The sequence below is a fragment of the Kovacikia sp. CALU 1929 genome (genome assembly GCF_056784235.1).
The window spans coordinates 57672-150269 of record NZ_JBXBCF010000057.1 but is presented as its reverse complement, the minus strand read 5'-3'; the positions used below and the strand labels follow the sequence as shown (position 1 = coordinate 150269).

Annotated in this window: 83 protein-coding genes (1 of these 83 cut by a window edge); 29 read left to right on the top strand and 54 right to left on the bottom strand. The window is 50.2% G+C overall.

Annotated elements, in window-relative coordinates:
• The first annotated feature begins 246 nt into the window (after positions 1-246).
• Positions 247-864 (top strand): PIN domain-containing protein, encoded by a 618-nt coding sequence (locus tag AC1S52_RS07225; RefSeq protein WP_482028345.1) that lies wholly within the window; start codon positions 247-249, stop codon positions 862-864.
• On the opposite strand, the gene AC1S52_RS07220 is transcribed toward AC1S52_RS07225, so the two are convergent.
• Entirely contained in the window at positions 820-1992 is a 1173-nt protein-coding gene (locus AC1S52_RS07220) for a serine/threonine protein kinase (protein WP_482028344.1), read from the bottom strand. The genes AC1S52_RS07225 and AC1S52_RS07220 overlap by 45 nt on opposite strands.
• A gap of 159 nt (positions 1993-2151) precedes the next feature.
• Entirely contained in the window at positions 2152-3003 is an 852-nt protein-coding gene (locus AC1S52_RS07215; protein WP_482028343.1) for an alpha/beta fold hydrolase, read from the bottom strand.
• Between the two features lie 205 nt (positions 3004-3208).
• Between AC1S52_RS07215 and gifA the strand changes: the two genes are divergently transcribed.
• On the top strand, positions 3209-3409 hold the full coding sequence (gifA, locus tag AC1S52_RS07210) for a glutamine synthetase inactivation factor IF7A (RefSeq protein ID WP_482028342.1): 201 nt from the start codon (positions 3209-3211) through the stop codon (positions 3407-3409).
• Between the two features lie 313 nt (positions 3410-3722).
• Here the strand turns inward: gifA and infB are convergent, their stop codons facing one another.
• The 4 genes from infB to rimP all read right to left on the bottom strand — a co-directional run bounded on the left by infB (position 3723) and on the right by rimP (position 9753).
• Positions 3723-6842, bottom strand: coding sequence for a translation initiation factor IF-2 (infB, locus tag AC1S52_RS07205; RefSeq protein WP_482028340.1), 3120 nt, complete (start codon positions 6840-6842; stop codon positions 3723-3725).
• A gap of 571 nt (positions 6843-7413) precedes the next feature.
• Entirely contained in the window at positions 7414-7752 is a 339-nt protein-coding gene (locus AC1S52_RS07200) for a YlxR family protein (protein WP_482028339.1), read from the bottom strand.
• A 9-nt stretch (positions 7753-7761) separates the two neighbouring features.
• Positions 7762-9108, bottom strand: a complete 1347-nt coding sequence (gene nusA, locus AC1S52_RS07195; RefSeq protein WP_482028338.1) for a transcription termination factor NusA — start codon at positions 9106-9108, stop codon at positions 7762-7764.
• Between the two features lie 183 nt (positions 9109-9291).
• Entirely contained in the window at positions 9292-9753 is a 462-nt protein-coding gene (gene rimP, locus AC1S52_RS07190; protein WP_482028337.1) for a ribosome maturation factor RimP, read from the bottom strand.
• A 353-nt stretch (positions 9754-10106) separates the two neighbouring features.
• Here rimP and rpmI point away from each other — a divergent pair, with 353 nt between their 5' ends.
• The 5 genes from rpmI (at position 10107) to AC1S52_RS07165 (ending at position 14071) form a co-directional block, all read left to right on the top strand.
• The gene (gene rpmI, locus AC1S52_RS07185; RefSeq protein WP_482028336.1) at positions 10107-10304 is read left to right on the top strand and encodes a 50S ribosomal protein L35; all 198 of its coding nucleotides are present in this window, start codon (positions 10107-10109) and stop codon (positions 10302-10304) included.
• A 121-nt stretch (positions 10305-10425) separates the two neighbouring features.
• Positions 10426-10791: a 50S ribosomal protein L20 gene (rplT, locus tag AC1S52_RS07180; protein ID WP_482028335.1), complete on the top strand. Its 366-nt coding sequence runs from the start codon at positions 10426-10428 to the stop codon at positions 10789-10791.
• Positions 10792-10956: 165 nt separating this feature from the next.
• Positions 10957-11745, top strand: a complete 789-nt coding sequence (locus tag AC1S52_RS07175; RefSeq protein WP_482028334.1) for a transporter substrate-binding domain-containing protein — start codon at positions 10957-10959, stop codon at positions 11743-11745.
• A gap of 222 nt (positions 11746-11967) precedes the next feature.
• Entirely contained in the window at positions 11968-12495 is a 528-nt protein-coding gene (locus AC1S52_RS07170) for a tetratricopeptide repeat protein (protein ID WP_482028333.1), read from the top strand.
• A gap of 433 nt (positions 12496-12928) precedes the next feature.
• Positions 12929-14071 (top strand): adenylate/guanylate cyclase domain-containing protein, encoded by a 1143-nt coding sequence (locus AC1S52_RS07165; protein ID WP_482028332.1) that lies wholly within the window; start codon positions 12929-12931, stop codon positions 14069-14071.
• Between the two features lie 84 nt (positions 14072-14155).
• Here the strand turns inward: AC1S52_RS07165 and AC1S52_RS07160 are convergent, their stop codons facing one another.
• On the bottom strand, positions 14156-15061 hold the full coding sequence (locus AC1S52_RS07160) for a c-type heme family protein (RefSeq protein ID WP_482028331.1): 906 nt from the start codon (positions 15059-15061) through the stop codon (positions 14156-14158).
• An 88-nt stretch (positions 15062-15149) separates the two neighbouring features.
• Here AC1S52_RS07160 and AC1S52_RS07155 point away from each other — a divergent pair, with 88 nt between their 5' ends.
• A complete protein-coding gene (locus tag AC1S52_RS07155) occupies positions 15150-16013 on the top strand; it encodes a phosphate/phosphite/phosphonate ABC transporter substrate-binding protein (RefSeq protein WP_482028330.1) in 864 nt (287 codons plus the stop codon).
• 195 nt (positions 16014-16208) lie between these two features.
• On the opposite strand, the gene AC1S52_RS07150 is transcribed toward AC1S52_RS07155, so the two are convergent.
• Positions 16209-16358, bottom strand: coding sequence for a hypothetical protein (locus AC1S52_RS07150; RefSeq protein WP_482028329.1), 150 nt, complete (start codon positions 16356-16358; stop codon positions 16209-16211).
• 196 nt (positions 16359-16554) lie between these two features.
• On the opposite strand from AC1S52_RS07150, the gene proS reads away from it, so the two are divergent.
• Positions 16555-18390: a proline--tRNA ligase gene (gene proS / locus AC1S52_RS07145; RefSeq protein WP_482028328.1), complete on the top strand. Its 1836-nt coding sequence runs from the start codon at positions 16555-16557 to the stop codon at positions 18388-18390.
• A 36-nt stretch (positions 18391-18426) separates the two neighbouring features.
• Here proS and AC1S52_RS07140 read toward each other — a convergent pair whose 3' ends face one another.
• The 3 genes from AC1S52_RS07140 to sppA all read right to left on the bottom strand — a co-directional run bounded on the left by AC1S52_RS07140 (position 18427) and on the right by sppA (position 20806).
• On the bottom strand, positions 18427-19203 hold the full coding sequence (locus AC1S52_RS07140) for an MOSC domain-containing protein (RefSeq protein ID WP_482028327.1): 777 nt from the start codon (positions 19201-19203) through the stop codon (positions 18427-18429).
• Positions 19204-19237: 34 nt separating this feature from the next.
• The gene (gene aroH / locus AC1S52_RS07135) at positions 19238-19636 is read right to left on the bottom strand and encodes a chorismate mutase (protein ID WP_482028326.1); all 399 of its coding nucleotides are present in this window, start codon (positions 19634-19636) and stop codon (positions 19238-19240) included.
• Between the two features lie 330 nt (positions 19637-19966).
• Positions 19967-20806: a signal peptide peptidase SppA gene (gene sppA / locus AC1S52_RS07130; protein ID WP_482028325.1), complete on the bottom strand. Its 840-nt coding sequence runs from the start codon at positions 20804-20806 to the stop codon at positions 19967-19969.
• Between the two features lie 628 nt (positions 20807-21434).
• Here sppA and AC1S52_RS07125 point away from each other — a divergent pair.
• A complete protein-coding gene (locus tag AC1S52_RS07125) occupies positions 21435-22409 on the top strand; it encodes a DMT family transporter (RefSeq protein ID WP_482028324.1) in 975 nt (324 codons plus the stop codon).
• Positions 22410-22556: 147 nt separating this feature from the next.
• Complete coding sequence (locus AC1S52_RS07120; protein ID WP_482028323.1) at positions 22557-23615, top strand: glycosyltransferase family 4 protein; 1059 nt, start codon at positions 22557-22559, stop codon at positions 23613-23615.
• A gap of 178 nt (positions 23616-23793) precedes the next feature.
• On the opposite strand, the gene AC1S52_RS07115 is transcribed toward AC1S52_RS07120, so the two are convergent.
• A complete protein-coding gene (locus tag AC1S52_RS07115) occupies positions 23794-24264 on the bottom strand; it encodes a heavy metal-responsive transcriptional regulator (RefSeq protein ID WP_482028322.1) in 471 nt (156 codons plus the stop codon).
• A gap of 124 nt (positions 24265-24388) precedes the next feature.
• On the opposite strand from AC1S52_RS07115, the gene AC1S52_RS07110 reads away from it, so the two are divergent.
• Positions 24389-25222 (top strand): glutaredoxin family protein, encoded by an 834-nt coding sequence (locus tag AC1S52_RS07110; RefSeq protein ID WP_482028321.1) that lies wholly within the window; start codon positions 24389-24391, stop codon positions 25220-25222.
• Between the two features lie 97 nt (positions 25223-25319).
• Here the strand turns inward: AC1S52_RS07110 and thiL are convergent, their stop codons facing one another.
• The 3 genes from thiL to AC1S52_RS07095 form a co-directional block, all read right to left on the bottom strand.
• On the bottom strand, positions 25320-26333 hold the full coding sequence (gene thiL, locus AC1S52_RS07105; RefSeq protein WP_482028320.1) for a thiamine-phosphate kinase: 1014 nt from the start codon (positions 26331-26333) through the stop codon (positions 25320-25322).
• Positions 26334-26407: 74 nt separating this feature from the next.
• On the bottom strand, positions 26408-26731 hold the full coding sequence (locus AC1S52_RS07100; RefSeq protein ID WP_482028319.1) for a hypothetical protein: 324 nt from the start codon (positions 26729-26731) through the stop codon (positions 26408-26410).
• 259 nt (positions 26732-26990) lie between these two features.
• A complete protein-coding gene (locus AC1S52_RS07095; protein WP_482028318.1) occupies positions 26991-28103 on the bottom strand; it encodes a peptidylprolyl isomerase in 1113 nt (370 codons plus the stop codon).
• Positions 28104-28335: 232 nt separating this feature from the next.
• On the opposite strand from AC1S52_RS07095, the gene efp reads away from it, so the two are divergent.
• The 4 genes from efp to AC1S52_RS07075 all read left to right on the top strand — a co-directional run bounded on the left by efp (position 28336) and on the right by AC1S52_RS07075 (position 30950).
• A complete protein-coding gene (gene efp / locus AC1S52_RS07090) occupies positions 28336-28893 on the top strand; it encodes an elongation factor P (RefSeq protein WP_482028317.1) in 558 nt (185 codons plus the stop codon).
• 121 nt (positions 28894-29014) lie between these two features.
• Complete coding sequence (accB, locus tag AC1S52_RS07085) at positions 29015-29530, top strand: acetyl-CoA carboxylase biotin carboxyl carrier protein (protein ID WP_482028316.1); 516 nt, start codon at positions 29015-29017, stop codon at positions 29528-29530.
• Between the two features lie 6 nt (positions 29531-29536).
• Positions 29537-30619, top strand: coding sequence for a glycosyl transferase (locus AC1S52_RS07080; RefSeq protein ID WP_482028315.1), 1083 nt, complete (start codon positions 29537-29539; stop codon positions 30617-30619).
• Between the two features lie 58 nt (positions 30620-30677).
• Positions 30678-30950, top strand: coding sequence for a DUF6812 domain-containing protein (locus AC1S52_RS07075; protein ID WP_482028314.1), 273 nt, complete (start codon positions 30678-30680; stop codon positions 30948-30950).
• Between the two features lie 23 nt (positions 30951-30973).
• Here AC1S52_RS07075 and AC1S52_RS07070 read toward each other — a convergent pair whose 3' ends face one another.
• The 3 genes from AC1S52_RS07070 to AC1S52_RS07060 form a co-directional block, all read right to left on the bottom strand.
• Positions 30974-31672, bottom strand: a complete 699-nt coding sequence (locus AC1S52_RS07070) for a DNA alkylation repair protein (RefSeq protein WP_482028313.1) — start codon at positions 31670-31672, stop codon at positions 30974-30976.
• Between the two features lie 19 nt (positions 31673-31691).
• Complete coding sequence (gene aroF, locus AC1S52_RS07065) at positions 31692-32549, bottom strand: 3-deoxy-7-phosphoheptulonate synthase (protein ID WP_482028312.1); 858 nt, start codon at positions 32547-32549, stop codon at positions 31692-31694.
• 422 nt (positions 32550-32971) lie between these two features.
• Positions 32972-33100 (bottom strand): hypothetical protein, encoded by a 129-nt coding sequence (locus AC1S52_RS07060; protein ID WP_482028311.1) that lies wholly within the window; start codon positions 33098-33100, stop codon positions 32972-32974.
• A 307-nt stretch (positions 33101-33407) separates the two neighbouring features.
• On the opposite strand from AC1S52_RS07060, the gene AC1S52_RS07055 reads away from it, so the two are divergent.
• Positions 33408-33719, top strand: a complete 312-nt coding sequence (locus AC1S52_RS07055; protein ID WP_482028310.1) for a hypothetical protein — start codon at positions 33408-33410, stop codon at positions 33717-33719.
• Positions 33720-33851: 132 nt separating this feature from the next.
• Here AC1S52_RS07055 and AC1S52_RS07050 read toward each other — a convergent pair whose 3' ends face one another.
• The 5 genes from AC1S52_RS07050 to sds form a co-directional block, all read right to left on the bottom strand.
• Positions 33852-35441 carry a glycoside hydrolase family 57 protein gene (locus tag AC1S52_RS07050; protein ID WP_482028309.1) on the bottom strand — a complete coding sequence of 530 codons (1590 nt, stop codon included), beginning with the start codon at positions 35439-35441 and terminating at the stop codon, positions 33852-33854.
• Positions 35442-35574: 133 nt separating this feature from the next.
• Positions 35575-36549 carry a glutathione S-transferase family protein gene (locus AC1S52_RS07045; RefSeq protein WP_482028308.1) on the bottom strand — a complete coding sequence of 325 codons (975 nt, stop codon included), beginning with the start codon at positions 36547-36549 and terminating at the stop codon, positions 35575-35577.
• 309 nt (positions 36550-36858) lie between these two features.
• The gene (locus tag AC1S52_RS07040) at positions 36859-37557 is read right to left on the bottom strand and encodes a pirin family protein (protein WP_482028307.1); all 699 of its coding nucleotides are present in this window, start codon (positions 37555-37557) and stop codon (positions 36859-36861) included.
• 61 nt (positions 37558-37618) lie between these two features.
• Positions 37619-37816 carry a CDGSH iron-sulfur domain-containing protein gene (locus tag AC1S52_RS07035; protein WP_482028346.1) on the bottom strand — a complete coding sequence of 66 codons (198 nt, stop codon included), beginning with the start codon at positions 37814-37816 and terminating at the stop codon, positions 37619-37621.
• A 259-nt stretch (positions 37817-38075) separates the two neighbouring features.
• Positions 38076-39047 carry a solanesyl diphosphate synthase gene (gene sds / locus AC1S52_RS07030; RefSeq protein WP_482028306.1) on the bottom strand — a complete coding sequence of 324 codons (972 nt, stop codon included), beginning with the start codon at positions 39045-39047 and terminating at the stop codon, positions 38076-38078.
• A gap of 588 nt (positions 39048-39635) precedes the next feature.
• Between sds and AC1S52_RS07025 the strand changes: the two genes are divergently transcribed.
• Positions 39636-39806 (top strand): hypothetical protein, encoded by a 171-nt coding sequence (locus AC1S52_RS07025; protein WP_482028305.1) that lies wholly within the window; start codon positions 39636-39638, stop codon positions 39804-39806.
• A gap of 57 nt (positions 39807-39863) precedes the next feature.
• Here AC1S52_RS07025 and murI read toward each other — a convergent pair whose 3' ends face one another.
• Positions 39864-40733, bottom strand: coding sequence for a glutamate racemase (murI, locus tag AC1S52_RS07020; RefSeq protein ID WP_482028304.1), 870 nt, complete (start codon positions 40731-40733; stop codon positions 39864-39866).
• Between the two features lie 56 nt (positions 40734-40789).
• Positions 40790-42355 carry an N-acetylmuramoyl-L-alanine amidase gene (locus AC1S52_RS07015; protein ID WP_482028303.1) on the bottom strand — a complete coding sequence of 522 codons (1566 nt, stop codon included), beginning with the start codon at positions 42353-42355 and terminating at the stop codon, positions 40790-40792.
• 1 nt (position 42356) lies between these two features.
• Between AC1S52_RS07015 and AC1S52_RS07010 the strand changes: the two genes are divergently transcribed.
• Positions 42357-42539 carry a hypothetical protein gene (locus AC1S52_RS07010; protein WP_482028302.1) on the top strand — a complete coding sequence of 61 codons (183 nt, stop codon included), beginning with the start codon at positions 42357-42359 and terminating at the stop codon, positions 42537-42539.
• A gap of 91 nt (positions 42540-42630) precedes the next feature.
• On the opposite strand, the gene AC1S52_RS07005 is transcribed toward AC1S52_RS07010, so the two are convergent.
• The 5 genes from AC1S52_RS07005 to AC1S52_RS06985 form a co-directional block, all read right to left on the bottom strand.
• On the bottom strand, positions 42631-44100 hold the full coding sequence (locus AC1S52_RS07005; protein WP_482028301.1) for a cation:proton antiporter: 1470 nt from the start codon (positions 44098-44100) through the stop codon (positions 42631-42633).
• 207 nt (positions 44101-44307) lie between these two features.
• Complete coding sequence (locus tag AC1S52_RS07000) at positions 44308-45120, bottom strand: carbon-nitrogen hydrolase family protein (protein WP_482028300.1); 813 nt, start codon at positions 45118-45120, stop codon at positions 44308-44310.
• 247 nt (positions 45121-45367) lie between these two features.
• Positions 45368-46714: a GTPase family protein gene (locus tag AC1S52_RS06995; protein WP_482028299.1), complete on the bottom strand. Its 1347-nt coding sequence runs from the start codon at positions 46712-46714 to the stop codon at positions 45368-45370.
• A 10-nt stretch (positions 46715-46724) separates the two neighbouring features.
• Entirely contained in the window at positions 46725-47039 is a 315-nt protein-coding gene (locus tag AC1S52_RS06990) for a DUF2973 domain-containing protein (protein WP_482028298.1), read from the bottom strand.
• Positions 47040-47215: 176 nt separating this feature from the next.
• Positions 47216-47533 carry a DUF2605 domain-containing protein gene (locus AC1S52_RS06985; RefSeq protein WP_482028297.1) on the bottom strand — a complete coding sequence of 106 codons (318 nt, stop codon included), beginning with the start codon at positions 47531-47533 and terminating at the stop codon, positions 47216-47218.
• Between the two features lie 369 nt (positions 47534-47902).
• Here AC1S52_RS06985 and thrS point away from each other — a divergent pair, with 369 nt between their 5' ends.
• Complete coding sequence (gene thrS / locus AC1S52_RS06980; protein WP_482028296.1) at positions 47903-49726, top strand: threonine--tRNA ligase; 1824 nt, start codon at positions 47903-47905, stop codon at positions 49724-49726.
• 154 nt (positions 49727-49880) lie between these two features.
• Here the strand turns inward: thrS and AC1S52_RS06975 are convergent, their stop codons facing one another.
• The 9 genes from AC1S52_RS06975 to AC1S52_RS06935 all read right to left on the bottom strand — a co-directional run bounded on the left by AC1S52_RS06975 (position 49881) and on the right by AC1S52_RS06935 (position 59093).
• Complete coding sequence (locus tag AC1S52_RS06975) at positions 49881-50819, bottom strand: class I SAM-dependent methyltransferase (protein WP_482028295.1); 939 nt, start codon at positions 50817-50819, stop codon at positions 49881-49883.
• A gap of 257 nt (positions 50820-51076) precedes the next feature.
• Positions 51077-51400: a 30S ribosomal protein S10 gene (gene rpsJ, locus AC1S52_RS06970; RefSeq protein WP_482028294.1), complete on the bottom strand. Its 324-nt coding sequence runs from the start codon at positions 51398-51400 to the stop codon at positions 51077-51079.
• A gap of 188 nt (positions 51401-51588) precedes the next feature.
• Positions 51589-52818 (bottom strand): elongation factor Tu, encoded by a 1230-nt coding sequence (gene tuf / locus AC1S52_RS06965; protein WP_482028293.1) that lies wholly within the window; start codon positions 52816-52818, stop codon positions 51589-51591.
• Between the two features lie 23 nt (positions 52819-52841).
• The gene (gene fusA, locus AC1S52_RS06960; RefSeq protein ID WP_482028292.1) at positions 52842-54962 is read right to left on the bottom strand and encodes an elongation factor G; all 2121 of its coding nucleotides are present in this window, start codon (positions 54960-54962) and stop codon (positions 52842-52844) included.
• Positions 54963-55080: 118 nt separating this feature from the next.
• On the bottom strand, positions 55081-55551 hold the full coding sequence (rpsG, locus tag AC1S52_RS06955) for a 30S ribosomal protein S7 (RefSeq protein ID WP_482028291.1): 471 nt from the start codon (positions 55549-55551) through the stop codon (positions 55081-55083).
• Between the two features lie 223 nt (positions 55552-55774).
• Positions 55775-56152: a 30S ribosomal protein S12 gene (gene rpsL / locus AC1S52_RS06950; protein WP_482028290.1), complete on the bottom strand. Its 378-nt coding sequence runs from the start codon at positions 56150-56152 to the stop codon at positions 55775-55777.
• A 119-nt stretch (positions 56153-56271) separates the two neighbouring features.
• Entirely contained in the window at positions 56272-56601 is a 330-nt protein-coding gene (locus AC1S52_RS06945; RefSeq protein WP_482028289.1) for a HesB/IscA family protein, read from the bottom strand.
• Between the two features lie 112 nt (positions 56602-56713).
• Complete coding sequence (locus AC1S52_RS06940; RefSeq protein WP_482028288.1) at positions 56714-57130, bottom strand: phosphomannose isomerase type II C-terminal cupin domain; 417 nt, start codon at positions 57128-57130, stop codon at positions 56714-56716.
• Between the two features lie 178 nt (positions 57131-57308).
• The gene (locus AC1S52_RS06935) at positions 57309-59093 is read right to left on the bottom strand and encodes a phosphodiester glycosidase family protein (protein WP_482028287.1); all 1785 of its coding nucleotides are present in this window, start codon (positions 59091-59093) and stop codon (positions 57309-57311) included.
• A 997-nt stretch (positions 59094-60090) separates the two neighbouring features.
• Here AC1S52_RS06935 and gltB point away from each other — a divergent pair.
• Positions 60091-64764: a glutamate synthase large subunit gene (gene gltB, locus AC1S52_RS06930; protein ID WP_482028286.1), complete on the top strand. Its 4674-nt coding sequence runs from the start codon at positions 60091-60093 to the stop codon at positions 64762-64764.
• Positions 64765-64967: 203 nt separating this feature from the next.
• Positions 64968-66044 (top strand): hypothetical protein, encoded by a 1077-nt coding sequence (locus AC1S52_RS06925; protein WP_482028285.1) that lies wholly within the window; start codon positions 64968-64970, stop codon positions 66042-66044.
• Between the two features lie 72 nt (positions 66045-66116).
• Here AC1S52_RS06925 and AC1S52_RS06920 read toward each other — a convergent pair whose 3' ends face one another.
• The 6 genes from AC1S52_RS06920 to ruvA all read right to left on the bottom strand — a co-directional run bounded on the left by AC1S52_RS06920 (position 66117) and on the right by ruvA (position 70605).
• Entirely contained in the window at positions 66117-66941 is an 825-nt protein-coding gene (locus AC1S52_RS06920) for a carbohydrate ABC transporter permease (protein WP_482028284.1), read from the bottom strand.
• A gap of 10 nt (positions 66942-66951) precedes the next feature.
• Positions 66952-67836: a carbohydrate ABC transporter permease gene (locus AC1S52_RS06915; protein WP_482028283.1), complete on the bottom strand. Its 885-nt coding sequence runs from the start codon at positions 67834-67836 to the stop codon at positions 66952-66954.
• Positions 67820-68578, bottom strand: a complete 759-nt coding sequence (locus AC1S52_RS06910; protein WP_482028282.1) for a sterol desaturase family protein — start codon at positions 68576-68578, stop codon at positions 67820-67822. Before AC1S52_RS06910 ends, AC1S52_RS06915 begins: the two co-directional genes overlap by 17 nt.
• Entirely contained in the window at positions 68575-68730 is a 156-nt protein-coding gene (locus AC1S52_RS06905; RefSeq protein ID WP_482028281.1) for a hypothetical protein, read from the bottom strand. Before AC1S52_RS06905 ends, AC1S52_RS06910 begins: the two co-directional genes overlap by 4 nt.
• 488 nt (positions 68731-69218) lie before the next feature.
• Positions 69219-69791 carry a Uma2 family endonuclease gene (locus AC1S52_RS06900; RefSeq protein ID WP_482028280.1) on the bottom strand — a complete coding sequence of 191 codons (573 nt, stop codon included), beginning with the start codon at positions 69789-69791 and terminating at the stop codon, positions 69219-69221.
• Between the two features lie 190 nt (positions 69792-69981).
• On the bottom strand, positions 69982-70605 hold the full coding sequence (gene ruvA, locus AC1S52_RS06895; RefSeq protein WP_482028279.1) for a Holliday junction branch migration protein RuvA: 624 nt from the start codon (positions 70603-70605) through the stop codon (positions 69982-69984).
• Positions 70606-70781: 176 nt separating this feature from the next.
• Between ruvA and AC1S52_RS06890 the strand changes: the two genes are divergently transcribed.
• Positions 70782-72488, top strand: coding sequence for an ABC transporter ATP-binding protein/permease (locus tag AC1S52_RS06890; protein ID WP_482028278.1), 1707 nt, complete (start codon positions 70782-70784; stop codon positions 72486-72488).
• Positions 72489-72624: 136 nt separating this feature from the next.
• On the opposite strand, the gene nblS is transcribed toward AC1S52_RS06890, so the two are convergent.
• Both nblS and purD read right to left on the bottom strand, forming a co-directional pair.
• Positions 72625-74730: a two-component system sensor histidine kinase NblS gene (gene nblS / locus AC1S52_RS06885; RefSeq protein ID WP_482028277.1), complete on the bottom strand. Its 2106-nt coding sequence runs from the start codon at positions 74728-74730 to the stop codon at positions 72625-72627.
• Between the two features lie 170 nt (positions 74731-74900).
• Positions 74901-76253 carry a phosphoribosylamine--glycine ligase gene (gene purD / locus AC1S52_RS06880; protein ID WP_482028276.1) on the bottom strand — a complete coding sequence of 451 codons (1353 nt, stop codon included), beginning with the start codon at positions 76251-76253 and terminating at the stop codon, positions 74901-74903.
• A gap of 219 nt (positions 76254-76472) precedes the next feature.
• Between purD and AC1S52_RS06875 the strand changes: the two genes are divergently transcribed.
• Complete coding sequence (locus tag AC1S52_RS06875) at positions 76473-77939, top strand: tetratricopeptide repeat protein (RefSeq protein ID WP_482028275.1); 1467 nt, start codon at positions 76473-76475, stop codon at positions 77937-77939.
• Between the two features lie 112 nt (positions 77940-78051).
• Here AC1S52_RS06875 and AC1S52_RS06870 read toward each other — a convergent pair whose 3' ends face one another.
• The 4 genes from AC1S52_RS06870 to mazG all read right to left on the bottom strand — a co-directional run bounded on the left by AC1S52_RS06870 (position 78052) and on the right by mazG (position 80906).
• Positions 78052-78558, bottom strand: coding sequence for a MogA/MoaB family molybdenum cofactor biosynthesis protein (locus AC1S52_RS06870; protein ID WP_482028274.1), 507 nt, complete (start codon positions 78556-78558; stop codon positions 78052-78054).
• Positions 78559-78562: 4 nt separating this feature from the next.
• On the bottom strand, positions 78563-78901 hold the full coding sequence (psb28, locus tag AC1S52_RS06865; RefSeq protein WP_482028273.1) for a photosystem II reaction center protein Psb28: 339 nt from the start codon (positions 78899-78901) through the stop codon (positions 78563-78565).
• Positions 78902-79088: 187 nt separating this feature from the next.
• Positions 79089-79934 carry a nickel pincer cofactor biosynthesis protein LarB gene (gene larB, locus AC1S52_RS06860; protein WP_482028272.1) on the bottom strand — a complete coding sequence of 282 codons (846 nt, stop codon included), beginning with the start codon at positions 79932-79934 and terminating at the stop codon, positions 79089-79091.
• A 132-nt stretch (positions 79935-80066) separates the two neighbouring features.
• Positions 80067-80906: a nucleoside triphosphate pyrophosphohydrolase gene (mazG, locus tag AC1S52_RS06855; RefSeq protein WP_482028271.1), complete on the bottom strand. Its 840-nt coding sequence runs from the start codon at positions 80904-80906 to the stop codon at positions 80067-80069.
• A gap of 325 nt (positions 80907-81231) precedes the next feature.
• Here mazG and AC1S52_RS06850 point away from each other — a divergent pair, with 325 nt between their 5' ends.
• Positions 81232-82107 (top strand): hypothetical protein, encoded by an 876-nt coding sequence (locus AC1S52_RS06850; protein WP_482028270.1) that lies wholly within the window; start codon positions 81232-81234, stop codon positions 82105-82107.
• A gap of 118 nt (positions 82108-82225) precedes the next feature.
• Here the strand turns inward: AC1S52_RS06850 and AC1S52_RS06845 are convergent, their stop codons facing one another.
• Positions 82226-83176 carry an NAD(P)-dependent alcohol dehydrogenase gene (locus tag AC1S52_RS06845; RefSeq protein ID WP_482028269.1) on the bottom strand — a complete coding sequence of 317 codons (951 nt, stop codon included), beginning with the start codon at positions 83174-83176 and terminating at the stop codon, positions 82226-82228.
• 280 nt (positions 83177-83456) lie between these two features.
• Between AC1S52_RS06845 and AC1S52_RS06840 the strand changes: the two genes are divergently transcribed.
• Together AC1S52_RS06840 and AC1S52_RS06835 are read left to right on the top strand one after the other, a co-directional pair.
• Positions 83457-83912 (top strand): hypothetical protein, encoded by a 456-nt coding sequence (locus AC1S52_RS06840; protein ID WP_482028268.1) that lies wholly within the window; start codon positions 83457-83459, stop codon positions 83910-83912.
• A 143-nt stretch (positions 83913-84055) separates the two neighbouring features.
• Positions 84056-84430, top strand: coding sequence for a Mo-dependent nitrogenase C-terminal domain-containing protein (locus AC1S52_RS06835; RefSeq protein WP_482028267.1), 375 nt, complete (start codon positions 84056-84058; stop codon positions 84428-84430).
• On the opposite strand, the gene AC1S52_RS06830 is transcribed toward AC1S52_RS06835, so the two are convergent.
• A complete protein-coding gene (locus AC1S52_RS06830; protein WP_482028266.1) occupies positions 84427-85575 on the bottom strand; it encodes an HhoA/HhoB/HtrA family serine endopeptidase in 1149 nt (382 codons plus the stop codon). The genes AC1S52_RS06835 and AC1S52_RS06830 overlap by 4 nt on opposite strands.
• 314 nt (positions 85576-85889) lie before the next feature.
• Here AC1S52_RS06830 and AC1S52_RS06825 point away from each other — a divergent pair, with 314 nt between their 5' ends.
• Together AC1S52_RS06825 and AC1S52_RS06820 are read left to right on the top strand one after the other, a co-directional pair.
• Complete coding sequence (locus AC1S52_RS06825; protein ID WP_482028265.1) at positions 85890-90761, top strand: translocation/assembly module TamB domain-containing protein; 4872 nt, start codon at positions 85890-85892, stop codon at positions 90759-90761.
• A gap of 121 nt (positions 90762-90882) precedes the next feature.
• A complete protein-coding gene (locus tag AC1S52_RS06820) occupies positions 90883-91845 on the top strand; it encodes an alpha/beta fold hydrolase (protein WP_482028264.1) in 963 nt (320 codons plus the stop codon).
• 51 nt (positions 91846-91896) lie between these two features.
• Here AC1S52_RS06820 and groL read toward each other — a convergent pair whose 3' ends face one another.
• On the bottom strand, positions 91897-92598 hold the end of the coding sequence (gene groL, locus AC1S52_RS06815) for a chaperonin GroEL (RefSeq protein ID WP_482028263.1). The gene runs 969 nt beyond the window's last position; only the last 702 of its 1671 coding nucleotides appear in the window; its start codon lies off the right edge, out of view; its stop codon occupies positions 91897-91899.

Below are 92598 nucleotides of genomic sequence, written 5' to 3'. Positions count from 1 at the left end.
CTGGCAATTCATAAATCTCGAAAAAATGGACGATGCCGATTCGAGATTGGAAAGCAGCTTTAAATCGTTTTGCCATTGAATTTGAAGGGAGGTTTCCGATGTGATATTCCTCTCTTGACACAAACTACTTTACAAACTCCTCCAGTTGGCATCTGAAGTCTACCAAGGATTTTCTACCCAACAAATTCAAGACATTGAACAGATTGCGCTAGACCGGCAAAACTTTTTTGAAGAATCGGCGAATCAATGACTGTTTTACCTGCACTTCTAGACACTGATATCCTCTCTGCCATCATGCGCCAAGATCCTGTCGTTATTCCAAAAGCTCAGGACTACTTGCTGGCTCACGAACAGTTCATTTTTTTCATTATTACTCGATATGAGATTCTGCGTGGACTCAAGGCAAAAGGTGCAGTAAAACAGCTTGCAGCATTCGATCTCTTCTGTGATGTAAATATAATTTTGCCGCTGACTGATGAAATCATTATGAAAGCCTCTGACATCTACGCACTTTTGAGGCAGCGAGGCGAACTGATTGGAGATGCAGATATTCTAATCGCTTCTACTGCGTTGGTTCAAGGATTACAATTAGTGCGATCGCCCGCCTCGTCGGTTGGGTTGACGGCAGGAAACCCAACACCATTAACCCCGCAAAAGAAACCCATTCAACGGTCTAGTTCCACACTTATTGATGCAATTATTGATGGTTGCAAAGCCTATAAATGTTGGGTTTTATTGGCTCAACCCAATTTACGGCGAGAGGCGATCGCCTGCCTCCCTGCCTCTCGTTCTCCTCTTCCCATTCCCCCTGCCTTTCTATCAACTAACGGGTACCTTCAGCCAGGTAGAAAGCTCATAGGCTAACCAATCTAGCTCAGAAATTGTCAGAGACGCGCTGCCATTTAGGTCATACTTCTCTGTTCCCACCCAGATGATCAGTTGGGGGTCGCTGGCTCCAGACTGCCCATCGGTTGCTTTGCTATACTCCAGCTTGTTAATTCGGTGTCTGGGAGCAATCTGAGGGCGACCTGCCTGAAATCCCAGGCGTTTGGTGGTGAGCGAAATCTGTTGTGGATCGATTTGAAGTTGGGTTTGTCCCAGCAAAGATGGAATCAAAATTTCCAGGGTACGAGCATCTTTAGTTAGAGAAATTTTAGTGTCAGCCGGTTTTTCGATGGATACCTGGATATTCTGACTTTTTCTACCCTGCCCTAGCATGTCTAAGGCTTCCTGAGCAGATTTGCTTCGTTGATCCAGGTTTGGTTCAGTCATCCACTCCAACCAATCGGCAAATTCTGGACTCACACTGGTCGTTTGCCCAAAGTCAATTTTGACTCCCTTGCGCGGCAGACTGGAGGGGTGAGTTCCCGTGAGAAGGGCAATCAGCGTGGCACCCAGGCTATAGAGGTCGGAAGCGGGCACAGCCCGTCCGCTAAACTGTTCGGGAGGCATGTAGCCATAGGTCCCTACAACAGTGAACGCGCTCGTTTCTCCAGTACCTTTAATCGCCTTCACCGAGCCAAAATCAACCAGATACGCCTGACGGTTTGCCAACAAAATATTGCTGGGTTTGATATCCCGATGGACGATAGGTGGTTGACGACCGTGGAGGTAAACCAGAATGTTCAGCAAAGCTTTTGCCAGTTGCTTTGTCTCCGCCTCAGTAAAGATTCGTCCCTGTTGCATACATTGCTCCAGCGACTTTCCTTCCACATAGGTCTGAATCAACGCCAGAGCCTTATCATTCGGTAGCTGATGCTCAAAATAACCCAGGTAACGTGGGATGGAAGGATGGGAAAGAGACTTGAGGATCTCAACCTCCCGCTCAAACAGTTTTAGGTCGTCCCACTCTAGCTGCTCATCCAGAAACAAAAGCTTAATAACCACTTGTTGTTGAGTGATCTGATCACGGGCGAGTAACGTCCATCGCCCAGTTTGTTTGCCAATCTGCCGCTCGACTTCATAGCGATCGCCCAGTATTTGACCTGACATTGACTTGTCCCTGGTGAATATATACAGGTTTTATAACTCTGGTGATTAGAGAACAGCAAGTAGTGGAAGAGGGGAGAAGTTGTTGGTTGTTAGTTGTCATTGGTCATTGGTCGTTGGTCACTCTCAACTCTCAACTCCTCACTCCTCACTCCTCACTCCTCACCTCACCTGTCTGCGTAGAAAACTCAGTAGTGCATCACTGACCTTTTCATGCCAGTCCTCTTGGGGATAGTGCCCGACTTCTTCAAGTTTGATGAAGTCGGCATCCGGCAAAGATTGGGCAAACTGTTGGGCAGAGTTAAGGGGGAGCCATGGGTCGCGATCGCCCCAGGCAAATAGAATAGGACGAGTCCATTGCTTTAATCCTGCCTCAATTTCTGCGGTTGTTTGCTTTAACTCCAAATTTTGAATGGTTGCCAGTAAAGCCCGTCCCGCATCTGAACTTTTCAGGAAAGGTCGCCGGTAAACGTCCAGGTCCCGATCTTCTACACGATAGCCGCCGCCACCTTCCAGAGTTCTATCAACGAGCAGCGGATCTTGAGTCATCATGTCGCCAACCAGGGGTAACCCAAGCTGTTTCATCTTCCAGGGCAGTTTTGAATTGGTTGTAATGGGAGCATTCAGAATCGCGATCCGTTCAATTTGCTCAGGATGACGTAAAGCATACTGTAACCCGACCGAGCCAAGAAACCCCTGAACAACCATCGAGAATTGGTGAATCTCCAGAGCTTTGAGGAACGCTTCCAGAGCTTCAATAAAGGCATCAGAGGTGTAGGAAAAGTCCCGCCGGTCAGGTTTACCAGAGAAACCAGAGCCAATCCAATCGGGGGCGATCGCCCGAAATCCATGGTTTGCCAATGCTGGCATAACTTCCCGCCAACCATAGCTTTGGGAAGGAATGCCATGCAGAAGCAGAACAGGAGCACGATCTGTAATGCCGATGGGCACTGCTTCCCGGTAAAACCAGCGGAGGGATTCTGCTTCAACCCAGTTTTCGGTGGTTGATGACATTTTCTCAGTTTACTTAGGTTTGTTTGAGCTTACCGTTCCGGGGGAGCAACGGACAAGAAAGGAATTGAGCAATCTCCTCTAAACAATTAGATTTCTAAAAAAATGATTACGATTTGTAAAAGCAATCCATTTTGTAATTTTCACTACAGAATTTAACTGCTATATTATTCTAGGAAGGCGAACAATCAATACAGGAAAACCCACTATGTCTACAAATGAACAAATCCGGGCATTGATGATCCGTCATCATCACCTGATCAAAAACCGTGAGCAGTGCATGTTAAGCCGTGCTGCATCTGAAATTGGTATGCCTGCTGAAACGGCTCACTTCTGGAACCACATCCAGGGCAAGCCCCATCCCACCCTTGCTTCGGACTACGAGCGCACCCATGCGTCTATGAGCTAGTGGTCTGTCAAGAATTATTCTGTGGGTTGAAAACCCCAAAATAATAACCCCTTTCCTATCCCAGACTCACAAATACAAAGTTGGCAAACTGCTACTAGACTCAGTAGTTTAGAATATCCAAATTTCTGCCGGTAAGTACAAAAGGTCTTTCAAGTTTCTGTCTGATTAAGCAATACTTTTGTAGCTCAGAAAAAATGGGCGGTCTGCAAAGAGCAGACCGCCCATCGTTTTTTGTAGGTTTTAACGGGCTTGGTCATAGGCTATCCGACCTCTATATCGATGCCTATGACCCATCGCCCTTACTCCACTACTCCTACTTGGATAAGGTTCGCCGCTTGCTAATCATGCGGTAAGACTCGATAATGTCGCCTTCTACCCAATCGTTGAAGTTATCGATGCCAATCCCACATTCATAGCCAGTATTAACTTCTCGTGTATCTTCCTTCATTCGCTTCAGCGAATCCAGGTTACCTGAAAAGACAACAGAACTATTCCGATGTACCCGCACTTTAGAGTTACGAACCACCTTGCCAGATTGGACATAGCAACCCGCAACCGTACCACGTCCCACTGGGAAGACTGCCCGGACTTCAGCCTGCCCTAATCCTTCCTCAACTAACTCAGGCTCCAGTAGCCCTTCCATCGCAGCCTGAATGTCATCTAGCAGGGTGTAGATGATGTTGTACTCACGCACATCAACTCCGACGCGATCGGCTGCTTGACGGGCACCTGTTGCCAGGGTGGTGTTAAAACCAATAATGACCGCACTACTAGCCGCTGCCAGGTCAACGTCGGTTTCGCTGATTTCGCCCGGTGCAGCATGCAATACCCTCACCTGGACTTCCTTCTGCGGCAATTGCTTAAGCGCTCCCAAAATTGCCTCAACGGAACCCTGAACATCCGCTTTGAGGACCAAATTGAGTTCTTTCAATTCGCCTTCCTGAGCACGGGCAGACAGGGTAGTCAGGCTGACTGGACGTGATGCCATAGCCCGCATCAATCGGGTCTGGCGCTGTTCGTCCAATTTTGCAGTCGCCACAGCGCGGGCTTCTTTCTCATCCTGGAAGACTTCAAACTCATCACCGGCTGCCGGAACATCGCTCAGACCTAAAACCTCAACCGCAAAGGAAGGACTACCTTTCTTGACACGAAGCCCCCGGTCGTCCACCATTGCTCGCACCTTACCAAGGGAGGAGCCAGCGACTAGAATATCCCCAACTTTCAGGGTGCCATTTTGGATCAACAGTGTCGCAACTGGACCCTTCGCCTTATCCAGATGCGCTTCAATCACCGTGCCTCTAGCAGAACGATCCGGATTCGCATACAGATCTTCAACTTCAGACACCAACAGCAGCATTTCCAGCAAGGTATCCAGGTTTTCGCCTGTCAAAGCGCTGACGGGTACCATAATGGTGTCGCCACCCCACTCCTCAGGCACCAAACCGTATTCGGTTAATTCTTGCTTAACCCGATCCGGTTGTGCTTCCTCTTTATCAACCTTATTGATAGCAACAACAATGGGAACTTGAGCCGCCTTAGCATGGCTAATTGCCTCAATCGTTTGAGGTCTGGCACCATCATCAGCCGCCACCACCAGAACTGCAATGTCAGTCACCCGTGCGCCCCGCGCCCGCATCGCGGTAAACGCTTCGTGCCCAGGAGTGTCTAAAAAGACCACTTGCTGCATCTGACCATCGTGCTCAACATCCACATGATAGGCACCAATATGCTGAGTAATGCCGCCCGCTTCGCCCTGGGCTACCTTGGTCTTGCGAATCGAGTCCAGCAGGGTTGTTTTGCCGTGGTCAACGTGTCCCATGATAGTGACAACGGGCGGACGGCGTTGGAGTTTCTCCAGATCAGCCGCATCTATCATCTCAGTAACTTTACGGGCTTCTGCTTCTTTTTCACCCGTTTCGACTTCAACGTCCAATTCTTCAGCCACCATTGTGGCAGTCGGAACATCTAAAGTTTGGGTGACGGTGGCAGCGATCCCCTTCATAAACAGAGTACGGATAATCTCAGTTTCAGGAATCGCCATCATGGCGGCAAGTTCCTGCACGGTCAGGCTACCGATCAGCACAATTTTGGTGGTTTTCTCCACTTTGGCTTCTTCGCGACGCTCACGGCGATCGCGGGAAGAGTTTTGCCTTCTAGCTTTTGGAGCGGCTGCTGCCGGAGGCTTCGCCTGAGGAGCGCGTTGCGACTTTGGCTTAGCCGGACGAACTAAGGAAAGGCTAACCTGCATCGGCATATCCTGATTCTTATCGAGGATGTTATCAAGATCTTCATCATCCTCGTCATCCAGTTCTGGCTGAACGCGACGCTTACCCTTGGTAGGAGCTTTGGCTTTTTCAGGGAATTCCCGCCCTTCTTCCTCTTCTTCCTGCCAGCCCTTACCCTTTTTGGCCGTGCGGGGCAAGGTGGGTCTGAGAAGCTGAATTTCTTCCGTGCCAGTACCGGTCGTCGCAGTTTCAGTTCCTGCCGGATTAGGACGGTTTGCCCTCAACACAGGTTCAGCAGTCGCTCCCATATCACCAACCCGACCTGTGGCGGCTACTCCCTCATCAGAACCGGGACGAACGGGACGAGGACGCTTCAGTTCTACGATGGTTTGTGGGCGAGGTGTAGGGCGATCGGCCGTAGATTTTGCTCCAGCTTGGCTACTTCCAGGGGATTTGGCAACAGGTCTGGGTGAACGCTCAGGTGCATCAGAAGCTATTTCACCCTTAGAAATTTGAGCAGGCTGACCTGGCTGAGTCCGCTTTAAGACAGGACGGTTAGGCAAACTGGCTCTGTTGGAAGCAGGCGCACTCGGTCTCATGGGTGGACCAGAAAGTTCTGGCTGGGGCAGGGGTTCCTGAATTTCCTCTGGCTCCTCCACATCAGACACACTAAAGGGTGTCTCAACAGCCTCTTCTGCTACAAATTCAACAGGTTCAGCCACTTCTTCCAGAGCAACCAATGGCTCGGCATCCTCAGATGACGGAACGGTGTCCACCGGTTGACCTGGGCGACTAGGCGCAACCGGCTTCACCGATAGCGGAGTCGCCTGACTTGAAGCAGCCTGATTTGGAGCAGGCTGAGCAGCGTAGTTTGGCGGAATAGGGGCTTCCGGACTGGGAGAGGAACGAATAATAGGCTTACGAATTTCTAGAATTTGTTGCTTTTTTTGAACCGGAGCCGCTGGCTTCGGTTTTGGCTCCGATGCTTGAGAGTGTGATGAATGGCGTGGAACAGGTTTTGAAGAAGCGGGACGACTTGCAGCTTGCTTTTGGGCAGCAGCACGAATCCGCTCAGCCTCAGAGTCCGTAATTGTACTGCTATGACTCTTCACCGAAATATTTAGCTGTTCACAAACCGCCAATAAATCCTTGTTATCCAAATTTAATTCCTTCGATAGTTCGTAAATTCTGACTTTGCCGCTGTTCATCCACCGTTCCCTCGCTACCTAATTCCAGTTTTCACATAGTTGCCTGCTGTCTTGACTAAACGACATTGGACTCGACTTAAATCCGCTCCAAATAATATAGAGGGGCGAACTTTTGCCTCTCCCAAAGTGGAGATTCAGGTCATTTCCCCACATAGAGCAGACTTACAATAGTAAATGACTGCTCCTCTTGAAGAGTCACTCTCTTCTTAATTTTGCACAAAATTTCTCAATACTGAGGTTTGTTGCAGCTATAGGCTCCATTGAGATTATGTCACCAGACAAACTAATTTCATTTTCACACTGATTCAGCTCCCATCAAAATGAAGATATGCCCTGGCTGAGATGCGCGAAATGATGAGAAGGAAGACACCATGCTCAGTGGTGTAGAACCTGACTGAATCAGTGAAGTCAATACTTTAACAATCAAAATGAATAGTTGCCCTCTCAATACTGGAACTTGCTAACAATCTACCCAACCTACAGTGTAACCTAGTGGTTCACCGAAGGAACTTTGCCTGGTCATCTAAACCCAGAAAAACCAATTTGCAGACTACTGCTAGCCATAGTCTACCTAATTTAGAGTAGTTGAGTCAGCCTCTTGCCTGTCAGTCCTCTTAAGAGTCATCTCAAGATTTCCTGAGTCTGCCTTCAAATCCACTAGTGCCTGATGCAGGCGATCCCACAATAGCTTATAAACGGCTTCTGGTACTGGTGCCTTAAGTACCCGCCCTAGTCTGTTTTTGCGCTGTGCCGCTTGTAAGCAGTTCGCTTGAGGACACAGATAGACCGATCGCCCCATTCCGTGATCCAATACAACAGTCTCGGAGGGGTGAAGTCTGACAATTCGCCAAAATTCACTCCGATGAGCCGTCCTGCGACAACTTAAACAACGGCGATAGTTAGGCTCCATTGAGATCCTTTAGGGACGTTCTAGCGCAGCATCAGATTCAGAACCCGAACCATCAGCCGTGGCACCCGAAACCGTTACTTCCTCTTCAACCGGCGATTCATCTTCATAATCAAAATCTACCTCTTCCTCCTCAACTGCCTCCTCATCAAACGCTTCTACATAAGCACTTTGTACCTGACGGCGTTCTTCTAGAGCAGCCGCAATCTTACTATTCTCTGCATCATAGTCGTACTTGGCAGAGTCTTTAATGTCAATCTTCCAGCCGGTTAACCGAGCAGCTAGACGAACATTTTGCCCCTCCTTGCCAATCGCTAGACTGAGCTGATCCTCTGCCACCAGAACATGTGCCTGCCGCCCTTCTGGATCAATCAGGCGGACTTCGTCTACCCGTGCCGGACTGAGGGCATTGGCAATATAGGTGGCAGGGTCAGGCGACCAGCGAATGACATCAATCTTCTCGCCCCGCAGTTCATTGACAACGACCTGAATTCGAGATCCCCTGGCACCAATGCAAGCGCCTACCGGATCAACATCCCGTTCCAGGGTATCAACGGCAATTTTTGTGCGGGGTCCGACAAAGCGAGACGGCGGGTTCGCTTCCCGAGCAACCGCTACAATCCGAACAATTTCATCCTCAATTTCAGGCACCTCATTGGCGAACAGATACACGACCAAACCGGCATCTGCTCTAGACACCAATAGTTGCGGACCCCGATGGGATCCTTCAGAAACCCGTTTCAGCAGAACCCTAAAGGTTGCGTTCGCCCGGTAGTTATCATTGGGAAGCTGGTCGCGCTTCAGGAGTTCCGCCTCCACCTCTGGCTGCCCAAAGCCACTATTGACTGCCATAATCACGGACTGTCGCTCAAACCGCAGCACTCGTGCCTGAAGCACAGTCCCTTCCAAATCTTGAAACTCTTCCTGTACGAGCTTTCGCTGCTGATCACGTAACTTCTGTGCCAGAACCTGCTTCGTTTGAATGGCTGCCATCCGACCAAATTCACCCTGGTCTGGGGTGACATCCAAAACCACTTCCTGTCCTGGTTGCGCCTCCTCTGCTACCTCGCGCACTTCCTGAAGTGAGATTTCATGATCGGGATCAGACACCTCTTCTACGATGGTTTTGGTCGCCAGGACGCGGAATCCCTCTTCTTCTACGTCTAACTCGACCTCAAAGTTAGAAAAGTACTCATCGTCAAAAGCCGGGTTTTCCATTCGTTGAGTCCGGCGGTAACGCTCATATCCCTTCAGCAGTGCTTCTCTCAGCGCTGCCTGAACTGCCAACTTGGGCAGATTCCGCTCTCGGCTGATGTTGTCAATCATGTCTCGGAGTCCGGGAAGGGTAACCATGGACATAGGGAAGCTCCATTTCGTTCTGTATGAGGAAAAAATGATGAAACGGGAAAGAGTTAGAAAGTTCAGAACTTTAATTTGAGAGTTATAGAGAATGGGTGGAGGAGTAAAGGGTTGGATGATATGGATGGAGGGTCAATCTAATCAACTCACAACCAACCCCCCTTTCGCCTCACACCTCGCACTTCAGTGCGGCTCAAATAACTGAACTTTTGTAACAAGGTTGGCGGGAATCGCGATCGCCCGTCCTTTCTGGTTTAAGTGAACGGCGACTTCATCCCGACGGATGAGTTGCCCAATCCATTCCTGCTGTCCTGCATAGGGTTGTGATGTGTTGACAATGACAGTAAACCCCTTGAAAGAATGGAATTCGCGGTCAGTGGTTAAGGTACGAGAGATCCCCGGACTGGAAACTTCAAGCACGTAAACATCAGGAATCACTTCCGTTTCATCTAGAGCTTCTTCCAGGGCGCGGCTCATCCGTTCGCAGTCATTCAAACTGGTGTCTTGAGCAGGATTGCGGATATCCACCCGCAAGACAGGTGGATGCTGGTTTGTATGAAAAACAACTCCAACCACCTCTAAACCCAGAGCGCTTGCTACAGGGTTTGCCAGATCAATGATTTTTGGAATCAAGGGATGAGTCATGAAGATTAATGTGAAATAAAAAAAGTGGGTGAAAACCCACTTCCCATGAAACAAAAACTTTCATGAAACCAGGAAACGCCACAGGGATTTCCCAGAGGCTACGCCATTTAGTCTAGCTCAACTTATGAGAAGTGACGAAGGTTACTGTTGTAATTGCGCTAAACCCAAATCGCTAACCGTAGTCAAGCAGAAATACTGGTGAATGGACTCAAGGGTTTATTTCCTGGTTCCTGCCTCCAGGTTTCTACCTCGGTAGAAATTGCTAGCCAACCTTTATAAAGCTTGCGTTTATAAAGGTTGCGTTGCTAGAGAAGGGTATTGTAAGATAGAAGACTGTGTTTAATTGAAGAAATATGCCTAAGCTAAAGAGCCGCAAATCTGCTGCTAAACGCTTCAGAGCGAGCGGAACCGGAAAAGTCATGCGTCGTAAAACCTTTAGAAGCCACTTGTTGGAGCATAAAAGTGCTTCTCGCAAGCGTCGTCTTGCAGGGATGGCAGTCGTAGATGAGCGGGATGCTGGCAATGTTCATTTAATGCTCCCGTATCTTTAGAGTTCTGAGTTGTCAGCTTTGAGTTATGAGTTGAAGCTTATCGACTTTCATAACTTGAAACCCAGCGCTCAAAATTCAAAACTTTCAACTTAAACTTTGGAATGCAGAGGAACCAGGAATCATGGCACGGGTAAAGCGCGGCAATGTGGCTCGTAAACGCCGCAAAAAGATTTTAAAGTTGGCAAAGGGGTTCAGGGGATCTCACCATCGCCTGTTCCGTACAGCCAACCAGCAGGTGATGAAAGCTTTACGCTATGCCTATGCCGATCGCCGCAAGCGCAAGCGTGACTTTCGTCGTCTTTGGATTACCCGCATTAATGCAGCCGCTCGTCAGCATGGCATCAGTTACAGTCAACTGATGGGTGGGTTGAAGAAAGCAAACATTCAGATCAATCGTAAGATGCTGTCACAGATGGCAATTCTTGACCCGGCTGGTTTTGATCAGGTTTTACAGGTGGTCAGTCAGGTTGGCAAAAAAGCAGCTTAAATCCTCATCCAGGTTGAGAACTGGAGATTTTCCAGGAAAACCTATGGGTTTCTAAGTTGATGAGGTTTAAGAGCTTATCCAAAAAGTCTTCTATTGTTAAAACTTAGGGCTGTTCCCAGGCAGTTCTGGCGCAGGCTTTAAGGACATTTTTGAGCGCTATCTGGCATGTCCAGGAACGTTTTACGGTCACTAAGTTGGGGGTTCGGCATTGGTTTGGTGGGGATGACTTTGTTGGCATCCCCCTTTACTGCTGCTGAAGATCTAAAAACGATTCAGTCACGGGGACAACTGCGGGTTGCAGTCAAAGATAATTTGATTCCACTGGGATTTCGGGGATCGGATGGGCAATTGCAAGGACTGGAAATTGACATTGCTCAACGGCTATCTCAAGAACTCCTGGGGCGCCCAGATGCATTGGTGCTGGTGCCCGTACTGAACCAGGATCGGATTGGAACTTTGCTGGACGGTCAGGTAGATATTGTGATTGCCAGAGTCACGATTACCCCGATGAGATCGCGTATTGTTGCTTTCAGCATTCCCTACTATCGAGACGGCACAGCCCTGGTTACCCAAAATTCTAAGCTTCAAACCCTACTCGATCTCACCAATCAGGTGGTCGCGGTATTGGATAACTCCAGCACGATTCCCCTGATTCGCAACCGTCTGCCTCAGGCAAAGCTGATTGGAGTACCCTCCTATGAAGCTGCCCGATCGTTATTGGAAAGTGGCCAAGCGATCGCCTTTGCTGCCGATGCTAGCGTCTTGAGCGGTTGGGTGCAGGAAAATCCCCAATACCGTCTGCTGACCCCCACCCTTTCGGTTGAACCTCTCTGCATCGTCCTGCCAAAAGGTATTCAGTACGACGAACTGCGCCGACGAATCAATGAAATCTTGACTCGCTGGCAGGTAGAAGGATGGTTGAAGGAGCGGGCAACTTATTGGGGACTGCCTTAAAAGGGGAGGAGGGGGATGAGATTGAGAGTTGAGAGTTGAGAGTTTTGAAGTACACAACAGATTATGGGAAATGGCAAAAGGCAGAAGCCAAAAAGCAAAGGGCTACTGACTCCGCACTCCTAACACCTCCTCTCCCAAAAATTCCTCCCTAAGCCACTCAAATTGTTGTAGGTTGATGAATAGCCTGTTTTGACTTCGCGTTTGGAAAAGCTGGCGGTAAATATGAAAAATTCCTTTCCCGTTATTTATGTTTCTTTATTGCTTGTGCTGTTGTCGCTGGCAGCTTGGGCCGTATTTAGTCAAATTTTGAAAACACGGCGAGTAGAGACTGCCCTCAATCGATTGCAGTCCAAGTTGGCGAAAGATAAAGGAACCGCACAGGAGTATTACGAGCTGGGCAGCATTTACCTGGACAAGAAAATTTATGCTCAAGCGATCGCCCTCTTCCAGAAATCGCTCAAGGCAGAGGATTTAACAGAGCCGGACAGTGCGTTAGTTTACAATGCACTGGGTTTTGCCTACTTTGCTCAGGAGCAGTATGATCTGGCAATTCGTCAGTATAAAGAGGCGCTCAAGGCTGAACCTAATTACGTTACGGCGCTTAATAACATTGGTCATGCCTATGAGCGAAAACAGCTCACCGCGCAGGCTCTAGAGGCATACGATCAAGTGCTGGCAGTGGATCCAAAGAACAGTACAGCTAAGCGTCGGGCAGATTCTCTGAGAAAACGATTGGTACCTTCCACTTAAGCAGGTAAAACAGAAAAAACAAAAGTCAAAAGCTTCTAGCTTTTGACTGCCAAGCAGATTTTGAAGGGTTGCAACCCTTCAAAACCCCGCAAATTGGTTTTTCTGGATTTAGATTACGAGGCACCATTCCTTTGGTGAACCACTAGTGTTCCGTCAGGAAAATTTTGACGGGTCATAGACCCTCAAAATTTAGCCATCATTAACTTTCTGGGTATTCGCTACCTGTCAAATTTAATTTGACAACGTACTAAGAGCTTCCAGATAAGCGCTTTCTATAATTTGACTTCCTTGAAAGAGATTGATTCCTGTTCTATGTGTGGACTCAATCTCTTTTCAGTATGAAGTGAAGGCGAATTTCTCAACAAAATAGTCTGTGTTTCCGGGAAGGATAAGGTACTCTCTGGATATATCTCATGGGAGCTACATTACACTCATGGGTACGGAGTACGATCAGCAATCCCTCCACGGACATCGAACGCTTGCGGCGATCGTCTTTTCTGACGTAGTCAATTACAGCGGCAAGATGTCTCGGAATGAGGAACATACGCTCAAGTTAGTGCAGCGTGACCTGGAACTGATGACCCGCTTCTGTGAGCAGTACGAGGGGCGGGTGTTGAAGTTTACAGGGGATGGTCTGCTGATGTATTTCACGAGTGCAGTTCAGGCGGTTGCTTGTGCTCTGGAGGTGCAGAAGACGATCGCGGCAAAAGCAGCCAATTTGCCCGAGGAAGATGTTTTACAGCACCGGATTGGGATTCACCTGGGAGATGTCTTTGTTAGCCCAACGGATGTTATGGGCGATGGGGTGAATATTGCTGCCCGTCTGCAATCTGAGGCAGAACCGGGTGGTGTTTGCCTTTCCCAAATAGTCTATGACGTGGTTAAAAAGCGGTTGGCATTGCAGGCAACTTACCTGGGACCGCGAGAACTTAAGCATATCCAGGAAGCCGTTCCGATTTACCAGATTGTTCTGGCGGCGCAGAAAAAGACGACAACGACCTTGAAAAGTGGGTTAGAAAGAACCCTAAACGAATCGGCTGGGGCAAAGGATGATGAGCTTCCACTTGAGGCAGGCAGCAATAGAGGGATTGAGGGATTTACGCTAGCAGATAAACCCAGGAAATCTTTGGAGCGTTTGTTAACTGAGACGATTGGTCCGATCGCTACTGTTGTGCTGCAACAGGCGCTAGAACAAGCAGAAAGCTACCAGGAGTTGATAGAACGTCTGCTGACTCACCTGCCCGACCATTTACAGAAACCATTTCGAGAGAGCGCTGATCGGCTGTTGCAGGCAGACAGCGATCGCCCGCCTGTCCAACCTCCTCCTCAGCCAGTGCTCCCAGAAAAACCATCTGTTGCCAGGTCTGCTAATGCGATCGCCCCTGACTTCGTTAAGCGTTGTGAATTAGAACTGACGAAAGCCATTGGACCGATCGCCCCGCTCATCGTTCAACGAACGCTGTCCCAACAAAAGGATTTATCTCGTAGCCAGTTGATTGATGCGCTGGTGACCCATTTGCCCAATCCAGAAGCAAGTGCCTCCTTCCGCCGCGAACTACTGCGGTGTCAAACTTAATTTGACGGGTAGCGAATACCCAGGAAGGTAGTGAGGGTTAAATTTTGAGGGTCTGCGACCCATCAAAATTTTCCTGACGGAACACTACTCGCCTCGTCCTAGCATTTTCATTGCCATCACCAAACTGGTTTTCATCCGGTTAAACGCTTCGGAAAGATTGCCAATCTCGTCTTCTGAGTTTTGCTCAAAGCTGGCATCCATATTACCCATACTGACTTCGTTGGCTGTTTTCGCCATTTTATTCAACGGGCGGATCACCGTCTTTCTCAACAACCAATTGATCACCAACATCGTAATCGCAAAAGCGGTTGCCAGAATTCCCACAAACACCAGAATTGAGCGGCGCGCACTGTTAAGAATGCCGCTTGCAGGAACCGAGATAATCTGGGCACCCACAATTTCGTTTAACTTCCAGCCAAAACCATTAGTGCTGCCATAGGTTTCGATCTGACTCTTGGGTGCCGCTTCAGGCGTGCTGTGGCAACGCAAACAGCTTTCTTTATCTTTTGTAATTTGAATCGGTCGAGCAATATAGAACAGGTCGCCAGCGGGAGAGGAACGATAACCCGTGAGTTCCTTCAGCTTTGAGTTTTGGCGGAATTGTTCGACTAACCCTGTCTCAAAGCCATCTGCTTTATCTCGCAGATTGGTCGGGTTCAGGGTCGCTTCTTTATAGAAAAAGTCTGAATATAGCTGGTTTTTGCGCAGCCCTTCCATCACTTCGCGAGCGGAGTAACCAGGGACGGTCTGGGGCAAAAATTGGTTCTCTACTTCCAGCCTGGGTGCAAGTTCCGGGTTAACCTGGGTCAACGTATAGTCACGCACCGAGAGCATCGTTTGAAGCAGCAAATTTGCTTTTGCAGTCACTTCGCGTTCTGCATTGTAGTTCAGCATCGCTGAAAAGGCGATGCCGCTTAAGATGACGGCACCCAGAAACACCGCCAGCAACAAAACGTTGAACTTTCGACTGAGTTTAAGCTTTTTGAGCATTGCCGTTTCCAGAAACCTCTTCGTAGATAATACGCTCTATAGTCTGAATTCTGAATCACAGGAATTCGACTGAACTATGTCGCCTGCCATGCCACCAATGATCTCTCGCCGTTCTTTGCTGATAAACAGTTTGCTATTTCTGGCAGGCTGTGCTGCTTCTCAATCCGATCGCCCTGAAAAACTGGGAAGGTTAATCATTGGGGTGGTTGCCTATGGCGAAGGAGCACGCTCTCTAGATCAATACCAGCGTTTTGTGCAATTTCTGGAAACCAAGCTAAAAACCTTAATCGAAGTTGAGCCTGCCTATAACGAAGTGAAGGCAGTTGAACAAATCCAGCGCCAGGTGTGGTCGCTCGTATTTGCACCACCGGGGCTGGCTGCGATCGCCATTTCCAGAGCCAACTATCTTCCCCTATACCCACTCCAGGGAGTGAATAACCTGGCTTCTGTGCTGGTTGTGTTGAAAGATAGTCCAATTCAAAAAATTCAGGATGTCACTGGTCAATCCGTTGCCTTAGGACAACCCGGTTCTGCAACGGGCTACTACGTCCCCCTATATGAGCTATATGGCACCACCCCCTCCGAGGTCAGAACTGCCCCAACCCCCAAAACGGTCTTAGAGTGGGTGGCAAAAGGAGAAGTCGCCGTGGGGGCATTGGCAAAGGAAGAGTACGATCGCTTCCGGTCTGAGTTCACCCCCACCGAGTTTCGAGTCCTGTTCACCAGTCGCCGTATCCCGGCTGGCTCTGTGCTGATTAGCCCAGCCGTGGAACGCAACCAGCAGCGATCCATCCAGCAAGCAATGAATGAAGTGGTGCCCGCGATCGCCCAGGAGGTCGGCTATATCCCCAATGCCCAGCCCCCGGATTATAAAAATTTGATCACCTTCATTGAAAAAGTGAAACCGATTGAAGCACGAATTAATCAAAAGCCTGCACCCCTGTATCAGTAGCAGGGTACAGGGGGATTAGTTGTTGTTTGTTGGTTATTTAGTTGTTAGAGAGGGTGGAGGAGTGAGGAGTGCCCTCATCCCCAACCCTTAAGGGAGCCAGAACTCTTGTTCCCCCGCCCCTTGGGACTATCCATTACGCAAAACCCACTCAACACTTGATGTAGATAACCTTTCGGATGCTAACACTCTTACCGATCAACCCTTTTGGAGGGGGTCTGGGGGACGCAACCGTCCCTCAGCAGGGGGTGCGGGGGACAGGTCCCCCGATTTTGCGGCTCCTGCCGCCCCTAGATCTTTGCTGTTGCCCTGTTCAACCGTTGGGTCAAACTTCACTACCTCAACCATTTCAGAGATTTCTGCCCTCACCCTAGCTCCTTGGGAGAGGGCTAGGCAGAGTCAGGCAATCACAGAAGGTTGCCTAACAACCAACAACTATAACTCTCCTCACCCCTCACCCCTCAGTCCTCACCCCCACCCCTCACTCCTCACTCCTCTCACTGCTAGACTGAGATGATGATTAAATTCTGAAAAGGAAACGGCGATGCGACTGTCTCAAATGCTATTTGTGACTCTGCGGGAGGATCCGGCGGAGGCGGAAATTCCCAGTCATAAGCTGCTGCTAAGAGCAGGATATATTCGACGCATTGCCAGTGGGGTGTATGCCTATCTGCCGTTAATGTGGCGGGTGCTGCAAAAGGTGTCGAAGATTGTGCGGGAAGAAATGAACGCGACAGGAGCAATGGAGTGTCTGCTACCCCAGTTGCAGCCTGCCGATCTGTGGAAAGAGTCAGGACGGTGGGATACCTATACAAAAGCAGAAGGGATCATGTTTTCCCTGGTTGACCGTCAGGAACGGGAGATGGGATTGGGACCCACCCATGAGGAAGTGATTACGACCGTTGCCCGCGATATGATTCGTTCTTACCGACAGCTTCCCCTGCACCTGTATCAGCTTCAGACAAAGTTTCGGGATGAGATTCGCCCTCGATTTGGTCTGATGCGGGGGCGAGAGTTCATTATGAAGGACGGCTACTCCTTCCATACAGATGAGGAAAGTCTGAAACAGACCTACCACACCATGCACCACGCCTACAGTAATATGCTGCGCCGCTGTGGTTTGAAGTTTCGAGCAGTGGAGGCAGACTCAGGGGCGATCGGCGGTTCGGGTTCCCAGGAATTCATGGTGCTGGCAGATGCCGGGGAAGATGAAATTCTTTACACAGATGACGGCAAATACGCTGCCAATGTCGAGAAAGCGATTTCCCTGCCGCCTGAGGTTGAGCCTTCTCCCTTCAAAAGCTACGAAAAGCGAGAAACTCCGGGCACTGAGACGATTGAGAAGATGTGCAAGTTTCTCAAGTGCTCTCCTACCAATGTGGTTAAGAATGTCCTGTACCAGGCAGTCTACGATAACGGGGTAGTGGTACTGGTGCTGGTCAACATTCGAGGCGACCAGGACGTGAACGAGGTGAAGCTACAAAATGAGTTGACTAAACTGGCAGACCGTTATCGTGCCAATACAGTACTGGTGCTGACTGTACCCGATGCTTCTGAGCAGGAGAAATGGGCAGCACAGCCTTTGCCCCTGGGATACCTGGCACCCAATTTACCCGATCGCTACATTCGGGCGGCACAACCTCAGCCCGTTGGGGCAAAAGCTACTTCTCAGGTTGCTCCCAAGTTTTTGCGGCTGATCGATAAAACTGCTGTGGATTTGAAGAACTTTGCCACCGGGGCAGATGAAGCGGGCTACCACATCGTTGGGGCAAACTGGGGTCAGGAATTTGAACAACCGGAACAGGTTGTAGATGTGCGGAAGGCGAAGGCGGGCGATCGCGCCCTCCACGATCCGACTCAGACCTTGAAGAGTGCCCGTGGAATTGAGATTGGGCATATCTTCCAGCTTGGCAGTAAGTACTCGGTGGCGATGGGAGCCACCTATACCAATGAGCAGGGCGAGGAACGACCGCTGGTGATGGGCTGTTACGGAGTCGGTGTTTCCCGCTTAGCACAGGCAGCCGTGGAACAGTCCCATGATAAGGATGGAATTATCTGGTCACCGTCCATCGCCCCCTATCACGCGATCGTGGTGATTCCCAACATCAATGATGCGGAGCAGGTCAAAGCCGCCGAATCTCTATATGCGGAACTCAACCAGGCAGGGATCGAGACCTTGCTGGATGATCGCGAAGAGCGGGCAGGCGTTAAGTTCAAAGATGCCGATCTCATCGGCATTCCTTACCGAATTGTGACCGGCAAAGCCCTCAAGGACGGCAAGGTAGAAGTGGTAAAACGCGCTACTAAGGAAACCCAAGAAATTCCTCTAGAAGCCGTTGTAACGACAATCCAGCAGTGGATAGGGGATGAGGTGGAGTAGGGGAAATTGGATAAATCCCCCATCCTGCTCCCTTCCCTATCGTCGAACAGAATCTCCTTGCTTGAGAATCTTATTGGTGGGAGATGGCAGAACACGAGTGTTGACGGCTAACCGGAAGAAATGGTTAAAGCGGGAGGCGGGTGCCCAGTCTGGTAGGTACTCTTTTCGCTGGGTAATAAAGACTTTTTGAAACCCAGGATAGGCTTGTCCAGTGAGGGCATCTCGCGTTACGACAACACAACGCTGACAGGGATTAACGCCTTCAAAGCTGACATCACCGACCTGAAATGGAAGGGTAGTGGTTGCTTCGCTAAACAGGCAATCCTCCCAAAAGGCTTCCGTATCCCCAATTTCAAGGTTCGTTCGGAATCGTTTACGAATGTCTTCCAGGTTCAGGTCTGGGAACCAATTGGCTACCGCCTTGAGGGTGGCTGTGCTGATAATGGTTGGACCAGGAGAGAGGGTGTCATCGGGAAACCCAACATCAAGATTTCGCAAGAGCCGGACTGGGAAGCCAAAATAGTCACTTAACCAGACTTCCAAAGGGGTGCGATCGCTCTCCAGGTGAAACCTGACTGGTTCAGCAGAGCCTTCCAGGCTTAAGGTCACAGTACGTGCTTCCAGGTCAAATATTGAACGCAGCCGATGAATCGCTGCATTGCGTTTACCATTCACGTAATGCCCTTCCCCATCCACAATCACAAACTCGCGATCGCCCTTAAGTGCTCCGCTGTCCAATACCTCTGCCTCGGAAACAGCCACTCCATCCAGCGACTTGATAGGGAAGATAAAGATGTTCGCCAGGTGGGGCATTGAGTAGGGGGTAAGGAGTGAGAGAGGGGTTGTTTTACTGCTTCTTAGATAATGCTGCCTGGGTCAGAGTCCAGTCGGGACGCAGGATTCTTGCCTGACGGAGGTAGGGATGATAGATGGCTACGTTTGGATCAGGGGTGTTGAAATGGATCAGGAGGCGGATGCAACGCTCCAGACTGCCTTCCACATGCATCTGCTGCACATCAAATAGAGGAATATTTGACCAGTTTGGGCGTTCGCGGGCGATCGTAGCAGGAAAAATGGCATCCAGATCCCGTGTGACCGAAAAGGTGGCGCTCACAATTTCATCGGGGTCGATTCGATTATAGGCTTCTAATTCATCCAACAATTCGTGAACCGCTTCTCGAATTGCTTCTTTAGAATTTTCTGAGGCAGTTGTTGCCCCCCGAATTGCTCGAACTCGCCAACCCACGCCCGTTCCTCCGCTTAATAAAACAAAACTCTGTCTTGAAATCTTAACTTTGGGCAGCTCAATCACAAGAGCCTTTGATCTCAATCTTGGCTGAAAAATTGTCTAACGTCAGTAGGAAAGCCCGTTATCTTACCGAAAAATTAAAGGTTCCTGTTGCCAGACGCTTGAACATCTGGCATCCGATACGCCTGCTAAGACGATTTACCAAAAAGAACTTACCCATCATTGTAGGATGGGCAAAGGGTCTTGCTTCCATCGCAAAGAGCAGCGGCAGAGAGGCACGTATGGCTTTTGCCCATCTTGCTTTAGATTTTATTTTTCAGAAATCACCTAAGGTCTATACATCCATAGAGGAAGCCCGCTGGTTTTCAACTCAAATTCCAGCCATTCTACCCCTGCCGCCATCCCTGGTATTGCCGCGAACTGGCTGATGCCGATCTGATCCCTGGAAAGCAAACGATTTAAACGAGATTTACGCTCCCCCAAAGTAATGCAGCGGGCTTTTTCAGGGTCTAGTCCGGCAAGCTCTGCTGCCCATTGACGGGCATCTTCTTCAGTTCCCAGACGGTCTATAACTTTAAGCTCCAGTGCTTGCTGCCCGGTAAAAATCCGACCATCTGCAAAACTTCTGACGGTTTCCTCGGACAGTTGACGGGCTTCGGCAACCGTTTGCACAAACTGCTGATAGCTGATATCGATCAGTTCTTGCAGGATATTCATTTCTGAGTCAGTCAGTTCCCGGTCAAATGCCAGGATGTCTTTGTAGGGACCAGACTTAACGACTTTAAAGGAAACACCAACCTTCTCCAGCAGGCGTTCTAGATTGTTTCCCCGCAGGATCACTCCAATGCTGCCTGTGATCGTACCGGGATTCGCCATGATGTAGGGAGCGCCCATCCCTATGTAAACCCCTCCCGAAGCAGAAATATTACCAAAGCTGGCAACAATTTTAGTTTTTTGCTGTAGCCGCCGGAGGGCATAGTAAATTTCTTGGGAATCGCCCACAGTGCCGCCAGGACTGTCTATTCGTAGTAGCAGAGCCGGAAATTTTCGTTCTTCAACCTGCTTGAGGGCTTCCAAAACGCGCTTACGGGTCGAGCCTGCGATCGCGCCTGTTACTTCAATTCGAGCAATTTGTTTCCGAGAGCGGGGTTTGATAAACCAGACCATAGATTAAATAATTGTTCAAGTAAATCACAAAGTTTTGCCACCAACCTGGATCACCAGATGCCTGACCTCACCTTAAAGGAGTTCTGGTCAGTGATCCCCACCAGACACCATCTTCTAGTGTGCCTTATCCCAAGAAAGGATGGCAGTTTTAGCCAAATTCAATAAAAAAAAGTTCTAGTGGTCTGTCAAAAATTATTTTGTAAGCTGAAAACCCCAAAATAATAACCTGTTTCCCATCCCAGACTGACAAACACAACGTTGATAAACCAGTAGTCCTAAACGGCTTAATGGTCGGCATGGGGAAAGCTCTATAACCACCAGTAGATTAAAATAATGTCTCAGCTTACTTAACATAACTTTAAATTAGTTACAATTCTAGAAAGTATCTTTCAAAGCTGAGCCAAGCAACTCGGTCATCAACACTGAGTTAACGGTTGGTTTAGCCAACTACTCATTACCCGACCTTTCGACTCTTTCGTCCGAGTCTGGTTTTATGTAGGTTCACTTTTTCCAGTCCCACATCCTAATTCAGGTCGCCCTTCAGCTTATGGACTCAAAGCTCTCTCACCTAAAACTGCCCCTATTTCCGCTTCTGCTCATCTCACCTTTCTTCTTCTGGGGAACGGCGATGGTAGCGATGAAAGGTGTCATTCCCCACACGACTCCCCTATTTATGGCAGGAGTGCGACTGGTACCGGCAGGTTTGCTGGTGCTGGCAGTTGGGGTTTTAATGGGCAAACCGCAGCCAAAGGGGTGGACAGCATGGCTCTGGATTTCATTGTTTGCGCTGATTGATGGGACCCTATTTCAAGGCTTTCTGGCTGAGGGGTTGGTTAGAACGGGCGCGGGTTTGGGATCTGTCATGATTGACTCTCAGCCTCTTGCAGTTGCCCTGATGGCTCTGTGGTTGTTTGGTGAAAGGATTGGTTTTTGGGGTTGGCTTGGCTTGGCACTGGGCGTCACTGGAATTAGCTTTCTAGGTCTGCCGGATGAATGGATTCTGGAAATTTTGCAAAATCGCTCATTGCCTGAAGGGTTTCAACTGGGTGCCAACCTGGTGAGTGATCTGTTTCAGAATGGGCAGTGGTTGATGTTGCTGGCAGCGTTGTCAATGGCTGTCGGAACGGTGATTATGCGCTACGTCAGTCGCCATGCTGACCCGGTAACGGCGACGGGCTGGCACATGATTCTGGGAGGTTTGCCCTTATTTGCCCTCTCGTCTCAGCTTGAAACTGAGCAGTTTATCCATTTGGATTGGTCAAACTGGGTCGCAATGGGTTATTCGACGGTGTTTGGAAGCGCGATCGCCTATGGTCTATTCTTCTACTTTGCCGCCAGTGGTAGCCTGACTAGCCTCAGTTCTCTCACTTTTTTAACCCCCGTCTTTGCCCTTATGTTTAGCAATTTGTTCTTGGGCGAGATGCTGAGTCCAGTTCAGTGGGCTGGGGTTGGTTTTACGTTGGTGAGTATTTACCTGATTAATCAGCGGGATGTTCTGACTGAGAAATTTAATCAGATTCGGAACATATCCATTCCAGAACAGGGGCACTCGTCTCCAGTTGAGACAACCATGGTCAATTTGCCTAAGGTCCCGCTCGATTAACCAAGCAGGAGTGACGCAGTGTGAATTTGGTAGCCAAGATCCCCGGCATCTCGTTGATCTGCGTGTAATTGGCTAGAGTAAATTTCACAGATGCCGGGATCTGGAAATTGTTGCACACCGCATTGTTGTTCTACCTCCAAGACTCGCTTGAATCTATTATTGTTATCTACTTCCGTTGGTCCCCTCGGTTCCGGGCTGGGGGGTGGTGTTGAGCTAACTCTGCACAACATTGCCAAAACCCTGCTTCAGCGTGGTCATAGGATTCAAATTGTGGCTCCTAAAGGTTCAGTTTGCGCATCCTTTCCCGTGGTTGAAATTTCTGGTGAACTGCAAACCACTGCCCAGAGTGAGGGACGCGACACCTGGATCACCATGCCCCCCGATTCCGTATTAGCGAATCTATGGGGCTATGCCCATCAAGTACAGGATGGGTATGATCTGCTGCTAAACTTTGCCTACGACTGGCTGCCCTTTTACCTGACCCCATTTTTTCACCGTCCGATCGCCCATCTGGTCAGCATGGGTTCCCTCACCAACGCAATGGATCGGGTAATTGAACAGGTTGTGGTTCATTACCCCGGCACGGTTGCCGTCCATAGTCGGGCACAGGCAGAAACCTTCTCGTTTGGGGCACACTGCCGCAGCCTGGGCAACGGGTTTGATCTATCCCTTTACCAGTTCTGTCCGGAACCTGAGAATTACCTCGGTTGGGTGGGGCGGATTGCGCCCGAAAAAGGACTGGAAGACGCAGTGGCGGCGGCACAAGTCACGAACATTCCGCTTAGAATCTGGGGGGTGTTACAGGATGCTCACTACTGGCAGGACATCTGCGACCAGTATCCCAACGCACCCGTCAGTTATGAAGGGTTTTTGCCAACTGTCGAACTTCAGCAGGAGTTGGGGAAATGTCGGGCACTGGTGATGACTCCCCGCTGGATCGAGGCATTTGGCAATGTGGCGATCGAAGCCCTTGCCTGCGGGGTGCCGGTGATTGCTTACCGTCGAGGTGGACCAGCGGAAATTGTAGTGGATGGCAAAACTGGGTACCTGGTCGAACCCGATCGCGTGGATGGGTTGGTCGAAGCGATCGCCCGCCTGGATCACATTGACCGGCTCACCTGCCGCCAGTACGCAGAAGCGGAGTATTCTCTCGATGCAATGGGCGATCGGCTGGATCAGTGGTTTGCCGATATTTTGTCGAATTAAGCGAAATAGACACGTTGGTAGACGAGATTCCCGATGTCTGTTCAGGATAGAAGGATTTTTCTCGTAGGGTGGGCATTGCCTACAATGTCTGTGGACTAAGCAATACAGTGTTGTAAGCAATGCCCACCCTACAGGCTACAGGCTTCTGAATGCTAGAAGGGTTGCTAGGGAGCTAACGCTAAGCAACATCAGGTTGTAGAGGTACAGTAGCAATCAAAGGACAAATTTCGCGATCATCTTGCCTGGAGTCAGGAATTTCTGCCCAACGATCGCGATACTCTTCAAGCTCAAACTTGAACGCTGTCATTTGTTTGATTTGTGCTTCCAACTGCTCAATCTTGCGATTTATTAAATTTTGCACCAATGAACAAGGTGGTTCCCCGCGATCTCGGACATCAAGAATCTGCCGGATCTCTTCCAAAGAAAATCCTAGTGCTTGAGATTTTTTGATGAATTGAACCTGCTGAACTGTCTCAAAACTATAGTAACGATAGCCATTATCCCCTCGTTCAATGGGATACAACAACTTCAACGTTTCGTAATAGCGCAACGTACCAACCGAAACGCCGGTTTGCTTGGCAATATCCCCAATTTTCAAGAAAGCAGTGGCAGTCATAATCGTTTCTCGCCGACTCAATAAATCCATCATAAACTCTATAGCCGACTAGAAGGTCAAGTCTTTTCCTGCCAATTTTCTTAAGCGATTCTCCCTTGACTCTATAGTTGACTATAGGGTTTAGCCTTGACTTGTTGAGTAACAAGGAGAAACCCCTATGACTTTACTAACAAAGCCCAACGTAACCGGAAATGTAAGAGTCTATCGGATGTCAACCCCTGATCATGAGTGTCCCTGGGGAATTCGAGCCACTAACTTGCTAACCGAAAAGGGAATTGAGTTTGAAGACATTAAATTGCGATCCCGAGAAGAGGTAGATGCCTTCAAAGCTGAGCATAACGTTGCCACAACTCCCCAGATTTTCTTTGGAGAGGAACGAATTGGTGGATATTCTGACTTGGCTGAACGATTTCAAGTATCTCCTGAGAAACCGGATTACTCCTACACCCCTGTCATTGCACTTTTTTCCACTGCTGGGTTGGTTACTCTGGCAACATCCTTAGGTATGACAGGTTTCATGGGTATTTCCCTATCGATGCTTGCCTCACTCAAGCTCATGGATATCAATGCGTTTGCAACCAGCTTTGAAAAATATGACCTGCTGACAAAGCGCTTCAAACCTTATGGGAAAACCTACCCATTTATCGAGTTACTGGTTGGGTTAGGGTTTCTGTCTGGAGTGGCTCCTTTAGCTACAGGTATCAGTTCTCTAGTTGTTGGACTAGCAGGTGCTACATCTGTCTTTAAAGCAGTTTACATAGACAAATTAGCATTGAACTGTGCTTGTGTGGGCGGTAATTCCAAAGCCCCATTGGGTCTTATCAGTTTTGCTGAGAATGCAATTATGGCAGTTATGGGAGCAAGCCTAATTTTCTCCTCAATTCCTGTCCAGGAATTAAAGTCTATGCAACCTAATGCTGTTTCTGCTCCAGAAATCCTTGAACTGGAAACAAGCGATCGCAGTAGTAGACAAGGCATACCAAAACTTTAAATGCTGGGTGTTATGAAAGCAGTAGAACAACCCCGTTGCACCCGACCAAAATGTGACCGGTTAATCTGCGGGGTTGTTTGTAGGGGTGAAGGGGGCGTTAGCCATCTGAAAAATGTTGAAAGCCCTGTTCCAGATTGAGAGAAAGGTCTGGAAATTCTCCTGTCGAATCGACTAGCCAGACTTCCGAGCCTGGGGTAATTGTGCCAATGATGGCTGCTCCCTCGCCAAGCTTAGAAATCAGGGTTTGAGCAGCTTCTAAAGGAAGGCAAAGCACCAGCTCAAAATCTTCTCCGCCATAAAGTGCCCACTCCATCGCTTTTTCAGCACCGACCCAGGCAGGTAACATCGGTGGAATTGGAATCTGACTGCGTTCCACGATTGCCCCTACCCCACTGGCGCAGCAAATCTGGACAAGGGCATCGGCTAAACCATCACTGCTGTCCATGCCGGTGGGAGGGAGGGGGGGAGAGGGGGAGGGGGGGAGGGGAGGAAGTAAAGGGAGAACGTCTAAGCGGGGAATGGGGCGCTGGTGGGCGCGGATTAGAGCGGTGCGATCGCCTGCGTTTAGAGATTGTCCCAGTTCGGGATGAAGCAACAACTCTAAGCCAGCGCGGGAAGCCCCATGAAAGCCTGTAACAACAATGGCATCACCAGGTCGAGCGGTAGAACGACGAATAACCTGGGAAGGATCGGCTTCGCCCAGGGCTGTGATCGCTACTGTGATCACAGGCGATCGCACCACATCACCTCCTGCAATCACAGTTCCATACTGCTGCAAGCACTCCACCATTCCCTGATAAAACCGTTCTACCCATTCAATCGAGGTAGTTCCCGGCAGACCCAAACCGACTGTAATCCCTAAGGGGGTGGCTCCCATCGCGGCAAGGTCAGAAAGGTTCACGGCTACAGCCCGCCAGCCTGCGTCCTCCGGGCTGGTAGTCTGATCACTGAAATGAACCCCATTCACTAAAACATCCGTTGTGACGATGAGCGATCGCCCAGGGGATGGAGTCAAAACCGCTGCATCATCTCCTACCAGTTCCTCAGGGCAGAAGGCTTGCAAGCGTTTCAGCAGCCCCTGTTCCCCTACTTCCTGGACCAACCGCCCCATCTTTAATCCTTTATTCGTGTGAGGTGCGAGGTGTTTTCAGCCTTCACCCTTCAGTGTTTAACTTTGTTTAACTTTCACCACTCATCTCGCTGGTATTCAAGCTGGGGCGATCGACGCAGTTTGGGAAATCGGTAGAAAGTATCCCCGTCAGCATCGATCTCAAGTTCTGCTCCAAAATGCTTGACCTGAATATCGAGAAACTGTTTTGTCACCTCTGCATCCACCTTCGCCTCGATCGCCAGCCGAATCAAAGAAACACAGCTATTCTCTGACTCCAATAAGTAGTAGAAGGCTCTCTCCAACCGTTGCTTTTGCTGACTACTATTGACAGATTTAAGCAGTACCGAACTGACCAGTACGCAAACCCCAGCAATGAATACCCACTCCAGAATGACCATAGAGAAAATTGAAGGTGTTGCGATCGCTTCCTTGTTCTACTGTAACGGCTCAACCCAGTAGACACAAAGAAAGTGAGTGGGAAAATGAGTCGATGGGGAACCTGTTAGATTTTTGATGTTAACCGTAAAAAGGGACTCAGGGAAATCAGGAGTCAAGGGAAACAGAGAACCGTTCTGAGGACAAGTCCCAGACAGATAGATGAGACCACCCATCCACTCATCCACTATTCACACTTCCACCCAAATCCCCTCATCCACCTCAAGCTGTACCCGGCTCCACCAAATTCTCCAGTCCCCTAAGCACCTTGGCGGATTCAATCTTGTCTCCCGCTTTTAGTTGACCCAGAACCTCTTTCCCCTCAATCACAAAACCGAAAACAGAGTAGCGGCCATCCAGCAGGTTCAACCCTGCCGGGGTTAATTCTGGTTCAAACAGGAAGAAAAAGAATTGGGAGGAACCCCCATTCGGATCTTCACCGGGGCGTGCCATCGCCAGGGCACCATAGGCAGAAAAGGGAAGCACGGGTAAATCCTTGTACCGCCCTGCGTCTTCTAAAGTAATTCCATAGGTTGGAGCTTCATCTCCCTGCACCAAGACTTCCAGAGGAATTGCCCGATATTTCTTGGTTTTGGGATCGATAAAACCGACCTCTGAACCCGGTGGATCGCCAACCTGCAAAACGTAGGAGTCTTCCTGGCGGGTAAAGGGTAAATCGTTGTAAAAGCCACGCTGCACCAGGTCTACAAAATTACCGGCGGTTACTGGAGCACTGTAGCCATCAACCACGGCGACCAGCTTGCCCTTGTTTGTGACAAATTCAATGGTGGCACGCCCTTTGAGTTGAGGTAAATTGCTATATTCCTTCGGCACCTCGTAGGGAAACTTTTGAACCATCATTTCCTCAAGCAGCCCCACCAGGTTCAACAAATTTCCTCGTTCGGTCAAGGCTTGATCCCGCTCTTTGGCATCACTGGCTGCCTGTAATTTGGGAATCCCTTCCTTCAGTTGAGCAATCAGACTTTCTGCCTCCGATTTGCGAACATCAGGAATGCCAGCGAGCAAATCTACCTCACGGGTACTTAGAAGCCTGGATGCCTTGCTAATGTCGCCCGAAACGGCTCCCCAACGGCGCTGTGCCCGAAGCTGTTCTGAAATATCCTCCAGACTTTTTTGCAGTTCTCGGATAGCAGAATTATCAATTGGCAATGCGTTTCGCAGCAGTGCTTTACCATCTGTAATTGCATTTCCGGCGGGCATACTGCTAGGTCTTTTGGCGGCTGCACCAAGACCCAGGGACAAAACCAACAGTAGTACCAGAGTAACTCCAGCTCTCAGCCAGTATTGAAAGCGGTCAAATCCTTTTAATAACATATTAAAAATTGCTCAAACTCGGCATCTGTCCGGGCACCCTGACCGTGTGGCACTCTTTACAGAAGAAGCCTCAAAACCCAGATGCCCTCACCTCAATATCTTGCCACAGTGAGAGACATGTGAGGTTAAGGATGAAGGTGTACGGCTCTACCATACATCCATCATCCTTTCGTCTTTACGACTCCCTAGAGGGGTAAAATGAGGTGCCAAGCATTTTCTCCAGAAACGACTCATGATCTCTAGTAATGATTTTCGACCCGGCGTCAGTATTGAGCTAGACGGAGAGGTCTGGCGGGTTAGGGATTTTCTGCATGTAAAGCCGGGTAAGGGGTCTGCATTTGTGCGCACCACGCTTGAAAACGTCAAGACTGGCAAGGTTTTGGAACGTACCTTTCGAGCCGGTGAAACGGTGCCCCAGGCAAACCTGGAAAAGATTACGATGCAGTACACCTATAAGGATGGAACCGATTATGTGTTCATGGATATGGAGTCCTATGAGGAGTCCCGTTTGACGGCTGAAAAGATTGGCGATCGCGTCAAATACCTCAAAGAAGGGATGGAGATCAACGTAGTCCGCTGGAATGAGCAGATTATGGGCGTTGAGCTGCCGAATTCGGTAGTGTTAGAAGTGACTCAGACCGATCCGGGTGTTAAGGGTGATACGGCAACCGGGGGGACGAAACCAGCCATTGTGGAAACGGGAGCACAGGTCATGGTGCCTCTATTTATTTCAATTGGTGAACGCATTAAGATTGACACCCGCTCAGATGCCTATTTAGGACGGGAATAGACGGTTATGGATGGTTGAGTGGTTAAGTGGTGTTCGTCCCAAGCTTGAAATAATTCACGAACCCTGACACCTGACATCTATTTGAAAACCACTGGTGTGATTGAAGGGAGCTACGAAGACTGTGCCATTGGATTTGAACGAACTCCGCGAACTACTGACCGCTATCAGCCAAACAGACATCGCGGAACTAACGCTGAAAAGTGCTGATTTTGAATTGACTGTGCGGAGGGGTTTCCAGGGGCAGGCTGGGGGAGCGAATAATTCTCTTGCAGTAGTCACTCCAGCTTTGGTTGCCTCCCCTCCCAGCGTTGATGCCGGATCGGCTACAAGGGATATGGCTGAAGTTGCGGTGGCTCCTCCTAGCCAGTCGTCGCCTCCGCCAACCAGCGATCGCCGCCTGCTCGAAGTTGTGTCACCTATGGTCGGTACCTTCTACCGTTCTCCATCCCCCGATGAACCGCCCTTTGTAGACTTGGGCGATCGCATCCGTAAAGGGCAAACCGTTTGTATCATCGAAGCCATGAAGCTGATGAATGACCTGGACTCGGAAGTGGCTGGAGAAATTGTTGAGATTCTGGTACAAAATGGGCAGCCGGTCGAATACGGTCAGATTTTGATGCGAGTCAACCCCGACTAAGCACTCATGCCCTATCCCATTCTTTATGTAGCTGTGACCAACCACGGTTTTGGTCATGCAACGCGCTCTGCTGCCATTGCCGCTGAAGTCAAACGCCTCTGTCCCGACATTACCCTCATCCTGGCAACGACGGCTCCCCGCTGGTTACTGGAGTCGTATATTCAGGCAGACTTTATCCATCGTCCCCGCGCTTTTGATGTTGGCATTTTGCAGAGCGACAGCGTCACGATGGATAAAGCCGCAACGCTGGAAAAACTTCAGCAGGTTCGGGCACAACAAAACCACTTGATCGCCTCTGAAGTCAACTTTCTGAAGCAAAACCGGGTCGGGCTGATCCTGGCAGATATCCCACCGATCGCAACTCTGATGGCAAAAGCCGCCGGAATTCCCTGCTGGATGTGTAGCAACTTTGGCTTTGATTTTATTTACCGTCCCTGGGGAGGGGCATTTGAGGAAATGGCTGATTGGATTGGTGACTGTTTTAGCCAGTGCGATCGCCTGTTCCGACTGCCGTTGCATGAACCCATGAGTGCTTTCCCCGTGGTGACGGATGTGGGGTTTACGGGAGGTTCTCCTCGTTATAGCGTGGAAGAGGTAAGGGAAACCTTTGGGATCACGGTGGCAAAAGAGCGTACCGTTCTGATGACTTTTGGTGGCTTGGGGTTGAGCCAGATACCATATCAAAACTTAGAGCACTTCCCCGACTGGCAATTTCTCACCTTTGACCGCGATGCCCCCAATCTGCCCAATCTGCGGAAGGTTACTGATAATCAATACCGCCCTGTAGATCTGATGCCAATCTGTGGGCAAATTCTTTCCAAACCGGGCTACAGCACCTTCTCTGAAGCCTGTCGCACAGGAACTCCGCTCATCTCTATCACCCGCGACGACTTTGCCGAAGCCCAAATTTTAATTGAGGGCGTCCAGCATTACCTTCCCCATCAGGTATTGGCTCCCTCGGAATTTTTTAATCATCAGTGGGATTTCCTGCGTCAGCCGATGCAGTCACCCCGCCCGCCGCAGCACGAAGTAACCGATGGCAATCAAACCGTTGCTCAAGCCGTGATCAACTTTCTCCAAAGCGCGTAACATACTCAAATAGGTTTCTTGCACGCTCATTCTGATCGTGAGTTGATGGAGGACATGGATGGCGACTACACCTGTAAGAGAAAAGCATCGAGTCAAAATTTACACCACTGATCAGTGGGAGATTCAAGGGGATATTTCAATTCCTGCTGGTGGCTACAACGCCCGCCTGTCAGACTTTCTCAATAACGACCATACCTTTATTGCTCTGACTAATGCCGTCGTTTATGGAACCGATGGCAAGCTGTTAGCCAATGAGAGCTTTCTTTCCGTGAATAAACAAGCCATCAAGCTGGTAGTGGAGGAAAGCCCAGACAACTTTGACAATGAATAAGGCACTTTGAAGGAAGTTACTTTTCAAACCGTTGTCCAGTCCACCCTCGTTTTTTTCAAGCCTTCTCGCTTGCTCAAGTTAGAAAGGTTGCTGCGATTAGTTTGAACGTAACCAATCACTGCTTCACTGTCGGTTTTGGAATACTCTCGCAGCGCCCATCCGATCGCCTTCTGAATGAAAAACTCGTTTGAACTGGCATTCAGAGTGCAGTAGCGAAATAGCCTTGCTGCATCAGTCTCTTGCTTATAGGTCAACTGATGCAAAATCGCTGTTCGGCGTAACCATAGGTTTTCATGGGTGCTATATCGCTCAAGCGTTGGCAGCAGTTCAGGAAACCGAAGCATCAGCGCACCGACGGTATGGGAAGCGATCGCATCTACCGTATCCCACCAAGACTTATGAATAATCAGATGTTCAACGAATGGCATTGCCCCTGGCGTAAGTTCAGCCCCATACTTACGTAACAAATCCAGGGCACAGTATTGATACTCCCGCTCATCCTTTTCCCACAGCAACAGACATGATTGAACCAGCCAGTCTTCACTCAGATAGGGCTTGAGTTGTGGCAAAAAATCCCGGTTAATTCGTTCCCGTTCCGGCGTTTGAATCCCCAGAAAAAGAAACCAATTTTTCATATAAGCTGCCATCCCAACCGCCTTGTCAGGATTTCGGTGAGCTTTATACCGTTCACCGACCAACTGCACCCATTCACCAGGACTCATAGCACCTGACACTTAACACCTACGCCGCTAATAGCTCTTCACCAACTCCCTGCTTCACCAACCGTCTGCCCACTGCCGCTGCAACAGGTTCCAGGCTAGTCACCAGATCAATCATGTCTTCCAGGGAAAGCGCCTGACGAGCATCAGAAACAGATTGTTCAGGAGTGGGATGACATTCAATCATTAAACCATCTGCACCACAGGCGATCGCCGCTCTTGCCAGATCGGGAATCAACTCCCGTTTACCAGCGGCGTGGCTGGGGTCTACAATCACCGGCAAATGGGTAAGCTGACGCAGGGCAACCACGGCTCCCAGATCCAGCACATTGCGAGTGTAGTTGTCGAAACTACGAATTCCCCGTTCGCACAGCACCACATTGGGATTGCCATGTGCCATCACATACTCTGCCGCCATCACAAATTCCTCGATCGTTGCCGATAGTCCCCGCTTCAGCAAAATTGGTTTGTCAACAGATCCCAGCGCTTTTAGCAGTTCAAAGTTCTGCATATTGCGACTGCCAATCTGAAGCATATCTGCGTAGGCTGCAACAGGTTCAATCTGGGCAATCGACATGACCTCAGTAATGACAGGAAGATGGTAGCGATCGCGAACCTCTGCCAGCACCTTTAACCCTTCTATCCCAAGTCCCTGAAACGAATAAGGGGAGGTGCGCGGCTTATACACACCTCCCCTTAGGGCATGAACTGCAACCGGCGCAAGCTCTGCCGCAATCTGCTCCATCTGCGCCAGACTTTCGACCGCACAGGGTCCACCAATCACCACCACATCCCGACCACCGATTTCGACTTGACCAGACAACCGGACAACCGTCTGGTGAGCGGCATAGGATTTACTGACCAATTTAGCGTCCAACACTTGCAATTCTCCTTAAATCAAAAATTGACCTGACCACTGACCACTGACCACCACGAAACAACTAACAACTACCCTTCCTCCCAACAAAAAACCCGAAACCTTTTGGGTTCCGGGTTTCACGAACAATGACGCGACAAACCTACCCGGAACGTTCCCTGGTCCAAAAGGTAAAGCTAAAAAACCATGCCATCAGATTTGCCATTGTTTGCCGTATTAGAGGGGATTATTTAGAAGGGATTAAATTAAAAAGCCGCAGATAGGACTCTGCGGCTCACCTGGAGAATGCTCAGTCAAAACTGAATTCACTCCAGGTGAACCGCCCAATACCAAAAATAAAAATAGGGATTGCTGCCCATCATTAGCTTTGCCAAAGTACTATAAATACTTGTCTGAATTGAAGCTAACAAAGGAAATAAGCTACGTCAAGCCCCCAGTTGAGTAAACAACGGAAAAAGGTTTCCGGGTATGGCTGAAACAGAAATGAATTGGGTAGGAGCGATCGCATCAACGTCTCCGCGGCGGTTACTCTGCGTCATAGGTTCAGCAATCATTCTAGTGGTCCGTCAGGTATCAGGTACCAGGAACATATCAGGTACCAGGAACAGTTGCCAGATTTACGCCAAGCCATCCCAGGGATACGTATTTATACCAGAGTTGATAATCTGCTTCCGTAAAACGCTGATAGCTCAGCAAACACTAAACTTTTGAGGGATGTTATTTTCTACGGCGGAATGTGAAAAATTAATTAAGATTGGTGGGAAGTTTTATTGAGACATCCGTTGCAAATGTAGAAATTACGGAAAATTGATTCAGTAAAATTCCGTAACTGTCTCAGCTCATTGGACCTGAGCGGATAAAATGGAAATACTAAAGGAGCAATTAGTATTCATGGGTGCCTTGTTTAAGACCTTACGTAAAGTCCCCGGTATGTCTGGCATTCATTTCGCCACAGTCTTTGCTCTGTGGGCATTGGTAGAGTTGACCGTTGCCAGAGGCAGTCAGTGGCATAAGCTCGTGAATCCCCAAGATACTTTTTTGATAGTTTCTAACCCCCAAGTAATCTTAGATCTAGCTCCAGCAAGCTCTTTCAGCGTCGTCAGCTTTAAGCCTAGAAGGATTCAGGGTCCAAAGGGTCCTACTGGTGGTGCCGGAACCCGCTGGACCTCCTGATCAATCACTGCCCAAGCTATATATCTGTTGCTTGCGTTCCGTAGGGGCACTGCAATGCAATGCCCCTACCAGAAACCGGCCACACATTTGAAACACCACCCGCCCGACCATACCTCAATCCCTTGAAAAGGGCTACATTGGGCGGTAGACTCGGTAGTTGATATCCGGAAAGATATTGTCGATCGCCTCAACCTTCTCTAACCAACCGGAATCCACCTTGCTCTGTTTCACTTCGTCATAAAGTTTGTGGAAGCGCATCAGGTGCGATCTCGTTCGGCGCACAGCATAGGGCACCATGGTTCCGGTTCGCATAATAAATGCCCAGTCCGAGGACTGCGCCAGCAATAACTCCCGTGCTGCCTGATTCAGTGCCCGCCACTCCAACTCATCCGTTGGCTCCTGTGTTGCCAGTTCAATCATCCGTTCTGCGGCTTTATGCAAATGGGGATAGATCCAGGCATTGGTATCATTTAGCCAGTATTCGTGGAAGCCCTTGAACCCCCAGCTTGACTGGGAAGGCATACACACCTGCTGGGTTGGGTTATCTTGCAGATAGTCTGCCAGATGGGTCATGGAATAAGTATGCTGGTCGTACCAGGTCTTGCGGAACAGATAATCGATAAACCAGGGACCCTCATACCACCAGTGTCCAAAGAGTTCCGCATCATAGGGTGAAACAATGATGGGCTTGCGTTGCATGATGCCATAAAGGTGTTCGACCTGGCGCTCCCGGTTATAGGAGAAGTTTCCGGCATGTTCTGCCGCTTTTTCCCTTGCCCAGTAGGGGTCATATAGCTGCTTGTCTCCCAGTCCTAAGCCCTTGCCGGTAATTTTGTGGTACTTAATACCAACGTTTTTCCGCTGTCCATTGGGCATGACATAGGGCTTAATGTACTCGTATTCGGCATCCCAGCCCAAATCGCGATAGAACTCCCGGTACTCATGCGCTCCTGGATAGCCGACCTCCGATGACCATACCTGCTGAGAGGATTCGTGATCTCGCCCAAAGGCGGCAACTCCAGCGGGGGTAAACACGGGCGCATAGGTGCCAAAGCGGGGACGGGGACGGGCATAGAGAATACCATGACCATCGGTGAGGAAATAGCGCAGTCCGGCATCTGCCAGCATTCGCTCCACCCCTTCATAGTAGGCACATTCCGGCAACCAGATCCCTTTTGCTGGACGACCAAAGGATTGCTCATAGTGTTCAACGGCGACCTTAATCTGTGCCCAAACTGCCTGGGGGTACATTTTCATCAATGGCAGGTAGCCATGGGTGGCTCCACAGGTGATGATTTCCAGATTGTTGGATTCAGCAAACAGGTTAAATGCCTTGACCAGGTTGCGATCGTACTTCTCCCATATAATGCGTACCTGGTTAAATTCTTTAGCGTAATGCTCTGATAGATAGCGGAGGTGACCGTTATAGGCATTCCGCTCAATTTCCATCTCAGCCAGTTCTTCTAGCTTGGCGAGGTGATCATCGTACCGCTCTTGTAGTAGCGGATCGAGGAGCATCGACACCAGGGGGGGAGTCATGCTCATCGTGATCTTAAAGTCGATGCCGTCGCGTTTTAGCCCCTCAAATACCTGAAGTAAGGGAATGTAAGTTTCTGTAATTGCCTCGTACAGCCATTCCTCTTCCAGCACATAGTCGCTTTCTGGGTGGCGAACAAAGGGCAGGTGAGCATGCAGAACAAGGGCAAGATATCCAATACTCATAGGGATTCTGGGTTAAAAATGGGTCGTTATCGCAACATGGGTTGCAAACGATTGTAAAGCGAAATGGCAACGAAGGAAGTGTCAGATCAGCTACACATTAGTTCTAATCCAGATGAGTCAAATGGAAAACCCGCTACTCCAAAGGAAAGGAGCGATCGCGATCGTGCCCTTCCTCAAAGTCAATCAGGGGTCCCTTGGGCACAATCCGGTTGGGGTTGATTGCCGTCTGACTCATGTAGTAATGACGTTTAATATGGTCTAAGTTACAAGTTTCTTTAATCCCAGGAAATTGGTACAGATCTTTCAGGTAGTTCCACAGGTTGGGATAGTCCACAATCCGCTTCAGATTGCATTTGAAGTGCCCATGATAGACCGAATCAAATCTCAATAAGGTGGTGAACATGCAAATATCCGCTTCACTAAGCTGATTGCCACACAGATAACGTTGCTTTCCCAGCACTTCTTCCCAATGATCCAGGTTCTGAAATAACTCAGTCACCGCTTCTTCATAGGCATCCTGGGAGGTAGCAAAACCAGAACGATAGACACCATTGTTAATCGGCATGTAGATCGCGTCAATTGCTTTGTCAACCTCAGCTTGCAGCGATTTTGGATAAAGGTCGATGTCATTTTGAGCGATCGCAGCAAACTCGGTATCAAACATGCGAATAATTTCGCGAGACTCATTATTCACAATGGTTTGGGTCTGCTTATCCCACAGCACCGGCACAGTGACCCGTCCCGTGTAGTCCGGCTTCGCCTTCAGATAAATTTCTTGCAGGTATTGGGTTCTATTCACTGAGTCAGGAATTGCCCCCGCCGCTTCAGAAAAAAACCAGCCTTTATCGCTCAAAACCGGATCGACAATCGACAGACCGATCGCATCCTCCAATCCCTTCAGCTTTCGCATCAGCAAAGTACGGTGCGCCCAAGGGCAGGCGAAGGAAACGTACAGGTGATAACGTCCCGCCTCGGCTTTAAACCCGCTGGAGCCATCGGCGGTAATGCGATCGCGAAATTTAGTCGGTGTGCGGTTAAACTTGCCTTTCGGATCTCGCTCATTCCATTCGGTTGTCCATTTGCCCTCTACCAGCATTCCGAGTGCCATGATTATCTCCAAAAAGTCAGTGGTCAGTGGTCAGTGATTAAGAATCAGGAGTCAGGAGGGACTATAGCAATTCCCATTTGTGTATACGGTCAAACCGTTTATTCAGCAAGGCTTTTGGGTATTCGCTTGGACCGCACTCGTCTGAGAATCGCTATAAATCCGCTGGCAAAGCAGGAATCATTCTCTGCGACAAAGCAGAATAGCGAAACTTGCCCATTGACTCATGAGACCTACCCCCATGCTCACCAACACATTCCTGTTTGGTATTCTCCTGGGGATAGATTTGGACAATGCTCTCATCCCGATCGCTTATGCCAGATCGAACAGCAAGATTTCGGCATCTGTTGTGGCTTCCAGAGTTAGCTCCGTTTCCTGACTCACAGCAGCTCCATCACCCCGATAGAGCACCTTGCCATTGAGACTAACCTCGCCCTTGACCACCTGTATCCAGGCATGGCGATCGGGTTTCAGCGTATAAACCTGTTTTTCGCCTGATCGCAGAATGGTGGCGTAAAGTTCAGCGTCCTGGTTAATTTTCACAGAACCATCGGATGCATCCCGACTGGCTAATTTCCGCCACTGACCCTGTTTGGTTTCAGCCAGAAATACTTTTTGCTCGTAGCCTGGTGTCAAGCCCTGGCGATCGGGCAAAATCCAAATTTGCAGGAGGTGGAGGGGGTCAACGCTGGAGGGATTAAACTCACTATGGGCAATTCCAGTCCCAGCCGAGAATTTTTGAATACCGCTGGCTCCAATTGTTTCGGTATTGCCCAGACTATCGCGGTGCGCCACAGCCCCAGAAACCACATAGGTAATAATTTCCATATCCCGGTGAGGGTGGGTAGGAAATCCTCCTCCAGGGGCTATCTGGTCTTCGTTGATCACCCGCAAACTCCGAAATCCCATGTGTTTGGGATCGTAGTAGTTTGCAAAAGAGAAAGAATGATAAGAATTCAACCAACCATGATCAGCATGTCCCCGTTCTTCGGATCTGCGGATAGTGATCATAGAAAATCCTCCGTTGATAAGTAGATTTTTGCGTCTGCCGCTACGGGTCCATCAGCCCTGCCTAAAGCTTGCTGTGGGACCCGTCACAGAAGGGTGTATTACCCGTGAGTTTGCAGTTACACAGAGCAACAGGCTTCTTTTCGGTAATCTCAAACTTGAGGGGAGTGAACCCCGTGTCTTTGTGGGACCCATCACAGAAGGGCTGATTACCCGCCTGCCCACAACTGCACCAATAATAGCTACCTGGTTCGAGATCCATCACGACAGGCTTGGTATCGAAAATCACAGGTTCAGTCACCGTATCCCCCTTAAACTTTTAACTCATACATTCTGTATACAAACTAATTTAGCACAAGATTGTTTGAGTGTAAACTATCGCAGCAAAAGAGGTTTAATGGCTAATCAGGCATCCTGAGATAATGGCTTCTAAGTTAGAGTCAGCCAATGCTTCAGCGATCGCTGGATGAGCACAGGGCATGAAATCAAGTATCTGGGTTAAAGCCGTCTAATAAAGCCGTCTAATAAAGCCGACTCAACACATAGTCAGCCAGCTTTACCAATGCCTGACGGGAAGCAGAAGGGGGCAGATTCTCTAAGTGCTTCACAGCCATATGGGTGTGGTGAGTTGCCAGTTCTCGCGATCGCTCAATTCCGTCACTATCCCGTACCAAAGCCACCGCTTGCTCTAGATCTCCAGGTTGGGCAAATTCACGCTCAATCAACACTTCCAAATAAGGTTTAGTTTCTAGCGTATAGAGCACAGGGGCAGTCAAATTTCCACTTTTTAGATCCGAGCCTGCGGGCTTACCCAACGCTTCAGTCGAGCCAGTAAAGTCCAAAATGTCATCAATAATTTGAAAGGCTAATCCCAGGTGACGACCATAATTGAACATATCCTCTGCCAGGTTGATGGATGTCTCGCTCAAAACCGCCGCTGCTTTGGAGCTGTTAGCGATTAGACTGGCAGTCTTGTAATAGCTCTTCTCCAAGTATTCCTCAATCGAAAGATGAGTGACAAAGCGGTTGAGTCCTTGCTGAATTTCCCCTTCCGCTAAATCCATAATCACCTGTGACAAGAGCTTCACCACTTCCAGGTTGTCTAGATTAGCCAGGTACCAGGAAGACTGAGCAAACAGAAAGTCGCCCGCTAGGACGGCAATGCGATTGCCAAAACTGCTATGAACCGTTGGCACTCCACGCCGTAGTTCTGCCTCATCCACTACATCATCGTGAACCAGGCTGGCAGTATGAATCATTTCGGTAATCTCTGCCAATCGCCGATGACGGATGGTAATTTCCTGCCCCATCAGGGTGGCTCTCGAAACCAGGAGCACGATCGCGGGTCTAACGCGCTTTCCCTTTGCCCCAAATAGGTGCTCTGCCGCTGCATACAGAACCGGATGACGAGCACCAATCAGGTTCTTAAGATTCTCTGTCAGGATACTTAGATCGGCTTCGACAGGAGAGAAAAGGGAAGTAGCTGAAGTCATGGATTTCCGACTCAGGCAGAGTAAAGTAACAAAATTTTAAATATTCTCCATCTATTTTAAGATAACCACCCGCCTGTAGACATAAAACTTCTTTAGTTGAGAATCAATAATCGTCATCCCGATCTATTGTCTTCGTGTTAGCTTTTAAGTAAGGATTGCAACAACTTACATCTTTGTCTACTCAGATTTGAACAACACCAGATCTGATTAGTCAGGAATATAGAATATCGCAGGCTATTGCTGAGAAATTAGCGCTTATGTCATCCTTTGTTATGCCGGATGTTTGATGTTGAGGGATGTTCTCTTCAGGAATATTTTTCAGTTAAATATTCAGGGGAAGGTTTGACCAAAGCGAGTAGCGATAGGTTCAGGGTTCGGTGCCAAACCCCCTCCTGAACAGGGATCTGGCTTTGCTCAGATTCCAATTCAGGTCTGCCAGTTTTGGAGAAAGGGGTCAGGCGAACCAGGACTTGAGCAGCCTGTGCATCTGATATAAGCAAGCTCTCCAAGAATAGATCTTGGAGCAGGTTACTGTGGCACACACTGACGGTAACGAACTACGCCATTCTGGTTCGCTACCACTGATTGATGCAATTTCTTATCTGCCTATCCCGCCCTAGCCTTGCCCGTCTCCGCGCCATGATTAGCTCTCATACTTCTCTGCTGATTCCGATCTCCGCGGCTGCTTATCTTTTTGTGATTTACCTTTTGCTAACTCTGGCACAGCGTGTCAGTCGCTTACCGCGAGCGAGGGAGTAGGGAAAGGGTCGGGGCAAGTAAAGGCGATCGCCTTTACTTGCCCCGACCGTCTACCACCTACTCAACCACTTCTAACTGAGCCGGTTGGTGAACCAATGCTGGTAAAGCAATTGGTTCTACAATAGGGGCGTAGCCTATCCACTGAGCGGCAAGCTGGATAAAGGGTTGGGGATTGCCACTGACGCAGAAGCGGGTGGGCATGGGTGGGCGCAGATTTTTGAGCCCCAGTAAATCCAACTCTTGGCCGGCTGCGGCTACAACATGAACAGCTGGGTCAATCCGTTTCACCGATCGCGGCAGAATCCGCTGCAAAATCGGAGCCAGGTACGGGTAATGGGTGCAGCCATAAATTAAGGTGTCGATCTGGCGCTGCAACAGGGGTTCCAAATATTCCTGGGCAACTGAAAAAGTATAGGGGTCATCCAATCGATTTTGTTCAATCAATGGCACAAATTCTGGACAACCGACTTGCCACACCTGAGCCTTGGGGTTAACTTCTAAAACTGCCTGCCGGTAGGCGTTACTGGCAGCGGTCGCTGGGGTGGCAATTACCCCAATGCGCTGTCCCTGCTGCACCGCTGCCCGTGCTCCGGGCAAGATTAACCCCAGAATGGGGATGTCAAATTCGTCGCGCACCGCTTCCAGAGCCAGAGCTGAACTGGTGTTGCACGCCATAATCACCATTTTTGCGCCCTGCTGTACCATCCAGGTCAGGATCTCACGCACAAATTGCAGGATCTGGACTTGCGATCGCGTCCCATAGGGCAGTCGTGCCGTATCTCCAAAATAGATAACGGATTCGTAGGGAAGCTGGCGGTAAAGCTCCCGTAGCACGGTCAAACCACCGACACCACTGTCAAATACTCCAATCGGAGCCGAATTTTGGCTAATGATTGGCAGATGATTGTCTGCAAATCGGTTTCCCACCACTCCTCACACCTCCAGGTAAATTACGAACATTGAAAGATTTCACCACACAGAGTCTAGGATCGAGCCGTCCTCTGAATGTACTGTAAGATACCGCGCGCAATCGCGGCAGCCATCTGGCTCCGGTAGGACGGATTAGATAGTCTGGCAGCATCGTCTCGCCCGGTCACAAAGCCAACTTCGACCAGCACCGAAGGCATTGAGGTTCTCCGCAAAACGTAGAATCGGGCTGTTTTGACGCCGCGATCGTTCGTTCCCGTTCCTTCCAGCACACTGCTATGAATTGCCCGCGCCAGATCAGCTCCACTGTTGTGATAATACGTTTCTAATCCATTCACATCCGGGCGGCTCATATCAATCGAATTGGCATGGATACTGACAAATACGGTTGCCCGTGCCTGTTCCGCCATTTGCACACGGGGTTCCAGATCGAGATCAATATCGTTGCTGCGCGTTAACACTGCCTGTACGCCCTGTCTCTCTAGAAGACTGGCAACCTGGGTGCTAATATCCAGCACAATATCCTTCTCACGCAAGCCCCCGATTCCAACTGCGCCAGGGTCAGGTCCCCCGTGACCGGGATCGACCATCACCACAATCCGCCCATTCGGGATTTGGGCGATCGTGGGCAATGGCGCGTTGGTACGCGGTGTAAATACAGAACTGGTTGGATTTGGATTGCGTGGGGGTACGTTGGCAACTTGAGGACGCTGTAGTTGCAATGCCAGGGTTTGCTGAGTGGGCTGATTCAGCTCACCAATTTGAATCCCTGCTGATGGTTGTACCAGGACTGTAACGGTATTGGCATTTTCCTGCCGCAGTCGAACCTGCAAAACAGGACTTTTAGCATCCAGTTGCGGTCCCTTCACCTGATTGGCAAGTTGGGCTGAGCGGATAGTAATTCGGTAAGCGTTATTCTTTCGATCCCAACCGGAGTCATAGTTTAACGCCTGGTTTGATCGAATCACAAGCTGGGTACCGCCGCCTTCAATTTGTACCGACTCCACTACGGCAGGTCGGGTTTGTGCTAGAAGTTGCGGGTTTTGGGCGATCGCTGAACGGGGATTTTCACTGGCAATTTTAGGTACTTGCCGGTTGACCATACCACCGGCGGTAATCGGAGGCAGGGTCTGCACGACCACATCACCACCCATTGAGGTGCTTGAGCCGATGGCTGAGTTTACCTGGGCAGGGGAGCCACCTGACGCTGGCAACGATTGGGCTGCCAGGGGTTGGGGCTTGGGAATCTGCACTTCCCACTGACGGGCGGTAGGTCCCCGAAACCGGACATGATTGGGGTCCAGCGTATACCCCGGTGCGAGTTCGACCACAATTCGGGCGGTTTCTTGATTGAACTGACCAAAGCGAACCGAGCGAATTGGACTATTACCAACTGGATGGTTAAAGGAAGGTCGCCCCAATGTAATTCCAGGCAGGTCAATGACCAGGCGAGTTGGCTCAGAAAGCAGTTGAGCAGTAGGCTGAACATCCTGATCGGTTGTGAATTCAAGTTTGCTTTGAGCATTATCAAATCGCCAGGACTCAAGCCGGGATGCCAGGGCAGGAGTGGGAAGTAACCATAGGGAAGCCGCAACCAGTAGAGCAGAGGAGTAATATTTCACAATGTCTTGTGGGGAACAGAAACCAGGGCATGACAGCCAGAAATACTTCACAACCAATCCTCCTTACCAAGAAGGATGGGGAGCATGGGGCATTGTGAAGGAAAACTGGCTGGAGAAATTGAGTTTCATAGACGATCGCTCCCTGGTTCTGCTACGACAAACTTCGAGCATCTCCAGCGGGTAGTAAGGGTTTTCAACGAAAACTGCTGTAAGAATATACTCGATGTCTGGTTTGAGCGATCGGAAATTTCAATTTTTCTGTTAACTTCCCTGTCTTATTTCACGTCTGGTTCAGCCCGTTCTAGCTCCCCCAGGTCCGAGGTAGGGGACAGGGCAACGGTTTCGGTTTGGGCATCATTCAAAGCCAGCGTTTCTGCGGTTGCCCCCGATTCCTGAGTAAATACGATGCGCAGCAATGGAGGAGCCAGAAACGTCGTCAGGATTACCATCACAATAATTGCCGCCTCCAATGATTTACTCAGCACACCACTGGAAGAGCCAACTGCTGCAAAGACCAGCCCAACTTCACCTCGCGGCACCATGCCCACCCCGATCGCCAGTCGGTTAATTCCCGGCTGCCCAAACACAGCCAAACCAGTCACCACCTTGCCCACAAACGCCACCATAACCAGGAAGGCTGCCATAATTAACCCTTCCCGATTTTCTGGCACCAGCGGATTAAGCACCCCGACATCGGTCCGGGCACCCACCACCACAAAAAAGATCGGCACCAGCATATCCGCGATCGGAATGACTTGCTCCTCCAGCTCACGCTGCTTCTCGGTTTCTGCCAGAATCAACCCTGCGGCAAAGGCTCCCAAAATCCCCTCTAGCTGAATCACTGTCGCAATGTAGGACAACGTAAAGGCAAAGATCAACGCAGTCAGGAGGAGTTGTCCCCGCGTTTTCATGTTTTCGACCAATTCCACAAAAAAGGGGCTGATCAACCTGCCAAGCCAGATAGAGCCGATCAGAAAAACACCAGCACTGACAATCAGGTAGATGACATTACCCACTTCAACTTTGCCGTCCCTGGCAAGGCTAGCAACCACCGCCAGGATGATGATGCCCAACACATCATCCATCACCGCCGCCCCAATGATGATTTGCCCCTCTTTTGAGGAGAGGCGCTGAATTTCTGCCAGAACCTTTGCCGTAATTCCAATACTGGTAGCCGTCAGGGCGGCTCCTGCAAAAATGGCAGGGACAGGGGAAACCCCAAAAATCAGCATTAGTCCGGCAGTTCCCAGAGCAAATGGAGTCACTACCCCAACGACGGCGACGACGGTCGCCTGTATTCCGACTCGCAGCAACTCCTTTAAGTCAGACTCTAAACCGATCTCAAATAGGAGGATAATTACCCCTATTTCAGACAGAGTGGAGATCACCTCACTCTGAGCCTGAAACACCTGGGGAAATGCTTCTGGGCTAAGGTTTGCCGTTGACTGTAAAAACAGCATGACCAGCGAGTGGCTGCCATCCTCCCCTCCTTCGGGAAAGATCAGCAGGTGCATTACCGAAACCCCAACGACAACCCCCGCCACCAGTTCTCCCAACACAGGGGGTAAATCAATTCGGGCGCAAATTTCGCCTCCCAGCTTGCTTGCCAGGTAAATAACCACCAGACTTAGCAGTACACCTGCCAGCACCAGGGGACCGCCCTCGGCTTCGGCGGTTGCCAGTAGGGGCGCAGGAAAACTGAACGCATGCATTAAAGAAAGGGCAGGGGAGGTTACCCAGGTCATGGAACTCACCATTTTGCGACTGACATCTTATCCACTGTACAGGGTTTGTTACAGCAGATTAAGTTCAGTGTGATAAAACTACCCTCTGGTGGAAACCTCCAATTGGACGATTGCTGGATAGCTGGTTTCAGACCTCCGATTTCTGCTGCTACAAGTTGGGAAGATAATTACATCCCCAAGAAATCGGAGGTCTTGGCTACTAAATCGTTAGACAAACACACGATGCTGAAGGCAGGGCATTTGGCGACGCACCTGCTCCAGGCGAGAAGGGACGATCGCCGCGATCGCCACTCCAGGTTGATCGCCAGCATCTGCCAGCACGACCCCCCAGGGATCAATAATCATCGCGTGTCCGTGGGTGTGGCGCATATTGTAGTGCCGTCCTGTCTGGGCAGGCGCAATCACATAGCAGGTGTTTTCAATAGCACGAGCTTGCAGAAGTACTTGCCAGTGATCCTTCCCGGTGTAAGCCGTGAATGCCGCTGGAATAATTAACACTTCAGCCCCCATCTGCGATAAATGGCGGTAAAGTTCCGGGAATCGCACATCGTAACAAACCGACAGCCCCAGGTTGCCCAACTCCTTAGCAGGATAAACCGGCGGCATCCGCATTCCTGCCAGCACGGTACTCGACTCTTCGTAAGTGTTGCCATCCGGCACATTCACATCAAACAGATGGACTTTCTCGTAGCGGGCAAGCTCTTCCCCATTGGGACCAATCAACAGAGCGGTGTTATAGACTTTTCCATTGCCTACAGGCACCGGAAAACCACCGCCCAGAATCGTGACCTGGAATCGCTGTGCCATCGTTTTGAGAAATTTTTCGCTTTCCTGGGCGATCGCATCTGCTTGAGCCAATTTTTCGGGTTCTTCTCCCAAAAATGAAAAATTCTCTGGCAGAGTAACCAGTTCTGCCCCCTGACGTACCGCCAGGTCAATTAATTCTTCTGCTTGAACCAAATTTTTTTTCAGATCGGGCAGGCTTGTCATTTGAATGGCAGCAGCCAGGTAAGACTTCATAGATTCAACTCAAACTTAATGCAAGGTAAGGGTGAAAACGATCAGGCTTACTGCAATCAGCAAACCTGACTCTGCATATACAGCGTCATGCAGTCATCGCTACTTTCTAATTTAAGTCCAGGGCACCCCCTGTAAAATGGGAAATTTACAGGGATGTCCCTTAAAGCCTATCCGAAAAGCCTGACCTGCTTAAAGCCCTGCACCATAATCCTATGGCATCAATCGAATCCAAGCCTTTCTAGGAAGGCTACTGGCTATCAGTAAACGAAGACGATTGTTTAAATCGTTGCTTGGCAGATTCAAACCCTTCTCTCATTGCCGTTTGGATTCGTTTCGGATCGGGCTTCTTCCCCCCCATTAAGTCACCAAAATAGACGCAGGCAGCTTCCCCTAGTGCCCACGTGTAAGCAAATGCCCAGGATGCCGCAATTACACTGCCAACGCCCGGAATAAATTTGATTAATTCTCGCCCGATCGCCTGTGCCAAAAAACCACCCGCGATCGCACTCACAATTCCACCAGCCTGGGAAGGGGTTAGCCTTTGCCCGTATAGTTGCCCCAACAAACCCACCATCGACACCTGCAACGCCGTCAGTACCGGCATGGTTGCAAAGGGGAGGGGCACGGCAGCTAGAGTGGTTGCCATCACCGCAAAGGGTAAAATGTAACGTCGTCCCGCTTCCCGGTAGAGGTTACCAATCTGTTGTCCCACCCCAGCATTTAGCAGTTGATACATAGCATTCGCTTCGGCTTCAGGCAGCAGTTCGGCAACAGCATTGACCAAAGCCTCCAGCCCGTAAAAGACGGGCGTGAAACCATCTTCCTCCAGCGTGAAATCAATCATCACTGCCCGGTCATAAAGTCCCTTAAAAGTTTGTTGATGCAGCATAAATGCTCGCTGAACATTCTCCAGCTCAGGGGGATATGCCGGATGATCCGTGAATTCAGGTGGATAGATCTCATGCAGACAGGTCACCGCCAGAAGGCAGGGCACTTCTGGATGCTGCTGTCGAATTTGATCGGCAATTTGCCGCAGAGTATCTGTCGCAAAGTCGTTAATCTTGATTGTCAAAATTAACACCCGTGCCTGACGAGCGTCATCCTGTTGCAACTCACCTAAAAGTTCTTGAACAATCGCGGCAGTTTCCTGCCTTAAATCACCCAAACCCACTGTGTCCGTAAAAACAAGTAACGGTAAATCTTCTGTTGGGTAGCTGTACCGTTGCGTGTACTGGGTGTGGGGGCGAAACCCCTGCCCCACAATTTCAGCGGAAACACCTGTTAACCCGCGCACAATGGAACTTTTCCCAGCCTGCGGCTTACCGATTAATAAAGCCTCAGTTGTCGGCAACTCGGCACGAACCTGCTCCAGGATCTCAACCACCTGCTCCTCGCTGACACTAAACCAGGAGGTTACATTTTGCAGGAACCACTGGACAGGCAAAAATCGCTGCCAACCAGTGACGGCCGCCCTGAACAAGCCAGGGCTGTCATTGATCATCCTCCCTGGAGTATCGGGGAGGGAAAGGGAGGTTTGCGACTCATCTGATTGCTGAGAAGAGTCTGAAGGGTGGGCTTCAGATGGCTCAGGCATGAGGGTATTTCTAAGCGTCCTCGCGAGAGTCGATACTGGAACCTGGAGAAGACTCATAAAGAGCATCTAGCTGTTCACGGGCATCTTCCACGCTCATCGATCGCATCACCAGCAACGGCTCATTAATTACGTTGCCAGCCGCATCTAACAACTCAGGATGGGGAGGCATCGTTGCACGAGTAGTACCCGATGACGGACCATGACTTGACCAACCTTTTGAAGCTCGCTGGGAATCTACCCCCAGTGTCATTAAATTGCGAATCAAATTACTAACTGCCAGAAATGCAAGAATAGTAAAGGCAATAATGTAAAGTATGTGTAACATAACGCTTTCCTCGACTCAGACAGCGTAATGCTGAGAGTATGAAACGGCAGATTCTAAAGCTCAGATGGACAGCACGAAAACAGGTATGACCTTAACTTGATCGGTGCAGGGTAGGTACTATCTAGTGTCGCAAATTTTCAGGAAATTCTGAACCCTAATTTTTGCAGAGTATTGTGTCAGGTGGATTGCTCTAACCGAAACCGCATCGCAACTTGCCAACATTCCATGACAAGGTTGTGCCAGGGAGCCATGACAGAGGATTCGATCCCAACCTGACCATCCGTGACCTTTAACAGCATGTGAGCCGTGTTGACTTCTTGCTGGGCACTGATAACCCGCGCCAGCAGATCTGCCTGCTGCTCTTCGTTGAGGGAAGGGATTTTTTCCGTTTCAAGCAACAGGCGCGATCGCTCAAACCAATACTGAAAATCCTCCAGCAATGGCTCCAAAAGCGATCTCAACAAGTTTGCATTGGGTTGATGAGAGCCAAACATAGGTTAATGGCGTTATAAAATACGGCTAAAAGGCTACGTTAAATTTAATGTTCCCTTGGCTCTATCTTAGCGTCTTTTAAGAATCGCAAAAAAAGTTTACAGTTCTTTGTGTTCAGCCGTTGGATTGGTATCTCAGCGGTAAAGCGGAATCAGTAAGATAGAGGATGTAGATTCCATGATTGAGTGACTAAAAATTCATGTCTTTTCAGGCATATTGGGTGAGTTTATTAAGTGATCGCGTTCAGTGGTCTAAAAACTGGACAGCAACAACCAAACGGGAGCGAACTATCTAGGGGCTGGTGTACGCCCCGATGGAACTTTACCTGTTTCGCTTTTACCTGGTTTGTTGTTTTTCATTGAGTGAATCTTATGCCTGCTGAAGAATCTGTATCGAGTCAACCTGAAAAGATTTATCTTCCCAAGACTAGTGAATCTGAAGCGCTAAAAAAAATTCGCCACACGGTTTCCCATGTGATGGCGATGGCAGTTCAGAAGCTGTTTCCTAGGGCGCAGGTCACGATTGGACCCTGGATTGAAAATGGGTTTTACTACGACTTTGATAGTCCAGAACCCTTCACTGAGAAAGATCTGAAGGCAATTAAAAAGGAGATGATCAAAATCATCAACCGTAAGTTGCCGATCATTCGGGAAGAAGTCAGTCGGGAAGAAGCAGAACGCCGGATTAAGGCAATCAAGGAGCCTTACAAATTAGAGATCCTGGATGATATCAAAGGGGAACCCATCACGATCTATCATGTGGGCGACCAATGGTGGGATCTGTGTGCTGGACCCCATGTGGAAAGCACTGCCGACCTGAAGCCGGATGCCTTTGACCTGGAAAGTGTTGCTGGAGCATACTGGCGTGGAGATGAAACCAAGGCGCAACTCCAGCGCATCTATGGCACTGCCTGGGAGTCACCAGAACAGTTGGCAGAGTATAAACGCCGCAAGGAAGAAGCACTGCGTCGTGATCACCGCAAGTTGGGTAAGGAACTGGGGCTGTTTATTTTTGCTGACCCGGTAGGTCCTGGCTTGCCCCTGTGGACTCCCAAAGGAACCGTGGTGAGATCCCTCCTGGAAGACTTCCTCAAGCGCGAACAACTGAAGCGGGGCTATCTGCCCGTGGTGACTCCTCACATAGCCCGGGTTGATCTATTCAAAATCTCTGGACACTGGCAAAAGTATCAGGAAGATATGTTCCCGATGATGGCAGAAGATGAAGAGTCTGCCCAACAGGAGCAGGGTTTCGTACTGAAGCCGATGAACTGCCCCTTCCACATCCAGATTTACAAAAACGAACTGCGATCGTACCGGGATCTGCCGATGCGGTTGGCGGAGTTTGGTACCGTTTATCGGTTTGAGCAATCTGGAGAACTGGGCGGCTTAACCCGTGTGCGGGGCTTTACGGTGGATGACTCCCATCTGTTTGTCACTCCGGAACAGCTAGACCAGGAGTTTTTGAACGTGGTCGATCTGATTCTGTCTGTGTTTAGAAGCTTGCAACTGAAAAATTTCCGAGCAAGGCTCAGCTTCCGCGATCCAGAGTCTGACAAGTACATTGGCTCCGATGATGCCTGGGATAAGGCAGAAGGTGCGATTCGACGTGCCGTTGAAACGCTAGGACTGCCTTATTTTGAAGGGATTGGGGAGGCAGCATTTTATGGTCCGAAGCTTGATTTTATCTTTCAGGATGTGTTGGATCGGGAATGGCAGTTAGGAACCGTCCAGGTAGACTACAATCTCCCAGAACGGTTTGAGCTGGAATACGTTGGGGAAGATGGGACACGCAAGCGTCCGGTGATGATTCACCGCGCCCCCTTTGGCTCCCTGGAACGGCTGATCGGCATCTTGATTGAAGAGTACGCTGGGGACTTTCCCCTCTGGTTGGCTCCAACTCAGGCGCGGCTGTTACCCGTTGCTGAGGAGTTTTTGCCCTTTGCCCATCAGGTCGTGAGTCAGATGCAAGCGTTGGGACTGCGGGCAGAGGTAGATACGAGTGGCGATCGCCTCGGTAAGCTGATTCGCAATGCCGAAAAGGACAAGATCCCGGTCATGGGAGTGGTGGGCGCGAAAGAAGTGGAGGCTAACTCCCTCAGCATCCGCACCCGTGCCTCTGGCGAGTTGGGAGCCGTCCCAGTTACTGAGGTACTGGAACGGTTGCACAATGCCAACGAGAACCACGGCAGTTTTTAGTCCTATCGAGTGGCAGGAGAGTTGTTGGTTATTGGTTGTTAGAGAGGGGCGGAGAAGCACAGGGGAGTGGAAGGGAGTTCTAACTTTCAACTCTCAACTCTTAACTTTCAACTCCGAACTCTCAACCTTCATCCTTCATCCTCCCCACTTCCCCTCATCTGCTTGCCTGTCCACTGCTCCGTCTGGCAATGATGGGAAACTTGCGAGACAGTATCCCGGCATCCAGGTCGGCAATGCCTTTGAGAGTGTTGCCCTGAATCCGACCATTGAATACCGCCGTCATTTTCTGCCCCTGAATGGTTTCAGAGCGGCTGAAGGTGAGGCGATCGCCCGTTAAAGCAATCTGGGGAATGGCATACTTCTGACCATCAACAATCACATCCCCTTTAACGTTCTGAAACTGTTGTGTAAACCGAAGTGTGTAGGGGTGGCGGCGACCCGGTGCATACTCCAGGCTACCCTGCCATTCACCGGCAATACGGGCAGGCACAACCCAGTGGTAAAGCACAGGCTGAGTCGAACGAGATAAGGGAATCGACTTGTCTGGTTTCCAATCACCCATCTGGGCAGTATGGGAAACAATGCGAGTACCTGGTCTTAGCTGTTTGATGAACCTGGAGCGGAGTTGCTGAGCAGCTTCAGGTGGAACGTAGAGGGCGACTATACTGGCTTCCCGAAAATCGGTTTGCAGCGGATCTTGTTGAAGGAATTGGATGCGAGGTGCTACGCCTGCCTTCTCAGCACTCTCCTGGAGTAACCGAAGATCATCCGCATTACTGTCCACGACAACAACCCGGCGGGGTTGGGATGCGTTCAAAGCAGCGATCGCCAACTTTCCATCCCTAGAACCCAGAATGTACAGAACATCAGTGCTGGAAATCTTTGCCAGCTTCAGCATCCCAGCGGTTACAGGATCAGGAGTTAAACCAGGAGCAGAAGGGGTAAACGATGGGATATCGGACTGAGAGGAAACCAGAGGCTTGGTTGAACCTGCTTGCGCATTTGCGGAAAAAGCTGCCCATCCACTGACAGCAGCAATACTGAGACTAGCACCAATCCCTAGAATGCCCCATCCTAAAGTTTTCCACTGCATCAAACTTTCCTCCTAATTCTCAACCGCTTTCAGCTTAGGATGACAGATTTAATCATAGCCACCTTGAGGCTGGTCAGGGTTACGGTTAGGGTGCGTGGTTGCTTGGTCGGGTAGTAAACCCACGAACATCTCAATCATGAAATAGGCTAAGTTTTTGATTCCCGTAATAGTCGGCTTGATAGTCAAATCGTCGGCTTCTGATTGAAACAAGTTCAGCAAGAAACCGACGATCTAAGTCTGATCGCAGACTTGCCAGTCTACGAGAAAAGCTTGACAGCAATATCAACCCCAGCAGGCAGGTCTAACTTCATCAACGCATCGATTGTCTTAGAAGAAGTCTGATAAATATCAATAATTCGGTGATGGGTGCGTGTCTCAAAGTGTTCACGAGAATCTTTATCAACGTGGGGCGATCGCAACAAACAATAAATTCGACGCTTGGTTGGCAGCGGAATGGGACCAATCGCGGTTGCATTTGTACGGTTCGCTGTATCCACAATCTTTTCGCAGGAAGCGTCCAGGAGACGACGATCAAAAGACTTGAGGCGAATACGAATTTTGTTCTGCTGAATAGTTGCCATTTCTGTGGAATCTTTTGTGGAATTTAGATTGTCTAGGTTCTGGTTGTCAGACAGCTTTACAAACGGTGGATTAACGACCCATCCATTAAGATGTCTCATCTATCGGACAAAACCATCAGCAGCCAGCTAACTGACTGCTGATAGCTCTAGGGGTTTACTCGTTCCGGGCTTTAAGAAATTTCCAAAAACTACTTAAGAATCTTGGAAACAACCCCAGCACCTACGGTACGACCGCCTTCACGGATTGCAAAGCGCATCCCTTGCTCAATTGCGATCGGGTTGATCAACTCAACGGTCATTTTGATCCGGTCACCAGGCATCACCATTTCAGCTTCGCCGCCTTCATCAGTTGTGAAATTACTGATGGTGCCGGTTACATCGGTTGTCCGCACATAGAACTGAGGACGATAACCAGGGAAGAATGGAGTATGACGCCCCCCCTCTTCTTTCTTTAAGATATAGACCTCAGACTCAAACAGGGTGTGAGGCGTAATGGAACCAGGCTTTGCCAACACCATACCACGCTCAATATCAGCCTTCTGAATACCCCGCAGAAGCACACCCGCGTTATCCCCTGCAAGCCCTTCTTCCAGACTCTTCTTGAACATCTCAATACCAGTGACAGTCGTTTCACGGGTCGGCCTAATCCCCACCAGCTCGATCTTATCGTTAATCTTCACCTTACCCCGCTCAATCCGTCCGGTTGCAACCGTACCGCGACCAGTAATTGAGAAGACATCTTCCACTGCCATCAAGAAGGGCTTATCAACATCCCGTTCAGGAGTCGGAATGTAATCATCCACCGCATCCATCAAGTCATAGATCTTATCAACCCAATCATTTTCACCACGTTGGGTTTTACCATTAGCAGTCATCACTTCCAATGCCTGCAAGGCAGAACCAGCAACAATGGGAATATCATCGCCTGGAAAGTCATAGGAGCTGAGGAGTTCACGAACTTCCAGTTCAACTAGTTCCAGAAGCTCATCATCATCCACCATGTCTTTCTTATTGAGGAAGACAACCAGCCTGGGAACGCCCACCTGACGAGCCAGCAAAATGTGCTCACGGGTTTGGGGCATAGGACCATCTGCCGCAGACACAACCAGAATGGCACCATCCATCTGGGCTGCACCCGTGATCATATTCTTCACGTAGTCCGCGTGACCTGGACAATCCACGTGAGCATAGTGACGGCTGGCTGTCTCATACTCAACGTGAGCCGTATTGATGGTAATACCCCGTGCCTTTTCCTCAGGAGCCGCATCGATCTCATCATATTTCTTTGCAGCCGCCTGACCCAGAGCAGCGAGGGTCATTGTGATTGCAGCCGTAAGTGTGGTTTTTCCATGGTCAACGTGACCAATGGTACCAATGTTTACGTGGGGTTTATTCCGTTCAAACTTTGCACGTGCCATGAGTTATGTGTTCCTCTTCCTGATTAAGCGTTCCCTTTGTTTTTAGCGATGATTGCCTCAGCTTCGCTGCGGGGTACCTCATCGTAGTTGCTGAATTCCATCGTGAAAATCCCACGTCCCTGGGTTTTTGTTCGAATATCAGTAGCATATCCAAACATGTTCGCCAGCGGAACCTTGGAAGTCACTTTAGCAATCCCACTCTCATTGTCCTGCCCTTCAATCTGTCCTCTCCGAGAGTTGAGGTCACCAATCACGTTTCCAACAAAATCGTCGGGAACTTCGACTTCAACCTTCATCATAGGTTCCAGAAGAACGGGCGAAGCCTTCATAACAGCGCTCTTAATTGCCATTGAACCTGCAATCTTGAACGCCATTTCAGAAGAATCTACTTCGTGGTACGAACCATCAACTAGAGTTGCTTTGAGGTCAATGACCGGATAACCAGCCAGAATACCAGATTCGCAAGCTTCTCTCATTCCCTGTTCAGCAGGATTGATGTATTCCTTCGGAACTGCACCACCCACAATCTTTGAGACAAACTCAAAGCCCGTACCGGGTTCTCCAGGTTCTAGCTCGATCACAACGTGACCATACTGACCCTTACCACCACTTTGGCGAACAAACTTACCTTCTGACCGAACTGATTTACGAACAGTTTCGCGGTAAGCCACCTGGGGAGCACCGACATTGGCTTCAACCTTAAATTCTCGCTTCATGCGGTCCACCAGAATATCCAGGTGAAGCTCGCCCATACCAGCAATCACAGTCTGATTTGTCTCAGGATCGACATGAACCCTGAACGTAGGATCTTCCTCTGAAAGAGACTGAAGTGCTTTCGATAGCTTCTCCATGTCTTGTTTAGTCTTAGGCTCAACCGCTACAGAAATCACAGGTTCTGGAATGAAAAGCGATTCCAGAATCACAGGAGCGCCATCATCGCAAATGGTGTCACCTGTAAACGTGTCTTTGAGACCAAGCACCGCACCAAGATCACCTGCACGAAGCTCATCTACTTCAATGCGATCATCTGCCTTCAAAACAATCAATCGGGAAATTCGTTCTTTCTTATTTTTGGTTGAGTTGAGGACATAGCTACCCTTCTTCACAATGCCAGAATAAACTCGAACAAATGTTAACCGCCCATAGGGATCTGCCATGATTTTGAATGCCAGAGCAGACATTGGTTGCTCATCATTAGCACTGCGCTCAACGGTTGAACCATCGGACAGAGTTCCCTGAATCGGTGGGATATCGAGCGGTGCAGGAAGATAATCAATCACAGAGTCCAGCAGTAATTGAACTCCTTTGTTCTTAAAGGCAGAGCCACAAAGCATTGGAACAATAGTTCCAGCAATGGTTCCATTCCTGAGTGCCAGCCTGATCTCCTGCTCAGTGAGTTCTTCGCCTTCCAGGTACTTCTCAGTCAAGGCATCGTCAGTCTCTGCAACAGACTCAACCAACTTAATGCGGTACTCTTCAGCCAGTTCCTTCATATCAGCAGGGATTTCTGACTCCTGAATATCGGTACCCAAATCGTTGGTATAAAGATAAGCACGCATTCTAACCAGGTCAACAATCCCCTTTAAATTGTCTTCAGCACCGATAGGAAGCTGCACTGGAACTGCGTTGGCACGGAGACGATCACGAATCTGGTTGTAAACCTTGTAGAAATTTGCTCCCGTCCGATCCATCTTGTTCACAAAGACAATCCGGGGCACACTGTAACGATCAGCCTGCCTCCAAACGGTTTCGGACTGGGGTTGAACACCGCCAACGGAGCAAAAAACCGCGATCACGCCATCAAGAACGCGCATGGAGCGCTCAACCTCAATGGTGAAATCAACGTGTCCAGGCGTATCAATAATATTGATCCGGTATTCTGGGTCGCCAGGTCTAGCCTGGTTCGGATTCTCAGGATCGCGATGAGTCCACTGAGTACTAATGGCAGCAGCCGTAATCGTGATGCCACGCTCCCGCTCTTGCTCCATCCAGTCGGTCACAGCGGTTCCTTCATGAACCTCGCCCATCTTATGGACGACACCCGAATAGAACAGAATTCGTTCGGTCGTTGTTGTTTTACCCGCATCAATGTGGGCTGCAATCCCAATATTTCGGACTCGTTCAAGCGGGACAGTACGTGGCACAGCTACCTCCTTAATCTCTGCCGCAATGTAGCGGAAATTTCTGCTCTGTTAAGATTTTATACTTTTTGTGAGATTGTTGTGTGCTGATCACACCTCACCAAGGATCACTACAAGATGACTAGTAGCGATAGTGTGCAAATGCTTTATTTGCTTCAGCCATTCGATGGGTCTCTTCCCGCTTACGAATAGCACTGCCTGTTTCATTTGCAGCATCCATCAGCTCATTTGCTAGCTTACTTGACATGCTCTTTCCAGAGCGCTGACGAGAAAACTGAATCAACCAGCGAAGCGCCAGAGCGATCCCCCGATCAGTACGGACTTCCATAGGCACTTGATAGGTTGCCCCCCCAACCCGACGAGCTTTAACTTCTACCAGGGGAGTTGCATTCTTAACTGCCCGCTCAAATACTTCAATGGGATCCGCTCCTGTGCGCTGGGAGATCGTCTCAAAAGCATCATAAACAATGTGAGTGGCAACGGATTTTTTACCACTCCGCATAATTCGCCGTATCATCATACTCACTAGGCGAGAGTTATGAACGGAATCGGGAGGAACGGGACGCTTTTGAACAGTAGTGCGACGGGACATAATAGACCTTAATCGAGAGCGAGATAATAAATGACCGTAGACAGCAACAAGAAGAGCAGTTCAGTAAAAATAAGCCAGCTTAAAATGCTCTGCAAGCGCCGTAAAACTGAACTGTTTCTAAATCAGAATACAAACACAGCAGTCAATCAGGGCTAAAAACCGAACAAGCCCTTAGCTAGGATAGCAAAAGTCAGCACTGATCAGCGAGAAATAAAACTAATTTCTAAGATTTCTTCGGTCGCTTAGCGCCATACTTAGAACGTCCTTGCTTACGATCCTTGACTCCGGCAGTATCCAAAGTTCCACGGATAATGTGATAGCGGACACCAGGCAAATCCTTGACCCGTCCACCCCGAATCATCACAACCGAATGCTCCTGCAAATTGTGACCAATGCCTGGAATGTAAGCTGTCACCTCATAACCAGAGGTTAAACGAACCCTGGCAACTTTACGCAGAGCTGAGTTCGGCTTTTTCGGCGTTGTGGTGTAAACCCGCGTACAAACGCCACGCCGCTGAGGGCAACTCTTTAAAGCTGGGGATTTTGTTTTCTTCTGAGTCTTTTCGCGTTCGGTGCGGATGAGTTGCTGAATCGTGGGCATGTTACGAAGTTAGGTGCGGTTGATATTTACACAATTTTCCCAAATCCCAATAGTACCGATATCCATCTGATTCTGTCAAGGAATTGGTTTTTCTGAGGAAGAACCGTTGATGCCGATGTTTAGCTGGCAACCAAAAAAGAGATACCACAGCTACAACTTTGCCCAGCATTGGGATTGCGAAAACGAAATCCTCCCCCCATTAGATCTTCGGAATAGTCGAGAAACAAACCATTCAGATAAGGAAGGCTCGCTGGGTCAATAACGACTGGAATGCCGTCACAATCACAAACCTGATCCCCAGTCTTGGTTTTCAGATCAAACCCCATCACATAGGATAAACCCAGGCATCCTTGAGACTGGACACCCAGGCGAAACATGAGATCTGGATTATTACGTCTTGACCGCAATCGAAGAATCTCATTCGCAGCAGTAGGGCTGAGGTGGATCATTTCGGCATCTAAACAGTCCGAAACCCATCCTAGCGCAGCAGAGGATCTCTTGCGAGACGTTTAGGCACAGGAATTCATTAAATTCAACAATTAAATCCGGAATAATCCTTAGCTACTGGGCACGCGAGTAATCATCTTGGTAGCGGACAATATCATCCTCGCCCAAATATTCACCATTTTGAACTTCAATCAACACCAGTGGAATGACTCCAGGGTTCTCTAACCGATGGGAAGTACACTGGGGCACATAGGTGGACTGATTCATCCCAAGAATTCGTTCCTCGTCGCCACAGGTAACCCTTGCCGTGCCAGAAACTACAATCCAGTGTTCACTCCGGTGATGGTGCATTTGTAGGCTGAGGCGGTGGCCGGGCTTCACCTCAATTCGCTTAATTTTGTAGCCTCGCCCTTCCTCCAGAATGGTGAAAGAACCCCAGGGTCTCAGCTCTGTGGCTGCAATCTGACTTTGAATGGGGGAAACCGATAATGCAAGGGTAGGAGTTTGAAGATTTTCCTGAGGTTGAGCCAAGGTGCTATCTCCTGCTGAAACTCTGTAAGTTTTGGCTAGTGACATAAACTGCCGAAGCCACCATAGCAAATTTGTACCCTTATCTATGAGTCTTCAGCATCCTTCTAGCATCAGATTCCTCAAGTCTTCATAAAATCTGAGTAGCGTCTAAGCGGACTTTACTTTAAGCATCTGGGTTTTAGGGGTAGACAAAAATGCCAATACCATTGTGAACACGGGCTGCCGTTTGGGGAAGGCGATCAAGAATTTGCCCTCCCAGATAGAGCGTTGTTGAACTCCCTCCATCCAGGTTGAGCGCATTGACACTGCCCAATTGCTGCATAATTTGGGCGATTTCAGTCAGGGTGGCACCGTCTCCCCCAACCCGGTTATGGACTGTAACGATGATTACGCTGCCGTCTACCGTCTGCCCGATCGCGCTACGGCTAGCTTTGCCCGTCACAAATGCCTTGCTAAACTGTTCTGCCGCAGCATTCAAAACAATCTGCCGATTTTGCAGCAGGAGCGGTCCCCCTGCCAAAGTTTGTGGATATCGGTTGAAGTCAGGTGGATTAGTTATGTTTTCCAGGCGGAGGGAAGTCCCGACCGGCAGACTGGCTACCGCAGTTCGGTTGGAACGGAGCACCAAAAGATAACCCTCAGAAGGAATGGGAACTGCCAGACTACCTGCGGTAGCGGAAACCTGCTGACCAATGACGCGGGTATTCTGCACTGAAATCAGAATTTCCTCTTTGGAAAGGGGAGTGTAAGTTGGTCCCCAGTCAGAGGTATAGCGGGCAATGCCCGCCTGGATGTAGCCACTGTTGAGATGGGTAATGGGCAGGCGTTGCCCATTAGGCGTCACGAGGGTTTCCTGAAGAGTGAGGCGATCAATACGAAATTCTCCCGCATCATTCCAGGCGATCGCCCCTCGATTGAGAATGGGACCCGAAAGCCAGCGCCCATCCAGGCGAACCGCGCCCAGGGGAAGTTGGTTATTGCGGTTAAAGAAGCCTCCGTTGATAGCTGCCGCCGCTTGAGCCAGACCGGCAGTTTGCAACAGAGGGGCAATGCCTGTCATGGTGCCGGGGTTAGGCAAAATTGGTCTGAGTCTAACCCCAGCCTGGCGAGGATTGACTGCCAGCCAGACAACTGGAAAGCGATCTGCACCCAGGTTTATAATTTGGGAGCGCCAGCGGAGACCGGGTGCCCAGAGGATATTGCGATCGACCAGGGAATCGGGGCGAACATCCACAATCAGACGGTTGGGGTTGGGCAGGCTCCAGATACGGGGACGAAGGCTATTAGGGATCCCCAGTCGTAATTGAGTTTGGTTGGGTGTTGGCTGGGATAGGAGAAAAGCAAGTTGACTGTTAGGGGTTCGCTGGACTGGATTCTGGGCGGGATCGGTGGGGGGGGTCAGCAGGGTGGAGTCCATCTGAGCATCGAGGGTCAGACTAAATTCCTGACTCTGCTGGTTAACCTGCCAGGTGGTTGGTCGATCCAGGTCAATCACAAACCGTTCTCCCCAGGGTTGCCTTGCCTGACGGACTGCCAAAACTTTGGCGGTAGGGGTATTGATTTGTAGCATCGCCCCGTTGACTTGCAGTTGCCAGCCAGCCTGACCTGCCAGACTGGTGATATCTAAATACCGAGTAGAACCTATCAGGCTTGCTGGCAAATTCAATGGGTTCGTAATGGGGTCAGAAAACCACTGGATTGGCTGTCTGCTAGGATCTTCCGTATTAAGCAGTTCTACCCCTGTTGTCTGGAGCAATCCGGCATCGCTGATACCAATGCTCAAAGCATCTCCAGCCTGCGTCTGACTCCAGGCAGCGGTTAGAGTCCGACCATTCAGAACAATCTGGGTGCCCTGTTGGGAAGGTGGGAGCACCTGACTGATGAGGGAAGCCTGGGGCAGGGCGATCGCTCCTTTTTGCTCCACTCCGTCTACCACAACGTAGCAAAATGGAATCGCTGCCAAAGGAAATCCAAGCGCAAATTTGAGAAATTTTGTTCGCCACTTGCAGAAAAAGCTCCTACTGTCTGGCTGTTCTCCAACAACTACCCAATTGACCACACATTCTCTCCGTTATTTGGATACAAAAACGCTATATAGCGATTCTGAGATGTTCAGTTAACAGGCTTCAAGGTGAGCTTCGACATGAGCGCTCAGATATAGCGTTTCCTTTCTGGGTGAGGTACATCTCATCTGTTTGACTCAAGGGTTCTATGACTATCCATATACCTCACTGGATTCAAAAACGCTATAAACCGGGTTAGGGATCAGAATTTCAGCAGGTTTCCATCATTTTGGCTTTTGCCTTCATCCTTATAACCCTTGTTGCTTTCCCGTTCAATCATTGACTAGAACAGTTAACCAGGGTTCCGCTTCAGTGATTAACGCTAGGATGAAAAGGAGGAAAACAGCCATCTAGTATTATGTGAGGAAATCTTAACGTTTGCGGTGGCTGAGTGGGAGAGGTAGCATTCCACAGGAAACCCCAGTGCAAGTGGGGATTGTCAGAATCAGGTATTTTTTATTAAGATTTGACTCACTCGTTACAGTGCTCTGGTAGTCGTCGCTTGGGTGATGAGAATTCAGCGACTATCGCTGTGCTGGGTATGGACGGGTTTTCGATCGCAATTGCCTGCTTTTCAGAAGATTGATTTGTTCTTCAGGATCATTTTTGAGACTGAAGCCCTTCAAGCACTCGAATGTTGTTGTGACACGTTTTTATCAACTTTCATTTTTATGTCAACTTTCACAAAGTGGGCCGACGAGAGCAAGTTAAATCAGTACATTTGTCCTCAAGCCAATTCCTATTAACTAATTAACTAACGACACAATCCGTGCAATCCGTCCTGCCTGATGTTTTTATCTGAACATCCAGCTTCAATGACTAATTTGGACGGGACCTCGAAAAGCTCAATCAAGACCTCGCTTAAGTAATCAGTAAATGGATCAACAAGGTTCTCTCATGGGTAGAACAACTGTGAATCAAGACGGACATCAGAATCAGGAATCAAGTGTCGGTTATATGGGTCAGCGGTGGCTGGTGGAAGAGCGGGATGCCTGTGGTGTTGGCTTCATTGCCGATCAGAAGGGCAGAGCCAGCCATCAACTGATTGACCAGGCATTAGCGGCACTCACCTGTATGGAGCATCGGGGTGGCTGTAGTGCGGACGCTGATTCTGGGGATGGTGCGGGGCTGATGACGGCGATTCCGTGGAAGCTGTTTGAGCCGTGGCTTGCTGAGAAGGGCACTGAAGCCCCAGGCAGTGAGCAGATTGGAGTGGGGATGATCTTTCTACCGGCTGAGGCAGAAGCGGCTGCGATCGCCCGCCGCATCCTTGAGCAAATTTCCCAGGAAGAGGGATTAACAGTCCTGGGCTGGCGGGTAGTTCCTGTAAAACCAGAACTGTTGGGGGTTCAGGCAAGGGAGAACCAGCCTCAAATTGAGCAATTTTTTGTCCAATCCCTGACCATTGCTGGGGATGAATTGGAGCGCCTGGTGTATCTGGTGCGGAAACGGGTGCTGCGGGCAGCCTATAACGAAATTCACGGCTCTGCCCATGAGGAGGCGTTCCGTGATTTCTATCTGTGCTCTTTTTCCTGTCGCACGATTGTTTACAAGGGAATGGTGCGAGGAGAAGTGCTGGGTAACTTTTACCAGGATCTGCTGCAACCGGACTACATCAGTGCCTTTGCGGTTTACCACCGCCGTTTCAGCACCAATACCATGCCCCGCTGGCCCCTGGCGCAACCCATGCGGCTCCTGGGACATAACGGCGAAATCAACACGCTGTTGGGCAACATCAACTGGATGATGGCACGGGAAGCGGATCTTGCCCACTCCTATTGGGGCGATCGCCTACCGGAACTGAAGCCTACCGTCAATTCGGAAAACAGCGACTCCGCTAACCTGGACAACGTGATGGAATTGCTGGTTCGCTCTGGCACCAGTCCCCAGGAAGCCTTAATGATTATGGTGCCAGAGGCTTACCAGAACCAGCCCGATTTGCTCAACTATCCCGAAATTGTTGACTTTTACGAGTACTACAGTGGCATCCAGGAACCCTGGGATGGTCCGGCTCTGCTTGTGTTCTGCGATGGCAAGACCGTGGGAGCGACTTTAGATCGGAATGGTCTGCGTCCTGCCCGCTACAGCATCACCCGTGATGGCTATGTGGTAGTTGCCTCAGAAGCCGGAGTGGTGAATCTGCCGGAATCGGAAATTATTGAAAAGGGGCGGTTGGGTCCCGGTCAGATGATTGTGGTTGACCTGGAGCAGCATGAAATTCTGAAAAACTGGCAGATCAAACAGCGAGTTGCCCGCTCCCAACCCTATGGAGAATGGCTGCAACAAAACCGAGTGACGATCGCCCCTCAACCCTTCGCCGATGAAGCTCCCCGCATGGAGACGCAGGAGGTACTGCGGTATCAGGCTGCGTTTGGCTACACGGCAGAAGACGTGGAAATGATTATCGAAGAGATGGCGGCTCAGGGTAAAGAGCCAACCTTCTGTATGGGCGATGACATTCCTCTGGCGGTGCTGTCTGCCAAGCCCCACCTGCTTTATGACTACTTTAAGCAGCGGTTTGCCCAGGTGACCAACCCGGCAATTGACCCCCTGCGGGAGAAGCTGGTCATGTCTCTAACAATGCAGTTGGGCGATCGCGGCAATTTGCTGGAGGAAAAACCAGAGTATGCCCGTCTGCTAAAGCTGGAATCTCCCGTATTGGGCGATGCAGAACTGGAGCAGATCCGCCAGTCTGGATTTGAAACCGCTACTCTGTCTACCCTGTTTGAGGTGGCAGCGGGTCCAGATGGATTACAGCGGGCAGTCACTCACCTTTGCCAGCAGGCAGCGGAAGCCGTGCGGGCAGGCACCAAAATTCTGGTTCTGAGCGATCGCATCAACCAGGCTGGAGCATCCGCTGGGCTGAGCGCAGAATGCAGCTATATTCCGCCGTTGCTGGCAGTAGGCGCAGTTCACCATCACCTGATCCGGCAGGGGCTACGGATGAAAGCGTCTTTAGTAGTGGACACTGCTCAGTGTTGGAGTACCCACCACTTCGCCTGTTTGATTGGCTATGGTGCCAGTGCAGTTTGTCCCTATCTGGCACTGGAAACAGTGCGCCAATGGTGGGCAGATTCCAAAACCCAGAGCATGATGGAGCGGGGCAGGCTGAAGTCAATTCCCCTGGCAGCCGCCCAGGCAAACTATCGCAAAGCAATCGAGGAAGGGTTGCTCAAAATTCTCTCCAAGATGGGGATCTCCCTGCTATCCAGCTATCACGGAGCACAGATCTTTGAGGCGATCGGCATTGGAGCCGATCTGCTGCATCTGGGCTTTTCAGGCACCACCTCCCGGATTGGCGGCATCACCCTTGCCAACCTGGCACAGGAAGTACTGTCCTTCCACTGCCGTGCTTTTCCGGAGCTGACGATCAAAAAGCTGGAAAACTTTGGCTATGTCAATTACCGACCGGGCGGCGAATATCACATGAACAGTCCGGAGATGGCGAAATATCTCCACAAAGCAGTCGAAAACCAGAGTTATGACCACTATTCGCTTTACATGAAGTATTTGCAGAATCGTCCGCTTACGGCTCTGCGGGATCTGCTGGACTTCAAGAGCGATCGCCCCTCAATTCCAATTGAGCAAGTCGAATCGGCATCTGAAATCGTCAAACGCTTCTGCACGGGGGGGATGTCCCTGGGTGCCCTGTCACGGGAGGCACACGAAACCCTGGCGATCGCCATGAACCGAATCGGCGGCAAGTCTAACTCCGGTGAGGGGGGCGAAGATCCGGTTCGCTTCCGCGTTCTGGACGATGTGGATGAAACTGGGCGATCGTCCATTCTGCCTCACCTGAAGGGGTTGAGAAATGGGGATACGGCCAGTTCTGCCATTAAGCAGGTGGCATCGGGTCGGTTTGGGGTGACTCCTGAATACTTGATGAGCGCCAAACAGGTGGAAATTAAGCTGGCTCAGGGAGCCAAACCCGGTGAGGGAGGACAGCTTCCGGGCAATAAGGTCAGCCCTTATATTGCCATGCTGCGCCGTTCCAAACCCGGTGTAACGCTGATTTCACCCCCTCCCCACCACGACATCTACTCAATTGAAGACCTGGCACAGTTGATTTTTGATTTGCATCAAATCAACCCGACTGCTCAGGTATCGGTGAAATTAGTTGCCGAAATCGGCATTGGCACTATTGCCGCTGGGGTTGCCAAGGCAAATGCCGACATTATTCAGATCTCCGGTCACGATGGCGGTACGGGAGCCTCTCCCCTCAGCTCGATTAAACATGCCGGGACTCCCTGGGAGCTGGGTTTGACCGAAGTGCATCGGGTCTTGATGCAGAACCAACTGCGCGATCGCGTGGTTCTGCGAGTAGATGGTGGCATCAAAACTGGCTGGGATGTGGTGATGGCTGCCCTGATGGGGGGTGAAGAATTTGGCTTTGGTTCCATTGCCATGATTGCGGAAGGTTGCATCATGGCGCGGATCTGCCATACCAACAACTGTCCGGTTGGGGTCGCCAGCCAGAAAGAGGAACTGCGGAAGCGGTTTACGGGTATCCCGGAACACGTTGTCAACTTCTTTTTCTTCATTGCGGAAGAGGCACGATCGCTGATGGCACGTCTGGGCTACCACTCCATCAATGAGTTAGTGGGACGGGCAGACCTGCTGACCATGCGAGATGGAGTGAAGCTAACCAAAACCCAGGCATTGAATCTGGACTGTTTGATCCAGCTACCCGATGCCCGCAGCGATCGCTCCTGGATGACCCACGAAACCGTACACAGTAACGGTCCCGTGCTGGACGACCAGATCTTAAGCGATCCGGAAGTGCAAACCGCCATTCAGAACCAGACCCGCGTCACCAAAACCTATGACATCGTCAATACAGACCGTACCGTAGGGGCACGGCTGGCAGGGGCGATCGCCAAACAGTATGGCAACAGTGGCTTTGGTGGACAGATTACCCTCAACTTCCGAGGGGCAGTCGGACAAAGCTTTGGGGCATTCAACATCCCCAATATCAGCCTCAAGCTGGTGGGTGAGACAAACGATTACGTCGGTAAAGGAATGCACGGCGGCGAAATTGTAATTACCCCCCCGGCAGATGCCACCTATGACCCGGCTCAGAATGTGATTATCGGCAATACCTGTCTTTACGGTGCGACCGGAGGGTACCTGTTTGCCAACGGTCAGGCAGGGGAGCGGTTTGCCGTCCGCAACTCCCAGGCGGAGGCAGTGGTGGAAGGGACAGGCGACCACTGTTGTGAGTATATGACGGGCGGCATCATCGTTGTCCTGGGACGAACCGGGCGTAATGTCGGTGCTGGAATGACCGGAGGTTTAGCCTACTTCCTGGATGAGGATGGCAGTTTCCCGGCAAAGGTCAACCCCGAAATCGTCAAAACCCAGAGGGTGATTACACCTGCGGGTGAACGGCAATTGAAGGAGTTGATCGAAGCCCACGCCGACCGGACTGGCAGTCCAAAAGCCAAGACCATTCTGGCGAACTGGTCAGAGTACTTGCTGAAATTCTGGCAGGTGGTGCCCCCTTCCGAAAAGGATGCTCCTGAAGCAAATCCCGATGCAGCGGAAGAAAAGGTACTGACTCCAGTGCAGTAGAAGGGTATGGGCGAGTTTACTGATATTGTCATGGCTAATGGCAGTATTGTTAAACTCGCCTTTCCCGCCTCAATTCTGCCAACTGTTATATTTCAATATATAAAGCGTAATACTTTTTGAGATAACACCACATATAGCGTTTCTTCCTTTGCGAGCACCCCAGAACATGTCATAATAATGCCGCTGTCTGTCCAGGTACCGTAATGGTTCAAGCGCAGGAACTATCTGACCTTTCTAATGTGATCCAGATGCGGCGTAGCACCGCCAGCACAGACGAGATTGCTCAACTAAACTTTGAACTCCCTAGCCCAGAGGATGAGAAGATCCCGGAGATTGAGTTTCAGAATCAGGTAGAGCAGGCGTGGCTGGTGTGCGATCGCGTTAACCTGCAAACCGATATCTGGCGGGGGCGAATTTTACGGGCAGTGCGCGATCGCGAGAAGTGGTATGGTGACGGGCGCGGTACTGGTTTCTTGAACTGGCTGAAGGATCGGGAAATCAGCAAAAGTCAGGCATATTCTTTGATTGAACTGGCAAACAGTGCCGATACTCTGCTGGAGGGCGGCTATCTGGAGCCAGAGGATGTCAACCAATTCAGTAAGCGGGCGTTTGTAGAAACGGCAAAATCCGATCCAGAGGTGCAGCAATTGGTGAGTGATGCGGCTAGAAAGGGCGATCGCATTACCCGCCGCGAAGTCCGCCAGCTTTCCGATGAGTGGACAGCGATGACCACAGATCTGCTGCCTGTGGAGATTAAGGAAAAAGCAGCGAATCACACGATTCCCGCCCGCTATCTAGCTCCCCTGGTAAAAGAGATGAAAAAGTTGCCAGAGGTACATCAGAACCCAATTCGAGACGCGATCGCCGAAAGTCCCGATGTTGAGACGCTGAAACAGGCAACGGCTGAAGCCCGCTACCTGGCGAAATACCTGGAAGCGGCTGGAAATGTGCAGGCTTTAGACAATCCCTCACTGAATCTGGAACTGGCACTGGAAGAGGCTTTACGGCTCGGTTGCTTAAGTTCCACCGCTGACTTAGTCAATCAGGCATCCCAACTGGAACAGACCGTCACCAAGCTCTACCTGACCTGGAAACGAATCAATGCCCTCTCCGATCGCCTGTATGTAGACAGCGGTGCCAGCACTCCCCACCTGCGAACCTTGCTCAGTTGTCTGGGAAACCTGACCAGTGAAGTGATTGAAACCCCATTGGCAGGCGGTGGCGATCGCACCATTCGCCTCAAGGTTTTGTCGAATATTGAAGTCGATTCGCTGGATTAGGGCTTTGTGGGGCAAGGGAATGTGTCTCTCCCTCCATCCCCTTCTCCCCTCTGCTACCCCTCTCCCCCTGTCCTACTTACTGCCTGTAAACGTAACCCCCTGAATGAAGTAGCGGTTGAAGAAGGCATAGACCAGCAGAGCCGGTAGGGTGAACATCATGGAGGCTGCCATGATGTAGTTCCAATAGCTGATGTATTCACCCTTAAAGGCATTTAATCCCAGGGGCAGGGTAAACATGGCTGGGTCAGACATGACCACCAGGGGTAATAAAAACTCATTCCAGGAACCCATGAAAACGAAAATTGTTTGGGCTGCCAGTGCCGGTTTTGCCAGGGGCAACACAATTTGAAAAAAGGTTTCAAACCGTCCCAAGCCATCCAGAGCCGCCGCTTCTTCCAACTCCTTGGGAAAATTAATAAAGAACTGGCGCATCATGAAAATAAACGTGGCATTGATCGCCCCAGGGATGATGAGTCCCTGGTAGCTATTCAACCAGCCTAACGATCGCAGAATTAGAAACTTTGGGAGTAGGGTAATTTGTCCCGGAATCATCAGCGCCGCCAGAATCAGGAAAAACCAGACCTGATTTCCAGGAAAGGGAATGCGTGCTAGGGCATAGCCTGCCATTGAGTTAAACAGCAAGTTGAAGAGGGTAATCAATAAGGCAGCGATCGCACTATTCAACAACCAGCGACCAAATAAGGGTTCCTGGGTAAAAATCTGCTGATAATTTGCCAGGGTCGGGGTTTCGGGAATCAAATGAATTCCGCCTGCGGCAATTTCAGAGAGTGGCTTCAGCGAAGCAGACAGTGCCCAGGCAAAGGGCAGAAAAGTAACCAGAGCATAGCCAATCAGCACGGTGTATAAAAGTCCGGTTGACCAGCGAAGGGGTTTCATATGCTACAACCTAATCTATGCGCTGTTCCCGGAAAAGCTGACGTTGAATCAGCGTTGAAACCATCAACACCACTGCCAGCATTAGGGTTAATGCCAGAGCATAGCCCATATCCAGATTTTTGAAGGCATACTGGTAAATCAACAGCACAATGGTCAGGGTTGAATCATTCGGTCCACCCGACCCGGCTGAAAAGATATAGGACTGATCAAATAGCTGAAAGGTCCCAATCACTCCCATCACCACCACAAAGAAGGTGACGGGTTGGAGAAACGGTAGGGTAATGTAGAAAAACTTTTCCCAACCCGTTGCCCCATCCAGAGTGGCTGCCTCGTACAAACTTTCTGGAATATCCTGCAAGGCTGCCAGGTAGATCACCATGAACAAGGGTGCCGTTGCCCAGGTATTCATCACCATAATCCCCTTGAGGGCAACTGCCGGATCGCCGAGCCAGTTATAGGTCGGTAAGTGAAACCAATCCAGCAGGTAATTCAGCAGACCATTCGAGTTATAAATCCACATAAAGATCAGCGTTAATACCGCTGACGAAGTCACCGTAGGTAGAAAAAAGGCAACCCGAAACCAGGAGCGCCCTTTAATTTGGCTGTTTAACGTCAGGGCTAGAAAAAGCGCCAATAAGGTTTGAACGGGAACGACGATCGCCACATACTCTGCCGTATTCCTTAACGCGATCCAGACCCGTGCATCCTGTGCCATCCGAACGAAATTTCTCAACCCCGTAAATTCATAGCTAACGTCCCCTAAAAGCTGCACCCGGTAAAACGCCAGCACGATCGCATAAAGAATAGGCAAAAACAGAAAGACTCCTGCAATCAAAATTGTGGGAGCCATAAAAGAGTAGCCAGTCATGGCATCCCTTCTAGGTTTGGCACTCATCGAATGTCTTCTCATAGTTAGAATCCTGAGTGCCAAGTAGTTTGTCCCAGAAGGTGAAATACAACCCGTAATGGACGGTGTACTTGAGATGATGAATGGAATGATGGGCAGGACCAATAAACCACCTGCCCAGCCAATGGTGGGGAAACGAGAGTGGTAGGCGATCGAGTCCTAGATGATTGAGTACTGCCCAAACCGTCATCGTGGTGAGTACGGCAATCAAGGTAATGAAATGGAGTGGGATAACGAAAACAATACCAACCAGAAAAAGCGACTGAATGAACGCCTCCAGGGGATCAAAAGCAAACGAAGTCCAGGGGGTAGGATAGCGCGATTGATGATGTCCCTGATGTAACCAGCGAAATAGCCACGGATGGTGAAACAATCGATGGGTGAAATAAAAATAGGTATCTTGAAGAACTAATACAATGCCGTAACTAAACCCTAAGTACCACAGCCCATACTGTTGAGATTGGCTGTATAAGCAGGTAAGACCTCGACCGTACTCTGACATAACAAAGGCTGCCGCCAGGGCAAATATCCCCGCCGAGAGTACCGACAGTTTAATATCGTGTTGGATTGAACTCCAGGAGGGAGGCTGATAGTGCAGACTGGGATTGGCAAAGGACTTGCTCAACGGAGAATAGAAGAACCAATACATTCCCCCTGCCACTAGAAAATACCGTAACAGAATAATTCCAAAGAAGGCGATGCCATAAAATCCAAATGAGTGGTCTATCAATTCAATCTCCTTGCCATTCCCTCTCCAGGTTCAGGAAAGTCTGCCGATGAATGATCTACTATCTCTCTCTTCAATTTCAATTGAGGAGCATCGGGTTGAACTTCAGGGTAGGATGTCTGGAGCGATCGCTGACTATCTAATAAAAAACTCATACTAAGACTCAGAAATTAAACTTTTATAAACACCACAATCGAATCGCACTGACTTAGACCGTGGGCACTGCCTACCTGATGAATTATCAAAGCTTACAGCCCTTAGCAAAGGCTGATTTCAGCGCCATTCACTACAATCATACAATTTATAGATTCTTCTATACTGTACTCAACTGATTTCAGCCTGGGCAAAGTAAACTTTACCAAATAGCAAAAGCTTGGTTCTGTGTGACCTTGGATTAAAGGACTGCTAAAGAAATTTCTCAAAAAGATTTTACCCTTCGACTTCGCTCAGGGCGCAAGCTGGCTGAGCGAAGTCGTTGGCATAGCTTGCCCGTAGGGCATAGACAGCGGGTAATTTTTTGCTGGAAAGCGCCTAAGACCTGTGACGTTGTTTTCGGGCATCGCCCTTGCGCTTACTCACTTCTACTCACAGGGTAATAGCGCAGCAAATCGCATGGCTATCGCTGCAATAGGGCGATCTCACTCTATAAAAGCTGGGCGATGTTTTCATATAGAACTTCGATGGCGCAGAAAAAGTCAATACTACTCAATGCAACAGTATCTCCAGCACGGTAAATTTGGGGCATCCATAGATTATTGGTTTTGCGTTGAAATTGTTCAACCAAAATCTGTTTTTGGTGAATCAAAAGATATTCTTCAAATGCTGGATTTGATTTGTAATCGGCAAATTTATCGCCTCGATCAAATGCCTCTGTCGAGTCGGATAAGACTTCAATGATTAGTTTGGGATGCAGGATAAAGTCTTCATCGGAGCGACGATCGCGATCGTCGCAAGTGATCGCCAGATCAGGATAGTAGAAGAGGTTTAGAGCGGGCAGGCGCACTTTCATGTCAGAGGTGTAGGGAATACAGCCTGTGCCGCGCAGGTGATTGACGAGTAGAGCGGAGATGTTACCTGTGATAATGACATGAGCTTTGCTGGCTCCTGCCATCGCCACCATTTGTCCCTGGAGGTACTCATGTTTGATCGGGCTAATGCGCTCGATCGCTAAATAGTCTTCCGGGGTGAAGTAAGCATGGCTTTTACTAATAGTCATCACCTGTACTCCCTCAAGACTCGTCTTGAGTATATATTGCACTGAGGCTTCAACCCTGAATCAGGTTAAACTACCAATCTTCGACCGCGACACTGTTACAGCCATTTTCATTTGTGTATGCCACCCCGATCCATAAGGCAGTACCATTGAGCACAAACATCTATCTGCGGTGAATGCTTGGGCAGATCATTCATTGACTCAGCCAGGCGATCGCTTGCCGAATCCACTCCTCCGCATCGGCATTCTTAGAAAGCGCAGTCCCTTGCCCCACGGACTGTAGCGCTTTAGCAATTTCGCTGTTGGTATAACCCAATGCCACCAGCGTCATTTCCACATCTTCCTGCACTGCCAGCGCAGGACCGGCCGAAGGAGCGGCAACTACTCCCGCCTCCAGTCGCCATTCTGCCAGTTTCGTCTTTAGCTCCAGGGCAATACGCTCGGCAGTTTTGGTCCCGACCCCCGGAGTCCTGGAAAGGGTACGGATATTTCCAGATACAATCGCCTGCACCAAGCCCTGCAACCCCAGGGTATCCAGCAATGCGACTGCCAGTTGAGGACCAATGCCACTGACGCTTACCAACTGCCGAAACAAATCCCGCTCTGCCATTGACCCAAATCCGAACAGCACGACCTGGTCTTCTCGCACATTCAGATGAGTAAACACCTGGGCATACGCTCCCATCGCCGGTAGATCCTGCACCAGACGCGGCACGATCTGCACATCATACCCGACCTGATTCACCTCCAGCGTCAGTGTTACTCGGCTACCGCTTTTCTGAATGCCTGCGATCGTGCCTTTGAGATAGCCAATCATAAAAGTGATCAGGTGTTGAGGGATGGCGGTCTTTAGTTATAGCAGGCAATGGGGGGTGGGTGATCGCGGCTTGGAAATTCAGGGATCTAAAAAACTGTCAGTTCAGGATTTCATTCATAATCCTAAAACAGGAGCGAGTTGTGATTCTGACAGCCCGATTGTAGGAAAAGAAACTAATGGATCGATTGAATTTCCAGATATTTCAGCAGTTTTGGACGATCGCCAGGGCTTATTGGCAGGGAGATGAAAAATGGCAGGCTAGAGGGTTTTTGCTGGCGGTGGTGGTGTTACTGCTGGCATATACCGGGTTAAGTGTGGTTCTCAACAATAAGCGAGGGGTACTGATTTCAGCCCTTTCGGCACAGGACGAACCTCGTTTCTGGCAAACGGTGGTGATTTTTATCGGGGTGCTGGTCGTCTATGCTCCGCTGCTGGCGGCGTATACCTATCTTCGCGATCGCCTCAGTCTGAACTGGCGACGCTGGCTCACCCACCGATTTGTAGATCACTACTTCCGCGATCGGGCTTACTATAACCTGCATATTTCAGGCGTGACTATCGATAACCCCGACCAGCGGATCGCTGAAGATGTCCGTAGTTTTACCCAGGAATCCCTCACCTTTTTGCTGGTGCTGGTCGAGTCTGTGCTGTCAGTGATTGCCTTTAGCGGAGTTCTGTGGGGAATTTCAAAATCCCTGGTATTGTTTCTTATCCTTTACGCGCTTGTGGGCACCCTAGTTACAACGGTCATCTTCGGTAAACCGCTGGTTCGGCTTAACTATGAGCAGCTTAAAAAAGAAGCTAACTTTCGGTTTAGCCTGGTGCGAATTCGTGAAAATGCAGAAGCGATCGCCTTTTACCGGGGCGAAGAGCAGGAGTCAACCCAGGTAAAACAGCGATTTCTAGACGTGTTTGATAACGTCAAACGGTTGCTGGTGTGGGAATTGAATTTGAATATTGTGACGAATGCCTATGAGTTTATTCCCTTCATTCTGCCTGCCCTGGTGGTGGCTCCCGCCATCTTTGCCGGAGATCTGGAAGTCGGCAAAGTCAGTGAAGCCCAGGGAGCCTTTATCCGTGTGTTTTTCTCCCTTAATGTTGTGGTTGCCCGCTTCCAGGCACTGACCACCTTTGGAGCCGGAATTAATCGCCTCTATACCTTCGCTGAATTTTTAGACCAAACGGAGGCATCCCCTGCCGATTCGGTAGAGCAACCGCCCACAATTCAAACGCTGGAAACCGATCGCCTGTCTCTGGAAGCTCTTACCCTGCAAACCCCAAACTATCAGCGCACCCTGGTCGAAAACCTTTCGATCGAGGTTCCTACAGGACAGGGGCTTTTGGTGACGGGAGCCAGTGGGTGTGGTAAAAGTTCCCTCCTACGAGCGATCGCTGGATTATGGAATTCTGGCACAGGCAAGATTAGTCGTCCGGAAGCAGACCAGATCCTATTTTTACCGCAGCGTCCCTACATGGTGATGGGTAGCCTCCGCGACCAACTGCTCTACCCCAATACCCACCTCAAAGTAGAAGCCGAGCAACTCAAGCAAGTTCTGGAGCAAGTCAACCTGGCAGGCTTAGATGAGCGGTTTGGCGGTTTAGACGCTAACCACGACTGGGCAGATGTCCTATCCCTGGGAGAACAGCAACGGCTTACCTTTGCCCGTCTGCTGCTGAACAAACCGAATTACGCCATTCTAGACGAAGCCACCAGCGCTCTTGATCTCAATAATGAGGAGCGGTTGTATCAACATTTACAGGCAATGGGCACAACGTTCTTAAGCGTGGGGCACCGTTCCACATTAGCCAACTACCATCAGTCGGTGCTCAAGCTGTCTCAGGATAAAACATGGCAGGTAATGCAGCCCAGCATGCTGACTTAACGATTACAGGGTAAGAGATGCCTGACAAACCACTAGTGTTGCAAACACTAAATTTTGCAACATGGGGGCTTGGGGGCTTCGCCCCCAAGAAGGGGTTCCACCCCTTCACCCCTTGCAAAACTTTCGTTTTGCTGTACTAGGCAGGAACCGGATTGGATTCAGAATTAGCAGTTTCATTGGCAATTGAGGCATTTGAAGGCATTTCCTCAAGACTGATTTTGCCGGTGTCTGGAGTGTTTGCCAGGTTCTGATCCTGAAAAACCCTCAAATCAAACCAGAAGGTTGTACCCCTGCCAACCTCACTGACAAGATGGACTCTAGTGCTATGCTTTTCAACAATATTTCTGACGATGGACAATCCTAAACCAGTGCCCTCTAGCGTATGAACCCGGTTTTCAACGCGGAAGAAACGGTCAAAAATCACATTCTGGTCTTCAAGATCAATGCCAATGCCCGTATCGGCAACCTCTACTCGAACAAACTGGGGAGCGTGGTCAGAGGGATCCGACTCCTCACCAGGGGGTAGGTATTCAAAGGGAGGAGTCAGGAAGTAGTGATTCTGAGGGAGCAAAGCTTCGGGATGGTTGCCCAACAGGTAAGCCCGCATTGCTACTTTACCCCCAGTTTCAGTGAACTTCAGAGCATTACCCACCAGATTCGTGAATACCTGAAGTAACAGGTCATAGTGCCCAATCACTGGCGGCAGATCCGGTTCAATGTCTTGAATTAGCTCAATTCCCTTGTCTTTAGCGTTGAGCTGATAGGTTCGTAACGTCTGTTCAATCGGTTGTGCCAGATCTACAGACTCCATCTGGTAAAGCTTACAAGATTCCAACCGGGACAGATCCAGGACATCATTGACCAATCGAGTCAGGCGATCGGTTTCTCGGTTTGCCGTCTCTAAAAACTCCTGCCGTTCCTCATGGCTCAAGTCTTCCCCATACTCATACAGGGTTTCAATAAATGATTTTATATTGAATAGGGGAGTCCTAAGCTCGTGAGACACATTACTGATGAACTGGCTTTTAGCTTCATTCAATTCTGCTTCCCGAGTAATGTCTTGAACCGTCATGGCAATGCCTTTCACATTCTCACGCGCCAGATCTAGAACAGTAGTCAGGAGGATGCGAACGGTCCGTTCACGCAGAGCATCTGGTAAAGAATCAGCCGGTTCCTTAATTGAAATCCGAAATTCTGCCCCTTCCCTTAAATCACCTTTCGCAATCCGGTACAGGGGGCGTGTGATTTCAGTTTGTACTTCTGGGGGCAGTAGACAAAGGACATTGGTACTCTCAACGGGTTTGCTTTCCCATCCAAACAAACGACGGGCAGTAGGATTGACCAGAATCACTTGCAGGTCAATATCCAGCAAAACAGCTCCATCGGCGATCGTGGAAACCAGGGTTTCGAGCTTTGCTTTTTCGGCAGTCAGTTCTTCAATGTTCTGTTCTTCATAGCGCTCTAAGCGCTCTGCCATATCGTTAAAACTGGCGATCAACTCACCCAACTCACCTCCTAAGGGCAGATCGACACGCTGCTTAAAATTACCAGTGGCAATATTTTTGACCCCAACCAGCAATTCTTTAATGGGTTTGGTAATGGTGAGGGCATTGAAGACGGCTCCTAAAATCACCATTACCCAGATCGAGACAAAGACAGCGATCGTCACATCCCGTGTCAGATGAGAGGAGGTGACAACGGTGGGGTTGGGATTGGTACCGATCGCCAATACCCCTTTGTACTGACCTTCATAAAGGAGTGGCACAAATACATCAGTGACTTCCCCATCGGGAGTCAGGTGTTGCCGCACCATCGGCAGATCGGTGTGGTCAGCATAGTTATCCGGCAAGTGAATTTTGCGCCGAATCGTTAGTGAATTCTGAACCTCCGATTCAGAAAAGGGGATACCGAAGAAAATATTGCCTTCCTCATCGGCATACAGCATATAGCGAATGCTGGAGGTGCTGCTGTAAAAGCGGTGGGAAAAGCGTGCCAATTCTGTGTGGTTATTTTCACCCACCAAGGGAGCCACATTTGCGGCTAATAGCAAGCCCAGGTCACGACCGAAACGAGTATCGTTCAACCGGGCATCTTGCTGAATCGTATTGACTGCCCAAAAGGTTAAGCCGCTCATAATCAGAGAGACAACCAGCGTTGCCGCAGCCATCAACTTGGTCTGGAGGGTAAACTCTGACCACCAGCTAGCGATGATTTCTCTAATCTGTTTCAGGAAGGCAACCAAGGGGAATGGGGCAGTAGGGGATAAGGAGTTGAGAGTTGGGGATTAAATCTGGTGATGGGTAATGGGTCGTATTAGTCATTCGTCATTCGTCATTCGTCGTTTGTAAATACCACTGACTACTGACCACTCACCCCCCTAACAACCAACGACTAAGTACTAACTACTATATGTTAACTGGGGTCTGATTGAATCGTCTTGACCCAGTAGCCAATGTCCTGCCGATAGTACATGCCGTCAAAGTGAATACTGTGAACCGCAGCATAGGCATTGGCGATCGCACTCTCTAAGGTTTCCCCCGTAGCCGTTACGCCCAACACTCTGCCGCCATCAGTAACCAGGACTTGCTGTTTCAGTTGGGTACCAGCATGGAACACGACCGCGCCCTGAGTCTCTGCCTCATCAATTCCAGTAATTGGGGTCCCTTTCTGGTAGGAATCTGGATATCCTTCAGCCGCAACCACTACACAGGTAGCGGCTCCTGGTTTCCAATCAATGGGAGGTAGCTCGGCTAACCGCTGCTGAGCGCAGGCAACCAGTAGATCTTCCAGGGGCGTGTCCAGCAGGGGCAACACTGCCTGCGTTTCGGGATCACCAAAACGGCAGTTAAACTCAATTACCTGAGGATCTCCAGCAGGAGTGATCATCAGTCCAGCATAGAGAACACCCCGATAGTCAATGTTTCGCTTTCGTAACGCCGCGATCGCGGGTTCCAAAATCTCTGTCTGAATGCGTTCCATTAGTTCAGACGTGACTATCGGCGCTGGGGCATAAGCCCCCATCCCGCCTGTATTGGGTCCAGTATCGCCATCGCCAATTCGCTTGTGATCCTGAGCGGGCAGCAGGGGGAAAATCGTCATGCCATCGGTCAGTGCCAGAACAGAAACCTCCTGACCGGTCAGACATTCTTCAATGACAATCTGTTTGCCCGCATCGCCAAACTGCCCACCCAAAGCTGCCGAGATCGCCTCTTCGGCTTCTGCCAACGTGGTGGCAACCGTCACGCCTTTGCCCGCAGCCAACCCATCTGCCTTGATCACAATGGGCACCCCCTGCGATCGCACATAGGACTGGGCTGCCTTAGCATCGCTAAACACCGCTGACCGGGCAGTTGGAATCTTTGCCTCCAGCATCAATTCCTTTGCCCATGCCTTACTGGCTTCAATCTGCGCTCCGGCACGGGTCGGACCAAACACCGTCAACCCCTGGTCCATCAAAAAATCTGTAATTCCTGCTGCCAAAGGCACTTCGGGACCGACTACAATCAAAGACACCCCATTGACCAGAGCAAACCGGGCAATTCCTTCAAAATCATTGATCCCTAATGCAAGATTCTGGCAGCGCTTCATGGAAGCAGTACCACCATTGCCGGATACACAGGTGACCTGTTGCACTCTGGGGGATTGTAGGAGTTTCCAGACAATGGCATGTTCACGACCGCCATTGCCAACAACCAGAACCTTCACAATATTTTTCCGTCTAAGTTCATGAACCCAGCGAGCAACTACTTGCTCAGTCAAATGCATTTAATTATGTCATGCTCTCACCGTCAAATGACTAGTTCACTCAACGAAAAAAGTTAAAGTCTTGATGACGTAACATATTTATTACCCATCACCCCTTGCGACCCACCCTTTCACCTCACCTTTCAATTCTCAATTCAAACCTCTCAACCCAAAACATCTGACCACTCACGTTCTATTCCTTGCCATCTATCACCTACCACCTAAACGGAGTTCATATTAATGGGGCGATCGCATAAATACTATCGTTGGATGCCGATCCTGCTAATGCTGGGCGGTTGGGTTCCGGCAATGGAGGCACTGGCTCAACTGGATCAACCGATTCAAAGTTATCCCCCTGGGCAACAGACCCAACCAGATGTCTCTTTACCAACTCAACCAGGCGAAGATGAGCTTAATCTGCCTGCCCAACCAAGTCCATTCCCAAGTGAGCAACCCGCCCCACCGAGTGAACCCGCCTCAACAGCCCAACCCGGTGAGCCGGTTCAGTCCATTCCACCCCTGGAGGGAGCCAAGCCTGCGCCCAGAAAGGACGAGTTTCCACCCAATCCGTTGGAACTGGAAATTCCCGATCCGCTAGTGCGGGAAGACGTGGAACAGCGACCCTTGACACCGGCTGAACGGAAACAGTTAATCCCTGCTCTGAACCAGTTGGATGCCCAGGCAGCCGCCCAACTGAAGGCAGGAGATGCCATCGGTGCTTTTGACACCTGGAACCGGGAACTGCGACTGCGGCGATATCTGGGTCCCGTAGAAGAAGTGAGGGCACTGGGTCGGGTTGGGGATGCTGCCTGGAGAGAAAATAACACCCCCCAGTTACGGTGGATTACGGGACGACTAGACGAAATATTTGCGGATGCCAAGGCACCTACTCCAGGCTTAGGCAACAACGTCAGCTTTGGCAGAGCGAATGTTGCCGATCGCGTCACCCTGCTTAATGCTTTGGGAGCGGCATACCAGCAGGTACGGCTACCCCAGGCGGCTGTTGCTGTGTACGAACTGCTGCTGGTCGAGGCACGGCAGCGCCAGGATGAGAAGCAGGTAGACAGCACCCTGACCACGCTGGGGCAGCTTTACCTGAACTGGTTTAACTACCCTAAAGCCGCTGAAACTTACAACCAACTGCTGGCAAGGGCAAGAGGGCAGAGAAATACCCAAAACGAAGTCATTTACCTGACCCAACTGGCTTATATACATGAACAGGCAAAAGAACCCGCCCAGGCAATCCCCTATCAAGAGCAACTGGTTGGTCTGTACCAGAAGTTAAATGACCCCAAACCTATACCAGCACTCCGGGTCAAAATTGGGGATAACTATCAGGCAGTCTCTCGGTTAGACCTGGCAGAGCGAAGCTATCAGGCAGCTTACCAGCTTGCCCAACCTCTCGTGCAGCTCGGTTACGCCAGCGATGCCCTAAAGAAACTGGGCGTTCTGTATCTTGCCAACGATCGCCCCGATGCGGCTCTGCGCGTCTACAACTTCCTGGTTGGTGTAGAGCAACAGGCGTATAACGTCTACGGCATGATGGATGCCTATGACCAGATTGGAAAGATTTATGCCTCTCGTAAAGCCTACCCACAAGCTGTTACGGCTTTTCAGCGGGGGCTGGTTTTAGCCCGTCAACTCAAGTATAGAGAAGACTACTTTACAGCTCAAATTCAGCAAGTCTCTCAACAGCCGAGACAGTAAGTTTGGTTAGGGGAGAGGGGAGAGGAGAGAGGGGAAGTAAAAACAGTGCTTACTCGCTGATGGCGGCTAATTGCTAGCTGTACCAGCCCATGCCATGATTTCCTGGCAATTTCTAACGCTGGCGAATCTGACTCACTAAATGCCTCAGTTCTGGCAGGATAAGGGCTTCCATCGCTAACGTGACAGCATTGGTAGAACCGGGAAGGGAAAACACTAACCGATCGCGAAAAACACCAGCCGTGGCACGGGACGCGATCGCCCGTGAACCAATCTCCTGATAACTCAACCAGCGAAACAGTTCACCAAAACCTGGTATCGGCTTTTCCAAAAGGCTTTCAAGCACATCATAGGTGGTGTCCCTGGGGGCAATGCCTGTACCCCCATTGAAGATCAGGACATCCAAATCTAAGTCTTGAACGAGGTTGATGAGATGCGATCTAATTTGGTCCGGCTCATCTTTAAGAATGGCGTAAGCCCCTATATGGTGTCCTGCTTTCTTCAGCAATTGTTGAATACGCTGCCCACTTTTATCCGTGTCAATGGTGCGGGTATCGCTAACGGTAATCACCGCACAACGAACTGAAGTCTCAGAAGCATCCGGATGAGGAGTTGCAATCATTCCATCACGACTTGCTGAATCCTAGACCATTCGCTTCAGCATAGCGATTCATAAATCGCACAAAACGGTCAAAGTCCTCTTCAGACTTCATCAAAAGAACGGCTTCAATTGCCTCTGGTTGACCATTAACAAACTTAGCTTTCACCTCGCGTGTCGCGATCTCCCCTTCATCGTCAATCAAATACATGCCGGTAATTTCTTCTGTATTGTCCCGATTCAGAGCTTTGGGGTTCTGAAAATAAAACGTTGCAGTACCGTTACTGCCGTCTCGTGCCCGTGTCACTCGTACATCAGGTACGATTTCCTCATCAAACCCGCGTGAAAATTGAATTCGAGCTGTCATATCCTTCAATTAGAGATTATCAATGTGGAAAACTTTATCCTCCCATCATACGGAACTAAGGGGAATTAGGTAAACCAGGATACGAAGGATACGAAGAGGAGGGGAATGGGGGAAAGAGGTGTTAGGTATTAGAGGGAAGGAAGCCGTTACTAGTCATTGGTCATTGGTCATTGGTCGTTGGTCATTCTCAACTCTCAACTGCTTTTCCTCCTTTCCTCTCTGTCAGCCGAGTGGCAGTTCTTAAAATCTGCCCTGCTAGAATGGCGGCTCCGAAACCGTTGTCGATGTTGACAACGCCAATTCCGGGGGCGCAGGAGTTGAGCATGGTTAAGAGGGGGGCTAGTCCGTTAAAATTGGCTCCATAGCCCACGCTGGTGGGGACGGCAATCACGGGACATTCTGCTAAACCAGCCACGACACTGGGCAATGCGCCTTCCATTCCGGCAACTACGATCAGGACATCCGCATCCGCGATCGCCTGCCGATTATTCAACAGCCGATGAAGACCCGCAACTCCCACATCCCACAGTCGGTTGACTTGAAACCCACACAGTTTAGCGGTCAAAGCGGCTTCCTCGGCAACTGGAAGATCGGCAGTGCCTGCGGAAAGAACGCTAATGGTACCAGCGTGACTGGGAGTGGAAGGGGTAGAATCTCTCGGTTCTTCTTTACCCTGGATAAAGCAAATCCGAGCAAGGGGATGGTAATGCAAGTTAGGGATTTTTTCCCGCAACTGATCATAAACCGTCTGCTCAATTCGGGTTGCCATCACAGCAGGCGTATGAACCGATTGATCAGCGCTGACGCGATCGCGCATGGCTTGCATAATTTGGGCAATCTGGTCTACGGTTTTACCCTGTCCCCACACAACTTCTGGAAAGCCTGTGCGGAGGGCGCGGTGATGGTCTATACGGGCAAAGTCCTCTACTGGCTCATAGTTGAGGTACTTGAGCTTGTCAAAAGCAATGTCTGGGCTAATTTCACCCTGGGCAACAGCCTGAAGTAGATTCTTTAAAACATCGGGTTGAGTCACGGTAGCAAGGGAAGGAGTAGGAGAACTTTATTTACTTTAATGTGAGAGGAAAGGATGGGTGAAGAGTTGAGAGTTGAGAGTTGAAAAGGACCAATGACCAATGACCAGTAACGGCTTTCTTCCCTCTAGCAACTAACCACTCCCCTCACTCCTCAACTTCCGTTTCGCCGCCTGCCACAGTTGCTCTAACTCTCCCAGGGTGTAGTCGGATAGGGGGCGATCGGCAACGGCTTCCATTTGCTCCAGGCGACGGATAAACCGCTGGTTGGTGCCCTGAAGTGCGGCGCTGGGATCGAGATCGTACCACCGGGCAATATTAATCAGGGTAAACAGAAGATCACCTAGTTCTGCCTCCTGATGGGCTTTGTCTAAACCATCCAATGCTTCTCGAAACTCGGTCAGTTCTTCCTGAAACTTGTCCCAAACACCATCAACGGTTTCCCACTCAAAGCCTTCAGCGGCAGCTTTGCGGGAGATTTTCATGCCTGCCATTAGCGGGGGCAGCGATCGCGCATAGCGATTTAACTGGCGGCTCAGGGGGGGGGGGATCGTGGGATCTTCTCCCTTCTCTGCGGCTTTAATCTGTTCCCAGTTGCGGTACAAATCATCCATCGTTTCTACCTGAACATTCCCAAAGACATGGGGATGACGGCGAATCAGTTTTTCGCTGATGCTATGGGCGATTTCGGTCAGGCTGAACTGTTCTTGTTCGCTGGCAATCTGAGCTTGAAGCACGACTTGCAGCAGCAGATCCCCTAACTCTTCACAAATTGCCTCTGGGTTACCTGTTTGAATCGCATCAACCGTTTCGTAGGCTTCTTCAATGACATAGGGAATCAGGCTTTCAGGCGTTTGTTCTAGATCCCAGGGGCAACCACCTGTAGGCGATCGCAGTTGAGCAACGACCTCTACCAAATGCTGAACCGCATCCAGCATTGCTGTTTTGTTTATCGGGTTCTCGGAATGTGCCATGCAGGAATTGCAAATATTACACTTCTTTACTTTAGTGGACGCAGGGCAGTTTCTTACCCCTTTGGGCAGAAGTTAACTGACACTGAATTTTCTAGAGTTTCAGTAGACTTTGGAAACTTTGTCGGGAATAGGAAGAAAATCAAAATATCATCAAAAGCTGTTCTATTCAGCATTTCAACTTAACTTTCTCGAATGGTATTTTGGCAAGTCGTTAAAAACTTTTCAGCGAAATTTTACTATTTCCGATTTGGTTTAATACTTTTTTACTGGCGACTTTCTCAGGTATTGCTTTGAAGTCGTTAGGTATCAAATTGGGAGATTTGTTATGAATGAGCGATTGACTAGAAACTTTACGGATGACTTCAAACAAACCCAAAAGGGCAATCCAGGAAGGTCACTATGGCGTGCGCAGGGAGCGATCGCGCTGGCGCTGGTTGCCATTCTTCTACCTGCCTGTAATAACGTCCGTCAACCAGAGGCAACAGCTCCGGATACGGGTACCGTCACGACTGAGGATGTTGCTGACCGAACCGAGCAACTGATTGGCAAAACGGTTACGGTTCGCAGCGAACCCGTGCGGCAAGTGGGAACCAATGCTTTCATCATTGAAGATGAGCGGTTCTTTGGTAATGAGTCAATTCTAGTTGTGAATGCGACTGGTCAATCCTTACCCGTTCCCATTGATGCGGGAACTGAATTACAGGTTACGGGTGAAGTTCGCAATTTTGTGATTACCGAGGTTGGGAAACAAAATAACTTGCCCTTGCAAGCAGACCTATTTCGGGAATACGAAAATAAACCTGCTATCATCGCTCGATCAATTGCTCCTGCCCCAGCTCCAGGAGAGATTTCTAATAATCCTCAACAGTACTACGGGAAGTCGATCGCGGTTGCTGGCGAAGTAGACGCGATCGAAGGCGTAAGTATCTTTAAGCTAGAGGAAAGACAATTACTCGGTGCGAATGAGTTACTGGTGATTAACGCCAGCCCTAAAACCGCCCAACAGCAGGGATTTAAGGATGGTGAAACGGTAGCCGTTACAGGTGTGCTGCGCCCGTTTGTAGTAGCTGAGCTTGAGCAACAGTATGGCACTGCCATTAGCCGTGATGCCCTGCAACAGTTAGAAGCAGAGTACAAAAATAAACCTGTACTCATTGCCGAAGGAGTTTATCCATCGGCTGTTTCAGGCTCTGCCCAGTAAGTTATACCGATTTAAGGAGATTTCCACCAAACAAAATACCCCACCGCCTACGGCACCTCCCCTTACCAAGGGGAGGCTGGGAGGGGTTCAACGAGGTGAAAATATTCCTGGAAATCACCTAAATTCCTGTGGTTATCACAATTTTGCCCGTTACATGCCCTGCTTCGCTGTGCAGATGAGCCGCTTTTATCTCAGATAAGGGATAGGTACGGTCAATCACAGATTGAATCTTTCCTGACTCAATCTGCTCCTTCAAATAAGCCAGATCAGAACCATTAGATTTGAGCAGAATAATTTTATATTTTGGACCAGATGTGAACCAGGATAAAAAACTCAAAAAGTAGTTGCTGGGATAAATCTGGGTTGTAATGTAAACCCCATTGGGTTGCAAAACCTTTTTGCATTCCGATAGCGATCGATTACCTACCACGTCAAACACAATATCGTATCGAGTTGGATCCTCTGTAAAGTCCTGCTGGGTATAGTCAATCACGCGATCGCTCCCCAAACGTTTAACCAATTCTGAATTTTTTCCACTACACACAGCCACCACTTCAGCGGCTCTCAACGCTTTTGCAATCTGCACGGCAAAGGTGCCTACCCCTCCAGATGCGCCATTGACCAACACCCTTTGCCCCACCTCTAGCTTGCCCTGATCACGGAGAGCTTGTAGGGCAGTCAGTGCAGCCAATGGCACGGTTGCCGCCTGTTCATGACTCATATTCATTGGTTTGAGCGCAGCGACCTCTGCTGAAACCGCCGCATATTCGGCATAAGCTCCTCCTGCAAGCTGGTCGAGCCGTGTGTATACCGCATCTCCCGGTTTAAATTGGGTCACGCGATCGCCCACCTCTACGACCTGTCCTGAAACATCAAAACCCAGGATGATGGGAAATTGGCTCCCAGTCAGAAATTTGAGCATCCCTTTGCGGATCTTCCAATCGATTGGATTGACGCTCGAAGCATAGACCCTGACCAACATCTGGTTCGGCTTAATTTTCGGCTTGTCTACCTCTGCAAACTGCAAAACCTCAGCCGTTCCGTACTGATTAATAATGGCAGCTTTCATTAAGTCTCCTTTATTTTATTGCAGCAATTTATAGCGTTTTTGAATCCAGTGAGGTACATCTTGGGAAAAAGTTCAGGCTCCATCATTAAGCATCAGCCAAAGGAAGCAGAATCAGCATCATTGTTTACCAAACAAATGGTTCAAACGTTGAATCGGATTGTATTATCGTTTAAGCGATTCGCTTTAAGAGACCGGGATAGTTCAGAACTGTTATGTAGTCTGAATTCTGGAAGCAATGCTCCTGATCAAGTTAAGGGATACAAGTTAAGGGATAGATATCATGAATCACAAAATCTTCTTAAGCTTAGTTGCCACTTCTACCCTGGCTGGCTCGACATTCACCCTGTTACTGACAGCAAATCTGGCATCTGCGGTAAAAGTGAGTCCGATCGCCCAACAAGCATCCTGCGACCTCCCCCTTAGCTCCAATCTGGAAGCTACTGTGATGAACTCTATTCATCATAACCGTGCCCGCCTGATAGCCTCGTCTGGGCAAATTTCGCTAGAAGATGCCAGCGTAGACTTCAGTACAGCCGAGAGTGATGCTGCGGTGGCATTGTTTGGCTGCGATTGCCCTCCTTGCATTAATGCTTTGCGTCAGTTACGTCGCCCTTCTTTGCAAAATAATGGACAGGGGCATTGCTGGACGGCACTCCAAAGGCGTGTTTCCAACCAGCAGATAGAGGATGTGCTGCAAACCCTGGAAGCGGAAGAAGCAACTCAGAAAAGTCGTTAATCCCCTCACCCTCGTAAACTTCCTGAGAACTGTAACGAAGTTGTCAGAATTTCGGTGTTTCTGCCCATTAATGTTTCTGTTGCTGTGGGCAACATTGAGTCAATGGACAGGTTGCACACGCTTCAGACAGTTAGGAAGGAAGCATGAAAGGTTCTCGCTACGACATTTCTCCCGCCAGACCTGATCAACTTATCTGGATCTCCCAGGAAGTCAACATCAATCTATCGGCACCGCTTCGCCGCTCTCGCCCCAGAATTCGATTTGTTCCTTTGAAACCGCTCCGCCAATGGCTGGATGGGATTCAAATTCAGAGTCCTGAGGCGGCAAGAAAAATCTGCCAGACCATCCCCTCCCATTGCCCCTTTGAACGCACAATTAAACTTTTCGGACACACCGTTCTGTATATCCCTCCGCTCTGTAAGCTCAATCCGCTTTATGAAGAGCTGGTTGCACTTCGGTTCCGGGCATTGTGTTACTTAGCGGACGAGTGCGGTGAGGATGTGAGCCTGTACTGTTAGCTTTCCCGCTTGGGCAATTGCGTGGGGCGAACGGCGATCGCTTGAGATTGACCATTGCGGTTTACTCTAAATTGAAGAGTATTGCCAATCCCGGCTTCTTTGACCCGATCTTGCACCTGACTGGCATTTTCAATGGGTTTGCCATTCACACTTTCAATGATGTCGCCTGGCTGAAGACCTGCCTGTGCCGCCGGAGAACCCGCTGCCACTCTTCCCACAACCACCCCCCTATCCTGGTTCACCTGAAAACCCAGGTCCGCTTGATTCATTTCTCTCCGCAATTCTGGGCTGAGTTCTGCCATTTCCAGTCCAATGTAGGGATGCTCAACTCGCCCTTTCTTAACTAACTGCTCGGCTGCCTGCTGGGCAGTGTTAATAGGAATGGCAAAGCCAATACCCTGGGCACCTTGAATAATGGCAATGTTCATCCCAATCACTTCTCCCTGGGCATTCAGCAGCGGTCCGCCGGAGTTGCCTGGATTAATCGCAGCATCCGTTTGAATAAAGTCCAGCCGCTCAGTTGGAACACCCACTTCTGCACTGGAGCGTTGAGTCGCGCTGATAATTCCCTGCGTTACCGTATTGCTGAGTCCCAACGGATTGCCGATCGCGATCGCCGTCTGTCCGGGTAATAAATCATCTGAATTGCCCAAACGAGCGGTTGGCAATCCTTTTGCCGAAATTTTGATCACAGCCACATCAGTCACCCGATCCGTTCCCAAAACCCGACCATCAAACTGGCGGCCATCCTTCAACACCACCGAAACCGAATCGGCACCCGCTACCACATGGGCGTTCGTTAACACGCGACCATCCTGACTGATGATGAACCCGGATCCGGTTCCTCGCTGGACCTGTTGGCGTTCGGGAACCTGCCCACCAAAAAACTGCTCCAGCACCGAGTCTTGTCCCCGCGATCTCTGAACGGTGCGCGAGGAGTCAATTCGCACAACAGCGGCACCCACCTGCTGAACAATCTCAGCAATGTAATCAGGGTTTGTGACTGTTGATGGTGCCATCGGGGCAGGCGTGGACACGGGCTGTTCTTGCCCGTCCCGCACGTCTCGAATGGCGATACACCCAGCACTGCTACCGATCGCCAGTAGAGCCAGGTAGAGCAGAGGTTGCTTGAGGAGATATCGCATAGTTTTCCTTGACTCCAGCAAAGTTTTCCAGCAAAGTTTTAAAGTCGTTAGCCGCGTAATTGGGATGTCCTGATGCTTTTGATGGTAATAGTCCCTCCGCTGGTGACATCTGGCTATTGAGTGAGAGTGGATGATCACGCTCCTCTATAAAGGGGTATGCATTCCTGGATAATGAACTGCTCTCGGCTAATCCCATTTCTGTCTTTAGGTCAAGTTAAAAAAAATGCCCTTCAGGTATATTTCCTAACCAGATCTACCCAGTCGAGTCTGAGCCACTGAAAACTCTTAACTTTAGATAGAGATTTTTCTAAACCATGACTAACTCCCCTGAGCCAGAATCGGAGAATCGTCCTCGCAGACGGTTTTTGACCCGTCAAAGAGCGATCGCAGCTAGTGTCCTGGTTCTGGCAGGGGTCGGGGGCGGTGCCCTGTGGGGGTGGCTCTGGATTCATCGAGAATTGGTGCCCCTGGTTGAGCAAAATTTGAACCAACTACTGGGGCGACCCGTCGAATTGGGTCAAGTTGAATCAGTCTCGTTAACCGGTTTACGCTTTGGGGCATCGGCGCTGCCGCCCACCCCGACCGATCCCGATCGGGCAACCACCGAGGCAGTAGAGGTTGGCTTTTCACCCCTCCAACTGCTTCTGAATCGCACTTTGCAATTGAATGTCACCTTAGTCAATCCAGATGCTTACATTGAGCAGGCAAAGGACGGACGCTGGATTTCAACCACGATTCAAGCAGGGGAAGAAGCCGGGTGGATTAGAACCGACTTGCAGGCAATTCGCATTCGCGGCGGCAACGTGACCCTACAGCCATTGCCCCAACCAGCGTTTCCCAAGGCTCCTGTTGCTTTTAGTAAAGTGAATGGATCCGCCCGTTTTTTAGAGAATAACCAACTGGTCGAATTTGATCTCACAGGTCAGTTTGCTCAGGGCGGCGATTTTACCCTCACCGGGGGGGTACGCCCCGAAACAGGAGCCACCAATCTGGCATTGCGGGGACAAAATGTGCCCGTCGTGGATGTGGCACGGCTGATTGAGTCCCCCGTGGCATTGCAGGCGGGGCGCGCCAACGGCAACCTGACCGTTCAACTGCGCCCAGAAGTTGCACCCGACATTACGGGTAGCCTGACCTTCAGCGGTGTGGCTGGTCAGGTCGCAGGTTTGCCCCAGCGGTTTGCCGATACCCAGGGGCAGTTGCAGTTTCGCCAGAACATTGTGGTCGTTGACAATGTCCGGACTCGCGTAGGTACCGTTCCTGCCCAGATTAAGGGCACGGTGAATACGGAAACAGGATACGACCTGACGGTCCAGGTGCGATCGGTGACTGCCCAAAATTTATTCGACACCCTCCAGATCGATACGCCCGTTCCCCTGAATGCCACGCTCCAGGCAACTATGCAGGTTAAGGGAGCTTTGGCAGAGCCAGTCCTCCAGGGAACAGCCCGCACCCTCCGCCCAGCACAAATTGATCGGGTGGGGTTTCGTTCCCTCAGTGGGCAGTTTCAACTGACGACAGCGGGTGACACCCCTACTCTGACCTTTACCAACATCCGGGCAGTGCCCCAGGCAGGGGGGACCATTACCGGGGGTGGCAAGGTGGAGTTGGGGCAGGTACCCAGCGTGGCATTCAACGTCCAGGCAGATCGGGTTCCTGGGGATGAAATTGCCCGCCTCTATGGGGCGAGTCCTGATATTCAGATTGGGGCAGTTTCAGCGATCGCCCGTGTTTCCGGTGCGCCTGAGAATCTGCAAACCACCATTCAGTTTCAGGCACCGGAAGCCACCTACCCCGGTACGGGCGAGATCCTGATTGCGGGTCAGCAGGTGTTCTTAAAGGGTTCCAATTTCAGGGTGGCGGATGGCACTGTCCAGGCAACCGGACAGTTGATAGACGGGCAGATTCGGGCTGTTGTGACCACCGCTGGAGTGCAGTTAAACCAGTTTTCTGAAGATTTGAGAGGGCAGTTTAGCGGTAACTTGCAACTGTTTGGCAGCACAGCAGCACTCAGTCTGGCGGGGATTCAGGCAACAGGGCAGGTGCGATTTTCTGAAGGTTTGGCAGTCATTCAGGAGCCGCTGACCGCCAGCCTTCGCTGGAATGGACAGCAGTTGTTGATCCAGGATGCAGTAGCGCCAGGGTTCCGTGCTAGTGGCACCGTTGCCGTGGTGACGGAGGGAGTGGACATTCCCCAGGTCGGCAATTTCAATCTGGCAGTGCAGTTACAGGGATACAATCTGCAAGACGTGGAACTCAACCTGCCAGAGACCGTTGACCTGGCAGGACAGGCAGACTTTGACGGACGGATTACAGGAACGTTAACCGCCCCCAATGTGCTTGGAGATTTGAGTCTGCGCAATTTTCGGGTTAGTAGTCTGGCATTTGACCCGTTACTGGTCGGTCGGGTTGATTTTCAGGGAGGACGGCGCACCCAGCTAGAACTGACTGGACAGTCGGTGGTCGGCACGCCCGATCGCATTGCCCTTACCCTTGGCCCAGACAATCTGCCAACCTCATTTCTGATCAGACGAGATGAGGCAGTGGCAACGGGTAAAACGGTTGGAGACACATTACTGGTCGAACTGCAAGCCATTCCAGTGGCAATCTTAAATGATTTTCTGCCCGCTGCGGCACTGGCGGCGGGTCCCATCTCCGGTACTCTGTCTGGTAACTTAGCGGTCAATCTGGACCGATTCACAGCCGAGGGAGAGGTGGCGATCGCCCAACCCCGCATCGGTGGCTTGACTGGTGATCTATTTCGCGGTCAGATCCGGTTTGCCGATGGGGTTGCCCAGTTGACCCAGGGCGAGTTGATTCAGCAGGACAGTCGCATTGTCCTGAATGGCAAGTTACAGACCACAGGCGACTTTCCCGTTCAGTTCCAGATCGGGTTTGAGCAGACCCCCGTTCAAAACCTGCTGCTTGCCTTCGCTGGGCTGAATCTGCCGGGGGCCGGTACTGCCCGTACACCCGATACGAACGGGGAAGCAGTCCTTAATACCACACCCGTTGATGTCACGGATCAATCAGTTTTGAACCAGTTGCAGCGGCTTTCAGAAATTCGGTTTTTGTTGGCGCAGCAGTATGCTCAGCGTGAAACTCTATTTCCCACCCTGGCAGAACTCCAGGGTCCATTGAATGGGGCGATCGATATTACCGGCTCCCTGCAAAATGGGTTAACCATTGCCTTTGACCTGGAAGGCACCGAATGGACCTGGGGGCAATACAAGATTGATCGGGTCGTGGCTGAGGGCAACTTTGCCGAGGGTGTACTGACAGTCCTGCCCCTACAAATTGCCCTGGAAGACGGCATCCTGGCGTTTAGCGGTCAGTTTCAACCGGAGAACATTAGCGGACAACTACGCGCCAGCAACATTCCAGTCGATGTGTTGCAGCCCTATCTGCGTCAATTTCCCATTGATGCCACGGGGAGAATCAATGCCACAGCCACCCTCGCAGGCAATTTAGCTAATCCCAGTGCCGTGGGTGAAATCAGCCTGGTCAACGCCACGCTGAATCAGCAGCCGATTCAGCAAGCCAACCTGAACTTCCGTTACATTGATGCCCGATTGAATTTTGAGAGTAACCTGCTGCTGGCAAATACCAGTCCACTCAACGTTGTGGGCGACATTCCGGTTGCCCTACCGTTTGCGACCGTTCAACCGGACAATGACCAAATTCGTCTGCGAGCCCGTGTCGAAAATGAAGGACTGGCATTGCTGAACCTGTTTACTGACCAGGTGAATTGGACTGATGGACAGGGACAGTTGAACATTGCCGTTACAGGAACCCTCAGCCAACCAGCGATCCAGGGAAATCTGGTCGTCAAAAATGCCACGCTTCAAGTCAAGACTTTGACTGGGCCCCTCACCAATGTCACTGGGGTTGTTGAGTCCAATGGCAATCTTCTCGTGGTTCAGGGTTTGCAGGCACAGTACAGCCAGGGACAGATCGCTGCCCAGGGCGCGATTCCCATTTTTGAAAACCCGTTCACGGCTGAGATTGCTGCTGCCAACCCGTTAACCGTTACGACTGACAATCTGGCCGTAGACTTGCAAGGACTCTATCAGGGAAGGGTCAGTGGCAATGTTGTCATTACCGGGGCTGCCCTGGCTCCAGCGGTGGGGGGAACGGTGCAGCTAGCGAATGGCGAAGTTCGGTTAGGTGAAATGGTGGGCGGGGTTGAAGGCACCCCAACGATCGCCGCCACCAATGAGACAGCAACCCCACCCCCAGAGACAACACCAGCCACCGACCGCTCAGGCAATGGAAGTATCGCCCAACTCCCCCGCCCCCAAATCCCGGCTGCCGCCTCTTCAGAACCAGGGGCGATCGCCTTCAACAATTTTCAGTTGGTGTTGGGAAACGGGGTCCGGGTAACCCAGGCACCGCTCCTTAGCTTTGTCGTTGAAGGGACAGTCGCACTTAACGGCACCCTGGCTGAACCTGAGCCAAGGGGAGTCGTTCGTTTAGTCAGTGGGGCAATTAACCTGTTTACAACCCAATTTCGGCTAGAGCGAGGATACGAACAAACGGTAACGTTTGTCCCTGACCAGGGCTTTGACCCCATCCTAAATGTGCGATTGATTTCCCTCGTCCCCGAAGCGACAGGTACCCGTCTACGGCAGTCACCCATTGGCAGCGAAATTATTGATGATCCCTTTGCCAACTATCAAGTCAATTCGTTGGGGTCCCTACGAACGGTTCGGGTTCAGGCAGTGGTCTCTGGTCCTGCCAGTGCCCTTGACGAAAATTTACGCCTGACCAGTGTTCCCCGCCGCAGTGAAGCAGAAATTGTCGCCCTGATTGGTGGACGATTTTTGTCTACCCTGGGGCAGGGCGACACGGCATTAGGCGTTGCCGGTTTTGCTGGGACCGTCCTATTTGGCAATTTGCAAGGAATCATTACCGAATTAGGTCAAAGGATTGGATTAAGTGAACTGCGCATCTTTCCAACCCTGGTTAATGAACCCACCCGACAAAACTCTGTATTGGGTTTAGCCGTAGAAGCGGGTGTCGATGTAACCAATAATTTGACCATCTCGTTGTCGAGTGTATTTGCCTCCAAACAACCGCTACGCTACAACTTGCTTTACCGAATTAACGACCAGCTTTTAATGCGAGGTTCTACCGATTTCCAAGGCGATAGTCGAGCCACGGTTGAATTTGAAACGCGGTTTTAAACCTCATCCAAGTTGAGAACTGGAGATTTTTTCCCAGGAAAAACTACGGTGCTATTCAGAACCACCATTCTGGATGACACCCTAGAATTGATAGGTACACCTTCTTGCAACAGAGGTGATTGTGGCAACCTCCCTTCACTGGCAATACCGAGTCGGCAATCAGCGGGATTGGGTTTGGCGGGGGTGGCAAACTCGCTACACCTACCTGCGGGCAGCAGAAGCAGGCAGTTCTACCCCAATGATCCTGCTGCATGGATTCGGTGCCTCCATTGGTCACTGGCGACAGAATTTGGCAGCTCTGGCACAGCACCACACCGTCTATGCCCTTGACCTGTTAGGCTTTGGTGCCTCCGAAAAAACGGCTGCTCCTTATAACTCTCTGTTCTGGGCAGAGCAGGTTTATGACTTCTGGAAAACATTCATTCGGCAGCCCGTAGTACTGGTAGGGCACTCGGTGGGGTCAATGGTGTGTCTGACCGTTGCCGTCCGCTACCCGGAGATGGTGAAAGGAATTGTCATGTTTAACCTGCCCGATTCATCCGTGTTGGAGGCTCCAGCATGGTTGCAGAAATCCGTTGCCAAACCATTCCGCTGGAGCCTGACCGCATTGGGGCATATCTCTCGTCCTTTGTTAGAAGTTGCGAAAGCCGTTTTCACCTCTCCCCTCGTTTTTTATCCGCTATTTCGCATCATGCGTAGTGCAGCGGTAATTCGCCTGTGGGCAAAACAGGCTTATGCCACGCCAACCGCCATTACAGACGAGGTGTTAGAGATTTTTTCCAGCCCAGCCTATGACCGGGGAGCCATTCGCGCGCTCCGCACCATGATCCATCCCAAAACCAAAGCAGAGATGGACTGCACCGCCAAAAAGGTTTTACCCCAAATTGCGGTGCCAATCCTTTTACTCTGGGGTCAGAAAGACATGATGGTGCCGCCTAAGTTGGGTCCATTGTTTGTGAAATACAACCCTAACTTAACGCTGATTGAAATTGAGAATGCAGGGCACTGTCTCCATGATGAGTGTGCCGAAACCGTGAACCAGATAGTCTTGGACTGGTTAAAGTCGTGGGCAGTTGAGAGTTGAAAGTCTCCCAGACCTCCGAGGTTATGAAAACCTCGGAGGTCTAAGCCGACCCTACATCATCCCCATGCCACCCATGCCACCCATGCCGCCCATGCCACCCATACCGCCCATGCCACCCATATCAGGGGCACCGCCAGCGGGTTTCTTCTCAGGTCTCTCAACCACCAGTGCCTCTGTGGTCAGCACCATCCCGGCGATCGAACCAGCATCTTGCAACGCCGATCGCACCACCTTTGCCGGATCGATAATGCCAGCCGCAACCAGGTCTTCGTACTCGTTAGTTTGAGCATTATAGCCGACATTGAATTCGGTGCCGCGCACGGTTTCAACCACCACTGAACCTTCAACCCCGGCATTATCAGCAATCTGCTTTAAAGGAGCTTCCAGGGCTTTGATCACAATGTCTGCCCCAATCTGCTCTTCTGCGGTCAACGTAGCCTTGAAATCAGCCAGCTTGGGAGCCAGGTGAATCAGGGTAACGCCACCACCAGGGACAATCCCTTCCTCCACGGCTGCCTTTGTGGCATTGAGGGCATCTTCAATCCGAAACTTGCGGTCTTTGAGTTCGGTTTCGGTTGCTGCGCCAACTTTAATCACAGCAACACCCCCTGCTAGCTTAGCAATCCGCTCTTGCAGCTTCTCTTTGTCGTACTCAGAGTCACTGCGCTCCAGTTCTTTCCGCAGTTGGTCAACCCGCTTATTGATGTCACCCTTGTTGTCAGCATCAGACACGATCGTAGTCGTGTCCTTAGT

Bases quoted from the DNA above. Each gene is read 5' to 3' on its own strand.
- AC1S52_RS07225 (WP_482028345.1), top strand. From the start codon at position 247: ATGACTGTTTTACCTGCACTTCTAGACACTGATATCCTCTCTGCCATC.
- AC1S52_RS07220 (WP_482028344.1), bottom strand. From the start codon at position 1,992: ATGTCAGGTCAAATACTGGGCGATCGCTATGAAGTCGAGCGGCAGATT.
- AC1S52_RS07215 (WP_482028343.1), bottom strand. From the start codon at position 3,003: ATGTCATCAACCACCGAAAACTGGGTTGAAGCAGAATCCCTCCGCTGG.
- gifA (WP_482028342.1), top strand. From the start codon at position 3,209: ATGTCTACAAATGAACAAATCCGGGCATTGATGATCCGTCATCATCAC.
- infB (WP_482028340.1), bottom strand. From the start codon at position 6,842: ATGAACAGCGGCAAAGTCAGAATTTACGAACTATCGAAGGAATTAAAT.
- AC1S52_RS07200 (WP_482028339.1), bottom strand. From the start codon at position 7,752: ATGGAGCCTAACTATCGCCGTTGTTTAAGTTGTCGCAGGACGGCTCAT.
- nusA (WP_482028338.1), bottom strand. From the start codon at position 9,108: ATGTCCATGGTTACCCTTCCCGGACTCCGAGACATGATTGACAACATC.
- rimP (WP_482028337.1), bottom strand. From the start codon at position 9,753: ATGACTCATCCCTTGATTCCAAAAATCATTGATCTGGCAAACCCTGTA.
- rpmI (WP_482028336.1), top strand. From the start codon at position 10,107: ATGCCTAAGCTAAAGAGCCGCAAATCTGCTGCTAAACGCTTCAGAGCG.
- rplT (WP_482028335.1), top strand. From the start codon at position 10,426: ATGGCACGGGTAAAGCGCGGCAATGTGGCTCGTAAACGCCGCAAAAAG.
- AC1S52_RS07175 (WP_482028334.1), top strand. From the start codon at position 10,957: ATGTCCAGGAACGTTTTACGGTCACTAAGTTGGGGGTTCGGCATTGGT.
- AC1S52_RS07170 (WP_482028333.1), top strand. From the start codon at position 11,968: ATGAAAAATTCCTTTCCCGTTATTTATGTTTCTTTATTGCTTGTGCTG.
- AC1S52_RS07165 (WP_482028332.1), top strand. From the start codon at position 12,929: ATGGGTACGGAGTACGATCAGCAATCCCTCCACGGACATCGAACGCTT.
- AC1S52_RS07160 (WP_482028331.1), bottom strand. From the start codon at position 15,061: ATGCTCAAAAAGCTTAAACTCAGTCGAAAGTTCAACGTTTTGTTGCTG.
- AC1S52_RS07155 (WP_482028330.1), top strand. From the start codon at position 15,150: ATGCCACCAATGATCTCTCGCCGTTCTTTGCTGATAAACAGTTTGCTA.
- AC1S52_RS07150 (WP_482028329.1), bottom strand. From the start codon at position 16,358: ATGGTTGAGGTAGTGAAGTTTGACCCAACGGTTGAACAGGGCAACAGC.
- proS (WP_482028328.1), top strand. From the start codon at position 16,555: ATGCGACTGTCTCAAATGCTATTTGTGACTCTGCGGGAGGATCCGGCG.
- AC1S52_RS07140 (WP_482028327.1), bottom strand. From the start codon at position 19,203: ATGCCCCACCTGGCGAACATCTTTATCTTCCCTATCAAGTCGCTGGAT.
- sppA (WP_482028325.1), bottom strand. From the start codon at position 20,806: ATGGTCTGGTTTATCAAACCCCGCTCTCGGAAACAAATTGCTCGAATT.
- AC1S52_RS07125 (WP_482028324.1), top strand. From the start codon at position 21,435: ATGGTAGCGATGAAAGGTGTCATTCCCCACACGACTCCCCTATTTATG.
- AC1S52_RS07115 (WP_482028322.1), bottom strand. From the start codon at position 24,264: ATGATGGATTTATTGAGTCGGCGAGAAACGATTATGACTGCCACTGCT.
- AC1S52_RS07110 (WP_482028321.1), top strand. From the start codon at position 24,389: ATGACTTTACTAACAAAGCCCAACGTAACCGGAAATGTAAGAGTCTAT.
- thiL (WP_482028320.1), bottom strand. From the start codon at position 26,333: ATGGGGCGGTTGGTCCAGGAAGTAGGGGAACAGGGGCTGCTGAAACGC.
- AC1S52_RS07100 (WP_482028319.1), bottom strand. From the start codon at position 26,731: ATGGTCATTCTGGAGTGGGTATTCATTGCTGGGGTTTGCGTACTGGTC.
- AC1S52_RS07095 (WP_482028318.1), bottom strand. From the start codon at position 28,103: ATGTTATTAAAAGGATTTGACCGCTTTCAATACTGGCTGAGAGCTGGA.
- efp (WP_482028317.1), top strand. From the start codon at position 28,336: ATGATCTCTAGTAATGATTTTCGACCCGGCGTCAGTATTGAGCTAGAC.
- AC1S52_RS07080 (WP_482028315.1), top strand. From the start codon at position 29,537: ATGCCCTATCCCATTCTTTATGTAGCTGTGACCAACCACGGTTTTGGT.
- AC1S52_RS07075 (WP_482028314.1), top strand. From the start codon at position 30,678: ATGGCGACTACACCTGTAAGAGAAAAGCATCGAGTCAAAATTTACACC.
- AC1S52_RS07070 (WP_482028313.1), bottom strand. From the start codon at position 31,672: ATGAGTCCTGGTGAATGGGTGCAGTTGGTCGGTGAACGGTATAAAGCT.
- AC1S52_RS07060 (WP_482028311.1), bottom strand. From the start codon at position 33,100: ATGATTGCTGAACCTATGACGCAGAGTAACCGCCGCGGAGACGTTGAT.
- AC1S52_RS07055 (WP_482028310.1), top strand. From the start codon at position 33,408: ATGGAAATACTAAAGGAGCAATTAGTATTCATGGGTGCCTTGTTTAAG.
- AC1S52_RS07050 (WP_482028309.1), bottom strand. From the start codon at position 35,441: ATGAGTATTGGATATCTTGCCCTTGTTCTGCATGCTCACCTGCCCTTT.
- AC1S52_RS07045 (WP_482028308.1), bottom strand. From the start codon at position 36,549: ATGGCACTCGGAATGCTGGTAGAGGGCAAATGGACAACCGAATGGAAT.
- AC1S52_RS07040 (WP_482028307.1), bottom strand. From the start codon at position 37,557: ATGATCACTATCCGCAGATCCGAAGAACGGGGACATGCTGATCATGGT.
- AC1S52_RS07035 (WP_482028346.1), bottom strand. From the start codon at position 37,816: ATGGATCTCGAACCAGGTAGCTATTATTGGTGCAGTTGTGGGCAGGCG.
- sds (WP_482028306.1), bottom strand. From the start codon at position 39,047: ATGACTTCAGCTACTTCCCTTTTCTCTCCTGTCGAAGCCGATCTAAGT.
- AC1S52_RS07025 (WP_482028305.1), top strand. From the start codon at position 39,636: ATGCAATTTCTTATCTGCCTATCCCGCCCTAGCCTTGCCCGTCTCCGC.
- AC1S52_RS07010 (WP_482028302.1), top strand. From the start codon at position 42,357: ATGTCTTGTGGGGAACAGAAACCAGGGCATGACAGCCAGAAATACTTC.
- AC1S52_RS07005 (WP_482028301.1), bottom strand. From the start codon at position 44,100: ATGACCTGGGTAACCTCCCCTGCCCTTTCTTTAATGCATGCGTTCAGT.
- AC1S52_RS07000 (WP_482028300.1), bottom strand. From the start codon at position 45,120: ATGAAGTCTTACCTGGCTGCTGCCATTCAAATGACAAGCCTGCCCGAT.
- AC1S52_RS06995 (WP_482028299.1), bottom strand. From the start codon at position 46,714: ATGCCTGAGCCATCTGAAGCCCACCCTTCAGACTCTTCTCAGCAATCA.
- AC1S52_RS06990 (WP_482028298.1), bottom strand. From the start codon at position 47,039: ATGTTACACATACTTTACATTATTGCCTTTACTATTCTTGCATTTCTG.
- AC1S52_RS06985 (WP_482028297.1), bottom strand. From the start codon at position 47,533: ATGTTTGGCTCTCATCAACCCAATGCAAACTTGTTGAGATCGCTTTTG.
- thrS (WP_482028296.1), top strand. From the start codon at position 47,903: ATGCCTGCTGAAGAATCTGTATCGAGTCAACCTGAAAAGATTTATCTT.
- AC1S52_RS06975 (WP_482028295.1), bottom strand. From the start codon at position 50,819: ATGCAGTGGAAAACTTTAGGATGGGGCATTCTAGGGATTGGTGCTAGT.
- rpsJ (WP_482028294.1), bottom strand. From the start codon at position 51,400: ATGGCAACTATTCAGCAGAACAAAATTCGTATTCGCCTCAAGTCTTTT.
- tuf (WP_482028293.1), bottom strand. From the start codon at position 52,818: ATGGCACGTGCAAAGTTTGAACGGAATAAACCCCACGTAAACATTGGT.
- rpsG (WP_482028291.1), bottom strand. From the start codon at position 55,551: ATGTCCCGTCGCACTACTGTTCAAAAGCGTCCCGTTCCTCCCGATTCC.
- rpsL (WP_482028290.1), bottom strand. From the start codon at position 56,152: ATGCCCACGATTCAGCAACTCATCCGCACCGAACGCGAAAAGACTCAG.
- AC1S52_RS06945 (WP_482028289.1), bottom strand. From the start codon at position 56,601: ATGATCCACCTCAGCCCTACTGCTGCGAATGAGATTCTTCGATTGCGG.
- gltB (WP_482028286.1), top strand. From the start codon at position 60,091: ATGGGTAGAACAACTGTGAATCAAGACGGACATCAGAATCAGGAATCA.
- AC1S52_RS06925 (WP_482028285.1), top strand. From the start codon at position 64,968: ATGGTTCAAGCGCAGGAACTATCTGACCTTTCTAATGTGATCCAGATG.
- AC1S52_RS06920 (WP_482028284.1), bottom strand. From the start codon at position 66,941: ATGAAACCCCTTCGCTGGTCAACCGGACTTTTATACACCGTGCTGATT.
- AC1S52_RS06915 (WP_482028283.1), bottom strand. From the start codon at position 67,836: ATGAGTGCCAAACCTAGAAGGGATGCCATGACTGGCTACTCTTTTATG.
- AC1S52_RS06905 (WP_482028281.1), bottom strand. From the start codon at position 68,730: ATGAGTTTTTTATTAGATAGTCAGCGATCGCTCCAGACATCCTACCCT.
- AC1S52_RS06900 (WP_482028280.1), bottom strand. From the start codon at position 69,791: ATGACTATTAGTAAAAGCCATGCTTACTTCACCCCGGAAGACTATTTA.
- ruvA (WP_482028279.1), bottom strand. From the start codon at position 70,605: ATGATTGGCTATCTCAAAGGCACGATCGCAGGCATTCAGAAAAGCGGT.
- AC1S52_RS06890 (WP_482028278.1), top strand. From the start codon at position 70,782: ATGGATCGATTGAATTTCCAGATATTTCAGCAGTTTTGGACGATCGCC.
- purD (WP_482028276.1), bottom strand. From the start codon at position 76,253: ATGCATTTGACTGAGCAAGTAGTTGCTCGCTGGGTTCATGAACTTAGA.
- AC1S52_RS06875 (WP_482028275.1), top strand. From the start codon at position 76,473: ATGGGGCGATCGCATAAATACTATCGTTGGATGCCGATCCTGCTAATG.
- AC1S52_RS06870 (WP_482028274.1), bottom strand. From the start codon at position 78,558: ATGATTGCAACTCCTCATCCGGATGCTTCTGAGACTTCAGTTCGTTGT.
- psb28 (WP_482028273.1), bottom strand. From the start codon at position 78,901: ATGACAGCTCGAATTCAATTTTCACGCGGGTTTGATGAGGAAATCGTA.
- mazG (WP_482028271.1), bottom strand. From the start codon at position 80,906: ATGGCACATTCCGAGAACCCGATAAACAAAACAGCAATGCTGGATGCG.
- AC1S52_RS06850 (WP_482028270.1), top strand. From the start codon at position 81,232: ATGAATGAGCGATTGACTAGAAACTTTACGGATGACTTCAAACAAACC.
- AC1S52_RS06845 (WP_482028269.1), bottom strand. From the start codon at position 83,176: ATGAAAGCTGCCATTATTAATCAGTACGGAACGGCTGAGGTTTTGCAG.
- AC1S52_RS06840 (WP_482028268.1), top strand. From the start codon at position 83,457: ATGAATCACAAAATCTTCTTAAGCTTAGTTGCCACTTCTACCCTGGCT.
- AC1S52_RS06835 (WP_482028267.1), top strand. From the start codon at position 84,056: ATGAAAGGTTCTCGCTACGACATTTCTCCCGCCAGACCTGATCAACTT.
- AC1S52_RS06830 (WP_482028266.1), bottom strand. From the start codon at position 85,575: ATGCGATATCTCCTCAAGCAACCTCTGCTCTACCTGGCTCTACTGGCG.
- AC1S52_RS06825 (WP_482028265.1), top strand. From the start codon at position 85,890: ATGACTAACTCCCCTGAGCCAGAATCGGAGAATCGTCCTCGCAGACGG.